The sequence below is a fragment of the Pseudomonas sp. SWRI18 genome (assembly GCF_014268345.1).
GTDB lineage: Bacteria > Pseudomonadota > Gammaproteobacteria > Pseudomonadales > Pseudomonadaceae > Aquipseudomonas > Aquipseudomonas cedrina.
On the sequence record NZ_JACCQQ010000009.1, the window covers coordinates 1 to 112,796 of the forward strand.

At 58.7% G+C, this 112,796-nt stretch carries 115 protein-coding genes, 1 tRNA gene and 5 pseudogenes (1 of these 121 running past the window's edge); 55 read left to right on the forward strand and 66 right to left on the reverse strand.

What is annotated here, in order from left to right; all coding sequences use genetic code 11:
• Positions 1–198 precede the first annotated feature (198 nt).
• On the reverse strand, positions 199–903 hold the full coding sequence (locus H0Z09_RS11970) for an SDR family oxidoreductase (protein ID WP_186690795.1): 705 nt from the start codon (positions 901–903) through the stop codon (positions 199–201).
• A gap of 98 nt (positions 904–1,001) precedes the next feature.
• Here H0Z09_RS11970 and H0Z09_RS11975 point away from each other — a divergent pair, with 98 nt between their 5' ends.
• The 3 genes from H0Z09_RS11975 to rarD all read left to right on the forward strand — a co-directional run bounded on the left by H0Z09_RS11975 (position 1,002) and on the right by rarD (position 4,422).
• A complete protein-coding gene (locus H0Z09_RS11975) occupies positions 1,002–1,904 on the forward strand; it encodes a LysR family transcriptional regulator (protein ID WP_186690797.1) in 903 nt (300 codons plus the stop codon).
• Between the two features lie 80 nt (positions 1,905–1,984).
• The gene (locus H0Z09_RS11980; RefSeq protein ID WP_186690799.1) at positions 1,985–2,992 is read left to right on the forward strand and encodes an aldo/keto reductase; all 1,008 of its coding nucleotides are present in this window, start codon (positions 1,985–1,987) and stop codon (positions 2,990–2,992) included.
• A gap of 548 nt (positions 2,993–3,540) precedes the next feature.
• On the forward strand, positions 3,541–4,422 hold the full coding sequence (gene rarD, locus H0Z09_RS11985; protein ID WP_186690801.1) for an EamA family transporter RarD: 882 nt from the start codon (positions 3,541–3,543) through the stop codon (positions 4,420–4,422).
• 53 nt (positions 4,423–4,475) lie between these two features.
• Here rarD and hppD read toward each other — a convergent pair whose 3' ends face one another.
• Together hppD and H0Z09_RS11995 are read right to left on the reverse strand one after the other, a co-directional pair.
• Positions 4,476–5,552, reverse strand: coding sequence for a 4-hydroxyphenylpyruvate dioxygenase (hppD, locus tag H0Z09_RS11990; RefSeq protein ID WP_186690803.1), 1,077 nt, complete (start codon positions 5,550–5,552; stop codon positions 4,476–4,478).
• A 242-nt stretch (positions 5,553–5,794) separates the two neighbouring features.
• On the reverse strand, positions 5,795–6,718 hold the full coding sequence (locus tag H0Z09_RS11995) for an EamA family transporter (protein WP_186690805.1): 924 nt from the start codon (positions 6,716–6,718) through the stop codon (positions 5,795–5,797).
• 76 nt (positions 6,719–6,794) lie between these two features.
• On the opposite strand from H0Z09_RS11995, the gene H0Z09_RS12000 reads away from it, so the two are divergent.
• The 3 genes from H0Z09_RS12000 (at position 6,795) to H0Z09_RS12010 (ending at position 9,868) form a co-directional block, all read left to right on the forward strand.
• Positions 6,795–7,664 carry a LysR family transcriptional regulator gene (locus tag H0Z09_RS12000; protein WP_186690807.1) on the forward strand — a complete coding sequence of 290 codons (870 nt, stop codon included), beginning with the start codon at positions 6,795–6,797 and terminating at the stop codon, positions 7,662–7,664.
• A gap of 98 nt (positions 7,665–7,762) precedes the next feature.
• Complete coding sequence (locus H0Z09_RS12005; RefSeq protein ID WP_186690809.1) at positions 7,763–9,304, forward strand: EAL domain-containing protein; 1,542 nt, start codon at positions 7,763–7,765, stop codon at positions 9,302–9,304.
• 198 nt (positions 9,305–9,502) lie between these two features.
• Complete coding sequence (locus tag H0Z09_RS12010; RefSeq protein WP_186690811.1) at positions 9,503–9,868, forward strand: histone-like nucleoid-structuring protein, MvaT/MvaU family; 366 nt, start codon at positions 9,503–9,505, stop codon at positions 9,866–9,868.
• Between the two features lie 111 nt (positions 9,869–9,979).
• Here H0Z09_RS12010 and H0Z09_RS12015 read toward each other — a convergent pair whose 3' ends face one another.
• On the reverse strand, positions 9,980–10,516 hold the full coding sequence (locus H0Z09_RS12015) for a DUF4946 domain-containing protein (RefSeq protein WP_186690974.1): 537 nt from the start codon (positions 10,514–10,516) through the stop codon (positions 9,980–9,982).
• A gap of 196 nt (positions 10,517–10,712) precedes the next feature.
• On the opposite strand from H0Z09_RS12015, the gene gloA reads away from it, so the two are divergent.
• On the forward strand, positions 10,713–11,234 hold the full coding sequence (gloA, locus tag H0Z09_RS12020; protein WP_186690812.1) for a lactoylglutathione lyase: 522 nt from the start codon (positions 10,713–10,715) through the stop codon (positions 11,232–11,234).
• Positions 11,235–11,285: 51 nt separating this feature from the next.
• Here the strand turns inward: gloA and ahpF are convergent, their stop codons facing one another.
• From ahpF to H0Z09_RS12035, 3 genes are all read right to left on the reverse strand, one after another.
• The gene (gene ahpF / locus H0Z09_RS12025; RefSeq protein ID WP_186690813.1) at positions 11,286–12,851 is read right to left on the reverse strand and encodes an alkyl hydroperoxide reductase subunit F; all 1,566 of its coding nucleotides are present in this window, start codon (positions 12,849–12,851) and stop codon (positions 11,286–11,288) included.
• A gap of 130 nt (positions 12,852–12,981) precedes the next feature.
• Entirely contained in the window at positions 12,982–13,545 is a 564-nt protein-coding gene (ahpC, locus tag H0Z09_RS12030) for an alkyl hydroperoxide reductase subunit C (protein WP_003191303.1), read from the reverse strand.
• 143 nt (positions 13,546–13,688) lie between these two features.
• Positions 13,689–14,621 (reverse strand): tyrosine-type recombinase/integrase, encoded by a 933-nt coding sequence (locus H0Z09_RS12035; protein ID WP_186690814.1) that lies wholly within the window; start codon positions 14,619–14,621, stop codon positions 13,689–13,691.
• A 171-nt stretch (positions 14,622–14,792) separates the two neighbouring features.
• On the opposite strand from H0Z09_RS12035, the gene H0Z09_RS12040 reads away from it, so the two are divergent.
• A complete protein-coding gene (locus H0Z09_RS12040; RefSeq protein WP_186690815.1) occupies positions 14,793–15,800 on the forward strand; it encodes a DNA-binding protein in 1,008 nt (335 codons plus the stop codon).
• On the opposite strand, the gene gorA is transcribed toward H0Z09_RS12040, so the two are convergent.
• Complete coding sequence (gene gorA / locus H0Z09_RS12045) at positions 15,801–17,159, reverse strand: glutathione-disulfide reductase (protein ID WP_186690816.1); 1,359 nt, start codon at positions 17,157–17,159, stop codon at positions 15,801–15,803. It lies immediately after the preceding gene.
• A gap of 105 nt (positions 17,160–17,264) precedes the next feature.
• The gene (galU, locus tag H0Z09_RS12050) at positions 17,265–18,104 is read right to left on the reverse strand and encodes a UTP--glucose-1-phosphate uridylyltransferase GalU (RefSeq protein WP_046068218.1); all 840 of its coding nucleotides are present in this window, start codon (positions 18,102–18,104) and stop codon (positions 17,265–17,267) included.
• Positions 18,105–18,409: 305 nt separating this feature from the next.
• Between galU and H0Z09_RS12055 the strand changes: the two genes are divergently transcribed.
• Both H0Z09_RS12055 and H0Z09_RS12060 read left to right on the forward strand, forming a co-directional pair.
• Entirely contained in the window at positions 18,410–18,595 is a 186-nt protein-coding gene (locus H0Z09_RS12055; protein WP_186690817.1) for a hypothetical protein, read from the forward strand.
• A gap of 159 nt (positions 18,596–18,754) precedes the next feature.
• The gene (locus tag H0Z09_RS12060; RefSeq protein WP_186690818.1) at positions 18,755–19,036 is read left to right on the forward strand and encodes a hypothetical protein; all 282 of its coding nucleotides are present in this window, start codon (positions 18,755–18,757) and stop codon (positions 19,034–19,036) included.
• 11 nt (positions 19,037–19,047) lie between these two features.
• On the opposite strand, the gene H0Z09_RS12065 is transcribed toward H0Z09_RS12060, so the two are convergent.
• Complete coding sequence (locus tag H0Z09_RS12065) at positions 19,048–19,278, reverse strand: hypothetical protein (RefSeq protein ID WP_025856013.1); 231 nt, start codon at positions 19,276–19,278, stop codon at positions 19,048–19,050.
• Between the two features lie 130 nt (positions 19,279–19,408).
• The gene (locus H0Z09_RS12070; RefSeq protein ID WP_076954242.1) at positions 19,409–19,762 is read right to left on the reverse strand and encodes a hypothetical protein; all 354 of its coding nucleotides are present in this window, start codon (positions 19,760–19,762) and stop codon (positions 19,409–19,411) included.
• A gap of 212 nt (positions 19,763–19,974) precedes the next feature.
• Between H0Z09_RS12070 and H0Z09_RS12075 the strand changes: the two genes are divergently transcribed.
• The 11 genes from H0Z09_RS12075 to H0Z09_RS12125 all read left to right on the forward strand — a co-directional run bounded on the left by H0Z09_RS12075 (position 19,975) and on the right by H0Z09_RS12125 (position 29,777).
• Positions 19,975–20,277, forward strand: a complete 303-nt coding sequence (locus H0Z09_RS12075) for a DUF1883 domain-containing protein (protein ID WP_003173824.1) — start codon at positions 19,975–19,977, stop codon at positions 20,275–20,277.
• A gap of 25 nt (positions 20,278–20,302) precedes the next feature.
• Positions 20,303–20,470 carry a hypothetical protein gene (locus H0Z09_RS12080; RefSeq protein WP_186690819.1) on the forward strand — a complete coding sequence of 56 codons (168 nt, stop codon included), beginning with the start codon at positions 20,303–20,305 and terminating at the stop codon, positions 20,468–20,470.
• A 4-nt stretch (positions 20,471–20,474) separates the two neighbouring features.
• Positions 20,475–21,140, forward strand: coding sequence for a DNA oxidative demethylase AlkB (gene alkB / locus H0Z09_RS12085; RefSeq protein ID WP_186690820.1), 666 nt, complete (start codon positions 20,475–20,477; stop codon positions 21,138–21,140).
• Between the two features lie 75 nt (positions 21,141–21,215).
• Entirely contained in the window at positions 21,216–22,298 is a 1,083-nt protein-coding gene (gene ada / locus H0Z09_RS12090) for a bifunctional DNA-binding transcriptional regulator/O6-methylguanine-DNA methyltransferase Ada (protein WP_186690821.1), read from the forward strand.
• Positions 22,299–22,381: 83 nt separating this feature from the next.
• Complete coding sequence (locus H0Z09_RS12095) at positions 22,382–23,440, forward strand: nitronate monooxygenase (RefSeq protein WP_186690822.1); 1,059 nt, start codon at positions 22,382–22,384, stop codon at positions 23,438–23,440.
• Positions 23,441–23,614: 174 nt separating this feature from the next.
• Positions 23,615–24,367, forward strand: coding sequence for a molybdate ABC transporter substrate-binding protein (modA, locus tag H0Z09_RS12100; RefSeq protein ID WP_186690823.1), 753 nt, complete (start codon positions 23,615–23,617; stop codon positions 24,365–24,367).
• A complete protein-coding gene (gene modB / locus H0Z09_RS12105; RefSeq protein ID WP_186690824.1) occupies positions 24,368–25,048 on the forward strand; it encodes a molybdate ABC transporter permease subunit in 681 nt (226 codons plus the stop codon).
• A gap of 2 nt (positions 25,049–25,050) precedes the next feature.
• Positions 25,051–26,130, forward strand: coding sequence for a molybdenum ABC transporter ATP-binding protein (modC, locus tag H0Z09_RS12110; protein WP_186690825.1), 1,080 nt, complete (start codon positions 25,051–25,053; stop codon positions 26,128–26,130).
• Positions 26,131–26,205: 75 nt separating this feature from the next.
• Positions 26,206–27,255, forward strand: coding sequence for a DNA topoisomerase IB (locus tag H0Z09_RS12115; protein WP_186690826.1), 1,050 nt, complete (start codon positions 26,206–26,208; stop codon positions 27,253–27,255).
• 124 nt (positions 27,256–27,379) lie between these two features.
• Positions 27,380–29,002 (forward strand): ABC-F family ATP-binding cassette domain-containing protein, encoded by a 1,623-nt coding sequence (locus H0Z09_RS12120; protein WP_186690827.1) that lies wholly within the window; start codon positions 27,380–27,382, stop codon positions 29,000–29,002.
• Between the two features lie 70 nt (positions 29,003–29,072).
• Positions 29,073–29,777 carry a YoaK family protein gene (locus H0Z09_RS12125; protein ID WP_186690828.1) on the forward strand — a complete coding sequence of 235 codons (705 nt, stop codon included), beginning with the start codon at positions 29,073–29,075 and terminating at the stop codon, positions 29,775–29,777.
• A gap of 143 nt (positions 29,778–29,920) precedes the next feature.
• Here H0Z09_RS12125 and H0Z09_RS12130 read toward each other — a convergent pair whose 3' ends face one another.
• From H0Z09_RS12130 to H0Z09_RS12145, 4 genes are all read right to left on the reverse strand, one after another.
• Positions 29,921–30,274 (reverse strand): hypothetical protein, encoded by a 354-nt coding sequence (locus H0Z09_RS12130; protein WP_186690829.1) that lies wholly within the window; start codon positions 30,272–30,274, stop codon positions 29,921–29,923.
• Positions 30,275–30,446: 172 nt separating this feature from the next.
• Positions 30,447–30,758, reverse strand: a complete 312-nt coding sequence (locus tag H0Z09_RS12135; RefSeq protein ID WP_186690830.1) for an AzlD domain-containing protein — start codon at positions 30,756–30,758, stop codon at positions 30,447–30,449.
• Positions 30,755–31,450: an AzlC family ABC transporter permease gene (locus H0Z09_RS12140; protein WP_186690831.1), complete on the reverse strand. Its 696-nt coding sequence runs from the start codon at positions 31,448–31,450 to the stop codon at positions 30,755–30,757. Before H0Z09_RS12140 ends, H0Z09_RS12135 begins: the two co-directional genes overlap by 4 nt.
• Before the next feature lie 71 nt (positions 31,451–31,521).
• The gene (locus H0Z09_RS12145; protein WP_057703383.1) at positions 31,522–31,737 is read right to left on the reverse strand and encodes a hypothetical protein; all 216 of its coding nucleotides are present in this window, start codon (positions 31,735–31,737) and stop codon (positions 31,522–31,524) included.
• A 249-nt stretch (positions 31,738–31,986) separates the two neighbouring features.
• Here H0Z09_RS12145 and H0Z09_RS12150 point away from each other — a divergent pair, with 249 nt between their 5' ends.
• The 3 genes from H0Z09_RS12150 to H0Z09_RS12160 all read left to right on the forward strand — a co-directional run bounded on the left by H0Z09_RS12150 (position 31,987) and on the right by H0Z09_RS12160 (position 34,439).
• Positions 31,987–33,270 (forward strand): arsenic transporter, encoded by a 1,284-nt coding sequence (locus H0Z09_RS12150; RefSeq protein ID WP_186690832.1) that lies wholly within the window; start codon positions 31,987–31,989, stop codon positions 33,268–33,270.
• Positions 33,271–33,283: 13 nt separating this feature from the next.
• Positions 33,284–33,751: an arsenate reductase ArsC gene (locus H0Z09_RS12155; RefSeq protein WP_186690833.1), complete on the forward strand. Its 468-nt coding sequence runs from the start codon at positions 33,284–33,286 to the stop codon at positions 33,749–33,751.
• 76 nt (positions 33,752–33,827) lie between these two features.
• Positions 33,828–34,439, forward strand: coding sequence for a LysE family transporter (locus H0Z09_RS12160; protein ID WP_186690834.1), 612 nt, complete (start codon positions 33,828–33,830; stop codon positions 34,437–34,439).
• A 216-nt stretch (positions 34,440–34,655) separates the two neighbouring features.
• On the opposite strand, the gene H0Z09_RS12165 is transcribed toward H0Z09_RS12160, so the two are convergent.
• The gene (locus tag H0Z09_RS12165; RefSeq protein WP_186690835.1) at positions 34,656–35,348 is read right to left on the reverse strand and encodes a tellurite resistance TerB family protein; all 693 of its coding nucleotides are present in this window, start codon (positions 35,346–35,348) and stop codon (positions 34,656–34,658) included.
• A 125-nt stretch (positions 35,349–35,473) separates the two neighbouring features.
• On the opposite strand from H0Z09_RS12165, the gene H0Z09_RS12170 reads away from it, so the two are divergent.
• Positions 35,474–36,001: a DinB family protein gene (locus tag H0Z09_RS12170; RefSeq protein WP_186690836.1), complete on the forward strand. Its 528-nt coding sequence runs from the start codon at positions 35,474–35,476 to the stop codon at positions 35,999–36,001.
• Positions 36,002–36,008: 7 nt separating this feature from the next.
• On the opposite strand, the gene H0Z09_RS12175 is transcribed toward H0Z09_RS12170, so the two are convergent.
• Positions 36,009–36,167, reverse strand: a complete 159-nt coding sequence (locus H0Z09_RS12175; protein WP_186690837.1) for a hypothetical protein — start codon at positions 36,165–36,167, stop codon at positions 36,009–36,011.
• An 87-nt stretch (positions 36,168–36,254) separates the two neighbouring features.
• On the opposite strand from H0Z09_RS12175, the gene H0Z09_RS12180 reads away from it, so the two are divergent.
• Both H0Z09_RS12180 and H0Z09_RS12185 read left to right on the forward strand, forming a co-directional pair.
• Positions 36,255–36,341: transfer RNA gene (locus H0Z09_RS12180), tRNA-Leu, on the forward strand.
• Between the two features lie 410 nt (positions 36,342–36,751).
• Positions 36,752–37,090: pseudogene (locus H0Z09_RS12185) on the forward strand (nitroreductase family protein); the annotation flags it as partial.
• Positions 37,091–37,298: 208 nt separating this feature from the next.
• Here the strand turns inward: H0Z09_RS12185 and H0Z09_RS12190 are convergent.
• Complete coding sequence (locus H0Z09_RS12190) at positions 37,299–37,709, reverse strand: VOC family protein (RefSeq protein WP_186690838.1); 411 nt, start codon at positions 37,707–37,709, stop codon at positions 37,299–37,301.
• A gap of 77 nt (positions 37,710–37,786) precedes the next feature.
• Entirely contained in the window at positions 37,787–38,527 is a 741-nt protein-coding gene (locus H0Z09_RS12195; RefSeq protein WP_186690839.1) for an SDR family oxidoreductase, read from the reverse strand.
• A 153-nt stretch (positions 38,528–38,680) separates the two neighbouring features.
• Here H0Z09_RS12195 and H0Z09_RS12200 point away from each other — a divergent pair, with 153 nt between their 5' ends.
• Complete coding sequence (locus H0Z09_RS12200) at positions 38,681–39,340, forward strand: TetR/AcrR family transcriptional regulator (protein ID WP_186690840.1); 660 nt, start codon at positions 38,681–38,683, stop codon at positions 39,338–39,340.
• Positions 39,341–39,364: 24 nt separating this feature from the next.
• Here the strand turns inward: H0Z09_RS12200 and H0Z09_RS12205 are convergent, their stop codons facing one another.
• The 3 genes from H0Z09_RS12205 to H0Z09_RS12215 are packed head-to-tail and all read right to left on the reverse strand — an operon-like array spanning position 39,365 to position 41,499.
• Complete coding sequence (locus tag H0Z09_RS12205; RefSeq protein ID WP_186690841.1) at positions 39,365–40,339, reverse strand: saccharopine dehydrogenase NADP-binding domain-containing protein; 975 nt, start codon at positions 40,337–40,339, stop codon at positions 39,365–39,367.
• A complete protein-coding gene (locus H0Z09_RS12210; RefSeq protein ID WP_186690842.1) occupies positions 40,336–40,737 on the reverse strand; it encodes a VOC family protein in 402 nt (133 codons plus the stop codon). Before H0Z09_RS12210 ends, H0Z09_RS12205 begins: the two co-directional genes overlap by 4 nt.
• 18 nt (positions 40,738–40,755) lie before the next feature.
• Entirely contained in the window at positions 40,756–41,499 is a 744-nt protein-coding gene (locus H0Z09_RS12215) for an SDR family oxidoreductase (protein WP_186690843.1), read from the reverse strand.
• A 138-nt stretch (positions 41,500–41,637) separates the two neighbouring features.
• On the opposite strand from H0Z09_RS12215, the gene H0Z09_RS12220 reads away from it, so the two are divergent.
• Complete coding sequence (locus tag H0Z09_RS12220; RefSeq protein ID WP_186690844.1) at positions 41,638–42,558, forward strand: AraC family transcriptional regulator; 921 nt, start codon at positions 41,638–41,640, stop codon at positions 42,556–42,558.
• Between the two features lie 213 nt (positions 42,559–42,771).
• Here H0Z09_RS12220 and H0Z09_RS12225 read toward each other — a convergent pair.
• From H0Z09_RS12225 to H0Z09_RS12240, 4 genes and pseudogenes are all read right to left on the reverse strand, one after another.
• A pseudogene (locus H0Z09_RS12225) lies at positions 42,772–42,928 on the reverse strand (transposase domain-containing protein); the annotation flags it as partial.
• A gap of 58 nt (positions 42,929–42,986) precedes the next feature.
• Positions 42,987–43,916 carry a catechol 1,2-dioxygenase gene (gene catA, locus H0Z09_RS12230; RefSeq protein ID WP_186690845.1) on the reverse strand — a complete coding sequence of 310 codons (930 nt, stop codon included), beginning with the start codon at positions 43,914–43,916 and terminating at the stop codon, positions 42,987–42,989.
• 41 nt (positions 43,917–43,957) lie between these two features.
• Positions 43,958–44,248: a muconolactone Delta-isomerase gene (gene catC / locus H0Z09_RS12235; RefSeq protein WP_186690846.1), complete on the reverse strand. Its 291-nt coding sequence runs from the start codon at positions 44,246–44,248 to the stop codon at positions 43,958–43,960.
• Positions 44,249–44,260: 12 nt separating this feature from the next.
• The gene (locus H0Z09_RS12240; protein WP_186690847.1) at positions 44,261–45,388 is read right to left on the reverse strand and encodes a muconate cycloisomerase family protein; all 1,128 of its coding nucleotides are present in this window, start codon (positions 45,386–45,388) and stop codon (positions 44,261–44,263) included.
• A gap of 114 nt (positions 45,389–45,502) precedes the next feature.
• Between H0Z09_RS12240 and H0Z09_RS12245 the strand changes: the two genes are divergently transcribed.
• Positions 45,503–46,378: a LysR family transcriptional regulator gene (locus H0Z09_RS12245; RefSeq protein WP_186690848.1), complete on the forward strand. Its 876-nt coding sequence runs from the start codon at positions 45,503–45,505 to the stop codon at positions 46,376–46,378.
• 61 nt (positions 46,379–46,439) lie between these two features.
• Here the strand turns inward: H0Z09_RS12245 and H0Z09_RS12250 are convergent, their stop codons facing one another.
• The 10 genes from H0Z09_RS12250 to H0Z09_RS12295 all read right to left on the reverse strand — a co-directional run bounded on the left by H0Z09_RS12250 (position 46,440) and on the right by H0Z09_RS12295 (position 54,785).
• Positions 46,440–46,937, reverse strand: coding sequence for a flavin reductase (locus tag H0Z09_RS12250; RefSeq protein ID WP_186690849.1), 498 nt, complete (start codon positions 46,935–46,937; stop codon positions 46,440–46,442).
• Positions 46,938–46,948: 11 nt separating this feature from the next.
• Positions 46,949–47,908: a PDR/VanB family oxidoreductase gene (locus H0Z09_RS12255; RefSeq protein ID WP_186690850.1), complete on the reverse strand. Its 960-nt coding sequence runs from the start codon at positions 47,906–47,908 to the stop codon at positions 46,949–46,951.
• Between the two features lie 50 nt (positions 47,909–47,958).
• Positions 47,959–48,699, reverse strand: coding sequence for an SDR family NAD(P)-dependent oxidoreductase (locus tag H0Z09_RS12260; protein WP_186690851.1), 741 nt, complete (start codon positions 48,697–48,699; stop codon positions 47,959–47,961).
• A gap of 11 nt (positions 48,700–48,710) precedes the next feature.
• Positions 48,711–49,187, reverse strand: coding sequence for an aromatic-ring-hydroxylating dioxygenase subunit beta (locus H0Z09_RS12265; protein ID WP_186690852.1), 477 nt, complete (start codon positions 49,185–49,187; stop codon positions 48,711–48,713).
• Between the two features lie 15 nt (positions 49,188–49,202).
• Positions 49,203–50,477, reverse strand: coding sequence for an aromatic ring-hydroxylating dioxygenase subunit alpha (locus H0Z09_RS12270; RefSeq protein ID WP_186690853.1), 1,275 nt, complete (start codon positions 50,475–50,477; stop codon positions 49,203–49,205).
• A 19-nt stretch (positions 50,478–50,496) separates the two neighbouring features.
• Complete coding sequence (locus H0Z09_RS12275; RefSeq protein WP_186690854.1) at positions 50,497–50,859, reverse strand: IacB protein; 363 nt, start codon at positions 50,857–50,859, stop codon at positions 50,497–50,499.
• 16 nt (positions 50,860–50,875) lie between these two features.
• Positions 50,876–52,048 (reverse strand): indole-3-acetate monooxygenase, encoded by a 1,173-nt coding sequence (gene iacA / locus H0Z09_RS12280; RefSeq protein WP_186690855.1) that lies wholly within the window; start codon positions 52,046–52,048, stop codon positions 50,876–50,878.
• Between the two features lie 365 nt (positions 52,049–52,413).
• Entirely contained in the window at positions 52,414–53,037 is a 624-nt protein-coding gene (locus tag H0Z09_RS12285) for an NIPSNAP family protein (protein WP_186690856.1), read from the reverse strand.
• Positions 53,038–53,128: 91 nt separating this feature from the next.
• Positions 53,129–53,659, reverse strand: a complete 531-nt coding sequence (locus tag H0Z09_RS12290; RefSeq protein ID WP_186690857.1) for a nuclear transport factor 2 family protein — start codon at positions 53,657–53,659, stop codon at positions 53,129–53,131.
• Position 53,660: 1 nt separating this feature from the next.
• Entirely contained in the window at positions 53,661–54,785 is a 1,125-nt protein-coding gene (locus tag H0Z09_RS12295) for an amidase (RefSeq protein WP_186690858.1), read from the reverse strand.
• 191 nt (positions 54,786–54,976) lie between these two features.
• On the opposite strand from H0Z09_RS12295, the gene H0Z09_RS12300 reads away from it, so the two are divergent.
• Positions 54,977–55,453, forward strand: a complete 477-nt coding sequence (locus H0Z09_RS12300; protein WP_186690859.1) for a MarR family transcriptional regulator — start codon at positions 54,977–54,979, stop codon at positions 55,451–55,453.
• A gap of 138 nt (positions 55,454–55,591) precedes the next feature.
• Positions 55,592–57,076 carry an aldehyde dehydrogenase family protein gene (locus H0Z09_RS12305; RefSeq protein ID WP_186690860.1) on the forward strand — a complete coding sequence of 495 codons (1,485 nt, stop codon included), beginning with the start codon at positions 55,592–55,594 and terminating at the stop codon, positions 57,074–57,076.
• A 498-nt stretch (positions 57,077–57,574) separates the two neighbouring features.
• Here the strand turns inward: H0Z09_RS12305 and H0Z09_RS12310 are convergent, their stop codons facing one another.
• The 3 genes from H0Z09_RS12310 to feaR form a co-directional block, all read right to left on the reverse strand.
• Positions 57,575–58,906: a hypothetical protein gene (locus tag H0Z09_RS12310; protein ID WP_186690861.1), complete on the reverse strand. Its 1,332-nt coding sequence runs from the start codon at positions 58,904–58,906 to the stop codon at positions 57,575–57,577.
• Positions 58,907–58,975: 69 nt separating this feature from the next.
• A complete protein-coding gene (locus tag H0Z09_RS12315; RefSeq protein WP_003172924.1) occupies positions 58,976–59,440 on the reverse strand; it encodes a DUF4440 domain-containing protein in 465 nt (154 codons plus the stop codon).
• A gap of 216 nt (positions 59,441–59,656) precedes the next feature.
• On the reverse strand, positions 59,657–60,556 hold the full coding sequence (feaR, locus tag H0Z09_RS12320; RefSeq protein ID WP_186690862.1) for a transcriptional regulator FeaR: 900 nt from the start codon (positions 60,554–60,556) through the stop codon (positions 59,657–59,659).
• Positions 60,557–60,794: 238 nt separating this feature from the next.
• Here feaR and H0Z09_RS12325 point away from each other — a divergent pair, with 238 nt between their 5' ends.
• Positions 60,795–62,936: a methyl-accepting chemotaxis protein gene (locus tag H0Z09_RS12325; protein WP_186690863.1), complete on the forward strand. Its 2,142-nt coding sequence runs from the start codon at positions 60,795–60,797 to the stop codon at positions 62,934–62,936.
• Between the two features lie 104 nt (positions 62,937–63,040).
• Complete coding sequence (locus H0Z09_RS12330; protein WP_186690864.1) at positions 63,041–63,541, forward strand: hypothetical protein; 501 nt, start codon at positions 63,041–63,043, stop codon at positions 63,539–63,541.
• 16 nt (positions 63,542–63,557) lie between these two features.
• Here H0Z09_RS12330 and H0Z09_RS12335 read toward each other — a convergent pair whose 3' ends face one another.
• The 9 genes from H0Z09_RS12335 to H0Z09_RS12375 all read right to left on the reverse strand — a co-directional run bounded on the left by H0Z09_RS12335 (position 63,558) and on the right by H0Z09_RS12375 (position 74,814).
• Complete coding sequence (locus tag H0Z09_RS12335) at positions 63,558–64,769, reverse strand: MFS transporter (RefSeq protein WP_238340232.1); 1,212 nt, start codon at positions 64,767–64,769, stop codon at positions 63,558–63,560.
• A gap of 32 nt (positions 64,770–64,801) precedes the next feature.
• Positions 64,802–66,109: an FAD-binding oxidoreductase gene (locus tag H0Z09_RS12340; protein WP_186690865.1), complete on the reverse strand. Its 1,308-nt coding sequence runs from the start codon at positions 66,107–66,109 to the stop codon at positions 64,802–64,804.
• 163 nt (positions 66,110–66,272) lie between these two features.
• Complete coding sequence (locus tag H0Z09_RS12345) at positions 66,273–66,683, reverse strand: hypothetical protein (RefSeq protein ID WP_186690866.1); 411 nt, start codon at positions 66,681–66,683, stop codon at positions 66,273–66,275.
• 664 nt (positions 66,684–67,347) lie between these two features.
• Positions 67,348–68,673, reverse strand: a complete 1,326-nt coding sequence (locus H0Z09_RS12350) for a hypothetical protein (protein WP_186690867.1) — start codon at positions 68,671–68,673, stop codon at positions 67,348–67,350.
• A gap of 599 nt (positions 68,674–69,272) precedes the next feature.
• A complete protein-coding gene (locus tag H0Z09_RS12355) occupies positions 69,273–69,749 on the reverse strand; it encodes an aromatic-ring-hydroxylating dioxygenase subunit beta (RefSeq protein WP_186690868.1) in 477 nt (158 codons plus the stop codon).
• A complete protein-coding gene (locus H0Z09_RS12360; protein ID WP_186690869.1) occupies positions 69,750–71,033 on the reverse strand; it encodes a Rieske 2Fe-2S domain-containing protein in 1,284 nt (427 codons plus the stop codon).
• A 165-nt stretch (positions 71,034–71,198) separates the two neighbouring features.
• Positions 71,199–72,623 (reverse strand): APC family permease, encoded by a 1,425-nt coding sequence (locus H0Z09_RS12365; RefSeq protein ID WP_186690870.1) that lies wholly within the window; start codon positions 72,621–72,623, stop codon positions 71,199–71,201.
• Between the two features lie 587 nt (positions 72,624–73,210).
• Positions 73,211–74,311, reverse strand: coding sequence for an amidase family protein (locus H0Z09_RS12370; RefSeq protein ID WP_186690871.1), 1,101 nt, complete (start codon positions 74,309–74,311; stop codon positions 73,211–73,213).
• Positions 74,308–74,814, reverse strand: a complete 507-nt coding sequence (locus H0Z09_RS12375; RefSeq protein WP_186690872.1) for a nuclear transport factor 2 family protein — start codon at positions 74,812–74,814, stop codon at positions 74,308–74,310. Before H0Z09_RS12375 ends, H0Z09_RS12370 begins: the two co-directional genes overlap by 4 nt.
• Positions 74,815–75,290: 476 nt before the next feature.
• Between H0Z09_RS12375 and H0Z09_RS12380 the strand changes: the two genes are divergently transcribed.
• The 4 genes from H0Z09_RS12380 to H0Z09_RS12395 all read left to right on the forward strand — a co-directional run bounded on the left by H0Z09_RS12380 (position 75,291) and on the right by H0Z09_RS12395 (position 79,522).
• Positions 75,291–76,430 (forward strand): tyramine oxidase subunit B, encoded by a 1,140-nt coding sequence (locus H0Z09_RS12380; protein ID WP_186690976.1) that lies wholly within the window; start codon positions 75,291–75,293, stop codon positions 76,428–76,430.
• Between the two features lie 53 nt (positions 76,431–76,483).
• Positions 76,484–76,924 carry a Rid family hydrolase gene (locus H0Z09_RS12385; RefSeq protein ID WP_003232737.1) on the forward strand — a complete coding sequence of 147 codons (441 nt, stop codon included), beginning with the start codon at positions 76,484–76,486 and terminating at the stop codon, positions 76,922–76,924.
• A 70-nt stretch (positions 76,925–76,994) separates the two neighbouring features.
• Positions 76,995–78,299, forward strand: coding sequence for an FAD-binding oxidoreductase (locus H0Z09_RS12390; RefSeq protein WP_186690873.1), 1,305 nt, complete (start codon positions 76,995–76,997; stop codon positions 78,297–78,299).
• Positions 78,300–78,523: 224 nt separating this feature from the next.
• Complete coding sequence (locus tag H0Z09_RS12395; protein ID WP_238340233.1) at positions 78,524–79,522, forward strand: LysR family transcriptional regulator; 999 nt, start codon at positions 78,524–78,526, stop codon at positions 79,520–79,522.
• On the opposite strand, the gene H0Z09_RS12400 is transcribed toward H0Z09_RS12395, so the two are convergent.
• A complete protein-coding gene (locus tag H0Z09_RS12400) occupies positions 79,506–80,138 on the reverse strand; it encodes a TetR/AcrR family transcriptional regulator (protein WP_186690874.1) in 633 nt (210 codons plus the stop codon). The two genes, H0Z09_RS12395 and H0Z09_RS12400, sit on opposite strands and share 17 nt — an antisense overlap.
• Positions 80,139–80,522: 384 nt before the next feature.
• On the opposite strand from H0Z09_RS12400, the gene H0Z09_RS12405 reads away from it, so the two are divergent.
• The 5 genes from H0Z09_RS12405 to H0Z09_RS12425 all read left to right on the forward strand — a co-directional run bounded on the left by H0Z09_RS12405 (position 80,523) and on the right by H0Z09_RS12425 (position 85,899).
• Complete coding sequence (locus H0Z09_RS12405; RefSeq protein ID WP_186690875.1) at positions 80,523–82,043, forward strand: aldehyde dehydrogenase family protein; 1,521 nt, start codon at positions 80,523–80,525, stop codon at positions 82,041–82,043.
• A gap of 66 nt (positions 82,044–82,109) precedes the next feature.
• Positions 82,110–83,063: a PDR/VanB family oxidoreductase gene (locus H0Z09_RS12410; protein WP_186690876.1), complete on the forward strand. Its 954-nt coding sequence runs from the start codon at positions 82,110–82,112 to the stop codon at positions 83,061–83,063.
• A gap of 260 nt (positions 83,064–83,323) precedes the next feature.
• Positions 83,324–84,400 carry a catalase family peroxidase gene (locus H0Z09_RS12415; protein WP_186690877.1) on the forward strand — a complete coding sequence of 359 codons (1,077 nt, stop codon included), beginning with the start codon at positions 83,324–83,326 and terminating at the stop codon, positions 84,398–84,400.
• The gene (locus tag H0Z09_RS12420) at positions 84,400–84,957 is read left to right on the forward strand and encodes a cytochrome b/b6 domain-containing protein (protein WP_186690878.1); all 558 of its coding nucleotides are present in this window, start codon (positions 84,400–84,402) and stop codon (positions 84,955–84,957) included. Before H0Z09_RS12415 ends, H0Z09_RS12420 begins: the two co-directional genes overlap by 1 nt.
• Positions 84,958–85,899: a LysR family transcriptional regulator gene (locus H0Z09_RS12425; RefSeq protein WP_186690879.1), complete on the forward strand. Its 942-nt coding sequence runs from the start codon at positions 84,958–84,960 to the stop codon at positions 85,897–85,899.
• A 56-nt stretch (positions 85,900–85,955) separates the two neighbouring features.
• Here H0Z09_RS12425 and H0Z09_RS12430 read toward each other — a convergent pair whose 3' ends face one another.
• A complete protein-coding gene (locus H0Z09_RS12430; RefSeq protein WP_186690880.1) occupies positions 85,956–86,483 on the reverse strand; it encodes a flavin reductase in 528 nt (175 codons plus the stop codon).
• A 258-nt stretch (positions 86,484–86,741) separates the two neighbouring features.
• Between H0Z09_RS12430 and H0Z09_RS12435 the strand changes: the two genes are divergently transcribed.
• From H0Z09_RS12435 to H0Z09_RS12455, 6 genes and pseudogenes are all read left to right on the forward strand, one after another.
• Complete coding sequence (locus H0Z09_RS12435) at positions 86,742–87,932, forward strand: acyl-CoA dehydrogenase family protein (RefSeq protein WP_186690881.1); 1,191 nt, start codon at positions 86,742–86,744, stop codon at positions 87,930–87,932.
• A 324-nt stretch (positions 87,933–88,256) separates the two neighbouring features.
• Positions 88,257–89,882 (forward strand): methyl-accepting chemotaxis protein, encoded by a 1,626-nt coding sequence (locus tag H0Z09_RS12440; protein WP_186690882.1) that lies wholly within the window; start codon positions 88,257–88,259, stop codon positions 89,880–89,882.
• A gap of 285 nt (positions 89,883–90,167) precedes the next feature.
• A pseudogene (locus H0Z09_RS27305) lies at positions 90,168–90,278 on the forward strand (transcriptional regulator FeaR); the annotation flags it as partial.
• 211 nt (positions 90,279–90,489) lie between these two features.
• Positions 90,490–91,710, forward strand: a complete 1,221-nt coding sequence (locus H0Z09_RS12445; protein WP_186690883.1) for a multidrug effflux MFS transporter — start codon at positions 90,490–90,492, stop codon at positions 91,708–91,710.
• A 17-nt stretch (positions 91,711–91,727) separates the two neighbouring features.
• Positions 91,728–92,333, forward strand: a complete 606-nt coding sequence (locus H0Z09_RS12450; protein WP_186690884.1) for a TetR/AcrR family transcriptional regulator — start codon at positions 91,728–91,730, stop codon at positions 92,331–92,333.
• Between the two features lie 57 nt (positions 92,334–92,390).
• Positions 92,391–92,862, forward strand: a pseudogene (locus H0Z09_RS12455) (amino acid transporter); the annotation flags it as partial.
• A gap of 87 nt (positions 92,863–92,949) precedes the next feature.
• Here the strand turns inward: H0Z09_RS12455 and H0Z09_RS12460 are convergent.
• Both H0Z09_RS12460 and H0Z09_RS27545 read right to left on the reverse strand, forming a co-directional pair.
• Positions 92,950–93,071: pseudogene (locus tag H0Z09_RS12460) on the reverse strand (catechol 1,2-dioxygenase); the annotation flags it as partial.
• 160 nt (positions 93,072–93,231) lie between these two features.
• Positions 93,232–93,597: a hypothetical protein gene (locus H0Z09_RS27545; protein WP_346656791.1), complete on the reverse strand. Its 366-nt coding sequence runs from the start codon at positions 93,595–93,597 to the stop codon at positions 93,232–93,234.
• Here H0Z09_RS27545 and H0Z09_RS12470 point away from each other — a divergent pair.
• A complete protein-coding gene (locus tag H0Z09_RS12470) occupies positions 93,586–93,918 on the forward strand; it encodes a WYL domain-containing protein (RefSeq protein WP_238340234.1) in 333 nt (110 codons plus the stop codon). The two genes, H0Z09_RS27545 and H0Z09_RS12470, sit on opposite strands and share 12 nt — an antisense overlap.
• A gap of 339 nt (positions 93,919–94,257) precedes the next feature.
• Here the strand turns inward: H0Z09_RS12470 and H0Z09_RS12475 are convergent, their stop codons facing one another.
• Genes H0Z09_RS12475 through H0Z09_RS12495 form a run of 5 tightly spaced genes read right to left on the reverse strand, consistent with a single transcriptional unit; the run spans position 94,258 to position 99,291 of the window.
• Positions 94,258–95,466: a multidrug effflux MFS transporter gene (locus H0Z09_RS12475; RefSeq protein WP_186690885.1), complete on the reverse strand. Its 1,209-nt coding sequence runs from the start codon at positions 95,464–95,466 to the stop codon at positions 94,258–94,260.
• Positions 95,463–96,311 (reverse strand): alpha/beta hydrolase, encoded by an 849-nt coding sequence (locus H0Z09_RS12480; protein WP_186690886.1) that lies wholly within the window; start codon positions 96,309–96,311, stop codon positions 95,463–95,465. The genes H0Z09_RS12475 and H0Z09_RS12480 overlap by 4 nt, the downstream gene beginning before the upstream one ends.
• A 33-nt stretch (positions 96,312–96,344) precedes the next feature.
• Positions 96,345–97,637, reverse strand: a complete 1,293-nt coding sequence (locus H0Z09_RS12485) for an FAD-binding oxidoreductase (RefSeq protein WP_186690887.1) — start codon at positions 97,635–97,637, stop codon at positions 96,345–96,347.
• 58 nt (positions 97,638–97,695) lie between these two features.
• Positions 97,696–98,118, reverse strand: a complete 423-nt coding sequence (locus H0Z09_RS12490) for a RidA family protein (RefSeq protein WP_186690888.1) — start codon at positions 98,116–98,118, stop codon at positions 97,696–97,698.
• Positions 98,119–98,151: 33 nt separating this feature from the next.
• A complete protein-coding gene (locus H0Z09_RS12495) occupies positions 98,152–99,291 on the reverse strand; it encodes a tyramine oxidase subunit B (protein WP_186690889.1) in 1,140 nt (379 codons plus the stop codon).
• A gap of 184 nt (positions 99,292–99,475) precedes the next feature.
• On the opposite strand from H0Z09_RS12495, the gene H0Z09_RS12500 reads away from it, so the two are divergent.
• The 5 genes from H0Z09_RS12500 to H0Z09_RS12520 all read left to right on the forward strand — a co-directional run bounded on the left by H0Z09_RS12500 (position 99,476) and on the right by H0Z09_RS12520 (position 103,860).
• Complete coding sequence (locus H0Z09_RS12500) at positions 99,476–100,303, forward strand: helix-turn-helix domain-containing protein (protein WP_186690890.1); 828 nt, start codon at positions 99,476–99,478, stop codon at positions 100,301–100,303.
• 169 nt (positions 100,304–100,472) lie between these two features.
• A complete protein-coding gene (locus tag H0Z09_RS12505) occupies positions 100,473–101,201 on the forward strand; it encodes a response regulator (protein ID WP_186690891.1) in 729 nt (242 codons plus the stop codon).
• Positions 101,198–102,289 carry an ATP-binding protein gene (locus H0Z09_RS12510; protein WP_186690892.1) on the forward strand — a complete coding sequence of 364 codons (1,092 nt, stop codon included), beginning with the start codon at positions 101,198–101,200 and terminating at the stop codon, positions 102,287–102,289. The genes H0Z09_RS12505 and H0Z09_RS12510 overlap by 4 nt, the downstream gene beginning before the upstream one ends.
• 300 nt (positions 102,290–102,589) lie before the next feature.
• The gene (locus tag H0Z09_RS12515) at positions 102,590–102,952 is read left to right on the forward strand and encodes a hypothetical protein (protein WP_186690893.1); all 363 of its coding nucleotides are present in this window, start codon (positions 102,590–102,592) and stop codon (positions 102,950–102,952) included.
• Positions 102,940–103,860, forward strand: a complete 921-nt coding sequence (locus H0Z09_RS12520) for an ABC transporter six-transmembrane domain-containing protein (protein WP_186690894.1) — start codon at positions 102,940–102,942, stop codon at positions 103,858–103,860. The genes H0Z09_RS12515 and H0Z09_RS12520 overlap by 13 nt, the downstream gene beginning before the upstream one ends.
• On the opposite strand, the gene H0Z09_RS12525 is transcribed toward H0Z09_RS12520, so the two are convergent.
• The 9 genes from H0Z09_RS12525 to H0Z09_RS12565 all read right to left on the reverse strand — a co-directional run.
• Entirely contained in the window at positions 103,849–104,790 is a 942-nt protein-coding gene (locus tag H0Z09_RS12525; protein ID WP_186690895.1) for a helix-turn-helix domain-containing protein, read from the reverse strand. The two genes, H0Z09_RS12520 and H0Z09_RS12525, sit on opposite strands and share 12 nt — an antisense overlap.
• 76 nt (positions 104,791–104,866) lie before the next feature.
• Positions 104,867–105,646, reverse strand: coding sequence for a 2-keto-4-pentenoate hydratase (locus tag H0Z09_RS12530; protein ID WP_186690896.1), 780 nt, complete (start codon positions 105,644–105,646; stop codon positions 104,867–104,869).
• The gene (locus H0Z09_RS12535) at positions 105,643–107,250 is read right to left on the reverse strand and encodes a bifunctional 3-(3-hydroxy-phenyl)propionate/3-hydroxycinnamic acid hydroxylase (RefSeq protein ID WP_186690897.1); all 1,608 of its coding nucleotides are present in this window, start codon (positions 107,248–107,250) and stop codon (positions 105,643–105,645) included. The genes H0Z09_RS12530 and H0Z09_RS12535 overlap by 4 nt, the downstream gene beginning before the upstream one ends.
• Before the next feature lie 60 nt (positions 107,251–107,310).
• Positions 107,311–107,913 carry an amino acid synthesis family protein gene (locus H0Z09_RS12540; RefSeq protein WP_186690898.1) on the reverse strand — a complete coding sequence of 201 codons (603 nt, stop codon included), beginning with the start codon at positions 107,911–107,913 and terminating at the stop codon, positions 107,311–107,313.
• 15 nt (positions 107,914–107,928) lie between these two features.
• Entirely contained in the window at positions 107,929–108,387 is a 459-nt protein-coding gene (locus H0Z09_RS12545) for a VOC family protein (RefSeq protein ID WP_065885625.1), read from the reverse strand.
• 11 nt (positions 108,388–108,398) lie between these two features.
• A complete protein-coding gene (locus tag H0Z09_RS12550) occupies positions 108,399–109,439 on the reverse strand; it encodes a YCF48-related protein (RefSeq protein ID WP_186690899.1) in 1,041 nt (346 codons plus the stop codon).
• Positions 109,440–109,451: 12 nt separating this feature from the next.
• Positions 109,452–110,246 (reverse strand): SDR family oxidoreductase, encoded by a 795-nt coding sequence (locus H0Z09_RS12555; RefSeq protein WP_124362228.1) that lies wholly within the window; start codon positions 110,244–110,246, stop codon positions 109,452–109,454.
• A 27-nt stretch (positions 110,247–110,273) separates the two neighbouring features.
• On the reverse strand, positions 110,274–111,764 hold the full coding sequence (locus H0Z09_RS12560; RefSeq protein ID WP_186690900.1) for an aldehyde dehydrogenase family protein: 1,491 nt from the start codon (positions 111,762–111,764) through the stop codon (positions 110,274–110,276).
• 11 nt (positions 111,765–111,775) lie between these two features.
• Positions 111,776–112,796, reverse strand: partial view of an acetolactate synthase large subunit gene (locus H0Z09_RS12565; RefSeq protein ID WP_186690901.1) — the 3' portion only. The gene runs 521 nt beyond the window's last position; only the last 1,021 of its 1,542 coding nucleotides appear in the window; its start codon lies beyond the right edge, outside the window; the stop codon is at positions 111,776–111,778.

A 112,796-nucleotide genomic window follows, 5' to 3' on the forward strand; every position in this document is an offset into this window, starting at 1 on the left:
CCCGCGCTGGGCTGCGAAGCAGCCCCAAACCAGGCGACCGGATTCTACCTGAAGCTCGGCGATGCCTTTATTGGGGCGGCTTCGCCACCCAACGCGGGACAAGCCCGCTCACTACAGGAAGATTTTTCAGTCGTTGAGAATTGTGTAGATACCCATGGTCATCGCAGGCAAGCCAGCTCCCACCTGGTCGTACAGTGTTTACAGGAGACCGCCGCCGTCGATGTCGATCACGCTGCCGGTGATGTAGCCATTTTCCATGGCCAGCACATACCCCGCCGCCACTTCCTGCGCCTGCCCTACTCGCCCCACCGGCAATGCACCGCCCGCCTTGGCAAACATCGCCAGGCGCTGGTCTTCGGCCAGCCCTGCATACGCGGGGGTATCGATCACCCCAGGGCTGATCACATTGACCCGTCGCGGCGCCAGCTCTTTGGCCAGTTGCTTGCCCAATGCTTCAGTCGCGGCGTTGATGCCGACCTTGACGAATTGCCCCGGCACCAGCTTGCGCCCCAGTTGCCCGGACGTCAGGCTGATGCTGCCGTGTTCGTCGAGAAACGGCAGTGCCAACTGGATGGCCCGCAGCGAGCCCCAGAGTTTGACGTTGAAGTTTTCCTGCGCCTCGTTCAGGTCGGTTTCGATCAATGGCTTGGCACGCACACTCGGCCCCGAGGTGTAGACCAGGTGATCAAAACGCCCCACGCCTTCGAACAGACGTTGCAGCGACGCGGCATCGGTGACATCCACCGGTTCGCTGCGCAGGCCATTTTCAACGCCGGACGCCAAGCGTCGCCCGGCCAGCACCACCTGTGCGCCGCGCGCAGCGGCGGCCTTGGCCACTGCCGCACCGATACCGCTGCTGCCGCCGATCACAATGACCGTTTTGCCGTTGAGGGGAGAAGTCATGGGAGATTCCTGGGAAGAAAATGAGCGTTCATCTTCCCAGCTTGGCAATCGGCGAAAAATCCGGGTAAAACGACAAGATCTTTAAAGGATTTTTACAAATGAGCTCGATCCTCGATCTTGAAGTCTTCGCGCGCACCGCCGACACCGGCAGCCTGTCAGCCGCTGCACGTGGCCTGGGTTTGACGCCGGCGGCCGCGAGCATTGCGCTCAAGCGCCTCGAAACCCGACTGGGCATTCGCCTGCTGGCGCGCTCCACGCGCAGCATGCGCCTGACCGAAGAAGGCCGGCGCTACCTGGACAGCGTGCGCGTGGCACTGGCGGCCTTGTCCGAAGGCGAACAGGCGCTCAAGCAGCAAAGCCAGGGCCTGACGGGGTTGCTGCAGTTGGCCGCGCCGTCGGATTTCGGGCGCAATGTGGTGCTGGGTTGGCTGGATGAATTCAAAGCGCAGCACCCGAATATTCGCTTGCAGTTAATGCTCAACGACAGTAACGCCGACCTGTTCCGCGAAACCGTGGACATCGCCCTGCGTTTCGGCGTGCCCCAGGACTCCAGCCTGGTGGCGCTGCCCATTGCGCCCGAGCATTGCCGCGTCGCGTGTGCCAGCCCGGCGTACCTGGCGCGCCACGGCATGCCCCATGAGCCGATGGAGCTGGCCCGGCACAGCGCGCTGCGGTACATGCGCCAGGGTCAGGTGAGCAAGACCTGGCGCTTTCGCCAGGGCACGCAGTTGCAAGAAGTCGACGTTAGCGGGGATTTCCTCAGTGATGACGGGGAAATCGTGCGGCGCTGGGCGTTGGCGGGCCACGGTGTCGCGTACAAGGCCAGGCTCGATGTGGTCGGGGATATTGCCGCCGGCCGGTTGGTGCCGCTGTTCGAGGATTGGACGGGGGAACCTGCGCCGTTCAACCTGATGTGCCCCCACCGCCTGCAAGTATCGGAACGGGTGAAGGTGCTGCATCGCTTTTTGCTCGAGCGGTGTCAGGCATTGCTGGGCACCTGAAGAAATCCCCGCAGGGCTTGTCCCAGAGCCTCTGAGTCTGGTATTGCATGGAGCACATTTGCTGCTGTGAGGAGTTATCCATGATTTACCGCACATTGGGCCAGTCCGGTTTGAAGGTCAGCGCCTTGACCCTGGGCACCATGATGTTTGGCGAACAGACCAGCACCGAGGACTCGCTGCGCATCATCGGCAAGGCCTGGGACCAGGGCATCAATTTTATCGACACGGCAGACGTCTACACCGCCGGGCGCTCCGAGGAAATCGTCGGTGAGGCCATCGCGCGGCAGCGTCAGGACTGGATCGTGGCCTCCAAAGTCGGATTCGGCCCGGCCGACGGAGTGCCCAACCGCAGCGGCCTGAGCCGCAAGCGCATTTTTAATGCGCTGGACGCCAGCCTGGCGCGGCTCGACACCGATTACCTGGACATCTACTACCTGCACCGCGAAGACCACAACACCCCGCTTGAAGTGACGGTGTCGGCGATCGGCGACTTGATCCGCCAGGGCAAGATCCGCTATTGGGGCCTGTCCAATTATCGCGGCTGGCGCATCGCCGAAGTGATCCGCGTGGCTGAACGCCTGGGGGTGGACAAACCGGTTATCAGCCAGCCGCTGTACAACATCGTCAACCGCCAGGCCGAAGTGGAGCAGATCACCGCCGCAGCCGCCTACGGCCTGGGCGTGGTGCCTTACAGCCCACTGGCCCGGGGCGTGCTCAGCGGCAAATACGCCCCGGATGTCACGCCCGAGGCCGGCAGCCGCGCGGCGCGCCAGGACAAACGCATCCTGGAAACCGAATGGCGCGTGGAATCGCTGCGCATCGCTCAGCAGATCCAGCAATACACCCAGGGACGCGGCGTGGGGATCGTGGAGTTTGCGATCGCCTGGGTGTTGAACAATTCGGCGGTCAGCTCGGCGATTGTCGGGCCGCGCACCGAGGCGCAGTGGGACGCCTACATCGGCGCCCTGGACGTGAAGATCACGGCTGAAGATGAGGCCTTCATTGATGCACTGGTGACTCCGGGGCATTCGTCCACACCTGGCTTCAATGACGTGGGCCACTTCGTGTCTGGCCGGATCGCGCTGTAAGCACGAGATTAATGTGGGAGCTGTCGAGCTTTAGCGAGGCTGCGAAGGCGGCGGTACTGCCAACTTCTTTACCGCCTGATCCACCGCTTTCGCAGCCTCGCTAAAGCTCGACAGCTCTTATCAAACTCAAAATAACCTATTGATTTTTCAGTGGTTAAAATTTCATTCTGAAATTTTGAATCTTGTATAAGTATTTCAGACAACTGCATTCTTGTGGCGAGCGGGCTTGCCCCGCGTTGGGCTGCGAAGCAGCCCCAAAACCAACCGCAGAGGAATGTCTGATACACCGCATTCGTCTTCATTGGGGGCGCTTCGCACCCCAACGCGGGGCAAGCCCGCTCGCCACAGAAGCCCCAGTTTGATGCGCGACAGCGCCAAGTTGATGATTTGGTGGGGCCTCCCACAATAGATCGGCATCCGTCAAAACGACCATCTCGAGTCATTTTCCGTCCCTCGCCCCAAAATCGCGCACCTCTCGCTCTTTAAAAGCACCATAATCCGTCACCTATCTTTTTTGTTTGTTTCAAATCGGCTTTCGCGAGGACAGTGTGTCTAAAGGTGTTGTGTTATCGGTCTTGGCCTCGGTGCTGTTTGCCGTGATGTATTACTTCACGTCATTGCTGACGCCCTTGAGCGGCCTGGAAATTTTCGGCTGGCGCATGTTACTCACCATGCCCTGCATGACGGTATTCATGATCGTCAGCGGCGAATGGCGGCGTGTGTGGCAGCTGGTGCGCAGGCTAGCTGGCAAACCGCGCCTGATCGGGGGCGTGCTGGTGTCTTCAGCCTTACTGGGTGCGCAGTTGTGGTTGTTCATGTGGGCGCCGCTGAACGGGCGCAGCCTGGATGTGTCGGTCGGCTACTTCCTGCTGCCGCTGACCATGGTGCTGACCGGGCGCCTGGTGTGGGGTGAACAGCTGTCGTACCTGCAGAAGATCGCGGTGTTCTTCGCCGGGCTCGGGGTACTCAACGAGCTGTACCAGGCCGGTGGTTTTTCCTGGGCCACGCTGGTAGTGATCATCGGTTACCCGCTGTACTTCATCGTGCGCAAGGTCCTCAAGACCGATCACCTCGGCGGACTCTGGCTGGATATGGCATTGATGCTGCCGGTGGCCTGGTGGTTTGTGCAGAGCGGCGAGCAAGGTTTTGCAGTGATGGACGCACACCCGAAGCTGTACGCATTGATCCCGATGCTCGGCGTGATCAGCGCATCGGCGCTGGTGAGCTACATCATTGCCAGCCGGTTGCTGGCGTTCAGCCTGTTCGGGCTGCTCAGCTACGTCGAACCGGTACTGTTGCTGGGCGTGGCGCTCATCCTGGGTGAAGGAATCAAGGGCGGCGAATGGCTGACCTACATCCCGATCTGGCTGGCGGTGATGGTGCTGGTCTTTGAAGGGTTCAAGCATTTGGTGCGGCAACGCAAAGCCTGAGGCGCGGGCCAAAAAAACCGGCCGGGGTCACCCTCGGCCGGGCTGTCTAACGTTTAGTCGGCGGTCAATACACCACGACGCACCTGGTCGCGCTCGATGGATTCGAATAGCGCCTTGAAGTTGCCCTCGCCAAACCCATCGTCGCCCTTGCGCTGGATGAACTCGAAGAACACCGGGCCCATCAGGGTTTCCGAGAAGATCTGCAGCAGCAGGCGCTTGTCGCCTTCGACGGAAGAACCGTCCAGCAGGATGCCGCGCGCCTGCAACTGATCCACCGGCTCGCCGTGATTCGGCAAGCGGCCTTCGAGCATTTCATAGTAGGTGTCCGGCGGCGCGGTCATGAAGCGCATGCCGATCTTCTTCAACGCGTCCCAGGTCTTGACCAGGTCGTCCGTCAGGAACGCCACGTGCTGGATGCCTTCACCGTTGAACTGCATCAGGAACTCTTCGATCTGCCCGGCGCCCTTGGACGACTCTTCGTTCAGCGGGATGCGGATCATGCCATCCGGCGCGCTCATGGCCTTGGACGTCAGGCCGGTGTACTCGCCCTTGATATCGAAGTAGCGTGCTTCGCGGAAGTTGAACAGTTTTTCGTAGAAGTTGGCCCAGTAGGCCATGCGCCCGCGATAGACGTTGTGGGTCAGGTGGTCGATGACCTTGAGGCCGGCACCTTGCGGGTTGCGCTCCACGCCTTCGAGGTAGACGAAGTCGATGTCATAGATCGAGCTGCCTTCGCCGAAACGGTCGATCAGGTACAGCGGCGCACCGCCGATGCCCTTGATCGCCGGCAGGTTGAGTTCCATCGGGCCGGTTTCGATGTGGATCGGCTGTGCACCCAGCTCAAGGGCGCGGTTATAGGCTTGTTGCGAGTCCTTGACGCGGAACGCCATGCCGCACACCGACGGGCCGTGCTCGGCCGCGAAGTAGGAAGCAATGCTGTTGGGTTCGTTGTTGAGGATCAGGTTGATCTCGCCCTGGCGATACAGATGCACATTCTTCGAGCGGTGGCTGGCGACTTTCGTGAAGCCCATGATCTCGAAGATCGGCTCCAGGGTGCCTGGGGTCGGCGATGCGAACTCGATAAATTCAAAGCCCATCAGGCCCATTGGGTTTTCGTATAGATCTGCCATGGTGGCACCTCATCATTCTTGTAATAAAGACTGTTATTTGCGAGCAAGGATGAGGTTGCGGGGTGGCGCGCAGGAAAGGCCTCGCACGCTGCGGGCGAGGAAGTCACCAAAGATGAGGGCGCAGCCAAATAGCTTCATGGGTCATCAGTCTCTGACGGCTTAGGCTTGCGTGAGCGCAAGTCCATATTCTTGTATGCGTAAATCGATTCTACACAGCGTAACCGTATTTGTCCGTACTCCTATCAAATCCCCATTGCCTTGGCCTCCGCAAGGGGTTTGTTGCACAGGTAGATACCTGACAGGATCACAGCCCCGCCGATCATCATTGGCAGGGTCAACTGTTCACCCAGCAGCAAGGCACCACAGATCACGGCGGTGAGCGGGTTCAGCGCAATAAACACGCCGGCGCGTATCGCGCCGATTTGGCGGATGCCGTCGTAATAGCCGATATAAGCCAGCGCCGAGCCCAACACACCGAGGTACATCAGGCTCAGTACTTGGGGGGAATGCAGGCGGCCCATGGCCTCCAGGCTGAAACGCCCCATGACCAGCGTAACGACGATGAGCATCAGCGTGCCCAACAATATCGACCAAGTTACCGTCTGCAACGGCCCGAGGCTCTGGTTCAGTTCGCGCGAAAGCAGCGAGTAGACGCCCCACCCCGCTACGCAGCCGAAAATCAGCAGGTCCCCACGCCAGGTGCCGGGTGCTTCGCTCAGCACCTGGGGGCTGTGACTGACGATAACCAGGGCGGCGCCCATCAGGCATAGCGCAATACCCGTGACCTTGCCGGCACTCAGGCGCTCCTTGAATAACCACCATGACGCCAGTGCGATGACCGCCGGGTTCAGCGCCACGATCAACGAGGCCCGGGATGCATTGATGTACTGCAACCCATAGAAGAAACACAGGTTGTAGAAAAAGATGCCGAAGAAACCCAGCATCGCCAGGTACGTCATCTGCCGCAGGCTCGGGCGGGCCAAGGGGATGCGCGCGAACCCCATAAACGCGAGCAACGCCAGGCTAGCCAGCGCAAACCGCAGGCTGGCCGCCAGCAAGGGGTCGACTGCCTCGCTCAGGTAGCGACCGGCCACGAACGTCCCGCCCCAGATCATGGTGACGGCGGCCAGCTTCAGGTAAGTGATGCGGTCCGAAGGTAAATGCACGGGGGTTGACTCTTATGACTTGGGATTGGCCCATTCTTCTGGTAATACGTCCTCATCGTAAAATGAGTGATGACTCATGACCTTGACCCAACTCGAAATTTTTTCCCTGGTCGCCGAACTGCAAGGTTTCACCAGCGCGGCCCACCGCCTGGGTATCAGCCAATCGGCGGTGTCCCATGCAATCAAGGGCCTGGAGCAGGAACTGGGAGTGTCGCTGTTCAGGCGTCACCAAACCCAGGTGGAACTCAGTGATATTGGCGCGCAGTTGCTGGGCCGCGCCCGGGCCATGCTTGGCCTGGCCAACACCTTGCAGCAGGAGGCGGCGGATGCGCGGGGCATGAAACGCGGCACGCTGCGCATCGGTTCCTTCGGGCCGACCGCCTCGACCTGCCTGCTGCCGAAAATTCTCAGCCGGTTTCGGCTGCAATACCCAGGTATCGAAGTGCATATGGACGAGGGGCCGGATAGGCAAGTCATCCAGTGGCTCGACGAGCGCCGTATCGACATCGGCTTTGTGGTGCTGGAACAGGAACGCTTCGACACCTTCGCCCTGTTCGAAGACCAGATGGTGGCGCTGTTGCCGGCAGGGCATCGGCTGGCCGCGCGCGAGCAGGTGAGCCTCAAGGACTTGTGCGACGATCCATTCGCCCTGACCGAGGCCGGCTCCGCTGAACTGGTGGTGCGCCTGTTCAACGAGGCGCGGTTGACGCCGAACGTGCGTTATCGCTGTTCGCAGTTGTTAAGCACCCTGGAGACCGTCAGCCGGGGCGATGCCGTGAGTGTGGTGGCGCAGGCATCCTTACCGATGGCGGGTGATCCGCGCTATGTGCAGCGAGCGCTGTCACCGCGAGTGCCACGTCGGGTTGGCCTCGCCGTACTCGACCGACGCCAGTCTTCGCCGGCGACACTCGCCTTTATTCGTATTGCCCAAGGCTTGGCGCTGTAGCGCTGCATACTGGCCAAATGGCTAGGTACCGCGAGCTAATTTGGAGCGAGCCATCTATCATCGATTGAATCTGACCTTTGCAACAGGCCGTTCACTTCATGCCCCTGACCGTCAACGGCCCGCGAAAACGCGCCAGTCGTTACCTGATCACCTCCTTGAGTGCATTGCTGCCCGTTGCGCTCGGGGTGGTCATCTTGCATTGGCAAGCCGAGCGTACCCTGCAACAAAACACCGCCCAGACCGCCCAGGAAGCAGTGCGCCAGTTCGACCTGATGCTCGACAACGCCGCACTCGCCGCCCAGGCGCTGCTGCCTTTGGCCGGGCAACCGTGCGACAACGCCACGCAATTGGCGCTGCGCGAACAGGTTACACGCGGGCCGTTCGTACGTGCGACCACCTTATCCTGGCAAAAAAACATCTATTGCAGTTCTTTGTTCGGCGGCAATTATGAGTCGCCGGTCAACCCGCAAGACTATGTGGATGGCCAGTTATGGCTGATGAATGGCAATCCGGTTACGCCGGACACCGCCGTGCTGGTTTATCGGCTGGTAGACGGCGATAAAGCAGCTTTTGCGTCGATTGACGGTTATCACCTGACCAACACGCTGCGCCTGATCAGCCGTTATGCCCACCTGATGCTGCAAGTGGGCCCGCATTGGCTGGCGGCCGATGGCACGGTACATGAGAGCCCGCTGCCGGTATTTGCGGTGGCCCATCACCAGTTGGCATCCGAGCGCTATCGCTACCGTGTCGAGGCGGGCATGCCGGCCGGCGAGGTGTGGCGCTACATGCAAGCCCGATACCCAGCGCCGTTCAGCCTGGTGGTGTTCTTTGGCGTGCTGGCGGGCCTGTTGGCGCATTGGCTGCAAAAGCGCTCATCGGCACCGACCCATGAACTGCAACGGGCGCTGGGCGCCAACGAGTTCATTGCTTACTACCAACCGGTTGTACGCGGCGATACCCGCGAATGGGCCGGCTGCGAAGTGCTGATGCGCTGGCAACACCCGAAGGAGGGGCTGGTGCGCCCCGACCTGTTTATTCCGCTGGCCGAGCACTCGGGGCTGATCGTGCCGATGACCCGCGCCCTGCTGCGCCAGACTGCCGCGCAACTGGCACCTCATGCAGCGCGCTTGCGCCCTGGGTTCCACATCGGCGTGAATATCACCGCCCGCCATTGCCAGGACCTGGCGCTGGTGGATGACTGCCGTGAGTTTCTCGGTGCGTTCGCCGTGGGCCAGGTGACTCTGGTGCTGGAGTTGACCGAGCGCGAGCTGATCGTGCCCAGCGATATCACGCGCCACCTGTTCGACGCGCTGCATCAACTGGGGGTGATGATCGCGATTGATGACTTTGGCACTGGCCACTCAAGTCTGACTTACTTGCGCAACTTCAATGTGGACTATTTGAAGATCGACCAGAGTTTTGTCGCCATGATCGGCGCCGATGCACTCTCTCGGCACATTCTGGACAGCATCATAGAGTTATCCGGCAAACTCGACTTGGGCATCGTTGCTGAAGGTGTGGAAACCGCTGAACAGTGCGAATACCTGGCCGCACAAGGCGTGGATTTCCTGCAGGGCTATCTGTTCGGCAGACCGTTGCCGTGCGAAGAGTTCATTAAATTACTGGGCAGCCATTGATTAGCCATACACTCAACGCGCTGAAATAATGTTGTTTAGACAAAAGACATGATTTACTCACGGCGGATTAACTACTACAATTTTTCCTGCCTGTGCAGCATTCGCAGGACGACTTCTTTCTTGGGTCGCCTTAAAGCGCTTGGCTTATAGCTTTGTCTGCCGTTGATATCAGCCAACTACACTATTGGAGTACAGATTTTGTCCAGACTCGCCGAATTTCGCGCAGCAGAAAAAGCCCTTCAAGAGCAGCTCGCGCAGCTGGAATCCCTGAAGAACGACGCCGGCCTGAAAAAAGAAATCGAATTCGAAGAAAAGCTTCAAGCCCTGATGAAGTCCTACGGTAAAGGCCTGCGCGACATCATTTCCATCCTTGATCCAAACCCGGGCAAGTCCAATGCCAGCGCCGTTGCCGCACCAAAACAGCGCCGCGCACGTGTGGTCAAGGTTTACCAGAACCCGCACACCGGTGAACTGATCGAAACCAAAGGCGGCAACCACCGCGGCCTCAAGGCCTGGAAAGAACAGTACGGCGCCGCCACTGTAGATTCCTGGCTTCGCGGCTGATCGCGCTGCACTAACAAAGAGCCCCGCACATGCGGGGCTTTTTTATTCAACGGTTCACAAACGAACTTAAATAGCCTTTCATCGTGTTCAGCATCATCGGACATTGCACAACTAAAGTTTCAGGCTATCGCGCACCGAACTGACTTCATCCTTGCTTGCCTCGTAGGCATCAGCCTGCCCGGCGTATGAAAAAACATAGGCTTTATCGGTGTCGACCGCGCCCACCAATGTTTGAGAAAGCAGGTGACGGCCGTTTTCTGTAATCACACAAGTAGTTTCCAGCGCGTCAAGACGGCTCAATGTTGTCGGGCGCATCTTGCTGCACACACTTTGATAGCCGCCCTGGGCAAAATCCTTCTGGATGGACTTGCGCATCTCCAACAGCACGCCTTGCAGGTTAACCTTGTGCCCCGCTTCAATTGGCGTGCCGGTCAATTCCATGACCATCAAGGTGGCGCCATTTTCATCGCTCTTGATTGCTCGCTGCCGAGACACCGGCTGAGGCTTTGCAGGGGCCGCATCGTCAGGCACTACGTCTTCGATCTGCCAGCCGCTGGGCCACTGAATTTGCGGGTCGGCCGCCAGTACGAAGGAACTGCCCAACAGCAAACACACAGCACTCAACAGCGGTTTACGAAATTCGATCATTGCCAACACTACCCAAGGTTCAAGCACAGAAGTCTGAGCCCCGGCACCCTTGGGTCGCAAGGCCTGCGTGGGCTTTTTCATTTGGCGCCCGGCGCAGGCCTTGCGTATCATGGCCGGGTTGCACGGATGCCAGCCGCAAGCCAAGGAACCGCTCATCTCTTAGAGCAGCGTTTGCCCCAATTTTTCTGGAGGGCCCATGAGCCTGCACGAACTGAACACCTTCCCGGGCGTCACTGCCCAACCTGACAGCGCCACCACGAATTTTGTGTTCAACCACACCATGCTGCGGGTCAAGGACATCACCAAGTCGCTGGATTTCTATACCCGCGTCCTGGGTTTTTCCCTGGTTGAAAAGCGCGACTTCCCGGAAGCCGAATTCAGCCTGTACTTCCTGGCCCTGGTGGACAAATCCCAGATCCCTGCCGACGCAGCCGAACGCACCCAGTGGATGAAGTCGATCCCGGGCATCCTGGAACTGACCCACAACCACGGCACCGAAAACGATGCCGACTTCGCCTACCACAACGGCAACACCGATCCACGTGGCTTTGGCCATATCTGCATCTCGGTGCCGGACATCGTCGCCGCCTGCGAACGCTTCGAAGCCCTGGGCTGTGACTTTCAGAAGCGCCTGAGCGATGGTCGCATGAAGAGCCTGGCCTTCATCAAGGACCCGGATGCGTACTGGGTCGAGATTATCCAGCCCGCGCCGATGTAAGCAAAAAAACCCCATGATCGCTCATGGGGTTTTTCATTTGCGGGCCGGAATCTACGCTGGCGCGGAAGTGCGAATCAAGTGATCGAAAGCACTCAGGGAAGCCTTGGCGCCCTCGCCCACCGCAATCACGATCTGCTTGTACGGCACCGTCGTTACGTCACCCGCTGCGAACACACCTGGCAGTGAAGTCTCGCCACGGGCATCGACGATGATCTCGCCGCGCGGAGTCAGTTCTACCGTACCTTTGAGCCAATCGGTGTTGGGCAGCAGACCGATTTGCACAAAGATCCCTTCCAGGTCGATGGTGTTGAACTCACCGCTGTCGCGATCCTTGTACGCCAAGCCAGTGACTTTCTGGCCGTCACCTTTCACTTCGCTGGTCAGCGCGCTGGTGATCACGTCAACGTTCGGCAGGCTGTGGAGCTTGCGCTGCAACACAGCGTCGGCGCGTAACTTGCTATCGAACTCAAGCAAGGTCACGTGACTGACGATGCCCGCCAGATCGATGGCCGCTTCAACGCCGGAGTTACCGCCCCCGATCACCGCCACACGCTTGCCCTTGAACAACGGACCGTCGCAGTGCGGGCAGAAGCACACGCCCTTGGCCTTGTATTGCTGCTCACCCGGTACACCCATTTCGCGCCAGCGCGCGCCGGTGGCCAGGATCACCGTCTTGGACTTGAGGCTCGCGCCGCTTTCGAAGCGGATTTCGTGCAAGTCACCGGCATTTTTTGCCGGGATCAGGCTGCTGGCACGTTGCAGGTTCATGATGTCCACGTCGTACTGGCGAACGTGGGCTTCCAGAGCGCTGGCCAGTTTGGGGCCTTCGGTTTCCTGTACTGAGATAAAGTTCTCGATGGACATGGTGTCCAGCACCTGACCACCAAAGCGCTCCGCGGCAACGCCGGTGCGAATGCCTTTGCGCGCGGCATAGATGGCGGCCGAAGAACCGGCCGGGCCACCACCGACGACGAGGACGTCAAAGGCCTCCTTGGCGCTGATTTTCTCGGCGGCTTTCTCGATGCCGCTGGTGTCGAGCTTGGCGAGGATTTCTTCCAGGCCCATGCGTCCCTGGCCGAAGTTCACACCGTTCAAGTAGACGCTTGGCACCGCCATGATCTGGCGCTCATCGACTTCCGCCTGGAACAGCGCACCGTCGATAGCGACGTGGCGGATGTTCGGGTTGAGCACGGCCATCAAGTTGAGCGCCTGGACCACGTCCGGGCAGTTCTGGCAGGACAGCGAGAAGTAAGTCTCGAAGCTGAACTCACCTTTGAGGCTACGGATCTGTTCAATCACTTCGACACTGGCCTTCGACGGGTGGCCACCGACTTGCAGCAGGGCCAGCACCAACGAAGTGAATTCATGGCCCATGGGGATGCCGGCGAAACGCAGGCTGATATCGGCTCCCGGGCGGTTGATGGAAAACGACGGCTTGCGCGCATCATCGCCATCGGTGTTCAGGGTAATCAGCGTGGTGAGGCTGACCACATCCTGCAAAAGGGCAAGCATTTCCTGGGATTTCGCACCGTCGTCGAGGGAGGCAACGATCTCGATCGGCTGGGTGACCCGTTCCAGGTATGACTTCAACTGAGCTTTAAGATTGGCGTCCAACATACGGGCGATTTCCTGTTAATTCGGTTTAGTACAGACAAAAAAACGCCCGAGCGAATCTCGCCCGGGCGTTTCGAGGGCGGTGCAGCTTACTTAAGGTGCGGCAAATTCCGCCCTGAGGTGTTTCACAGACTTAGATCTTGCCGACCAGGTCCAGGGACGGAGCCAGGGTGGCTTCGCCTTCTTTCCACTTGGCTGGGCACACTTCGCCTGGGTGGGCAGCTACATACTGAGCAGCCTTGATCTTGCGCAGCAGCTCGGAAGCGTCACGGCCAACACCGCCGTCGTTCAGTTCAACGATCTTGATCTGACCTTCCGGGTTGATTACGAACGTGCCGCGATCCGCCAGGCCAGCTTCTTCGATCAGTACGTCGAAGTTGCGGGAGATGGTCAGCGTTGGGTCGCCGATCATGGTGTACTGGATTTTGCCGATGGCTGGCGAAGTGTTGTGCCAGGCAGCGTGGGCAAAGTGGGTGTCGGTGGAAACGCTGTAGATTTCGACGCCCAGCTTCTGGAACTCGGCGTAGTTGTCAGCCAGGTCTTCCAGCTCGGTCGGGCAAACGAAGGTGAAGTCGGCTGGGTAGAAGAACACCACCGACCACTTGCCTTTCAGGTCAGCGTCGGTCACATCTACGAAGCTGCCGTTTTTGAATGCGGTGGCTTTGAACGGTTTTACTTGGCTGTTGATGATAGGCATCGTTGACTCTCCGTCAGGGTTTAAAAAGGCTTGATAAGTTGATGAGGTGAATCCTACCCACTCTCTCGGCCGATGGCTCATTGGCAAACCTGATGCTCACGATTGGGTTTCTCTATCAGGTGACTGTATTAATAGAAGAAATCTCAAAGCAGTGGTGGAGCCGCCAATGTCATCCCAAGGAAGGGCGTTGCTTCAACATAGCGCATGGCGGATTTCATGTCGCTCCATCCGACGTAACTCATCAATGACTTCAAATCCCAACCGCTGCGATGGGCCCACGTCGCAAAACCCCGGCGCAGCGAGTGACTGGTGTATTGCTCGGCAGGAATGCCGGCGCGCTCCAGCGCCTGGCGCAGCAGCGGGATCACACTGTTGGGGTGCAACCCCTCCTCCACCAGATTGCCCCAGCGATCAATGCCGCGAAACACCGGCCCCCTTACCAGCGCCGAGGCGCTGAGCCATTCGCTGTAGGCTTGCACCGGGCACAGGCGCAGCAGCGCCGGGGTGTGGTAGGTCTTGCCGAGGTTGTCGCGATCGCTTTTGCTGCGCGGCAGGTACAGGCTGATGCCGGCACCGGGCGTGGCCTGGACATGCTCGATGTCGAGGCGACACAGCTCATCGCTACGAAAACCGCGCCAGAAGCCCAGCAGGATCAGTGCGGTGTCGCGCTTGGCGCGCAGCAAGCGTGCCGAGTCGTGTGCCAGCGCCGCCTCTTTCGCTTCTACCTCAAGCGTGGCTACCACCTGCTCCAGATGCTTGAGCTGCAAAGGCTCGGCTTGCTTCTCCCGAGCCGGGTGCACGGCGCGAATGCCCTTGAGCACCTTGCGCACCACGGGCGCCTTGGTCGGATCGGGAAAACCCTGGCTTGTATGCCACTGCGCCAATGCCGACAGCCGCAGCTTCAGCGTGTTGACCGCCAATACCCCCGCATGCGCGACCAGATAGCGCGCCACGCTGTCGCTGGTCGCAGGCAGGAACCCTCCCCAACTCACTTCGAAGTGCTCGATGGCCGCGCGGTAACTGCGTCGCGTGTTGTCGCGGGTGGCGGCGTTGAGATAACGGTCCAGATCGCTCATGGAGGGGCCTATTCGTACTGCTGGCGGGCATATGGGCGGATTAAAAGCGTATGACACGGGATAATACGCCAATATCCCATCTGTTAAATCATGAATTTCAACGCGTTTTCATTCGTGATATAGTATGTAAATACGTAATACATACCACAGTACTAAATCGACGGAGACCCCATGGCTCGCGGCGGCATAAACAAAGCAGTTGTTCAAACGGCACGCCTGGCGATCCTCGCCCGTGGCGAAAACCCCAGCATCGACGCGATACGCATCGAAATGGGCAACACTGGCTCTAAAACCACCATTCATCGTTATCTGAAGGAGCTTGAGGAGAGCGAGACCCGCCTCACCATCACCGAAGCCCCGATCGATGAAGAGCTTGGCGAACTCGTCGCGCGTCTGGCGCAGCGTTTGAAAGACAAAGCCCAGGAGCCTATCGACCTGGCCCTGGCGCAATTCGAACAGCAGAAAGCCGCCCTGCTCGCCCAGTTGGAGACCCTTGAAGAGGCCCATAGCCAACTCAAGCAACAATTCGACATCCAGGCCGCCGCCCTCGCGGAAGAAAGCGCTGCACTGCAAACCGCCAGCACCAGCCTGCAGACCGAACAAACCCGTAACGCCGGGCTAAGCCAGGCGTGCAGCGATTACGAGCTGCGGATCAACGACAAGGACGAACAGATTCGTTCGCTGGAAGAAAAACACGTGCATGCCCGGGATGCGCTGGAGCACTACCGCAACGCGATCAAGGAGCAGCGTGAACAGGAACAGCGCCGCCATGAAGGCCAGTTGCAACAAGTGCAGGCGGAGTTGCGCCAGGCCCAGCAGAGCGCCATGGTCCGCCAGGATGAAATCACCCAGCTGCATCGCGACAATGAGCGGCTATTGATCGAACATCGGGTGACCGCTAAGGAATTGGCGGCGTTGCAGGAGCAGTCGCGCAAGGACCAGGCCCATCAGCTCAAGCTGAGCGAACAGGTCAGCCTGATTGACAGCGAACGCACCCTGCTTCAGGAGCGTCTACGGGTTGCCTTGCTGGAAAGCCAGTCACGCCAACAGGCGTTGACCGAGCACCAGCACACCAACAAGCGCCTGGAACTGGACCTGATCAAGGCCCAGGCCAGCATCGAGGCGTTGCGCCTGACACCCGCGGTTGCAGCGACGCCAGAGGCAACACCTGACGCTTGATCAGCCCGCCACAGGCGTGCGCATGGTGACGAACTCTTCCGCCGCCGTGGGGTGCACGCCGATGGTGTCGTCGAAATGCTGCTTGGTCGCGCCCGCTTTCAGCGCAATCGCCAGGCCCTGGATGATTTCGCCAGCATCGGGGCCGACCATGTGGCAACCCAGCACTTTGTCGGTGTCGGCGTCGACGATCAATTTCATCAGGGTCTTTTCCTGGCAGTCGGTGAGGGTCAGCTTCATCGGCCGGAAACGGCTTTCGAACACCTGCACCTTATGGCCCTTCGCTTTCGCGTCTTCTTCGGTCAGGCCAACCGTACCGATGTTCGGCAGGCTGAACACCGCCGTCGGGATCATCGCGTAATCCACCGGGCGATAGTGCTCAGGCTTGAACAGGCGTCGCGCCACCGCCATGCCTTCGGCCAGGGCAACCGGCGTCAACTGCACGCGACCGATCACGTCACCAATGGCCAGGATCGACGGCTCGGCGGTCTGATAAAGGTCGTCGACCTCAACGAAACCACGCTTGTCGAGCGTGACGCCAGTATGTTCCAACCCGAGATTATCCAGCATTGGGCGACGGCCGGTGGCGTAGAACACGCAATCGGCCTCCAGCACGCGACCGTCTTTTAGCGTGGCCTTGAGGCTGCCATCCGCCTGCTTATCGATACGTTCGATATCGGCATTGAATTGCAGATCGAGGCCGCGCTTGGTCAGCTCTTCCTTGAGGTGGGTGCGCACCGAGCCGTCAAAACCACGCAGGAACAGGTCGCCGCGATACAACAGCGTTGTCTGGGCGCCGAGGCCATGGAAGATGCCGGCAAACTCAACGGCGATGTAACCACCGCCGACGACCAGTACGCGCTTGGGCAGTTGCTTGAGGAAAAACGCTTCATTGGAACCAATGGCGTGTTCATGCCCCGGAATTTCCGGAATCTGCGGCCAACCACCCGTAGCAATCAGGATGTGCCTGGCGGTAAAGCGATCACCGTTGATCTCGACCTGATGCGGATCAACCAGGCGCGCATGCCCCTCATGCAGGGTCACGCCACTGTTGACCAGCAGGTTGCGATAAATGCCATTGAGGCGGTTGATCTCACGGTCCTTGTTCGCGATAAGGGTCGCCCAATCGAAATTCGCTTCGCCCAGGGACCAGCCAAACCCGCTGGCTTGCTCAAACTCTTCGGAGAAATGCGCGCCGTATACCAGCAGCTTTTTCGGCACGCAGCCGACGTTGACACAGGTACCACCCAGGTAGCGGCTTTCCGCCACGGCCACCTTGGCACCAAACCCTGCAGCAAAACGTGCCGCACGCACACCGCCTGAACCGGCGCCAATTACATACAGGTCAAAATCGTAGGCCATTTCACTCTCCTCGGCAGGGCATCAGCATACCGCCTTACATGGGGCTGAAAAACGGAAAAGCCACCCGAAGGTGGCTTTCTCTTGGAACAGGCTGGCTGACGTGAATCAGTAAGCCTTGCCAGTCTTGTAGAAGTGCTCGAAGCAGAAGTTGGTCGCTTCGATGTAGCCTTCAGCACCACCGCAGTCAAAACGCTGGCCTTTGAACTTGTAGGCGATGACGCAACCGTCTTTGGCCTGCTTCATCAGGGCGTCGGTGATTTGAATCTCGCCGCCTTTGCCCGGCTCGGTTTCTTCGATCAACTTGAAGATGTCCGGCGTCAGGATGTAGCGACCGATGATGGCCAGGTTCGATGGCGCATCTTCAGGGGCCGGCTTCTCGACCATGTCCCGTACACGGATCAGGCCATCACCAATGTCGTCACCAGCAATGACGCCGTACTTGTTGGTTTGCGATGGGTCCACTTCCATCACCGCAACGATGGTGCAGCGGTATTTCTGGTATAGCTTGACCATCTGGGTCAGCACGCCGTCACCGTCGAGGTTGACGCACAGGTCATCCGCCAGCACCACGGCGAACGGCTCGTCGCCGATCAGCGGGCGACCGGTCAGGATGGCGTGGCCGAGGCCTTTCATCTGCGTTTGACGAGTGTAGGAGAACGAGCACTCATCCAGCAGCTTGCGGATGCCGACCAGGTATTTCTCCTTGTCGGTGCCCTTGATCTGGTTTTCCAGCTCGTAGCTGATATCGAAGTGGTCTTCCAGCGCGCGCTTACCGCGGCCGGTCACGATGGAGATTTCGTTCAGGCCGGCATCCAATGCCTCTTCGACCCCGTACTGAATCAGTGGCTTGTTCACCACCGGCAGCATCTCTTTGGGCATGGCTTTGGTCGCTGGCAGGAAGCGAGTGCCGTAACCGGCTGCTGGGAACAAGCATTTCTTGATCATATGGGTCCTTACATAGGGCTGTGTGCACGGAATTCGGCGCAGTCTAATCAGGCCGCAGTCGCCTTACAATGGCTCCTGCTGGCGTTGCGATGTCATCATAGAGAAAAAATGTCGGCGTAAGTTCCGCTGATCTTGCGAAGAGGGTTCCCGCCGGCATGGCAAAAATGCCTGCACCTCAATGTTTCAAGGTCTGCGATCCTTTTAGCACGCTTTGGCCCCCAGGACACTGACCGAGAATAACTCGCGCGGCCGCGTGACATTTGGCGCTATCATTACGCCCTTGAACCACACCACGAGATTGATAGATGTCAGAACCAAAAGGCGTAAACGGCTACCTGATCACGCAGCGCGCGGACGGCTGGCACCTGATCAACTTCCACGGCGACAGCGTCGCCGGCGTCTTCGCCACCGAAAGCCAGGCGATTGCAGTAGCCGAAGTTTTTGTAGACGAAGCAGGCCATGCGTCGAGCAAACGTCCGAAAAGCAAGTAATAAGCGCCAGGATCGTTGCGCAGTCCACCAGGAAGCCCCGCTCTGCGGGGCTTTTTAGTGGGCTGTGACTACACACAGGATGGCAGTTCGCTATAATCTTGCGCCAACGCTCCACGACTGTGTCAGCGCCCCCTCCAACACCCTCGACGATGACCCCCTATGAACAAGTTTCTGGCACTGACTGCGGTACTGGCGCTCGCCGGGTGCACCACCACCTCTGACGTCTATCTGAAAAACGGTGAACAAGGCCTGACGATCGATTGCTCAGGCGAGGCCAACTCCTGGGCCAGTTGCTACGAAAAAGCCGACGCCTCCTGCGCGGGCACCGGCTACCGTATCGTCGGCACCGAAGGCACGCCTTCGCTCAAGGAGAGTGAAAAGACCTTGGGCCAGGACGTGGGCAACTTCAAAGGCCGCAGCGTGGTCGTGGTCTGCAAGTAAGCGTTACGTCCTTACAGCTGGATATCGGCAAACTTGATACCCAGGCCGCGAATGGTCTCGACCAGGTCATCCAGGCGCGGGAAAGACTCGACCTCATCCTGATCGTCCACCAGGAAAAAACTGCGGCCGCCGCTTTTTTTGAAGAAGACAATCCACTCGCCCAGGTCGGCCGGGTTCTGGATGATATGGGTCGCCGTTATCTGGCCTTCGGCCTGGCGAGCCCTGACGTGTTCACGCTTCATGAAAGACTTCCCAAAAACAGAAGCCGGCATCAACCGGCAACTTGCAAAATGCGCTAAAAAAGCCCAGCGCCACGCTCGCGGGGGCCAGGCTTTTTATTGGATTAAAAGTAGCAAGGTGAAATGGGCCGCCTCAGCCTGAAATGCACTCTTCGCCAGCCTTCTTCACGTCACCCGGACGGATCGGCACGTTGGACATGCTCTCGTAGAGCTTGATGCTGCTGCCACTGGAACGTTCATCAATCTCGAAAATGGCCGACGGGTCCGCCGAAAACTTTTGCGGCACGATCACCTGCACGCCACCTTCCTTGTGCGGTTCGATCTGCGGCGGCCGACGGGTAGCGGAGAGTTTGCGCACCACACAGGCAGCATATTCCTGTGGTTTCTTTCCGGAAATGACCGCCAGGGTCGGCGGGGTCTGCTTGATATCTGCAACCGAAGCACACCCACCAATCGCCAGGGCCAGAACCAACACACTCCACTTCATACAAAACCTCCGATAAAGACCCTACGACAGCGGGGATGGTAAATTTCTCCCGCCAACGTAGGATTTATCCCTGATAACTCGGTAAATAACTGTTTTAAATTGTCGACGTCGTTGAAGACGATCCGATAATAAACGCGCTGGGGCTGATAAACTCCATCTTAACCTACGTATCGTTCTGATTTTTCAGAAAAAGCCCTTCTGGAGACACCCCAATGAAATTCATTCACCAGCGCGAGCACCTCAACGAGGGGGACATTGTCGTCATCGAATGCTCGCAAACTTGTAATATTCGTCTGATGAGCGACGCGAATTTTCGCAGCTTCAAGAACGGCGGCCGCCACACCTACCACGGCGGCGCCTTTGACAAGTTCCCTGCCAAAATCACCGCGCCGAGCACCGGGTTCTGGAACATCACCCTGGATGTAGTCACGCGCCGCGCCATCAGCGTGACCCGCAAGCCCGCGTTGTCCCACAAGATCCGCATTGTGCGGCGCACCAGCACCAAGCTGAGCTGATCTGAACCTTTCACAGGAAATAGCCGTGACGACCACTACCAAATACGTGATCAAGTACAAGCTCAACGGCGAACGTCGCTTTGAGTTCGCGCAACTGTCCAGCAACAGCGTGGAAGAAGCCAGGCAGGCGCTGGCGAAAATTCATGATGCCAGTGATGAAATCACCGACATCAATGTGAGCAAGGCGCTGTAAGACGATGCCTGGCCCCACCGCCGACCTGTTCGCCGATGACGCGCTGCAGCAACCTGCGGGGCGCGAGCAAATTGGCGAACAGTCCTACGTGTTACGCGGCTACGCGTTACCCTGGGTTGAGCGCCTTTTGCCGGAGCTGCGGCGCGTGCTGGCTCAATCGCCGTTTCGGCAAATGGTCACACCCGGTGGCTTTACCATGTCGGCGGCGCTAAGCAGCTGCGGCGACCTGGGCTGGACCACCGACCGTTCCGGTTATCGCTACACCCCACTCGACCCGCGCAGCCAGCAGCCCTGGCCGCGCATGCCCGACGTCTTGCGCGAATTGGCGGTGCTGGCGGCGGCAGAGGCCGGTTTTCTCGACTTTGCGCCCGACGCCTGCCTGATCAACCGTTATGTGCCGGGCGCGAAAATGTCCTTGCACCAAGACAAGAATGAACGCCGCTACAGCGAACCCGTGGTCTCGCTATCGCTTGGCTTGCCGGCGATTTTCCTGTTTGGTGGGCATGCGCGCAGTGACAAGACCCGTAAAGTCTCGCTGTTCCATGGCGACGTGGTGGTCTGGGGCGGCGTCGATCGCCTGCGTTTCCACGGGGTAATGCCGATCAAGGATGGCGTGCACCCGGTCATGGGCCCGCAACGCATCAACCTGACCTTTCGCGCCGCAGGTTGATTTGACCGCAAGCTTCAGAGTGCCAGGTGTTGGCGGCACGACTAATCTGGGCAGGATCCGTCAAGAGTGTCGAGCATGACTACCGAACAAGACCCACGCTGGGCAGCGATTCTCGCCCGCGATCCCAAGGCCGATGCGCTGTTCGTCTATGGCGTGAAGACGACCGGCGTGTACTGCCGCGCCAGCAGCGTTTCACGCTTGCCACGCCCGGAAAACGTCGAGTTCTTCGACACCCCGGCGCAGGCCGAAGCCGCCGGTTATCGCGCGAACAAACGCGCCGCCGCCGACCAGACCCAACTCGCCGCCCAGCATGCACAGCTGGTGGCCGACGCCTGTCGGCATATCGAACAGGCCGAGACGCCGCCCAGCCTGAACGCACTGGCCACGCACGCCAAGTTGAGCCCCTTCCATTTTCATCGCGTGTTCAAAGCCGTGACCGGCCTGACGCCCAAGGGCTACGCCAGCGCCCACCGTTCGCGCAAAGTGCGTGACGGCCTCAAGGGCGCGCACTCGGTGACCGATGCGCTGTATGACGCGGGCTTCAATTCCAACAGCCGCTTTTACGAGTCGGCCAACCAGCTTCTGGGCATGAAACCCAGCGACTACATGGCCGGCGGCACTAATAACGCAATCCTGTTCGCCGTCGGGCAATGTTCGCTGGGAGCCATCCTGGTGGCGCAAAGCGAACGCGGCGTGTGCGCGATCCTGCTGGGCGATGACCCGGACCAACTGGTGCGTGACCTGCAGGATCAATTCCCCAACGCCGAGCTGGTGGGCGCCGACCCACGCTTCGAACAGTTGGTCGCCCAGGTCGTAGGGTTTGTCGAAGCGCCCGCAATCGGCCTGGACTTACCCTTGGATTTGCGTGGCACAGCGTTTCAGGAACGGGTGTGGCAAGCCTTGCGCGAGATCCCGCCCGGCAGCACGGCCAGCTACGCACAGATTGCCGCGCGAATCGGCGCGCCGACGGCGTGCCGCGCGGTGGCACAGGCCTGTGGCGCCAACCGCCTGGCCGTGGCAATCCCTTGCCACCGCGTAGTGCGCAGCGACGGGGATCTGTCGGGCTACCGCTGGGGCGTTTCGCGCAAGCAGCAGTTGCTGCAACGCGAAAGCGAGGCTGAGCCCGTACGCCTCACGCACCACGAAACGTTACTTTAGTCCAGTGAATAAAACAGAGTGGCCGGCGGCCGAGGGCCCTGTTAAAACAGCGCAAAGCCCCATTGACGCTGGAGACACACCCCATGAGCACCTGGCCAGATACGCGCCTTCTCGACCTGCTGGGCATCGAAGTACCGATCATCCAGGCACCCATGGCGGTCGGTACCACCACGGCCATGGTCATCGCCGCCAATAATGCCGGTGCCCTGGGTTCATTGCCGGCTGCGGCGCTGAGCATCGAGCAACTGCGCGACGCGCTGACCGAGATCCGCCAAGCCAGCTCGCGCCCCATCAACGTGAATTTCTTCTGCCACCAGCCGCCTGCGCCCGACGCTGCCCGCGATCAGCGCTGGAAGGCATTGCTGGAGCCGTACTACCGCGAATTGGGTGCTGACTTTGATGCGCCCACGCCGGCCTCCAACCGCGCACCGTTCAACGAGGCGGCGTGCGAGGTGGTCGAAGCTTTCCGCCCCGAGGTCGTCAGTTTCCACTTCGGCCTGCCGGAAAAATCGTTGCTGGATCGGGTAAAAGCCACGGGCGCCAAAGTGCTGTCCTCGGCTACCACGGTAGAAGAAGCCCTCTGGTTGGAACAACACGGCTGCGACGCTATCATCGCCATGGGCATTGAAGCCGGTGGCCACCGGGGCTTGTTTCTCAGCGATGATCTCAACACCCAGATCGGCCTGTTTGCCCTGCTGCCGCAAATTGTCGACGCGGTCAGCGTGCCGGTGATTGCCGCCGGCGGTATCGGCGACGCGCGCGGGATTGTCGCGGCATTCGCCCTGGGCGCCTCGGCGGTACAGATCGGCACCGCTTACCTGTTTACCCCTGAAGCCAATATCACCGCGTCCCACCATCATGCGTTGCGCAACGCCCAGGCCAGCGAAACCGCGCTGACCAACCTGTTCACCGGGCGTCCGGCACGGGGCATCGTCAACCGGGTAATGCGTGATTTGGGCGCGATCAACCCCGCCGCCCCGGCATTCCCGACCTCCGGCGGCGCGCTGATGCCGCTCAAGGCCAAGGATGAAGCGGGCTTCAGCAACTTGTGGTCAGGCCAGGCTTTGCGCCTGGGCAAAGAGACCACCACCTATGAACTGACGCGCGAACTGGCGGAGCAGGCGCTGGCCAAGCTCAGGTAAAAGCGTCACCCTGCGGCACCTGCGGCAACTTTGCGCTGTACCGGCACCGGGCTATCGCTATATATTCGTGTACATAGCGATTAAGCCTTCTATCCTGGTTCCCCTTGTAGTGAGCGGGACAAGCCCGCTCACTACAGGTGCAGGTCAGCCGTACGTATTCAAAGGAGCTGTTTGATGAAGATTCACGCCTCACGCCTGGCCGGCCTGGTCGCGGCCCTTGCTCTCGGTTCGGTGCAGGCCGATGAAGTCCAAGTGGCCGTGGCCGCCAATTTCACCGCACCGATCCAGGCGATTGCCGCCGACTTCGAAAAAGCCACCGGCCATAAACTGGTCGCCGCCTACGGCGCTACCGGCCAGTTCTATACCCAGATCAAGAATGGCGCGCCGTTCCAGGTGTTCCTGAGCGCCGATGACACCACGCCGCAAAAGCTCGAAGCCGAAGGCGAGACGGTCAAGGGCTCGCGCTTCACCTACGCCGTCGGCACCCTGGCCCTGTGGTCGGCGCAGCCGGGTTACGTCGACGCCCAAGGCGCAGTGCTGAAGCAAAACCAGTTCAAGCACCTGTCGATCGCCAACCCCAAAGCCGCACCGTACGGCCTCGCCGCCACCCAGGTGTTGGCCAAGCAAGGCCTCACCGAGCAGGTCCGGGACAAGCTCGTTGAAGGCCAGAACATCACCCAAGCCTATCAATTCGTCTCCACCGGCAATGCCGAACTGGGCTTTGTCGCCTTGTCGCAGATCTATAAGGACGGCAAGGTCACCAGCGGTTCGGCCTGGATCGTTCCGGCGTCCATGCACGACCCGATCAAACAGGACGCGGTCATCCTCAACAAGGGCAAAGACAGCGCCGCGGCCAAGGCGCTGGTTGACTACCTCAAGGGGCCTGACGCCGCTGCCGTTATCAAGTCCTACGGTTACGAGCTCTAAATGCCGCTGTCGAGCGCCGACTTTTCCGCTATCTGGCTGACCATAAAACTGGCGTCACTGACCACCGTGATCCTGCTGGTCATTGGCACGCCGATTGCGCTGTGGCTATCGCGCACCCGTTCCTGGTGGCGCGGGCCCATTGGCGCCATCGTCGCCTTGCCGTTGGTATTGCCGCCAACAGTGATCGGTTTCTACCTGCTGCTGGCCATGGGCCCCAATGGCTTCTTCGGCCAATTCACCCAGTGGCTGGGCCTGGGCACCCTCACCTTCAGCTTTGCCGGGCTGGTCATCGGCTCGGTGATCTACTCCATGCCGTTCGTGGTGCAGCCGTTGCAAAACGCCTTCTCGGCCATCGGCACGCGCCCATTGGAAGTGGCCGCGACCTTGCGCGCCAATCCGTGGGACACCTTCTTCAGCGTGACCCTGCCCTTGGCACGGCCGGGGTTTGTCACCGCCGCCATCCTGGGGTTTGCGCACACCGTCGGCGAATTCGGCGTGGTGCTGATGATCGGCGGCAATATCCCGGACAAGACCCGGGTGGTCTCCGTGCAGATCTACGACCACGTGGAAGCCATGGAATACGCCCAGGCCCACTGGCTGGCCGGCGCCATGGTGGTGTTCGCGTTCCTGGTGTTGCTGGCGCTCTACGCCAGGCGCAAGACCCCGATGGGCTGGAACTGACGATGATTGATATACGCCTGCACCTCACGTATCCCGGCTTTGCCCTCGACGTGGATGTGCACATGCCCGGTCGCGGCGTGACTGCGTTGTACGGGCATTCCGGTTCCGGCAAGACCACCTGCCTGCGCTGTATCGCCGGGCTGGAGCGCGCCGAAGAAGCCTTTATCCAGATCAACGATGAAGTCTGGCAAGACAGCCGTAAGGGCCTGTTCGTGCCCCCGCATAAACGCGCGCTGGGCTACGTGTTCCAGGAGGCCAGCCTGTTCGCGCATTTGTCGGTGCGGGCCAATCTGGAGTTCGGCCTCAAGCGCATCCCGCGCCAACAGCGCCGCGTGGACATGGCCCAGGCCACGCAGTTATTGGGCATCGGCCACCTGCTCGATCGCCACCCGCACCACCTGTCCGGCGGCGAGCGCCAGCGCATCGGCATCGCCCGCGCGCTGCTCACCAGCCCGAGCCTGCTGTTGATGGACGAGCCCCTCGCCGCCCTGGACAGCACGCGAAAAGGCGAAATCCTGCCCTACCTTGAACGCCTGCACGATGAACTGGATATCCCGGTGCTGTATGTCAGCCATGCCAGGGATGAAGTCGCACGCCTGGCCGATCACCTCGTCCTGCTCAGCGACGGCAAGGCCTTGGCCAGCGGCCCCATCGGCGAAACCCTGGCGCGGCTCGACCTGCCCCTGGCGCTGGGCGACGACGCCGGCGTGGTGATCACCGGCACGGTGAGTGCCTACGACGAGCACTATCAATTGCTCACGCTGCAACTGCCCGCCAGCACTTTGCACATGCGCGTCGCCCACGCGCCGCTGGCAATGGGCAAGGCGTTGCGCATCAAGGTGCAGGCGCGGGATGTCAGCCTCAGCCTGCAAGCGGAGGAACACAGCAGCATTCTCAACCGCCTGCCGGTGACGGTTACCCAGGAAATTGCGGCGGATAACAGCGCGCATGTGCTGGTGCGCCTGGACGCCGATGGCACGCCGTTGCTGGCGCGCATCACGCGGTTCTCGCGCGACCAACTGCAACTGCACCCCGGGCAGGTGCTGTGGGCGCAGATCAAGGCGGTCGCGGTACTGGCGTAGCAAACCTATTGGCACGTCCGCAAGCCGCTGCGGTCAATCAGATATACCGGCCTGATTTGCCAAGGAACCCGCACCATGCCTGATTCTGCGTTGCCTGCCGACCTGCCCCGCGACCTGCACTATGTTGACGACACTCAGCCCGGCATCCGCCGAAAAAAAGTGCGGGGCACCTTCCAGTACTTCGACCCCAAGGGCCAACGCATCACCGATGCCGACGAGATCAAGCGCCTCAACGCCTTGGCCGTGCCGCCCGCCTACACCGATGTGTGGATCTGCGCCGACCCGCGCGGCCATCTGCAAGCCACTGGCCGCGACGCGCGTGGGCGCAAGCAGTACCGCTATCACGCACGCTGGCGCGAAGTGCGCGATACCGACAAATACTCACGGCTGCAGACGTTCGGCAAGGCATTGCCGAAACTGCGCAAACAGCTGGAAGCGCAAATTGCCGAACCGGGCTTCACCCGCGAAAAAGTGCTGGCCACTGTCGTGATGCTGCTGGATGCGACGCTGATCCGGGTCGGTAACACCCAGTATGCGCGGGATAACAAGTCCTACGGGCTGACCACCCTGCGCACCCGCCATGTGGATGTCAAAGGCAGCGAGATCCAGTTCCAGTTTCGCGGCAAAAGCGGCGTCGAGCATCAGGTCAGCGTCAAGGATCGGCGCCTGGCCACAGTGGTCAAGCGTTGCCTGGAACTGCCGGGGCAGAACCTGTTTCAGTACCTGGACGAGAACGGCGAGCGGCACACCGTCAGTTCCCACGACGTGAATGAGTACCTGCATCGCCTCACCGGTGCGGACTTTACGGCCAAGGACTACCGCACCTGGGCCGGTACCGCCATGGCGTTGGCGGTGTTGCGCGAATTGCAGTGGCAGCCTGAGTCCGACGCAAAAAAACATGTGGTGGCCATGGTCAAGGATGTCGCCAAGCAGTTGGGGAATACCCCGGCGGTGTGCCGCAAGTGCTACATCCACCCCGCCGTGCTTGAGCACTTCAGCCTCGGTGAACTCTCCCGGTTGCCCAAGCCGCGCCTGCGCAAAGGGCTCAAGGCCGAAGAGGTTGCATTGGCCATGTTCCTGGAAAAACTGGCGGCGGACTTGCCGGAAAAAGCCAAGGCGGGTTAGGCTGCGCGTCCCTCCTGACTCATGGGACGACCGCCGACGTGAACAACTAAGCCTTCCAGAATGTACCCGCAACGAGCCGCCTGGCGCGCTTGTTGGCCTGTCCGACATTTTTTTGGAGGTGCTGATGACTGACGTCAACCGGCTGCCCACGCTTGTTTCCCTGCAACACCTGAGCTTCCAGTTCGCCAATGGCGAAACCCTGCTGGACGACGTGACCTTGTCCATCGATCACAGCCCTACCGGGATCGTGGGGCGCAATGGCCGGGGGAAAAGTGTCCTGGCCAAATTGATCGCCGGGCTGCTGCCGCCCTCCTCCGGCACGTTGAATCGCCCGGCCCAGGTGGCTTACGTGGCGCAGAACGTGGTGGTCGCACCGGGCGAAACTCTTGCCGACCTCACCGGCACCGCGGAGGTATCCGCAGCCCTCAAGCGCATGACTCAAGGTACCGCGCAAGTCGATGACCTGGCATTGATCGACGACCGCTGGGACCTGGCCGAGCGCTTGCGCAGCGCCCTGGACGCAGCGGGCTTGTCGCAACTGCGCCTGGATACCCCGGCCGACCAGCTCAGCGGCGGTCAATTGGCCCGCGTTGCGGTGATCGGTGCGCTACTGGCTGCGCCAGAGCTGCTGGTGCTCGACGAGCCCACCAACCATTTGGACAGCAATGGCCGTGCATGGCTACTGCGTGTGCTCGGCGATTGGCGCGGCGGCCTGGTGGTGGTCAGTCATGACCGGCAACTGCTTAATACCATGGGGCGCATCATTGAACTTTCCCCCCTTGGCGTTCAGGTGTACGGCGGCAACTACGCGGCCTACCGCGCCCAGCGCGATGCGCAACAACAGGCCGCCGCTGCCGCGCTGGAGCACGCGCGCCTGGCGCGCAGCCGCGAAAGTCGGCGCCTGCAGAACGAGCACGACAGCCTGCAACGTCATGCCGCCCGCTCACGCCAGCAGGCGCAAAGCGCCAACGTCGACCGTTTCACCAAGGCACGCTGGAAAGGCGCCGCCACGCAAATCGTCAGTAACGTGCGCAGCGCCCATCGGCAACACAAACACGTGCTGGACACGCAAGTGCGCCAGGCCTACGAACGGGTCGTGGATGAAACGCCGACTCTGCTGGCGCTGCCCACCTGCGCGGTACCCAATGGCCGACAGGTGTTATCGCTGGTCGACGCGCAGTTGCCATGGCTGCCGTCGAGCCGACTCAACCTGCACCTGGCAGGCCCGGTGCGTGTCGCTGTGCGCGGGCCGAACGGCTGCGGCAAGTCCACGCTGCTCAAGGTCATTGCCGGCGCATGCGCCTTGGCCAGTGGAGAATGCAGCGTGCAGGTGCCCAGCGCCTATATTGATCAGCACCTCGCGCTGCTGGACGAGCATCGCTCAATTATCGAGCAGCTCAACCTGCTGGAAACACCATTGGCCCAAGCCGAATTGCGCACGCGCCTGGCCCTGCTGCAACTCGACGCCTTGCGCGTGACCCAGCCCGCCGGGCAACTCAGTGGTGGCGAGCGTTTGAAAGCCGCCATGGCGATTGCCTTGTGGCGCGAGGTGCCGGCGCAGTTGTTGTTGCTGGACGAGCCGACTAACCATTTGGACTTGGAATCGGTGGAGGCTTTCGAACAGGCATTGCAGGGTTTTACCGGCGCGCTGATGGTGGTGTCCCATGACCCGGCGTTTGTGCAAGCGATCCGGCCGACCCATTTCCTCGACTGGCAGCCTGCAGGCTGGACCCTGACGTATGCCTGAGGTCATTGCATGCGCGCTCAAAGCATCCTACGGTAGTGGCCGGATAATCTCACCGAGGAGCCCCAGCCCTATGCTGCCTTCGCCCCGCAAGCCTTACGCCAACGCCGCACTGGCCCATCAACAACGCTGGCGTGGCCGGGTCGGGCTGATGCTGGTGGCCAGCCTGTCGGTGCTGGCCGGGATGACCGATGCCATCGGCTTCATGGCCAGCGGTGACTTTGTGTCGTTCATGAGTGGCAACACCACGCGCCTGGCGGTGGCGATCAGTGCGGGGGACCTGGGCCTGACCGGCCGGCTGCTGTTGCTGGTGGCAACCTTTATCGTCGGTAATGCCTTGGGCGTGGTGGTCGGCCGACTGAGCCGTCGTCATGCGTTGCCGTTGCTGTTGTGCATTGCCGCCTTGTTGTGCGGCGCCGCACTGCTGCCCTTCGCCGATACACTGCCTGCGCTGTTGGCGGCGATCATTGCGATGGGCATGCTTAATGCCGCCGTGGAAGAGGTCAACGGATTGCCTGTGGGGCTGACTTACGTCACCGGCGCGCTTTCCCGTTTTGGTCGCGGGCTGGGGCGCTGGCTGCTCGGGGAACGCCGCAGCGGCTGGCGCGTGCAGTTGATACCGTGGGCAGGCATGTTCGTGGGCGCGGTGATCGGCGCGCTGCTGGAGCAACAGATGGGGCTCAAGGCGCTGCTGATCAGCGGCGTGCTGGCGGGCTTATTGGGGATGGTATCGCTGAAAATACCGAGGCGCTGGCATTTGGGTTACATGCCGCGCTGAAGAAAGAGGATGCTCGCCCGGCATTCAGGCCTCGACGTCCATGTACTGGTAAAGAGCCATCATGCCGGGCGAGCGTGTGAATCATAAGCCAATGCCTTGGGCCTGTCGTGCCAGGCATTTCCTAAATCGCCTGAGGCAACGGACTACAGGCAGGTGGCGAGTGCGGCCAAACGACGCTTGGCCGGCATGGTGTCCTCTGCCGCGTAGTACTTGATGGTTGAACCGGCCCCCGCGCTTTGCACATCGACAAAGTAGTCACCGGCCGTGGTGTACACAGTAAAACCGCCCGCCCCCATTGGCTCCTTGAAGCCGCCGGCGTCAACCCCGAACACGCTTTCGTCCTGCCAGCCGAACTGCACGCATTCGGCAACCGCCAGGGTGGCCTTGTCCGAAGCCAGGGTTTTGTAGGGCGCGCCCGCGCGCGCCTCCTTCATCTTCGAACCCGCGCAACCGGCCAACGCGGCCAGTACCAGTGCGCCTATTACCACCTTGTGCATGCCATTGCTCCGTTGGAAAAAACGCGACTGTATCATTGCAATGGGCCGGACTGACGGCTGCATGAACTTTGTTTCACTGTCAGGGGGAAGATGCGTCGCTTAGAGTGGCCACGCTCATTTTTAGAAGCCTCCCTTCTGCCCGCTCTCCCGCGGGCTTTTTTTCGTCCGGGTTTCAGATCAACCACCGCAACAAATAAAACAACCCCATGCTCAGCAACACCGTGATCAACACATTGCGTGTCCAGACCATCAACGCCACCGCACTGATACCCGCCAACAAATAAGGGTTGGCCAGGCTCAGGTTGAGTTGATGGTCGTGCAGGAAAATGATCGGCCCGCAAATCGCCGTCAGCATGCCAGGCACCGCAAACCCGAGGAACTCGCGCGCGCCACGGTTGAGGCGCACCGGCAGGCGCGGTTCGATGAACAGGTAACGGTTGAAAAATACCATCAGCCCCATGGCCACAATCATGATGTAGATCATCGTTGCCCTACTCCCAGACGCTTGCAGGCATAGCCGGCGCTCATACCCAGCACGCCGGACACCACCACCGCCGATTCCCAGTGCAGGAAACTCAACCACACCGAAAACAGCAACGACACCGCCACGCAGACCACCGTGGGAATGTCACGTACCACCGGTGTGATCAGCGCGATAAACGTGGCTGCGATGGAGAATTCGAGGCCCAGTTGATCAAGGCCGGGAATGCTTTTGCCGAGCACGATGCCGGCCAGGGTGAACAGGTTCCAGATGATATAGAACGTCAGGCCTACGCCCAGGGCGTACCAGCGGTTGAAGGTCTGGCGGTCGAAGTGGTTGACCAGCGCGAAGAATTCATCGGTCAGCAGAAAGCCCAGGCTCATGCGCCAGCGGGTCTTGAGGGGCGCGAGGATCGGGCGCATATGCATGCCATACAGCAAATGCTGGGAGGTCAGCAGCAGCGTAGTCAGTACGATGGAAATCAGGCTGGCACCGCTCTTGACCATACCGATGGCGACCAGTTGCGCGGCACCGGCAAACACGATGGCGGACAAGCCCTGGGCTTGCAGAGGGGTGAATTGCGCATCGATGGCCATGGAACCGGCCAGCAGTCCCCACGGCGCACAGGCCAGGGACAAGGGAATGACGGCGATGGCGCCGCGAGCGAAGGCATATCGAGGTAAGGCAGTGGGCATGGAAACGGCTCATCGACAAACAGTCGTCAAGCATGCCAGCGTCACAATAGGCTTGTCTTGAACGATCTTGCTCAGGCGAGCCTGACCGACACTTGCTCCACCGAATCCCGTGCTTCGCGCAACTCATAGGCATCCTGGTTGAGGCGGTGGATGGTGTTGAGCAGGCGCTGGCGCAGCACTTCATCGCCGAGTTTCTCGACGGCGCGCATCAGGTCGAACGCGGCGGTTTCATTATTTTCCGCGACGGAATCCAGTATCTTGCGCAGGTTGCGAGTGGCACGGGTCACACGGGTCTTCCTTCATCAGCAATGGGCAGGCACTTTAGGACATTCATGTTTCATTTTAATTTCAACCACTTGTGGCGGATTTCGGTATCTTTGATCCATGTCAAATCGATACAAGGTTTGACTGAATGAAACGCAGCGATGCTATTGATCCACCCGGGCAAGAACTTTACGCACGTCAACCGATCCATGCTCTGCCTACCCCACTACTACGCGCCAGCAGCACCTGCTGAGCCACCGGAGCGCTGATCAATGTTTGTCGCCATTGCCATTTTCATCTTCACCATCGTCCTGGTCATCTGGCAGCCCAAGGGCCTCGGCGTGGGCTGGAGCGCAACAATGGGCGCGATCCTGGCCCTGGCCTGCGGCGTGATCAGCCTGGCCGACATTCCGGTGGTGTGGCACATCATCTGGAATGCCACCGGCACCTTTGTCGCGCTGATCATCATCAGCCTGTTACTCGACGAGGCCGGTTTCTTTGCCTGGACCGCCCTGCATGTGGCGCGCTGGGGCCGTGGGCGCGGCCGACGTCTGTTTGCTTATATGGTGCTGCTGGGCGCGCTGGTATCGGCGCTGTTCGCCAACGACGGTGCCGCGCTGATCCTTACGCCGATCGTGATATCGATGTTGCTGGCCCTGCGCTTTTCTCCGGCGGCGACCCTGGCATTCGTCATGGGCGCCGGTTTTATCGCCGATACCGCCAGCCTGCCGCTGGTGGTGTCGAACCTGGTGAATATCGTCTCGGCGGACTATTTCAAGATCGACTTCAACGAATATGCCGCGGTGATGGTGCCGGTCAACCTGGTCAGCGTCGCGGCCACGCTGGCGGTGCTGTTGTGGTTCTTTCGCCGCGATATCCCGCAGGCCTACGACCCGGCCGACCTGGATGACCCTGCCAGCGCGATCCACGACCGCGCAACCTTCCGCGCCGGCTGGTGGGTGCTGGGCATCCTGCTGGTCGGTTGCTTTGCCCTGGAACCGCTGGGCATCCCCATCAGCGCCATTTCCGCGGTGTGCGCGGTGCTCCTGTTGGTGATCGCCGCCAAAGGCCACATGATTTCCACGCGCAAAGTGCTGAAAGAAGCACCGTGGCAAATCGTGATCTTTTCCCTGGGCATGTACCTGGTGGTCTACGGCTTGCGCAACGCCGGCCTCACCACCTACCTGGCGACCTGGCTCGATACGTTTGCCACTTACGGCGTGTGGGGCGCGGCCATGGGCACGGGCGTGCTGACGGCCCTGCTGTCGTCTGCGATGAACAACTTGCCGACGGTGTTGATCGGTGCGCTGTCCATCGAGTCCAGCCATGCCGTGGGCGTGGTCAAGGATGCGATGATCTACGCCAACGTGATCGGCAGCGACCTGGGCCCGAAAATCACCCCGATCGGCAGCCTGGCGACGTTGCTGTGGCTGCATATCCTGGCGCGCAAGGGCATTACCATTACCTGGGGCTATTACTTCAAGGTCGGGATCGTGTTGACGCTGCCGGTGTTGTTGATCACGCTTGCCGCCCTCGCCTTGCGCCTGAGTCTTTGAAGGAGATGCCGCCATGAAAGTCCTGTTCATGTGTACCGCCAACAGCTGCCGCAGCATTTTGTCCGAAGCGGTGTTCAATCACCTGGCCCCAGAGGGTTTCGAAGCCGTCAGCTCCGGCAGCTTTCCCAAGGGCCGGGTGTTGCCGCGCAGCCTTGCTACCCTGCAGGCGGCGGGCATCAGCACCGAGGGTTTGTACAGCAAGGGCAACGATGCGTTTGAAGGCAGCCCGCCGGACGTGGTGATTACCGTGTGTGATAAAGCTGCCGGTGAAGCCTGCCCGGTGTACTTCGGGCCCGCGCTGAAGGCGCATTGGGGGTTGGAAGACCCTTCGGATGTCCAGGGCGGCGACGCGGCTGTGCAAGCTGCATTCGACGCCACGCTGGACATCATTGCCATGCGCTGCCGGGCGTTGTTCGCCGTGCCTTTTGCCGGCCTCAGTCGTGCCGAAGTAAAAGCCGAACTCGATCGTATTGCGCTATAGGGCGGGCAACCGCTAGCCAGTGGATTCACTCTGGGTGCCAGCGTATGCTTTCGCACTTTCCTGAAAGGACGCGGGCATGGTGACGATTTTTTTCTACGCACTGGTATTCGGTTTTGTATTTTGCCTCTCCCCCGGCGCCGTACTGGCAGAGACGCTGCGCCGTGGTCTGTTGCATGGCTTTACCCCGGCACTCCTGGTGCAGGTTGGCTCACTGGTGGGCGATGCGGTGTGGGCGGTGATCGGGCTGACCGGGATCGCCCTGCTGATCCAGCATGACGCGGTGCGCGTGCCGTTGACGGTGATCTGTGCCTTGTACCTGGCCTGGCTGGGCATCCGCAGCCTGATCGATGCCTGGAAGCTACCGGCATCCCACGAGGCCCCCGCCAGCAGCCGCAAAAATGCGTTGGCGGTTGGCGCGGCAATCTCCCTGGCCAACCCGAAAAACATCGTCTACTGGGGTGCATTGGGCAGTGCGCTGTCGGGAATCGTCGGCGCCACGCCCAGCCATGGGCAAACCCTGATGTTTTTCGCCGGGTTCATGCTGGCTTCGGTGTTGTCATGCTTTCTGGTTGCGGCGCTGGTCAACCTCTTGCGCAAGAACGCCTCGGCGCTGTGGCAACGCATCAGTCATGGCACTTGCGGGGTGGTGTTGATCTACCTGGCGGTGCTGGCGGCAAAAGGGGTATGAGGTAAAAAATCGGCAACGGACCAGCGTTGCAGCTGCGATGGTGCTCACGGATGCAGCTCGATTCCACCTGGGAGTGTCAGGCGAAGAAGATGCCAGCAATGCCGCCGCCTTCGCAGCCTCGCTGAGGCTCGACAGCATCCACAGTTGGGCTCGCGCGCGCAACCCAATTGCACCTGAAACAGCAGTTCCGACATTTGCCTTGCTCCCGCTTTTCAGTCAGGTTTTGGCTTTTTGCTCCAGATGCAGCTGCAATTGCGCGTCGATTTGCAGCTGGCCCGCCAGGTGGTCCAGGTAATCGCGCTCCGCGTCTTGCTGATCATCCACCATCATCACACTGGCCAGGTAAACCTCGGCGGCGACCGCCGGGTCGCTGGCGAATTCGGCGAAATCCGCAGCATCCAAGGGCTTGGCGACTTCAGCGTCAAGCCACTGTTGCAGTTGCGGGTCATCGGTATGGCGGCCCAGCTCAGTGGAAATAAGCTGATGCTCGCTCTCGTCGATACGCCCATCGGCCTTGGCGGCGGCGATCAAGGCCCGCAGTACGGCATGGCTGTGGGCTTCGGCGGCTGGACCGTCAAGCTGATCGACCGTCTGAAGGGCTTGCTGCGGCGAATCAGCCTGCTGGCGTTGCCACGCCTGGTACGCCTGGAATGCGGCCATGCCCAGGGAAGCCAAGGCCGCGTAGTTCATTCCACCAGCACGCCCCTGGGCGGGACGCGTGCCAGGTGTTGTGCCCAACAGGCCGCCCAAGCCGCCTAATAGCCCGCCCAAGCCACCACCGGCCGAGGCATTACCGGTGCGGGAGCCTTTCAACAACCCACCGAGTACGCCACCGAGGCCGCCGCCTGACGAAGCACTGCCGCCTTGCCCGGCGCGCAAGAGTTGTTCGAGTAAGTCGCTGGTGTTCATGGCGTCACCCTCCCAGGGTGCCGTATTGGCTTCTAACAAACATAGCCCGATCTTGCCGGAACACCATGACCGCCGGGCAGCCACGGCCTATCATGACGCCTGCGCGACTTGTAGAGAGAGCCCAAGTGAACCGGATTGAGCACGTCATGCTGATGGCCCGCTATAACCAATGGATGAACCGTAAGCTCTACGACGCGGCCGGAAGGCTGCAGGATGCAGAATTGCAGTTGGACCGCCAGGCGTTTTTCGGCTCGATCCTCGGCACACTCAACCATCTCGCCTTGGGTGATACCGTGTGGCTCAAGCGGTTTGCCCAGCACCCCGCAGGCTACGCGGCACTGGCGCCGTTGAACGCCATCGCCACGCCCATCGATCTGACGCGACTAGCATTTGCCGACCTCCGTGAGCTGACGGCCCGGCGTGCCTGGCTGGACCAACTCATCATCGACTGGGCCCACACGCTGCAGGAGCCCGAGTTGGACCATCGCCTGCACTACCACAACATGCGGGGGGCGCCCGCCGAAAAGCCCTTCTTCGGCCTGCTGGTGCATTTTTTCAATCACCAGACCCACCACCGGGGCCAGGCAACCACCTTGCTGACCCAGGCGGGACTGGATATGGGGACGACGGATTTACTGGCGCTGATTGACTGAGTGGAGTTCAAGCCAAGCCCCACGCCTGCGGCCCGAACGCTTCAAGACTTGCCAAGCGCAGGTCGGCATGCCGGAATTTTTCATCCGACATTGTTAGTTCATCAAGGGTACGCGCAACAGCAGGGCAAAAGCTCATGTAGATCACTGATCTACCAAGCTTTTTCATTTGCCCCTCATGCGAGAAAGCCGCAAAGCTACCTTGCGCAGCAGCGCCTGGATCTATATATTCCCAACCCTGCTGCACCGCGCTGCCGCCCGAATGGCGAAACTGGTAGACGCATGGGACTTAAAATCCCCCGCTCGTAAGGGCGTCCCGGTTCGATTCCGGGTTCGGGCACCATCTCTTGTTCCACTGACGGCCTGTAAAGTCCGTGGAAGCCTTTAAAACCCGCCGTTTGGCGGGTTTTTTCGTTTGTGGCGTTCCGTCGGTTTTTGCCGAGTTCCAGTGAAGTATCAGGTTAGCGAAGAATCAGAGGGCGTTTTGACGACGTCCAAGCCCCAGTATCGTACTAGAGCCAAGTCAAAATGCTTTTGGGAAATGAACGGCAAAAAACTAGCTGATCGAGCGAGCTGCCTGAAACAGTATCTGCGCGACGAACAAGCTATTCGCCCAAGCCCCCGAGAAGCCCTGACGCCCCCTGACCTGCATTCACATGCACCGGCGAATCCAGCGCTGCGGCCGTGGAGGTTTTTGTCGTACATCTGCCGGAGATAACCATCATGCTTCCCCCTATTTCCTGCCTGTTCGATGCATTGAAGCCGACCCTGGATGCCGGAATCATTGACCAGTCCGTCTATGACATGTGGGTGGGTGCGGCTCAAGGCATGTACCAGGAAAACGCTCAACTGCAGCGCGACGAAGCCATCCGCTCTGGCTCTCTCGCCGCGATGACCCTGATGTTGGCCGCCAGGGGCCAAGGCCTGGTTTCGACGCCGATGATCGGGTTCGATCAAGTTGCAGTGGCCAAGGAGTTTGGCCTGTCGGATGAAGAAGTGCCGGTGATGTTGATCACGGTTGGCTACCCGGGTTTGGCCAACTGGCCCCAGAAACCGCGTAAAGAAGTAAGCAACGTATTGCAGTTCGTTTAGCGCTTGTCGCTCTTTCCAGTGTTGAGCGCGGTTTACTTTATTTGCGGCGTGTTTCGGCGCCGTTTATCCGAGAAAAACAGCTCGATCCGCAAACGCCGTCATTGGCGCTTTCGAGCAGCGACGGACGTGCTGCCGCTGCTAGCCGTTGCATTTTCTGCAAATTGAGACTGTACCCTGGTATCTGGGATGGACCTGATGTGAGCCTCGATCAAGAGGCCACTTGGCAAACGGCTTCCAGATTCACGCCATCAGGTGTCAGCACATAAGCGGCGTAGTAATCGGCGTGGTAGTGCGGCCTGATGCCCGGCAGCCCATTGTCCCGCCCGCCGGCAGCAATGCCGGCCGCGTGGAAAGCATCAACCGACTCACGACTTGGGGCGATCAGCGCTATATGCACCCCGTGACTGGCGACGGACGCGTCATGCAACCAAAAGAAAGGCTTTCCTCCAGAACCAAACCCCAGTCGTCGAGGCTTCGGCCCTGGTGGATCCGCCTGGATACTCATCAACAGGGTGATCCCTAACGGCCTGAGCACCGATTCGTAGAAGGCTTGAGAATACGAAGTGTCCGAAACAGCGATGCCCATATGATCTATTTCCGAACCAGTAAAATCGCTCATCAGGTAACTCCTTAATTGCCGATTCATCGGCATCGCATACAGCTTTTAACCACAGGGAAGGACTGTTCCGTACCCGCTTAGACCTGGGATGCACCACCGTCGGCGAACAGTTCAGCGCCATTGACGTAGCTTGACGCATCACTTGCGAGGAACAGTGCGGCCTGGCCGATCTCGTGCGCCTGGCCGATCCGACCAAGTGTGCTCTTCTCACTGAGAACATCGATGATCTGCTGCGCGTTATCGCCCAGTACATCGCGTAGAGACTGGGTGTTCACCGGGCCGGGGCTGAGCAGGTTGATACGAACACCAGAGCCCTTGATATCCAGAATCCAGCTGCGCACCAGCGCCCGTAGCGCTGCCTTGGTAGCCCCATAGACACCCAGGCCGGGGCCAGGATTGATCGATGCGGTCGAGCCAATGATGACGATACTGCTCCCCTTGCCCATTAAAGGTAGCGCCCCTTGCACCGTGAAAGTCGTGCCTTTGACGTTGGTGGTAAACAGCTTATCGAAGCCTGCGACGGTGATTGCTCCCAAGGGCTCGATTGCACCTGTCCCAGCGTTGGCAATCAGCACATCAATACGGCCATGGACTGCCAGTATGTGACCGAATAAAGCGTCAAGGTCGGCGGGGTTCGAAATGTCGGTGCATACGCTAGACGCGTGCGCACCGAGGCGGCTCACGGCATCGTCGAGCTGGGCCTGGCGACGCCCGGTGATGATCAAAGTGGCACCCTGGCTTGCGAACGCTTCTGCAATCGCGAAGCCGAGGCCCGAAGACCCGCCCGTTACAAGGACGACTTTGTTGTTGAACTGCATTGGGAATACCTCCAGGAATTTATGTAGCGGACACTACATGCGTTTGCGCTCACCCACAAGCTATTTAGCAACCACTATATAAACCCTGCACTCTGCGATTGATATACGCTGTAGCGGTCGCTACAGTTGCCGTACCGACCCAGCGAGATGACCATGAACGAAAACAACCGGCAGCGCCGTCCCGCCTTCGACCGCGAGCAAGGGATAGCCATCGCTCAGGCACTGTTTCATCAACACGGTTTTGACGCCGTGAGCCTGTCCGACCTGACCAATGCCATGAACATCAAACCCCCGAGTTTCTATGCCGCCTACGGCAGCAAGGCGGAGCTATTCGAGCGGGCGATGCGTCGCTACGCCGGTGAAAGCGCGCTTCCTTTAGACAGGCTTCTGGCGCCGGATCGACCTCCTGCTCAAGCGCTGACTGCACTATTGGTTAGCGCTGCGACGCAATACGGGCGAGATAAAACCTTGCGTGGATGTTTGATCACCGAGGGCATGCGGGCGGACGACCCGATTGCCCGAAACATGGCAGAGACATTGGGTGATGCCGCGATTCAGGCGATCCGTGGTTATCTTGACCAGGTTTGCCCGCAAGGCGCGCAAACGCTGGCCGACTACGTGCTGATTACCCTGCGGGGCCTATCCGCCGCGGCATGCAGTGGTCTGTCTCGAAAACGCTTGATCGAAGTAGCCCAAGTTGCCGGCAAAGCAATTTCCCTGGTATTGGCAGAACACGAGCCAACGCAGGCTTCTGAGCCACTCAGTACTGCGCATCTTCCAAAAAGCTTCGACTCAGGGCGTTCGTCGGCTTGAAATCTTGAACAGCCACCACCCACCTCAGAAGTCGGTGATCACCGTGCCGGCGATACTCTCGGCAAACCCACTACCAAACACGTTGGCCGGCGTGGCAAAACCTGGCTGCCGCTCACCGTTCATTACTCGCCGCGCAGCTTCTACCGCCGCCAGCGGCGTATAGGAATAGCCGTTCACGGTTTCAATCAACGACCGCGCAATTGCGCCATCAGTCCCGGTGACCTCAACCACTGCCCGCGCGCGATGAGCAGCCCTTTGCTCGGGTGTGGGGCCATCAGGCAACTGCGACAGATCACCTTCGGGAAACGCGTCACCCGTGATATGCACGAACATCGCAATGTTGCGGATGCCGGTCGAATGCCAGCCCGTCACCAGGTCGCCGAATGACAAGGGTGCACAGAGGACCGGACCCTGGCCAAAATCAAAGAGGCGCGGCGCTGCACCCGGTGTCGCGACCAATTCGCCATCAACCCTGGCGAGCACGCCTGCGCCGATGATTTCGCTGACGCTCATCGCAGACCCGCGAGACATCGAACCGGGGACTTGAAGCGCGATACTCAGCGCAACCGGTCTTACTGCACGCTTGGCAACATGCACCGCCAGCGAATCGGTAGGAACGACATCCCAGCCGACACCCGGCAACAGCATGACGTGGTTAGCCGCCGCTTCAGCACCCAGCCCTTCAGCCATGCGGTAAATATTGATCTCGGCAGTGATGTCCAGATAGTGCACGCCGACCTTGATACAGGCGTGCATCAATGGCTCGGCCGTTTGCGCGAACGGCCCGGCGAAGTTCAGCAATACTGAGATGCCAGATAAAGAGCCCTCGGCATCATGGGTATCAAACACCCGATAAGGCACGTCCAACTGCGCTGCGAGCGTTTCGAGACGCTTGGCACTACGCCCGGCGATTTCGAAATCCAGACCGAGCGCTTTTGCTCGCTCAGCAGCCATACGACCGGTATAGCCTGTAGCCCCGTAGATCAGTAGCGTACTCATTGGACATGCTGCCATTTCTTGTAGACGAATTCGAGGCTGTACCCATCCGGGTCCAGCACATTGGCGGCGTAGTAATCGGGGTCGTAATGCAAGCGTGCCCCAGGTGGGCCGTTGTCGACTGCACCCTGATGCAGGGCAGCGGTATAAGCAGCATCAATTTCAGCCTGGCTGCTTGCGACAAAACCAACATGTACCGCGCGCCCTTCCACAACGCCTTCACGCAACCAGAAAAACATCCGGCCGTTGGCACCGAAGCCTTTCAGGTCAGGATGGCCCGGTGGGCCATCCTTGCCGTCGTAGTCCAGGCGCGTGGTGATACCCAGTGGGGCCAGGGCAGCTTCGTAGAAACGGATGGACCGTGCGATATCGCTCACGGACAAAAAGATATGGTCCAACATGGCGAAACCCTCATGTATTCAGATGTTGTAGCCACCGGCCACTTCGAGTGTCTGGGCATTGATCCAGGCGCCCTCTTCCGACAGCAACATGGCAATGACGCGCGCGACGTCTTCCGGCTCGCCCACCCGGCCGAGTGCCGTTTGCGCCGCCAGCTTCGCCTCGAACTCAGCGTTCAGCCCCCCGCCCAAGTCGGTGCGGATGGCGCCGGGGGATACCGCGTTGGCCCGTATGCGCCGATCGCCGAATTCTTTGGCCATGTAACGGGTGAGCACCTCAAGCCCGCCCTTGAAGGCAGCATAGGGTGCCACGCCAGCGGTGGCGACGCGGGTAGTGGCACTGGTCAGGTTGACAATACTGGCATTTTCCGCGAACAGCGGCAGTAGGGTTTGAGTGAGAAAAAACGGCCCCTTGAGGTGCACGTTGAACAGGCTATCGAACTGCGCTTCGGTGACAGTTGCCAAGGGATTGAACAGACCGTACCCGGCATTGTTGACCAGGCCATCCAGCAAGGTGGCGTTCCAGGTGTCCCGCAAGGTCAGTACCACTGACTCGCGAAACGCTTCGAAGCTGCCTACATCAGACACGTCGAGCTTGAGGGCGACAGCCTTGCCACCGACGCGCTCGATGCGTTCCACGACTGAGGCAGCGGCCTGGGAATCAGCGTTGTAGGTCAGGATGACACCCCTACCGCGCCGAGCAATGTACTCGGCTGCACTGGCACCGATTCCACGGCTGCCGCCGGTAATGACGATGACGCTCATTTGATGTTCCTCTGTGGCTTATAGGTGGCCCCACAGTACTCATCATGATCGCCAGGGTCGTGCCCATTTCAACTTGAAACCTGCCTGTTTCTGCTTTTCGCTTGCGTGGCGCAGCGTTCTGCCGTCAGCATGCCCGGCATGGACAATCAACTGAATGAACTCAGGTCGCTCGCGACCAAGGCTGAAAATCGCCGCACCGAAACGGGCATTCCGCGCGTGGCCATGGTCAAGGGCAAGATCCCCGAACACATGCTGGCGGCGGTCTATGACCCGATGATCAATGTGATCCTGCAAGGCAGTAAAAGCATGAGCGTGGGGGATCGGACGCTTCGATATGACCCTGCGACCTATTTCGTCATGTCCATTGATTTGCCGGCAGTGGGGTCTGTTCATCCAAGCGTATCGGGAGAACCTTACTTGGCAGTCAGCCTTACTCTCGATCCAATTGTGTTGTCGGCGCTGTTTGAAGACCTGCCCAAACCTGTCAGCCGTCCTGAGAACAATCTCGGGTTTTCAGTAGCTCCAGTCACGACCGATCTGATGGATGCTTGGGTGCGAATGTTGCGATTGATGGGCGATCCGGACGCCATCGCAGCCTTGGCCCCGGTTTATGAACGGGAAATCATCTTTCGTGTGCTCCAGGGTCCCCATGGCTGGATGCTGCGGGAGATCGCAGCGCCCGATACGGCGATGGCCCGAGTCAACATGGCGATCCAGTGGATCCGCCGTGACTTCGCGCAGCCCATTGGTGTGGAACGCTTGGCGCAACGAGCATCAATGAGCGTCTCGGCGTTTCATCGCCACTTCAAGGCAGTCACCAGCTTGAGTCCTTTGCAGTATCAAAAACGGGTTCGTCTGCTCCAGGCTAGAACACTGATGGTGGCCCACGCCAAGAGTGTCATGGCGGCTGCCTTCGAGGTCGGCTATGAAAGTGCGACACAATTCAGCAGGGATTATTTACGGGTGTTTGGACTTCCTCCTGCACAAGATGCCGGAAGGATCCTCGGGAAACGAGCGCCATCAGACGCTCATCAGCGTGAGGAATGGATAACCGGCTAGAAAAGATCCATGACCGTCAGCCAATTCGGATTTACCGGTTAGCCTCGCTGATAGCCAGCCTCTTGACGATTGAGTTCTGGACCCTCCCTCCGGATCAAATGTGGAATTACACTGAAAGCCAACCAAAGCCACGCTGGTGTTTATCAGGAATCGCCATTCGCGATTGCTCACCCATCCGGTGCAAATGGGAGGCAAACCTGGCGGCATATGATCAATTTCACTCGCCCGCTGAGTCGGCAGGCGCGTGAGAACGTTTTTCAGATATACATACGGATCAATGACCATTGACCCGCGCAGACTGGATCAAGCTCATGATCGCCGCCGCCCGTTTGCCGCTGCGCAGCGACCCAGCCAAACAACCCGTTCGACCGCTCGCTAACCGATCCACAACTACCGCGAGCAATCCATGCGCACATTTTTGTTCGCGCTCAATCCTCGAGCGCACGAACGCGCTGCATGCGCTGCTGCTCTACCGGCGCAGCGGCCACCTGCAGCTCAAAGTCAAAATCAATCTGCGCAAAGCGCCCTTGCACGCCCAACTCCTGCGCCAGCTGTTGATCGTCGCTGAAGCGGATTTCGGCGATCAGTTCATCCCGTGTCGCATACGCAAAGTCATCGTGCAGGTACGGGTCATCCGACAGGTTGATCTGCGTGGTCAGGTGACGATAACCCGGGGCCGAGATAAAGAAATGGATATGCGCCGGCCGCTGCCCATGACGCCCCAGCTGGTCAAGCAACTGCTGAGTCGGACCGGTCGGCGGGCAGCCATAGCCTGATGGCACGATGCTGCGAAAACGGTAGTTGCCTTGGGCATCGGTCTCGATGCGGCGGCGCAGGTTGAACTCCGATTGGCTGCTGTCGAACCAGGAATACGTGCCGCCGGTGTTGGCCTGCCACACATCGACAATCGCACCGGCCAGGGGATTGCCGTCGGTGTCGCGCACCTGGCCACGCATGAACAGTGGCACTGCGGCATCGGTCCCATCATCCAGCCGCGCTTCGTACCTGGACAACGGCGCACCGGCCACATAAAGCGGGCCTTCGATGGTACGCGGGGTGCCACCAGTCTTGCCGGCCTCGACATCGGCGGCGTCCATCAACATGTCCAGGTAATGCTCCAGGCCCAGCCCGGCGACGAGCAGCCCGGCTTCCTGGTTCTTGCCCAGTTCGTTGAGGTAGTTGACCGCCTTCCAGAATTCTTCGGGGGTCACCTCCAGGTCTTCGATGATGTTCACGGTGTCGCGCAGAATCCGGTACACCAACGCCTTGGTGCGCGGGTTGCCGCCATCGTTAAGGTTGCCGCTGGCCTCTTCAAGAAACTGTTGAGCGTGGGCGGTCTGTGACAGTCGGATGGACATGGTGCGTTCCTCATCTTGTAATTATTGGGTGAATGACAGGCTTAGCGGTCATCTTCATGGATCGACGAAGGATGCCGGCACAAGGCATTCACTTCGATGGCCATATAAGGGAAGAGCGGCAGTTGCATCAGCAGGTCGTGCAGGTCTTGCACGCTGTCGACATCAAATACGCTGAAGTTGGCGTAGTGTCCGGCGATACGCCACAGGTGGCGCCATTTACCCTCCTGTTGCAGACGCTGTGCCAGGGCTTTCTCATCGGCCTTGAGGCTGGCCGCGCGCTCGGGGTTCATGTCCAGGGGCAGGTTCACGGTCATTTTTACATGGAACAACATGGCACGTGCCTCTCAGTGTTTGTCACGACGGAAGAACGCCAAACGCTCCTCATCGATGGTCAGGCCCAGGCCCGGGGCGGTTGAGACATGCAGGTGGAAATCCCGATACACCAGCGGTTCGGCAAGAATGTCCTCGGTCAGCAGCAGCGGGCCGAACAGCTCTGTGTCCCACGCCAGCTTGTTCAGCGTGAGGAAGGCATGCGCCGAAGCCAGGGTGCCGATACCGCCCTCGAGCATGGTGCCGCCGTACAGGGCGATGCCCGCGGCTTCTGCTATCGCAGCCGTACGCAACACCGCGCGGGGGCCGCCGTTCTTGGCGATCTTGAGGGCGAACACCGACGCCGCGCCTTCACGGGCCAGGTTGAAGGCGTCCTCGACACATTCGATGGATTCATCCGCCATGATCGGCGCCGGGCTCGACAGATTGAGCCGCGCCATACCGCCGCGGTTATAGCGTGAAATCGGTTGCTCGATCAGGTCGATACCGTTGTCGCCCAGCACCTTGCACGCGCGCAATGCCACCGCTTCGTCCCACGCCTGGTTGACGTCCACGCGCACACTGGCGCGGTCGCCCAGGGCCTTTTTGATTGCGATCACGTGGGCCAGGTCGTGGTCGACCTCACCGGCACCGATCTTCAATTTGAAGATGCGGTGGCGGCGCAGGTCGAGCATCTTCTCGGCCTCGGCAATGTCCTTTTCAGTGTTGCCGCTGGCCAGGGTCCAGGCCACCGGCAACGCATCGCGCACGCGACCGCCGAGCAGTTCGCTGACCGGCAGGTTAAGACGTTTGCCCAACGCATCGAGCAAGGCGCTTTCGACACCGGACTTGGCGAAGGTGTTGCCGCGAATGCTGCGCTCCAGGCGCAACATGGCCGCATTGATATTGCTGGCGTCCTGGCCGATCAGCAGCGGCGCAAAATGGCGATCGATGTTGACCTTGATGCTGTCGGGGCTTTCATTGCCGTAGCTCAGGCCACCAATGGTGGTGGACTCGCCAATGCCTTCGATACCGTCGGCGCAGCGCACGCGGATGATCACCAGGGTCTGGTTCTGCATCGTGTGCATCGCCAGCTTGTGCGGGCGAATGGTGGGGAGGTCGACGATGATCGTCTCGATCGACTCTATGGCGCAAATGGGCATGGTGATACCTGTTGAGTTCTTTTTAGATTTAAGCCGATTCTGTTCCCTATCTTTCAAGGCATCCAATATAGAATGGGTCTCGAACAATACCCTTAGGGTATGAAAGGAGTGATCATGGAATTACGTCATCTGCGTTATTTCCAGGTGCTGGGGGCAACCCTTAACTTCACCCGCGCCGCCGAACGCCTGCACATTGCCCAGCCGCCCTTGAGCCGGCAGATCCAGCAACTGGAGGATGAGCTGGGGGTGATTCTGCTCGAACGCGGTCGACCGCTGCGGCTGACCGAGGCCGGGCGGTTTTTCTATGAGCACGCCAATGTGTTGCTGGAACAACTGAACAAGGTATGCGCCAACACCCGGCGCATCGGCCAGGGCGAGAAGACCTGGCTGGGCATCGGCTTTGCGCCGTCGACCCTGTATGGCGTGTTGCCGGAACTGATTCGGCGGCTGCGCACCCACGAGGCGCTGGAGCTGGAATTGGGGCTGTCGGAGATGACCACCTTGCAGCAGGTCGAAGCCCTCAAGGCCGGGCGGATCGATGTGGGGTTCGGGCGAATCCGCATCGACGATCCGGCTATCGTCCAGCGCGTACTGGTGGAAGATCGATTGGTCGCCGTATTGCCCGCCGGCCACCCGTTGCTCGCCGCCCCCGCCACCCTCGCCCAATTGGCCACAGAGCCTTTTGTGCTGTACCCAGGCAACCCGCGTCCCAGTTATGCCGACCACGTGATCGCGCTGTTCGACGCCCATGGCCTGAGCCTCAAGGTGGCGCAATGGACCAACGAACTGCAAACCGCCATCGGCCTGGTCGGCGCGGGCATGGGCGTAACCCTGGTGCCGGCCTCGGTGCAGGTGCTGCATCGGGCAGATATAGGTTATACGCCGATTGTGGAAGCCACCGCGACCTCGCCGATCATTCTGAGCCGGCGGGTGAATGACCAGTCGCCGGGGCTTACACATTGCCTGCACTTGGTGGAAGAATTGATCTGAGTTCCTCTGGCCGGGTTTGTCTGAATTCGGCTGCCGTTCGCCCCTCCAGCGAACGTGGCATTCAGCAAGCCTTGGAGGCTTCACCCAGGCGGTGATAGGCGCGGTTGAAATACACCAGGCCCTCCTCCGCCTCACCCTGGCGGATGGTCTGGATCTCGCAGTAGAAAATACTGTGGGATCCCACTTCGTGTACCTGCGCGATACGGCAATCGAAGTTGACCAGCGCGTCGAGCATCACTGGCGCACCGCTTTCCAGGGTGGTCCACTGCGTCACGGCGAAGCGCTCATCCATGCTCAGCGCCCGGTTCGCGAACGCCCCGGACATGTCCTGGTGATCGCCACGCAGAATGTTCACGCACACCGCGCCATTACGCTTGAAGTGCTCGTTGGAATGCGAAGATCGATTCATACACACCAACAGCGTGGGCGGTGAATCGGTGACGCTGCACACCGCCGAGGCGGTAAAGCCGAACCGGCCCGCCTCGCCATCGGTGGTGATGACCGTCACGGCGCCGCCGAGCATGGCCATTGCATTGCGAAAGCTGCCTATGTCTACCATGGTCGTTCCCCTCAGATATCCAGCACGAGTTTTTTGGATTTGGCTCGTGAACAGCACACTAGAATTTGGTCATTGCCGGCCTTTTCATCGTCCGTGAGGTACACGTCGCGATGGTCCGGCTCGCCTTCGAGCACGTCGCACAGGCAGGTCCCGCACACCCCCTGCTCGCAGGAGATCTCGATCTTGATGCCCACCTGCGCCAGCGCGGCGAGAATGCTCTGCCCTTCGGCCACTTGCACAGTCTTGCCGCTGCGTGCGGCCACCACTTCAAAGCTGCCACCCGAGCTGTCCACGTCCACCTGGAAATATTCCTTGTGGATGTGCGACTCGCTGTAGCCCTGCTTGCGCGCGCCCTGGATCACCCAGTCCATGAAGCCTGCGGGGCCGCAGGTATACATGTGCACGCCGGCCTCACCCTTGCCCAGCACCTTGGCCAGATCGAGCTTCTGCTCGGCCCCTTCGTCATCGAAGTGGGTGAACACCTGCGCGGCAAACGGTGCGCTGGCCAGTTCCGCGAGGAACGCACTGCGCCCACGCTCACGCCCGCAGTAGTGCAGTTCGAAGGTCTGGCCGGCCGTGTGCAGCGCATAGGCCATGGCGATCATCGGCGTGACACCGATACCGCCACCCAGCAACACAGAACGCGTCGCCCCGGCGGCCAGTGGAAACAGGTTACGCGGCACACTGATCTGCACCTCGCGGCCTTCGAGCAGGGTGTCGTGCACCCCGACCGAACCACCCCGCGAAGCCGGGTCCCTGAGCACACCCAGGCGATACAGGCTAGGGTCGGCAGGATTGCTGCACAGTGAGTACTGGCGCACCAGCCCCGGCCCGATATGGATATCGACGTGCGCACCGGCATCGAACACCGGCAGCGGCGCGCCGTCACGACGGGTCAGGTCCAGGACGACAACGCCGTCCCCTTGCAGCTCGCGCTTGCGCACGACTACGTCCAACAGTTCTTCAGTCATGGCCGTTATTCCATGGAGTTCGCAAAGGCCGCCGTGGCGGCCGTTATCAGTCAGCGCATGAACAGGCCGCCATTCACATCCCAGGTCGCCCCGGTGGTGAAATAGGCTTCGGGCCGTGCCAACTGCACAATCAAGTCACCGAGAAAATCCGCATCGCCCAGGCGTTGCACCGGAATATTGGCCAGCAGGCCCGGCAGACGCTCGGCCGGAATCGCCGCGCGCACTGCCGCCGACTCGATAGGGCCTGGAGCAATAGCGTTAACCGTCACCCCGCGTGCGGCGAACTCCTTGGCGAAGATCTTGGTCAGCGTCACGATGCCACCCTTGCTCGCGGCATAATGCGCGCCGGTCGCGGTGCCGCCGTTCTGCCCGGCCAGGGAAGCCATGTTGATGATGCGTCCATAACCGGTCTCGGCCATGTGCGCGCCCAGCACCTGGCAGCCGAGGAACACGCTGCGCAGGTTCAGGCCGACCACGGCATCGAATTCCTCGGGGCTGATCTGCATCAGCGGCGTGGTTTTGGTCACGGCAGCGTTATTGACCGCCACGTGCAGGGTGCCGAAACGCGCCAGCACCTGCTCCAGGCCCGCTTCGAAATCGGCCTTGCTGCCGGCATCCAGTTGCAGCGCCAGCGTGCGCTCGCCGGCCGGGTCCAACTGTTTGGCGCAGGCTTGTGCGGCGGCAAGGTTGAGGTCGGTGACCACCACCGAGTACCCCGCCCGCAGCAGGCTGGCGCAGAAATGCTGCCCCAGGCCCTGGCCCGCGCCGGTCACCAATGCGATCTGGCTCATGTCGGCGCTCCTTAAAGGATGTAGCCGATACCGGCAAGGGCATCGTCACTGTTGATCAGGCTGATCACTTTGCGCTGGATCTTGAAGCTCCCCTCGCTGCGGATCAGTTGGTAGGTAAGGTCGGCGCTGTAGAACTTCAGGCTTTCCTTGCGGAACTCACGGATGTTCTGCGCGCAACGCACAGTCACCTGCGCGCCGTCATCGGCCAACACCCGGAACCGCGACTGCATGCGCACGGTGCGCGGCTGCGGGCTGGTGGAGATCGATTCGCCGCCGGTCAGGCGCTGCACCCGCAGCTCACGCATATGATGGTCGTCGTAGGCGTAGTTGAGGGTGTTCTCGAAGTCGGTTTCCCTGGGGTCAATGGGAATGATGTAGGTGCCCTTCTCGGTCCACATCTTCAACCAGCCCTCGTACTCACCGTGGTCGAGCATGTCGCCTTCCTGCCAGATGAAAGCGGTCACTTCTTGCAGTAATTGCAGGTTCATAAGGTTCTCCACGGATCAGGCCGACATCATCTTTTTCCACTGCTGATAGGCGGCGCGCATACCGGTTTCGGCACTCACGTCGGATACCAGCCCGTCTGCACTGGCTTGCTCGCCGGGCAGGCCGCGGTTGAGCATGATCCACAGGTCTTCACCGGCGCTGGCGCCCTTTTGTACCCGTTCCCAGGCCTCGGAATCGTCCGGCGTGCCGAAGCCCATCGGGCCCTGGAAGTGTTCATGCAGGCGCAGGCGATAACGGTTGGCCACGGCCGGACCGCCGTCCATGGTGATCACCGAATGGTGAATTTCGGTCTCGGTCACCGAGATCGGTTGCAGCACCCGGAAAAACGCCATCGAGCAGGCGACGTTGGGGAACAGGTTGAGATTGAAGCCGGTGCCGCCCACCGCGCGCACGATGCGGCGCACCTGCTGCTCCTCGATGCCTTCGTCACGCAGCTCGGCCGCCAGCCCTTCGAAGCGCTCGGGGATGGGCTTATCAAGGTCGGCTTCGAGGTCGACCAGGTCGGGAATCATCACCATCACGCTGTGGCCGTTGCCCAGGTCCTCGACGTAACCGGGGCCCTTGACGAAATCGAACAGCTCAAGGGTCTGCTCGTCCACCGACGACAGAAAGCTCTTGTGCACCAACGGGAAGTGGTAGGCGTCGGTGGTGTTTTCCAGCTGGATCTTCCAGTTGCCCGGGAAGCGGAAACGGTGCTCGCCCGGGACCTTGATGCCGTAGCCGGCGCCCTGTTTCATGAACAGGTCCATCCATTTCCTGGCGGCGCCGAGGTAGTCCTCCAGCGGCTCGATGTCGTCCTTGAAGGTGGCGAAGATCATGCCGGCATAACTTTCCGTGCGCAGGCTGACCAGCGGCAGCTCGGCCTTGTCGATGCAGTCGCCGTAGCTCTCCGGGTGCGGAATACCGCGCAGCGAGCCATCGAGCGCATAGCCCCAGCCGTGGTACGGGCAGACGAAGCTGTTGGTCTTGCCTTTTTTGTGTTCACACACGGTGGCGCCACGGTGGCGGCAGCGGTTGAGCAGCACGTGCACGTCTTTCTTGCGGTCACGCACCACAATCACCGGCTGCTTGCCGATATAGGTGGTCTTGTAGCTGCCGTTGTCGGGAATCTCGCTTGCGTGGGCGACCCAGATCCAGGTGCTGTAGAAAATCTTTTCCAGCTCGGCGTCGAACAATTGTGCGTCGGTGTACATCGAGGTGTGGACGCGGTCGGCCTGCACCAGGTCGGCGGGGTCGACCTCAAGGTTTACAGCGGGAATCAGCTTGCTCATGGGAATGTCCTCGTCGGCATCAAGTGCGCTGAATGATCAGCTCGCGCCCAACCCGGGCTTCAACCTTGGTGTAGCGCCACAGCTTGTAAGGGCCATCGCCCACCGGCGTGGTGCGAAACAGGTTGCAGGCGGCGTGCACGGCCTCGATGTCCGGCACGTCGGCCAGCAGGTAAGTGGTCCACGGGAAGCCATCGGAAGGCCCGACCATGCTCTGGTCGTCATCCATGTTGCCCAGCACCTTGACGCCGGCGAGGTCGTGGATACCGTTCCACATTGCACTGAACGCTGCCCACACCTGCAATTGCTCATCGCGCGCGGCATCGAAAAAATTCTGGTTGATGCCCATGCAGAACAGCACGCGCAAGGTCTTTTTATCGCTCATTTTATTTCCTCGACGGTTAGAGATAGCCGGGCAAAGGCTGTTTGCCGAAGAACATGGCTCCGGCGTTTTGATAGGTGATGTCGCCCATGAACGCGTGCTGGGTCACCACTTGGGCGTCGTTGACACAGCGCGCCAGCGGGCTGTCGTTGTACACGCCGCTCATGCCCGAGAGCATCTGCGCGGTACGCGCCACCTCGGCGGCGACACGGGTGGCATGGGTCGACGACAACCGCAGCAGGTTGGTCGCGGCCACGGGCACCGCGTCGCCGGCCAGCACGTAATCCCAGGCGTGTTCGATGGATTCGTAGAAGAACGCCCGCGCGGCACGCAGCTCGGCTTCCGCCCGGGCAATGTCGACCTGGGCCAGGGGCCGATCGGCAATCGCCGGGGCGCCAGTGACCGAGACACGCCCGCTGGCCATGTCGGCCAGGGCATCGAGTGCGGCACGCGCCACGCCGAGACCAACCACCGAGAGCACCTGGGTGGCGAATGACAGCGATGGGTAGCGGAAGAACGGTTCGTCCAGGTTGGGCAGGCCGCCGCGCACGAAGGTCCACTCCTCACTGACCCGCACATTTTCGGCGACCAGGTCGTGGCTGCCGGTACCCAGCAGGCCGACGGTGTCCCAGGTTTCGTCGACGCGGATCGCACTGCGCGGTATTACCGCAATGCGCGGCAGACCGAAGGTATCGCCGTTTTTCGGGGCGATGCCGACACCGACGATATCGGAGCCCAGGGAGCCGCTGGAGTATTTCCAGCGACCATTGACCATAAAACCGCCCTCGACCACTTCAGCCGGTTGCGGCGGGAAGATGCCGCCGGCGAACACCACGTCCGGACCGTTGGCATACACCTTGGCGATGCTCTCGAGCGGCAATGCCGCCAGGTAGACCGGGCTCATGCCGAAACTGGCGACCCAGCCGGCAGAGCCGTCGGCCTGGGCGATGCGCTCGATCACCTGGCAGAACTCGGCCGGCGAACATTCCAGGCCACCGAAGCGCTTGGGCACCAGCGCCCGGTACACGCCGTGCTGTTTGAAGGCCTCGATCACGTCCTGCGAAATGTGGCGCTGACCGTCGAATTCACCGGCTCGGGCACGTTCGCGCACATCGACAAGCAAGGCTTCGAAGGCGGGGCCACTGGCAAGCGAGCTCACCGTGCCAACCGCTGGTTTTTTAAGCGAATGCATAGATTAACTCCGTTGTCAGAAACGGTATTGGGCTGGGCAGGAAGTCAGCGTCGAGCTGAGACGCGGGGCGGAGCGAGGGCGATGGATCGGCATAGTGGTTACCTTTGTTTTTGTGGGTGCCGTTGGAGAGAATTTGAGCGCAATTACGTGAATTGTCAATTGAATTATCGTGCTTATAAACACCACTAATCACGTAAAAGCTTGCGGAAAAAACAAAGAAATAGTGGCTTATGCCTCTGTTTTTATTGAGCAATGCCCTGGATTGAACCTTGGACATCTTCTAGATGTTTTTTAGATTAATTTATTTTTTTCCAAAAAAAGTGGGAATTGGCTTGTCCGCTCCCACACTGGATCTGTGCCATTTTTCAGCGCAACGGCGAGAACGGTGCCGGCAGGTACACCGTGGAATGCATCTGCAGCAGTTGCGGCGCGGAATTTTCCGGCGGCCAGGCGCCTTCGGCCACGGCGCGGGTGCGCACTTCAAGACGCTGCTCCAGCGAGTTGTAGGGCCAGATGTGCAGATAGCGCGGAATCTGCCCGCTGGTGGCATAGAAAGCGGCATACACCTGGGAATAGTCCGGCCCGGTGCGCCGCTCCACGGCCTTGCCCCAACCGCGCAACGTCGGTACCAGCCCGCTGGGCACGAGGTTGTATTCGCGTAACTCATAGAACGGGCCATGAACCCCGGGAGGCAGCGGTTCGACAAAGTCGAAGGCGCTGTAATCATCCACTTGCTGTTCAAGCAGATATTCACCAATCGCAAAGCCATCGGACGCCAGCAGATAGCGCTCGCGTTCGCGTTCTCGGCAGCCGCCATCGTCGAACCCGCGCAGCACCGCGATACGATTCTGCGAGCCGATTTCCGACACCCAGCAGCCCATCAAATGCACGCCCTCGCCCGCCTCGCGCAAGCTCTGCTCCAGACGCGGCAAGGCTTGCGGCACAGTGCGTACACGCAGGGTGAAGGTCAACAATTCGAACAGTTTCACAGCAATCTCCAGGCGCCACGCGCACAGCGCGACCGCCGTTATCGGCAGTCGCGGAACATGAAAGTCAGGGGTTATCCGTGAGCGCTATCGCTCACTGTGCGGCAGGCTTGGGCACCGGCAGCTCGGCATCGCTGTTCCATGCCTGCACCGGGCGGCTGAACAGGTTTTCGGTCTGGAAATGCGCCATGCGCCACTGCCCGTCTTCCTCGGCAAAGCGCACGCTCAGGCGCGCGGCGTTGAGATGGGAAACGCCGCTGGCGAAGGTGGAGGTCTGCAACATCACCCAGCTGCCGAGCACGGTGTCGGCCCGCACCTCAATCAGCTCGCTGGTCAGAAAGTGCACGTTCAGGGCAAAGTGCGCCGGGGTTTTCATGTAGCCGGCGAACATCGCGGCAATGGCTGCGCGCCCGCGATAGCCACCGAAGCTTTGGGCGTACCTGGCGCCCTTGCCCTCCCACACCGCATCCTCGGTGAACAGGCCGGCCAGTTCGTCGAGCGGCGTGTGGGCGTCCAGGGCATCACACAGCACCATGTAGCGGTTCATGCAGGCGCGCGCGCTGTCCTGGATTTCAAAACGGCGCAGGCGTTGTTCCAGGTCCAGGCGGGGAATGGTTGTGCTCATCTCACACCTCATGCCCGCTATACAGGCGCTCAAGCAGGCGACCGGCGATGGCCAGCAGTTGCTCATCCGCGCCCTTGGCCCCGACCAATTGCAGGCCAACCGGCAGGCCCTCGGCACTGGCCAACGGGATGCTCAACGCCGGGTGCCCCGACAGGTTGAACGGGCGCACGAAAGCAGTCATGCCCAGCACTGCCTGGGTGTCGGTCGCCTCGGCCAGGGTCAACGGGAACTCCGGCATGGTCGGCAGCACCAGCACATCGACCTGCTGCAGCGCCGCATCGACCTCGGCGGTGAAGCGCAGGCGCACCTGCTCGGCCTCGGCCAGCGCGGCCGCCGTGGTGTTGCCGGCGGCCGCCAGGCGCGCGGCGATGTCGGCGCCCACCTTGCCGGTGTCCAGCAGGTGCCCGCAGGCATTGAAGGTCTCGCGGTTGATCACCACCATGCCGGCGTCATAGGCCGCCTTGAGGCTGGGCAGCGTGAGGGTTTCGGTGGGCAGTCGGCTGCCAGCGATGGTCGCGTCGATCACGCGCTGTACCGCTGCGCTGGCCTGCACGCTCACAATGCCCAGGCGCGGCGCGGCCGGCGCCGGTGCCGGCTTGAAGGCAGGGTCGATTGCCTGCATGGCCGTGACCAGCATCGGCAGGCTCGCGGCAAACGGGCCGACGCAATCAAGGCTGCTGTGCGTCGGCATCACGCCACGGCGGCTGATCCGGCCGAACGTCGGCTTAAAACCGAACACGCCACAACAGCAGGCGGGAATGCGTACCGAGCCGCCCGTGTCCGTGCCCAGGGAGAAATCCGTCAGCCCGGCGGCCACGGCGGCTGCCGAACCGCTGGAGGAACCGCCAGGAATACGCCCGGGAAAACGCGGGTTCGGCGCGGTGCCGGCCCAGTGATTGATCCCTGTGGTGCCGAATGCCAGCTCGTGCAGGCTGGTCTTGGCCACCAGGCGGCAGCCCTTGTCCAGCAGGGCCTGCACCACATCGGCGTGGGCGGTGGCCGGCGCCGCGTCGTCCAGGGCCTGGCTCGAGGCACGGGTAGGCAGGCCGGCGATATCGATGGTGTCCTTGACCATTACGGTCGGCCCATCGCCGCCAAGGGAAAGCTGTTCAATCACCAGGGTCATGTCACGTTACCTTCAGTGCGAATTAAGGAATGGGGACGCCCGATGCGCCCTTTCCTTTTTCACACTCACCGAATATTACGTGAATTGTCAATTATATTTCTGACTGTCGGCCTGGACCGCACAGATCAATAACCGTGCCCAATTCACGAGAAAAGTCTATGATTGCTCGCCTCCCTCGACATGAGCACATCATGAGCCCACCAAAAAAACACGCAGGCCGCTACGACCCCGGCAGTGAAGACTTTCACAAAGAAGATTTTCCGTTCTACTGGCTCGCCATGGTGCATGGCCGCTACAGCCAGTACATGGAAAAGGCCCTGAAGAAAATCGGCCTGGACATCCCGCGCTGGCGGGTGTTGTTCATCCTCAAGGAGAACGGCCAGTCGAGTATTTCGGAAATTTCCACCCACGCCATCGCCAAGCTTTCCACCATCACCAAAACGGTGTATCGCATGAAGGAAGACGGCCTGGTGGACACCGCGCCCTGCGAGGACGATGGCCGCGTCACTCAAGTGCGCATCACCGCGCAGGGGCGCGAAGCGATCGAACGCATCCAAGTGGCCACCGGTGATGTGTTCAAGCGCAGTTTCAACGGCATGACCGAAGCGCAGATCCAGCGCCTGAACCGCATGCTCGAAACGGTGTTCAACAACCTCGGCGAACCCTAGGCCAGCCGCGACACAGCCTGTCGCGCATCACCAATTCCCTGGCAGGCTCGAACAAGCAGCCAGGCGTGTATCGGCTTTTAATGCAGAGGTCTTTCGAGCGCCCGACGGGCGCGACGAACCCTTCATTGGAGCGCCGCCATGCACATTGCCTTATTGCCCTCAGTCGTTGCTTTCCTGGGCCGCGACCATTCCAACTTCATCGATGGCGCCGTGCACACCAGCGCGTCGGCGCAACGCATCGGCATCGTCGACCCCGGTACCGGCGAGACCGTCGCGCAGTTGCGTGACGCCCAGGCCGAGGACGTTAACCTGGCCGTCAACAGCGCCTCCGCCGCCTTCAAGGACGCCTGGGCAAAGGTCACGCCCTACCAGCGCGGCGTTCTGCTCAACCGCCTGGCCGATCTGATCGAGGCCAACGGCGAAGAGCTGGCGCAACTGGAAACCGTGAGTTCCGGCAAATCGATCAACCTGTCGCGGCATATCGAAGTGGGCCAGAGCGCAGTGTTCCTGCGTTACTTCGCGGGCTGGGCGACCAAAATCGGCGGCCAGACCATGACCCCGTCGTTTCCCTCCATGGACGGCGAGCACTACAGCGCCTACACCCTGCGCGAGCCGGTCGGCGTGGTGGCGGCCATCGTGCCATGGAACTTCTCGTTGATGATCGGCGTGTGGAAACTCGGCGCCGCGCTGACCACCGGCTGCTGCGTCGTGCTCAAACCCAGCGAATACACGCCGCTGTCCCTGCTGCGCCTGGCGGAGCTGGCGATTGAGGCCGGGATTCCGGCGGGTGTGATCAACGTGGTCAACGGCCGTGGCCAGGTCGGTCAGCAACTGATTGCACATCCGCAGGTGCGCAAGGTGTCGTTCACCGGCTCGGTGCCCACCGGCATTGCCGTGGGCAAGGCCGCCATGGGAGCCGACCTGACCCGTGTGACCCTGGAGCTGGGCGGCAAGAACGCCGCCGCGCTGTTGGCCGACGCCAATGTCGATGACGCCGTGGCGCGCTTCGTACAAGCGGCTTATGTGCACCAGGGCCAGGTGTGCGCATCACCCGAGCGCTTGTTCGTGCACCGCTCACTCGTCGAGCAAGTGACACAGAAGATGGCGGCGATGCTGTCGCAGATGATCATCGGTTCACCCCTGGATGAACACGCACAGTTCGGCCCGCTGTCGAACAAGCCGCACTTCGACAAAATCCTCGGTTTTTTCGAGCGTGCCCTGCAAAGCAACCAAGTGGTGTGCGGCGCGCGCGCCGTGGACCGCGCCGGTTACTACGTCGAGCCGACGCTGATCGTGGCCACCGGCAAGGACGACCCGCTGCTGCACGAGGAAACCTTCGGCCCGGTGGTGTGCGTGCTGGCGTTCGACGATGAAGAAGAATTAGTCGAGCTGATGAACGACAGCCCGTTCGGCCTCACCGCCAGTATCTGGACCAACGACCTGTCCAAGGCCTTGCGCCTGATCCCGCAAATCGAAGCGGGCACGGTGTGGGTCAACATGCACACCTTCGTCGACCCCAGCGTGCCGTTTGGCGGGATGAAGGCGTCGGGTGTCGGGCGTGAGTTCGGCAGTGCGTTTATCGACGATTACACTGAGCTGAAATCGGTGATTATCCGCTACTGACACGAAAAAACTTGTGGGGCAGATCAAAAGCAGATCTCTATCTACCTGATAGATAGAGATCCAAATGTGGGAGCGGGCTTGCTCGCGAATGCGGTGAAACAGTCAGCACATGTATTGACTGAGAAACCGCATTCGCGAGCAAGCCCGCTCTTATCAAACTCAAAATAACCTATTGATTTTTCAAGGGTTAAAATTTCATTCTGAAATCTTGAATCTTGCATAAGTATTTCAGACAACTGCATTCTTGTGGCGAGCGGGCTTGCCCCGCGTTGGGCTGCGAAGCAGCCCCAAAACCAACCGCAGAGGAATGTCTGATACACCGCATTCGTCTTCATTGGGGGCGCTTCGCACCCCAACGCGGGGCAAGCCCGCTCGCCACAGAAGCCCCAGTTTGATGCGCGACAGCGCCAAGTTGATGATTTGGCGGGGCCTCCCACATTACTTGTGAACGAGTACGGCAGACACGCATCGGCCCGCCGCACTCAACTGGCTAAAGGATCAGAACCGGGTCGAGATCAACACCGCGCTATACACATTGAGCTTGTCATCCCCCAACTGCGCGCCGCCATGATCCGCATCTTTGCGCGGGTCGTAGAGACCCAGCATGGGCGACAGCGTGATAGTGGGTGTCACCGACCAGTCCAGGATGAAATCCAGCTCACGCCCCGAACTGTCAATGGCACCACGGGTACGCTGGTTACGAAAATCATAAGCCAGAACGTTCACCGCGAGTGTCTCGTACGGCTGCGCGCGCCAGTACACTTGCTGGATCGTGGTATTGGCGCCAAAGGGTCCTGCATAGTTGGCGGCAACTTCGCCCTGGAACCAGGTACCGTAACCACGGCTGAAGCCATAGAGAAGAGAGTCCCATTCGACCCCATACCGACTGAAGCGATACCCCAGTGTCTGCTTGCCCGGCAGATCGGCGAAGGTCCATGCTGCCTCGACATAACCCGCCTTGGCATTACCCCGCCGGGTGTTTTGCACAGCGATTTCCGATGACAGGAACAGCCCGGGTACGCCGGCATTTCCCGTAGCGCGCAAGCTATAGACATCCATGCCATCGCGGTCCGCCTGAATACCGCTCGCGAACTTCCGATCAACCCCAAGCCCATGCAGATATGTCAGGCCAATCGTTCCCATATCGGCAGTGTATTCAAGGGTGGAAAACGCCATCTCGACTTTCGCCTGAATCGGGTTGTCCGACTTGAACCAGCCGAGCGAGCCATGCAGTCCCTGCTGACCACCGAGCTTCAACCAGAAAGTCTGGTCAAATGCACGGCGAGGCGTGATGTAATAGCCGCCCCCACGATTGTAACGGTTGTCTGCGACGCCCCTGCCCGCGCTGATGCCGTCACCGGCGACGAGAAAACCGTCACCGAGCAGGATCGCCTGCCGGCCGGCGGAAACTTCCACACCGTCTTTGCCAAGCGCCGGAAAGAGATCAGCCGAGCGCCAGCCGGCAAAGGCCTCTTCCCATTTATCGGTGCGCTCGGTGCCATTGGTAAAACCTGCCGCATCACCATCGCCCCACGTCGCCGACGCGGTGCGGTTCACCGTACCGAACACCGACCCCAGATCATCGCTGGTCAAACTGCCGCTCAAGCCATACTTGATGTAGCCCTCCTGCCAGCTGGAATGCCCCGGTGCGCGATTGCCCCACTGTTGATAATTTTTCTGGCTGTGGAAAACGCCCACGGTAGAACTCACATCCAGCGACAACCTGCGATCGGGCTCATCGACCAGCACATAGGCCTGCCCGACAGTGCACCAAAGACTCCCCGCGATGCAGACGCAGCACCCTATTACATTCGTCAAACCTGGTTTCATGACTTGCGCGCTCCCTGGCGCGCCGCACGGCGGCGCACCGTTATTATTATTGTGTTGACCAAGCCTCTATCACTGAGCGATTGCACCATTGGCAAACATGTCTGCGACGATGAACCAATGACCGTGCTCTTTCTTCCAGACAAACAGGCTCTTCATCTTGAAGGGGGCCTCGTTGCCTGCCGGAGTCACGTCCCACGTCACCCAGGTGTAGGCGGACTCATCGTTGAGTTGCACCAAGCGATTGAGATGTATGACGGTGCTCTTGGAGCCCTCCATCAGATGCTGAACCAGGCCGGTAAGCTGCGCTTTGCCCTGATAAAGCTCCGCTACCCCTTCGCCGGTGATCTGGGTCTGCTCGGTGTAGACCTGCTCGACAACTGTCTTGGCATCTTTCTTCGGCCAACTGGCGGCAATGCCGTCCAGCTTGCTCTCAATGATGGCCTGCAACGGTTCGGACGATTGCGCATGTGCGTAGGCAGAGCCGCAGGCCAGAGCAGCCAGAAGCACAAGAGAAGACGACATTTTCTTGTTCATGGAGCACCCGTTTCAAGAATGAATGGATCAGATCGCTGTGGGCCAGTTTCTAAACTGGCACACAGAAATTTTGATGCAGTTGGGCGCCGATTGATTGGACGTGCTGGACAGCATTTTGCAAATTATTGCCAGGTTGCGCTCAAATCGCGGACAACAAAAAGCCGCGAGGATGCGACACTAAAGCAGTCACATCCGCGCGGCTCGCCGCCCCCAGGCTCAGTGCCCGCGACTTCTGTAGGTGCTCGGTGTCAGCCCCGTCTGCTTTTTGAACGTCTTGGAAAAATGCGCCGAGTCGGCAAACCCCCAGTAGCTGGCGATCTCGGTGATCGAGCGATGCGCGCAAACGGGGTCGCGCAGATCCTGCGCCGCCTTCAACAACCGCTCACGCAGAATGTACCGGCAAACACTGTCGCCACTGGCTTCGAACAGCCTGTAGAGCTGGCGGTTGGAAATGCCCAACTCTTCAGACAACGACGCCGGCGACAGCCGCGGTGAGTCGAGTCGCTGCTGGATGAGCGATTGCACTTCATGCAATTGCCATCCCGGCGAGTGGTCGCAGGCGCGGTATTCCAGCACTGACTCAAGCAAGGCAACCAATGCTCGTTGCACACCGTCACCATCCTGCGGGCAAGACCACTGCGCCAGTTCGCCTCCCGCAACCTGACGCACCAGCGTGCCAAGCAGTTGACCACAGACCCCCGTAGTCGAAAGCTTGCCGAAGCGGGTACGGTCCAGGCCCTTGAACAACTCGCGCGGCAAAGGAATCGATACATGGGAAAACAAGCCCTGGGGAGTCATTTTCACGCCCTCGGAAAAGTCGAGCAAGGCGAGGTCACCCGCGCGCAGGTCAATCACCCTGTCCCCCAGCTCAAGGGCCATTGAACCTTGCTGCTGTAACACAAGGAAACACCGACCCGCCGAATCCCGCACGCTTGCCCGACCCGCCTTGGCAATCACATTGGCATTACTGCGGATGTGGGCAACCGCCGTGCTGCCCATCAGCGTTTGTTTCATATCCCCGATGAAAAGGCTCTGGCAGTGGTCATAGCGCGTTTCGAAACGACCGCAGACCGCATGCACTCTTTCGTTCCATGCCGACAACGCTTGACCATTCATAGATATTCTCCCGGGGAGACGCTCCAAATTAGTGCGCTTTTCACGTGATTAAGGTAACAATAAAGTCTACTTTTAGTGACCAAGCACAGAGCGCGCCAACTCGTGGAAAAATCCACTGGACGGCTATGATTTTGTCTGCTGCCGCCAAGCCTTTGTGCAAGGGCGCCAGCCCATATAGTTTGCAGCCCGAGCCCGATAGCCTGTGGTATCAACCACGCGCTGCGGAATCCAACACATCATGACCCTGGTATTGAGTATTCAAAACAAGATCGCCTTGCTGGCAAGCGTCTGCCTGGCCGCAGTGCTGGCACTGGTTGTGGGGCTGTCCCTTGAGCAACGCCAAACCAGTGAGGATTTAATGCTCGGCGCGTCGGGCCAGCTGTTGCTCACGGCCGCCCAAGGCAACCTGCAGGCCGAAGGTCAATCCCAGGCCCTGGCCATCCAACAGGGATTCAGCCAAACGTACGAGTTTGGTCAAGGCCTCAGTCGTCAGGTAATGCACCTGCGTGATAGCGCCGACAAGAGCCCGGCGGCCTCCCGCGCACTGAGAAAGGACTTGGCCCAGGTACTGCAAAAGGCACTTACCGAACGCCCCGAATTGCTGGGCCTGTTCGTTGCCTTCGAACCCGACGCCTTGGATGGTCACGATACGGAATTCAAAGGCCAGTCAACGCTGGCCAGCAACGACAGCGGGCGCTTCTCGATGTACTGGCTGCAGCCCTCGCCCGGCAAGCTGGAAATGATCCCGGGCGATGAAAGGCTCTTGGCCGATACCTCGCCAGGCCCCAGTGGCGCGCCGTTCAACACCTTCTTCACCTGCGCCCGCGACCACGCCAAAGCCTGCCTGCTTGATCCCTACATCGACACTTCAAGCGCGCCGGCGCGGCTGGTCACCACGATTGCCATACCGATGATTGAAAACGGTAAAGTCGTGGCTGTGCTGGGCCTGGACATCAGCCTGGAGACCTTGCAACGGAATGCTCAAAAAGCCAGCGCCAGTATCTATGACGGCCAGGGCGGCATTTCGATTGTGAGCGCGGCGGGCGTAATTGCCGGTGACAGCCTTCATCCGGAGCAACTGGGCAAGCAGTTGCAATCGATAATTCCCGCACAGGCGGCCGATGTGCTCAAGGCTATGCGCGAAGCACAGGTGCGGCCCCTGGAAAATGAGCAACGAATCAGCGTGATCGTGCCGATCCGGCCGTTTGCCGATGCAACACCGTGGGGAGTGGTCGTCACCGTCGCAAAAGACGTCTTGGCCGCCCCGGTGGTCAACTTGAAGGACCAGATGCACACGCAGCGCGTCAGAAGCCTGCTGCTTGAACTCGCCCTGGGCATTGCGGCGGCGCTACTGGGGGGCGCAATGATGTGGCTGACGGCCCGCAGCGTCACCCGCCCCCTGCTGCGCGTGGCACGAATGCTGGAGGATATCGCCGATGGCGAAGGCGATCTCACACGGCGCTTGGCGTACCCGGCCAGAGACGAACTGGGCCGAGTGTGCAACGCCTTCGACCGGTTCCTGGATCAATTGCAGCCGGTGATCGCAGCGGTGCAGGGGGCTGTCCATAACGCGCGCGAGACGGCCGACCAGTCGGCTCAGGTCGCCAGCCGCACCCATGCCGGTATGCAACAGCAGATTCGCGAGTTCGAACAAATGGCCACCGCCCTGCACGAGATGTCAGCGACGTCGCAGGATGCCGCCCGGAGCGCCGCGCAGGCAGCGGATGCTGCTCGGCATGCCGACCAGGCCACGGGCAATGGGGTGCGCGTGATCGAAAACACGGCCCAGGGCATCCAAGCCCTGGCCGCCGGCATGAGCAAAGGCATGATGCGTCTGCAGGCATTGTCGTCGAGCAGTCAACAGATAGGCACGGTCATGGAAGTCATTCTCTCTATCGCTCGGCAGACCAACCTGCTCGCCCTCAATGCCGCCATCGAAGCGGCACGGGCCGGTGATGCAGGTCGCGGCTTTGCGGTGGTGGCCGATGAAGTCCGTAGCCTGGCTCAGCGCACACAGGCGTCGGTCGAAGAGATCGGTGCCGTGGTCGAAAACCTACACAACGGCACCCACGATGTGACGACGGCGATGCAGCAGAGTCATGACCTGGCCCAACACAATGCCACCGAGGCGCGCCTGGCCCTTGACGCGCTGGAACAGATTCGCCAGGCGGTCGGCATCATCACCGACATGAACGTACAGATAGCCTGCGCCACGGAAGAACAGAGCAGTGTCGCCGAAGAGATCAATCGCAACGTCGAAGCGGTACGCGACGTCACGGCCTCGCTGTCGACCCAGGCCGAACGCTCGGCGAGCATCAGCCAGCAACTGAACGAACTGGCCACCGAACAACAGGCGCTGGTGCAGAAGTTCAAGACCTGAGCGCAATGGCCAGACCCTCTTTCCATCACCCAGGATGCCCCATGTTCAAGATCGCTTTAGTGACGTTATCCCTGACATGCACACCTGTACTTGCCGAGACGAATATGAATTCAAAAGCCGATGAAACCGCATTTGCGGCGCTGATGCAGAAGGAAATCACCAACCGAGCCACGGCTCGCTACGCCATCGAAGCCATTCTGAATCGGGATCAGCCGCAGGCGGCCAGGCAATTCTGGAGCAGCTATCAAGCGCTTGAGACATTGAATGAGGAGGTCTATGCAGCACCGACCCTGCAATTGCGCGTGAAGCCCAATCGCTTCAGCGCATGGCTCAAAGGTCAGTCAGCGGCGTTGTACTACTGGCTGGCGCCCAAGCGCATGATCAAGACCATGGCGCAGGCCACCGGAGAGTACTACAAAGAGATCAATGCCGATGCCGCGCGGGTGCCTGCGCGGCATGAGGGTTTCTACCAGTATGTGTTGCACCAGGAGAACGTCCAGGTTGAAGCGTTTGCCCTGGCGGACAAGGATGATTACGCCACCGCCAGCGAACGCCTGGCGGCGTTCGTCGACGCTCAGCGCAACAACGCGGTGCGCGCGCAATAACAGCTTGTCACCTGTCTTACAGCCTGGACATGACCGCGGTGTCTGAATCCCTGGCGCGATTGAACGCCAGTTGAGCTCTCAACACCGCAGCACCATAGATGGCCAGGACCGCCACCGAACAGGCTCCAGAGAACACCAATACCGCCGAGTAGCCAAACGCCTCGATCAGGAACCCGCCAATGGCCGGCCCGAATGCAGCACCGAGAGACAGGCACAGCGCGCCCAGCGCGACAAGCTTGCCCGACAGGTCGAACTCGGCCATGACGCCAAAGGTGTAAGCCAGCACGAAGCTGATCGAAAACAGAAAGCAGATAACCCCCACGACATAGGTCGTCAGAGAGGAGAACTGTGCCAGCGCCACCAGGCCCAGCAACTCCGCGAGGATGATCACTGCCACCGGCATGAAGCGCCCCACCTTCAGGCCGATCGCCGACGCGATGAAACCACCGCCTGCATTGATCAAAAAGCCCAGCGCCAGCACCATGCCGATGGTATCGGAGCTCAGCCCGGTCTTTTTCCCCATCAGTTCGAGGAACGCCCACACCGACATGATGCCGGTCAGGAAAACCAGGCTGGCTACCAGACTCAACCATACGATGGCGCGACTTTCGGTGCTGGGAATCTGCACAGCAGCATCGGACGCATCCAATTGGCGCTCGCTACGGCGCGGCACCCAGGGCAGCGGCAGAATGCCCATCACCACCATGGCAAGGGCGATGGTGATCAACATGCCTTCAAAACCCCACACCGGCGCCACCGCCACCGGCAGCAGGATGAGCAGGAAGGCGCCCGGTACCGTCTCGATACCCAGCTTGAAACCAAACGCACGTTCGGGCTGGGAGCTGTCACCGAAAATCGTCATGGCCAGGGCATACAAGGCGCCTGTTCCGGCGCCCGCCAAGGCCATGATCACCAGCAGCATTTCATAGGAAGGGTCACGCAGAACACATAACACCGCGCCCACCACCAGCGCCGACGACAGCGCTGAAATAACCCGCCAGCTGAGTCGGTGGATCCACAGCAATGACGCCAGCCCGAACGCGCCAAACCCCAGGTTCATGGCCATCGCGAGGTTACCCAGTTGGTGCTCGCCGAGCCCGAATCGCTCGGCAAACGCTCCAAACAGCACCGGTAGCACGTTCAATAACAGTGCGCCCGCCCCTGAGACCAACCCTGCACAGAGGTAGACGGAAGTTTTATCGATCGGATTTGTTTTTGTAGTTTTCATTGAGGTATCCCGGCTTGATAAACAATGTTTATTTAACGACGGCCTACACGGTAGGCATTGAGTTGGCGAGAAACCTTGCCCAGGGAGCACAGCACTGCCCTGAAACGGTCCTTGCCGAAAATACGCTTGCGTGGAATCGAACTCATCGCATCCCAGGCGGGCGAGCCACCGCTCATGCCGTCGGCGATGACCCTGGCGATCACCTGGCTGGGGGTGACCCCGAACCCGGAATAGCCCTGCACATAGAACACATTCGGATGCTCGTCCAACGTGCCGACCTGCGGGAATAGGTTCAATGAGCAATCCATCGGGCCACCCCAGGCCAAATCGATTTTGGTCGTGGCGAGGTAGGGAAACAGTCTCAGCATCTTTTTGTGGTTCCACGCCTTCAGGTCCAGCGGGACATACTCAAGCAGCATGCCGGCGGTGCCGTACATCAACCGGTTATCCGCCGTGATCCGGTAATAATCGATGATCGGCGTGATATCGCTGAAGGCGCCACGGATCGGGCTGATGCGCTCGATCAATTCATTGGTCAGCGGCTCGGTGACCGTATTGAATGCGTAGACGTTGATGGTGGAGTTGTCGAGCGAGCGGTCCAGCTTGTTGAGGAAGGCCCCGCATGCAAACAGCAGTTTGTCGGCCTTGACCGAACCTTTCGCCGTGCGCACGGTGATCTTGGCTCCATAGTTCACCTCAAGCACCGGGGACTGCTCGAAAATCCGGCCACCATGGATTTCAGTAAAGGCCTGCGCCTGCCCCAGCAGCAGGTTCAGCGAATGGATATGCCCATTGCCCATATGCTTGAGCGCACAGGTGTAGATATCTGCCCCGACAATACTGCGCACCTCTGAACCTTCCAGGTAAGTGATTTCCTGATCCGGGTTCAAGCTCTGGAAGTCTTTGGCCCAGGACTGCAAGAGTTTGCCCTGACGCTTGTTGAACCCCATGTAACCGTAACCGTGCCGGAAATCCGCCTGGATGTCATACCGCGCGATACGTTGCTTGATCAGACTCGCGCCCAGGTCGCTGATCTCGAAAATCGCCTTGAGCCCCTCGGGGCCGACGTCCTTTTCGATATTCTCCAGGTCATGGCCGATGCCCGCCATCACGTGGCCGCCGTTGCGACCCGAACCGCCGAAGCCCAGGTAATTGGCTTCCAGCACCACCACGTTGGTGATACCCCGCTCGGCCAGCTCAAGCGCCGTGTTGATACCCGAAAAACCGCCCCCGATGATCACGACCTCAGCCTCGATATCGCTTTCGAGGTCGCGATAGTGCAGGTCGTATTTACGGGTCATGGTGTAGTACGAAGAAGGGTTTTCCAAAGACAACGACATACCAGCCTACCTTTTTATTGTCAGGGCCTATCACGTCCACAGTGTGGAACGGATTGGCTTGGCTGGCATGTCCAATATTGCCGAATTCTTGGTCAGGGCTGACAACTCACCTGCCACCGGACTCAAGCTTGCATTGCGACCGCCCGAGCAGGCATGCGACGGCTCACCGCATAAGCGACGAGACTACCCAACCCGCAACACCCACCACCAGGCACATCGGCCACGCGGTGCCATCAGCCAACTCGCTGACCCACACACTGGCCAACGCGCCAGTCGCAAATTGCACCGAAATCCCCAGCGCCACGCTCGCGCCGGCCTGGCGTGGAAACAGCGTCATCAGGCTGGCCATGCAATTGGCGCCGATCAACCCGGTCACGCCCATGTACAGCGCCATGCAACACACGATACTCGCCACCCCACCCCACTCGGTATAGCCGAAAAGCATCAGCGCCAGCCCTGCCCCGCTGACCAGCACCGCGCCCACGCCGAGCATGCGTTGCGGCCCATAACGGCTGACCCAGCGCGCGTTGATGAAGGTCACCAGGATGATGCCGAGGATGTTCAGAGCGAACAATGCGCTGAATACCCATGGCGAGACACCGAAATACACCACGTACACAAAAGGCGATGCGGTGATAAAAGGCGAACATGCCGCCAAAACCCAGGGCCATGCACAGGATCAGTGCTACCGCCCTGGGCTATCTTGCTCGCGAAGAACTCAAGTGCGCCGCTTTCATACAGGATGCCCGCGTTTTCGTTGACGTTTTTCGCGAGCAAGCTCGCTCCTACAGTGGCATGAGGTTTGGGTCAAATCAGAAACGATCGAAGCGATACGGGCTCGGACAAGTAGATGAAGTCTATGTTTGTGGCAATGGATATTATTATTCTCGACTGAAGGGGATATCGGCTGCTCCCACTTTAATTCAATAGCCGTGTTGCACTCAGCTTCTGCAACCGCCCTGTCTAAAAGGGTGCCCTCGGGAACGAGGGCACCTCCACCAAGGAGCAAAAGTGGAAACTATTCCAGGCGCACGGATGAAACGCTCTGCCGGTTTCTATTACTGACTGCGTTATTTACGTCATGCTTTTCTTTGATCAAGCTAGATCTCGCAAGAAGTACAGAACGTTTGCCAGGCAAAACTCGGCGATCCGACGGTGGGCTATGGCATGTGCATGGATACATATTTTATCTAAACGGCCAGGAACAAAAACAGGTGACATCAGTCACCTGCCAGGTATCAAAATGTCGTAGCGAACACCAACTGGGTGTACACATTTGTATCGTTGTTACCCAACTGCGTCCCCCCCTGCTCTGCGCTCTTGTCTGGCTGGTAGATGCCTAACAAAGGCAAAACGGTCAAGTGCTGATTAACGCGCCATTCGGCATACAAGTCGATTTCATGACCATCGTTGTTACGCACGTTACGATCAATGGTGTCGTAATTAAAGTACATGGCTCCGAGGGTCAGGCTTTCCAAAGGAGAGACCTTGAACGTGACGTTCTGGATACGAGCATTATTATTGAAGGGCCCGGCATAGTTACTTGCCACCTCACCTTGGAACCATGTGCCATAGCCACGGCCCGTTCCATAAAACAAGGTGTCATAACCCTCTGAAAAGCGGCTGTAGCGATAGCTGGCGCTCGGCTTCCACGGAGCATCAGCAAAGGTCCACCCTGCTTCCAGATACCAAGCGTCCTCATTCGCCGCATTCGGTTTGTTTTGCCTGGCGTATTCACCCGACAAAAACAGGTTTTCCACGCCCGCATTACCCACTGCGCGCACGCTGTAGGTCTTCATGCCGTCACGCTCAAGCTGAAGGGGGGAAGCGTACTGTTCAGCGATTTTCGTGGTGTTGATGTACGTCAGGCCAACCGTACCGGCTGCAGCCACGTGTTCCAGAGTACCGACGTACATCTCGGTATTGGCCTGAGAGGGGTTATCGGATTTAAGCCACATCAGATCGCCACGCCAGCCCTCTTTACCGCCAATGCGTAACACGGCTGTCTTATCGAATGCTTTGCGGGCAGCCACGTAGAAAGCACCTCCACGATTGTACTGTCCGTCGCCGAGGCCGCGACCCGCACTGAAGGCGTCGCCCTGAATAAGGAAGCCGTCGCCCACTGCAATATTCTGCCGACCGAATGAAAAGTCGATGCCGTCTTTGCCAAGGACTTCAAACAGGTTGCCCGAGCGCCATCCCAGATAAGCATCTTCAATCTTGGTGGTGCGCTCAGATCCATCAGTGTAGCCTGCAGCGTCCCCGTCCCCCCAAGTGGCCGAACTGACCAGTGAGAAGGCACCATAGGCCGTCCCTGCGCCTCGCAATCCCTGATCGCCGCTCACGCCATACTTGATGTAGCCCTCTCTCCATGAGGACGATCCCTGTGTTAACCGGCCAGAGGCTGGATAACTTTCCCGACTGTGGAAAACGCCAAAAACCGCATCCAGGTTAGCATTGAGATGGGTGTCATCTCGGGAAAAAAACTCGTAAGCGCCCGCGGGAGTTGTTGCATTGAACAGTGCAGCGAGGGTACAAAAGTGAAGCAGGGAATATCGACGCATGGTTGCATTTCCATTTTTTTTATTGGGTTAAGCGATACATTAAATGGGCTATTCCTCACCTGCATTTAAATGCCGCCAGGATTCTGCAGTCGTTGGGGTAGTCAATGCGAACTACTGTTTAATAGTTGCACAGTCTATTTTTAAACATCTGTTGCGTTTTTCTAATGGTCACCTCCTCGCGATAGCTTGCTTGAATAACTTTGTACCAAGCCCAACATGAAAATTATTATCTGTACAGCAATCGCCTGGGTCCGACATGCTTTTTGTAGGGTATGTGCCAAGTATAAGAAGGGCTAAAACCTTAACTGTGCTGACTCAACAGAAAACACCCGTCGTTACAGAGACTGATATTTGAATGTATAACCGACACCTTCAGCAGACTTTGCGAGCATCAGCTCGACAAAGAGAAAGGATTGCTTGTTATGCGTGAGCACTCCCGTTCTCAAGCACTACCTAACACCATGTTTTGAGGCGTTAACTGTTCAATCCCTACAAAGTGCATTCCGATCAAAACGCTTGTCGAGTGTCAGAAGGCACCGCTCTTATAGCCGGCAGAAACAGTGCGAACACTCCTCGTCTCCGGCACCCGAACTGTTAACTTAAAGTATATAACCTATCCCAGCGAGCGCGTCGTCAGCGTTGATCAAACGAATCAACTTACGCTGAATCTTGAAAGTGTCACTGACGCGCTCAAGCTCGTAGACGATGTCCGCGCTGTAATGTTTGAGCGAGTCCTTACGGAACTCGCGCACGTTTTGCGCGCAACGGACCGTCACTTTTTCATCGCTTTCGAACAGCACACGAAAACGTGACAGGGTACGCACGGTACGCGGCTGCGGGCTGGTGGAAATCGACTCACCTCCGGTCAGACGCTGGATTCGTAACTGACGCATGTGATGATCGTCATAGGCGTAGTTGAGGGTGTTTTCGAAGTCTTCTTCCTTGGGATTGATCGGGATAATGTAAGTACCCTTTTCGTTCCACAGGCTCAACCAGCTGTCGAATTCGCCATGGTCGAGCATGTCGCCTTCAGCCCAGATAAAAGCGGTGACTTGATTCAGTAATTGCAGGTTCATTTACTTAGTCTCTACCGTCATCATCTTTTTCCACTGCTGGTAAGCAGCGCGCATGCCGGTCTCGGCGCTTACGTCGCTGACCAGCCCGTCTTCGGTCGGTTTCTCACCCGGCAGGCCACGGTTCAACATGATCCACAGGTCTTCGCCAGCACTGGCGCCTTTCTGCACACGCTCCCATGCTTCGGAATCGTCCGGAGTACCAAAGCCCATCGGCCCCTGGAAGTGCTCATGCAAACGCAGGCGGTAGCGGTTGGCTATAGCAGGGCCGCCGTCCATGGTAATTACCGAGTGATGAATTTCTGTCTCTGTCACCGATATCGGTTGCAGCGCGCGGAAAAACGCCATGGAACAGGCAACGTTGGGGAACAGGTTAAGATTGAAACCCGAGCCACCGACAGCACGAACAATACGGCGTACTTGCTGCTCTTCAATACCGTCTTCGCGCAATTGCGCAGCAAGCTCCTCGAAGCGCTCCGGAATCGGTTTGTCGAGATCGGCTTCAAGATCCACCAAGTCGGGGATCATCACCATTACGCTGTGCCCGTTACCAAGGTCTTCGACGTAACCCGGCCCTTCAACGAAGTCGAAAAGTTTGAGGGTTTGCTCATCAACCGATGCCAGGAATGACTTGTGCACCAGCGGGAAGTGGTAAGCGTCTGTGGTATTTTCCAACTGGATTTTCCAGTTGCCCGGAAAGCGAAAACGGTGCTCGCCTGGGACCTTGATCGGGTAACCGGCGCCCTGTTTCATGAACAGGTCGATCCATTTCTTGGCAGGTCCGAGGAAGTCGACCAGTGGTTCGATGTCATCCTTGAGCGTGGCAAACAGCATGCCCGCATATTCTTCAACACGCAGGCTGACCAGAGGCAGCTCGCCCTTATCCAGGCAATCACCGTAGCTTTCAGGGCTCGGCACACCACGCAGTGAACCATCCAACGCGTAACTCCAGCCGTGATATGGGCAGACAAAGCTGTTGGCCTTACCCTTCTTGTGTTCGCATACCGTAGCGCCGCGATGGCGGCAGCGGTTGAGGTGCACATGGACCTGTTTCTTGCGGTCGCGCACCACGATCACCGGCTGCTTGCCGATGTAGGTGCTTTTGTAGCTGCCCGCCTCCGGGATCTCGCTGACGTGCGCGACCCAGACCCAGGTACTGTAGAAAATCTTTTCCAGTTCCATGTCAAACAGCTTGGCGTCGGTGTACAACGAGGTGTGCACGCGGTCGTGCTTGATCAAGCTTGCGGGCTCCATATCAAGCCCGACAACGTTAATTAAATCGCTCACAATTAATTACCTTTCTATCGCAATGTGACGAGAGTTATTTTGAAATAACCTTAAGCCCGCACCCACGCCTCATCAACCGCCGACCGCGAGAGGTTTATTGTTTTAAAGACAACAAGCGTCAGCCCACCTGGATCAAGCTTAACGGCGGTGTAGGCAAGGCCTATATCATTTGATCCCGGACGAGTCAGCTTTCCTGAAGCGCCCCTTGATTATGCCGTAGAGAAACAAGACAACCAGAAGTAATGGAGTGCCATTGACCCAGGCAGATTCACTGCCGGTTAGCATCCCGTAATTATCGTAGATGAGATAAACGGCAGCACTAAGACCCGCCAGTGCGATGAGTGGGCTGATTAACGTTTTAAAATACCGTTTATCGTTGACTTTTTTGAAGTGAACGACGACCCCCAATGTGACAAATGTCTGAAGCCCTATCAATCCAAGCGTCGACAATGCCACCGTTACGGGAAACAAAAATACAAAGGCGTCATAGCCCAGGGAGGAAGAGACGATAATGGTCAGCGCAACGAGCACGGTCACAAGCAGACTTGCATTGGCTGGAGATTTTTTCGTTTCATGAACATGTGAAAGAACATTCGGCAAGTGCTTGTCTTTGGCCAAAACTTGAACATACCGCGTCGCAGCATTATGCAGTGACAACAAACAGCAAAAGTTGCTGGTGCACAGCATGAGGGAAACAATTGTCGCCATCGTGCTACCCAAACGAGTCGTGAACAAATTGATGACCAACCCGCCCTTCGCTATTGCTGCCTCGTCCTTGATGGAGTCAAACCCTACCTCACCGATGATCAGCCAGATAATGATCAGGTAGGCGACGCCTACCAAAACGACCGCCAAACGAGTGGCATGCGGAATGGTTTTTGCTGGCTTCCTGGCTTCCATCGCATAAAGCGCGGCGGACTCGACACCGAGGAATGATGCCAGCGCCACCATGAGCCCAACCCCCAGCCCCGGCAACATTATTGCGTCTACCGAGATGGCTTGAACCGGGAAGGCGTTAAGACCTTTATCCAAGAATATGGAAATACCCAGTAGAAAAAGCACAAAGAACTCTGCAAGCACCAAAGGCACGAGGATCTTTGCGGCAAAATCAATATTCGCCCGGCCCAGGTAACAGATCGCCCCCACGTATAAGACGGTCCATGCTGCCCAGCCGATATCAATACCAAACCCTTGCATGGTCATATTCGTGTAATACCCGGACGCCACAGCAATCGCCGTGGTAATCGCCAGATAAGAGGCTAAGGCAACCCATGCCGCCCCCGCTCCTACGCCCCGCCCAAAGATCACCGTAAGGTACTTGTAAAACGCGCCGGCCCCCGGGATCGCCCGGATTAATTCGCCATAGCCTATCGAGAAAAAAATCATCAGAATTCCCGCCAGCAGGAATGCTCCGGCAAGGCCAGCGCCATTACCGTGCTCAAAAGCGATGGGGGCCGCGGTGAGAACCGCCCCTAACGGTCCTGCGGCTGCAATCACCAATAACGCGATTTTATAAGCACTTAGATTACCTTCTAATTGCTGGCCGCCTGCAGGCACATCTGCAGACAGGGGCTCGGATAGCTCTGTCATCCCAATTCTCCACTCTAATTATTTTATGAATAACGGAAATAAATCGATGCAGCAGCATCCTTGCGGACCAACACGAGCGCTCCTCAAACGCAAGCGATACCTGCCCGCCGCCCCTGAAAACCGCAGCCTGGCTATTCTTTATATCGTTCTTCACTCTTTGCCAAGTTCACCAAACTCTTATCTTGCCAAAAGGCGGGTACTCAGGAACTCAAACCAATCACTTGTCTTCGATGACACAATTCATGACGCCTATTCAACGAGGCATCAATGTGCAGTGTATATTCCTAGCCTTGGCGATCGGATTGAATCTGGTTCAAGCGTATCCTTCTAATTGTCGGCGCAATGTAGATTGCGCATCACATGTAGCCGGCTTCATATGGGTGTACGGCCTACCGGTATCCTTGCAGTACTTCGCCGCGAAAACGATGACACCGTAAGCGACATTCGTTGTACAAATTGCAACGCTGCAACCTTTTGGGTGACATCCCTGATCATTTCCTTCGTCGCTCAAGAAGGTACTGAGTCACTTTTTGATTGCACCGCCTGACCAGCGTGCTTGCTGCGCTCGATGACGAACGCTGATTTATTCAAAGGAACGCACCAGCAATGGCACACAGACGTGCATCCTCACCCTTTGCTCCGATGAGTTGCAGGCTGGTTTTAATGGAGGAACCCGGATAGGGAATTGGCACACTCAATGCCGGGTGCCCGCTCAAGTTGAACGGCCTGAGGAAGCGCGTCAGATCGATCACCGATTCACCCTTGCATACATCAACCAATAGCGGTGGCAGACGAGGCAAACTCGGAAGGACAAGTGTATCGAAGCGTTCCAGCAAATGGTCTACCTGTTCGCTGAATGCCATGCGCACCGCATGCGCAGCTTGTACGGCCACGGCATCGGTGTTGGCCGCACGCAGTAACCTCGTCTCAATATCGGCACCCAGTAAAGCCTGGCCGGTGTAATGACCATAAGCAGCCCACGTTTCAGCATTAATGACGGTCAATGCAGCTTCGAATGCCTGATCAAGAAGCGGCAGCGTGACGACTTCCCAGGTCCAGCCGCGACGATTCATCTCGTCCCGTATGGCTTGCTCAATCGCAGGATCGCAAGAGACATTGACTAAACCTACCCGGAATTGCCCGAGAGGCTTATGCGCCGAGAAAGTTGAATCCATTGAAGTCATCGCAGCTACGAGCGTCTCAAGATCACGAGCCATGGGTCCTACAACATCAAGAGAACTGGAAGCCGGATACACACCGTGACGACTCAACCGACCGAACGATGGCTTGAGACCCAAGACCCCACAGCAGGCAGCCGGCATGCGCACAGAACCTCCTGTATCAGTACCCAATGCCACATCCACATTTCCCTGAGCAACGATGACCGCTGAGCCACTGGAAGACCCACCAGGGATCCGATCCGGTGCCTGTGGATTGACTGGCGTTCCAGCCCACTCGTTGATACCAGTCACACCGAAAGCCAGCTCATGCAGCACAGTCTTGCCAATGATTTGCCAACCATCGTCGAGAAGCGCCTTCACAACAGTTGCATGGTCTTGGGCTGGCGGGGCGTGTTCGAAAGCACGACTCCCACACCGTGTTGGCCAACCTGCCACATCCAAAGAATCCTTGATGGCGACCGTCCGCCCCGGCCCCCCGATGCAACCTTCAATGACCAGCGGGCTCACAGTGACGCCCCCTGGACATTCTCGAGAAGAAAGGCATCAACGCGTTCAGTTGAAAAAGAGGAGATGCGCCAGGCGTCTGCCTCCCAGAGAAATTCCACGCTGAGGGCGGCGACAATTGATCCTGATTGGCCAGATTCGTAGCGACTGAGTTGCTGCATTACCCATCGGCCTTTGGCTTGAAAACCATCGACAAATATCTGCTCACCGGAAAGAAAGTGCATATTTGACTGAAAGTGTGGAGCCGGCGGCAGGTAACTCATGAGCATCGCCACTATCGCTTTGCGTCCATCTACACGACCAAACTTAAGGGCATACCGAGATCCGACCCCCTGCCACACTGCGTCCTGGCAGAACAATTGGCCCAGCTCGATTTCACGTGTTTCAGGCCCGGGAACGTCGCACAAAAACATATACCGATTCAGTAAATGGCGAACCGCAGATTCGGCCTCAAGTACCCGAATACGCTCTTCCAGCAGGGAAATGTCAGAAATGGGGGAAATCATGAAAAGGCTCCTGTCGAATCTGCAAAAACAAGACAAGGAAATTACTGACATAGAAATCAGGCCACAATCACAGCAACCAGGGATCATGTTGCTTTTTAGGCAATGATGTTGATCGGTGCTTGACCGGAATAGCCGCTATACCCTCTTAGCGCAAGCGTTGTCATTACCACAACAAGTGTCGCCTCGAATGTCATCGAGTTCAAAAAAACGAACTGTAGGATAAGCGTGGTCTGTTACCTAGTTTAGCTTGAGCGCCAGAATTCATGCCGAATGCTCCAAGGCTGATTGGGAGCAGTTAAGCGCCGAAAAAAGCGCATAACCGTCATGGCTCACCCGATTATTCGAAGGCCCTTGGACCGTTCGATTCAGAATGACAACGGCGTTGAAGGTTAGAGCGCAAACGGTCAGATCACGTCCCCGCTGAGAAAGGTTCGTATCAGCGGCAAGAGCAGTATTTCAAAATGAGCATCACGACTATGCACAACTTACCAAATATTGATTTCATTTATCTCTCCGAACCGGACATGATTCAGGCGGGCGTCACCAATATGGCAGCCTGCGTTGACACGATGGAAGAAATGTTTTCCCTGATGTACCACGGCGACTACCGGATGGCAGGTCCCAATAACAATTCCCACGGATCTGTGGTGGTATTCCCCGAAGACTCACCCTTTCCGGACATGCCCAAACCTACCCCCGATCGACGCTTCATGGCGATGCCTGCTTACCTTGGCGGTCAATTTCGAACAGCCGGGATGAAATGGTACGGATCCAACATCGCGAATAGAGAGAAGGGACTCCCCCGCTCCATCCTTCTGTTCGTACTCAACGATGCCGATACGGGCGCTCCTCTGGCAATCATGTCAGCGAATCTTCTTTCTGCTTATCGAACAGGCGCCGTGCCTGGCGTAGGCGCCCGCCATCTGGCCAAAAAGAATTCGAAGGTGGTTGGCATTCTGGGTCCAGGTGTGATGGCGAAGACCTCACTTTCGGCATTTGTTGCCGAATGTCCTGATATTGACACAGTTAAAGTCAAGGGACGCGGCCAAAAAAATATCGATGCGTTTACATCGTGGGTTCGTGAGACTTTTCCGCAGATTGTCAACATTCATGTGGTAGACACCAACGAAGCTGTGGTACGCGACTGTGACATCGTCACATTCTGCAATTCCGGAGCAATTGGTGATGCCTCTGCCTATCCTGTGGTGAAGCGTGAATGGGTAAGCCCTGGTACGTTCCTGTCCATGCCCGCCTTGACGAGTATCGATGAAGGCATGCAGACACCCGACATTCGCAAGGTTCTGGACAATCCTTCTCTCTACCAGGCATGGCATGAAGAAAATCCCAAGCCAGTGCACAACATCGTGCCAGTAGTGGGCATCCAATTCCTCGATCTGATCGACGAAGGAAAAATGTCACCTGACCAGCTCGAGGATCTGGGCAAGATTGTTGTCGGTGAAGCACCCGGCCGTAAAAACGACGATGAAATCATCATTATGTCGGTCGGCGGTATGCCAGTAGAAGATGTTGCGTGGGGCACCGTGATTTATCGCAACGCATGCGAAAAAGGCATAGGCGTCAAACTTAATCTCTGGGAAACCCCAACGCTAAGTTGAGCCCGCACGGCAACCGCGCCTTCTGAATCTTCATTGAATATCGGACACATCACATGAAAGAAGTTATCGACGTTATTAAAGTTAAAACCGGATCCAAGTTTGAGGAGCTGGGTAGCTATTCGCGCCTGATCGCCGTCGGCGATCTGATTTTCGTATCCAATACCGCCGGCCGCAATCCTGCCACAAAGGAAATGCCCGAAGACCCGGCTGAGCAGACCCTTCAAGTCTTGGCCAATATAGAACATGCCCTTTCGGCCGTTGACGCTTCGCTTGGCGATATCGTTGCCGCACGCGTGTTCATACCGTTTGCGAAGGACATAGATATCGTAATGGCCACCTACGCAGAAAAAATGCGAGGCATTAATCCAACGCTGACGCTGACCAGTCCTCCTCTGGGATCTGAAATATACAAAGTTGAAATTGAAGTCACCGCCTATCGCGGGGTCTCAAAGGCCAATGTCAAAGAAATCACGATTACTCATAACAATACGTGACACTTAGCAGCCTCAGGGCGTAGCGATTCAGTGCACTTCGATAACGTATACAGCATCAAGGATAAAAAACTTGGCCCCCTCTATCTCTCCCGTTCAGACTTCTGTCGTTCTTCCTGCCGCCACGACAGTGGTGGTGATCGGAGGGGGCATTATCGGACTCACTGCGGCATTGTCGCTGGCAGAACGTGGCATACCCGTCACAGTACTTGAAAAGGGCAGAATTGCTGGCGAACAATCCTCGCGAAATCTGGGGTGGATCAGGAAAATGGGCCGGGCCAAACTGGACCTCCCTCTTTCAATCGCTGCAGAAAAACTATGGGCCACCATGGCGCAACGGCTCAATGCCGATGTTGGCTACAGACAGACCGGTATTTTGTATACCGCCAGCTCAGCCTCGGAAATGGCTTCACATCAAGAGTGGTTGAACTCAGTCGCTGAAGCCTCGCTCGACTCACGCCTAGTCACGGCGAGAGAAATCGCTGATCTTTCTCCAGGATGCACCGTCGATTGGGCAGGCGGAATTTATACAGCCTCTGATGGCCGAGCAGAGCCTACTCTTGCCAGCAGTGCCATCGCACGGGCGGCTATTGCAAAAGGCGTTATCATCGTGGAGAACTGCGCGGTGCGAACGCTATCCATGTCGGCAGGCAGAGTAAGCGGTGTTGTAACCGAGCGGGGGGAAGTGCGTTGCGATAACGTAATCCTTTCCGGCGGCATGTGGTCGAGACGCTTCCTGGCTACCTGCGGTGTTTCTCTCTTGACGTTACCGGTAGTTGCCTCAGTCCTTCGAACGGCTCCCCTGACGATAGAGGGAATGACCGAGGTCGCAGTAGGAACTCCAGATATCTCTTTTCGCAAACACCTGGACGGCGGATACGTCATTACGAACCGGGGAGCTTTCATGGTGCCGATCGTACCTGACAGCTTGCTGATCGGGCATCATTACTTTTCCACACTGCGTTCCCAATGGAAAAACATGAATCTTTCCCTGGGACGAGAGTTCATGACAGAACTGGCCCTGTCGCAACGCAGTTCTGACCAAGGTACCTCTGCTTTCGAGCAGAGACGGACAATAGACCCAAACGTCAATCACGGACTGAATCGGGCTGCATTACGCAATCTCACTGAAGCTTGGCCCGCTTTTAAAAAAGCCACCATAGAGCTCGAATGGGCTGGCATGATCGATGTAACGCCGGACGGCCTCCCAGTGATATCCCCCGTGGATAAAATTCCGGGCTTGACGCTTGCTTCCGGATTCTCAGGGCATGGTTTTGGCACCTCTCCAGCAGCCGGACAACTGGTCGCTGATCTCGTCACTGGCGACACACCGATAGTTAATCCCGCACCGTATCACCTCAATCGCCAGCACAGCTGATCAGGGGTACCTCAGCAATCAAGAGTCTCATAGAACGTTAAACGTGCAACCTGGAACCGCAAATTTCGGCGCAGACACAAACGCCTTCTTAGATCAAAAAGCTATAAAAATATTGTAGGTCACTGACCAAAAAAACTAGCCCGCGGTATTGCTTCCCGGCATTCACTAGCATAGATTCGTCAGCATAATAAAAAACCTGATGATGCGAACCGTGCGAGGCACCCATGATGAATTCCCAAACCGAGCTTCAAGATCAACGCTTCAAGTATCTGTATTTGAGCTCCAGACTGGGAACCATGCGCGCGGCGGCCGAAGAGCTGGAACTCGCCGTCTCCTCCATCAGTCGCCAGATTGCAAAACTGGAGTCCGATCTGGGCATTCAGCTCATACAAGAAGGTACTCACAGGATCTGCCTGACCGCCGCTGGTCAGGCTGCAGTTGATTATTATGTTGAGCGTATGGGTCATCACAATCAACTTTTGAAAAAGCTCGGCCAACTCAAAGAAGGATATTTAAATAGAACAAGCATTGCGGTGGGCGAAGGACTACTTAGTACTCAGGCCATAGGCGAGCTTTATCAATTTTTCAAAGCTAATCGACAATCGCACACTGAGCTTTTAATTGCGCCCTCTCACGAAGTTGAGCGAATGGTTGCTGAAGACGAAGCAGACATAGGATTGGTGTTTTCCCCTACCAAGACCGCCAACATCAATAGGCTCCATTCTTTCGACCAACCCATGAGAGCTATTGTCCATCCCGACCATCCGCTGGCGGGCAGATCGATACTCAGTCTTCAAGACTTGGCTGACGAAGATATTGTTCTCCCCCCGCCTGAGTACCGGATCAGAGGGATTATTGATCAGTTGCAAAGTGAAAGCAGCGCTCACTTCCAGCCTTACATCACTTCAAACTCACTGAAGATAATGTTGGATCTCACGCGCAACGGCATAGCCTCGACAATACTCAGTGACTTCCCCGTCATTGATGAGTTATGCAACGGCACGTTGAAAGCTATTCCTATCGATTATCACGCGTTGAATGTAACACAAGTACAAATTATTTCGCGCCAATCCAGGAAACTGTCCCCTCTTTCGCGTGATTTGGTGCATTACTTGGCAATGGCGATAAACGCACAGATTCGGCGCATTCGTGATTGCAACAGCAGAAATCCCAATAAGATTTTCTTGGTTCGGAAAACTGCCATAGCTACGGCAGTTGACTAGCCTCTTTTTCCTGAGCGATATTCTCCATGATTCTCCATATGATTGATTTAGCGTCTTGAACTATTCGTTCATAATTCTGTGCATCCGGCCAATCAACCATGTAAAGCACCATAATGCCATCGATGTGTAACAGCACCTGGGTTGCGACCCGTTTGATGGTATCACGCGATGCATCAGGGTAAACCCTGGTAAGGATTGTCGAAAATTTTCGCCTATTGACTCTGTACAGTTTACGCTGAAAAAGGCGAGCCTCTACATCCCGAAGTGCCATCCCCCAGAGTTCGACGAAGATAGCTGTAACATCCAGTCGCATGAGATCGCTAAACAAATAATCCAACACAGCACACATCTGTTGTTCGGGACTGCTATAGGACTCCATCATTATGAGTTTATAATTTCTCAGATAGTCATTTACGGTATACCTGACCATCTCCAAAAATAGTTGATCCTTGGTCGGAAAAAAATATTGAAGATGACTCAGCGACATATCGACTTTTTTAGCCACGCTTCTCATACTGAATCCAGCATTTCCCGAGTCGAGGAATACCATCCTTGCCTCGACCAAAATAGCCGTACGTTTCTCTTCAGTCTTTTGATTGTTTTTAGCAACCCTCATTAAGAATTTCCTTTTTACCTAAAAAATTCTAGAAATTATACAACACTCTTAATTCGCCTTAAAGCCCATACTTGCTTGTATTCCATACAGGCCAGATATACCGGTCCGGTTAGATGCACTACTTTTTTACCCGATATCGTCATCGTCTCAGCTTAGTGCAGTCGCGGTCCACGACCTAGGGCACGATCAGCAAAAACCAATCCGCCCTACACGCAAGTGAGACATTGGACGCACCACCTGGATGATTCGCCTTTGTTGCAGCAAGGGCAACAATAGGTACCTCTGCTGTCATTGTCCAACTCTTGACGGTGCGGGATATTAATTTCCTTTATATTCCGCTAGTACGATAGCGGCCCCTGAAACAATAACAATGGGCATTCGATCATGACATTGGCAAATAACTACGAACACCTCACCGCTGGGGCTAAATCCAGGATCGGCAAACGTACCCAAATCTTCATTAATGGTGAGTTCAGGGACCCGCATTCAGGAAAATACTTTTCTATCGCCGATCCTAGTAACGGTCTTGAATTAGGTCAAATCGCACAGGCAGACCAATTTGACGTCGACCTGGCAGTGGCCGCTGCACGCAAGGCATTTGAAGACAGCGCCTGGTCCAGAATGAGACCCTATCAACGTGAAGCTTTGATGCTGCGGCTCGCTGATTTGATTGCGGAAAATGCTCAGGAGCTTTCTGAACTTGAGACGCTCAGCAGTGGCCGCCTTATTCGAAACACTCGCGCATTCGATGCGGACCTGTCGGTCTATACGCTGCGTTATATGGCCGGGTGGTCCACTAAAATCTCTGGAAAAACCCTGGATTTGTCCGTTCCTTACCTGCCGGATCAAAAATTCTTTGGTTTCACAAAACGATCGCCACTGGGTGTCGTCGCAGCAATTACCCCATGGAACGTGCCGCTTTGCCAAGCGGTCTGGAAATTGGCGCCTGTTCTTGCAACGGGGTGCACTGTTGTTCTCAAGCCCGCTGAGCAAACCCCGTTCACTACTTTGCGCCTGGCGGAGCTGTGTAATGAAGCTGGCATTCCACCTGGAGTTGTCAATGTCATTACCGGCCTAGGTCATGAAGTAGGTGCGGCGCTTGTTGAGCACCCTGGCGTGGACAAGATAAGTTTTACAGGCTCGACTGAGACAGGGAAACGAATCGCCGCAATAGCAGCGCCCCTGATGAAAAAATACACGCTTGAACTCGGCGGTAAGTCACCGGTAGTCATCGCCGAAGATGCCGATTTGAACATCGCTATTCCCGGCGCTGCCTGGGCTATTTTCGGCAATCATGGTCAAAACTGCTGCGCAGGTTCTCGGCTGTACGTCCACGAACGCCACTACGCCGAAGTCACTGCGGGAGTCGCTGAAATCGCACGGACCATCAAAATTGGCCCGGGTCTGGATTTAAGTTCGCAGATGGGTCCACTCGTTCATCACGCCCACCGCGACAAGGTGATGAGCATGATCCACCAGGGCCTTGAGTCCGGTGCAGAATTACTGTGTGGGGGCGAAACGATCAACAGCCCTGGCGCTTATATTCAGCCTACCATTTTGACCGACCTTACAAACAACAGCATCACATCCCAAAAGGAGATTTTTGGGCCGGTGCTAACAGCCTTTTCCTTCAAGGACGACCGTGAGGTTATCCAGCGCGCCAATGCGACCTCATTTGGTTTGGGGGCCAGTATCTGGACCAAAAACGTTGATCGGATCACGAGCTTCTTCGGCGGCGTGAAGGCAGGCACTATCTGGATCAATAACCACAATGTGCTGGATCTCAGCCTCCCCTTCGGCGGCATGAAGGATTCAGGCGCTGGTCATGAATTGGGTGAAGAAGGCTTACTCGCCCACACGTCACTCAAGGCCGGTGTTATGCGTGTTTTTGATCAGGCTGAATGAAGATTGGCGAGCTTTTTTAAACCATCAATATGAATTGTCTTCCCGCGTGCGTACAGGTATTACCCGATGAATGAACTCCTAAACGTAGTCGTGCTTAAACGAGTGCTGCAAGGTGATGATGTGGTCGTCATCGAGCTGGCGCGGGCAGACCGCGGCAATTTACCGACCTTTGAGGCCGGTGCCCATATTGATGTGCACCTACACTCAAATGTGATCCGCCAATATTCGTTGTGCGGCGATCCCGCTGACGCAGGCATTTATCGCCTTGGGGTATTGAGAGATCCTCAATCCAGGGGTGGGTCCATTGCAGTCCATCAGGAATTGCTTGAAGGCGTAAGGGTAAACATAAGCCTGCCTCGTAACCATTTCCCGCTGGACTTGAATGCCGAACGTTCAATCCTGCTCGGAGGGGGTATTGGCATCACACCGATGCTGGCCATGGCCTATGCACTTGAAGCCAGGGGCAAGGCGTTTGAAATGCATTATTGCGCACGCTCACGTAGCCGAAGTGCGTTTCTTGAAGAGTTGGAGCTCTCTGGATTTTCCCAAGCCGTCCAGCTGCACTTCGACGATGAACCTGAAAGCAAACTGGACCTCAAACGCGTATTAGGAGGCAGCCAGGAGACGGCTCACATCTATACATGTGGACCGGGAGGTTTTATGAAGTGGGTTATCAATAATGCTCTCGAACTCGGCTACCCTGATGCACGCATTCACCGCGAATACTTTCAGGCCGACATTGATACCAATGGGTCTGGTTTTGAGGTTGTGGCGGCGCGCAGCGGTAAAACCGTCAATGTCATGACCGGGCAGACCATTTATCAAGCACTGGCTGAAGTAGGTATAGATATCGAAATATCCTGCGAGCAGGGTGTTTGTGGCACATGCCTCTGTGATGTTTTAGAGGGTGAACCAGACCATCGCGATGTGTATCTCACTGCTGATGAAAAAGCGGCGAACGATACGATATTGGTTTGCTGTTCACGATCAAAATCTCCACGATTGGTGCTGGACATATAACGTCAAAAGCGGTGCATCGCCGGCGTCATTTGCCTTGGGCGTCCTCAGCAATTTAATGACACACAGGCTATGGCGCAGGGCTTGTCATGCGTTGCCGCTCAAGCAAACCCATTGAGCCCACCGGGATTTTTTCCTGCCGTATCGGCGGTTCAAATCCCTCTGTCTTACACATGACTACTGCTTTGCGCCGGTTAGTGTTGGCGCTATCCATTCGGCAGTTTCAATCCAGCGCTGCCTGACAACGTGCAGCTGAGAATTTTATGCTTAAGAATAACCTTCAGGGTTTATGGAAATATCGAGTGCCGTTGTTGGGCATATTCAGTATCGCGACTGCTCTTGTGCTGGTTTTTGCCTGGGCAGGAGGATTCTTAGGCGCCGGCGTTACCACAAAAGCGTTTCTGGGTGACTCCCTGGATAATTTTCCACCAGGCTATCGACGGGCCCACGGTAAGGGTATGTGTTTCAGTGGGACTTTTCATGCGAGTGGCGCGGCCGTCCCTCTGTCGACCTCACGTATTTTTCTACCGGCCAACATCCCCGCCATCGGGCGTTTTTCAATCGGCACCGTGGACCCGCATGCGGCGGACAATTCGACGGCGACCGTCAGCATGGCACTCATGCTGGTAGGTGACGATAAGTCACAGTGGCGAATGAAGCTCAACAACGAACCCTACTTCGCGACTCGGGATGCCGAAGGTTTCCTGGCGCAGGTCGAAGCCTTTGAATCGGTGGCTGCCACTGGACAACCAGCCCCGGAAAAGGTGGCCGCGTTTTTTCAAAAATATCCAGAGGCTCGCAAGTCTGTAGAGCGAGAGGCGAACGCGACTTGGCCGGCCAGTTTTGCAGGAACCGAATATAATTCCATCAACGCCTTCGTACTTATTGCAGCGGATGGAAAACGTCAACCCGTGCGCTGGTCCATGCGCCCCCATGCGGCGGTAGAGATGTTGAGCAAAGAGGCTCATGCGCAAGCCAGTCATGACTTCCTGTTTGATGAAATAACTCAGCGTGTGGGTGTAGCACCCTTGTACTGGGATCTGGTATTCCAACTGGCCGAGGCAGGAGATCCGGTGAACGACCCTTCTCAACCATGGCCGAGCAACCGCAAGGAGGTAATCGCTGGGACGTTAGAGGTCAACCAGGTGGTAGAGCAAACTCATGGGGCATGTCGTGACATTAACTTTGACCCGACGCTTGTACCTTCAGGAATAGCACTTTCAGACGATCCGGTGCTTGCAGCCCGTGCGGGTATTTACTCCCAGTCCTATAACGCCCGATTACGAGAAATCGGTTTTGGTAAAGCCACTGACGCGGTTGGCAAAAAGGAAATCAAATAATGCATACCCAGCAGAAGCACACCGGTGTGCAAAGTTTCAACTTCGCGTCACGGCTTCTCCATTGGCTCATGGCTGTCCTTATCCTGGCTATGCTATTTATAGGCGTAGGCATGATGTCTTCTCTGAGCCTGCGTCCCTGGCTCATTGATCTTCATAGGCCTCTGGGAATCGCCATTCTTCTTTTGGCTATCCTGCGTCTAGGCAATCGGCTTTTAAGCGCCACGCCGCCATTGCCTGCCAGCGTACCGTACTGGCAGGCAATGGCGGCGCATGTTTCGCATCTATTGCTGTACATGCTGATGCTCTGCCTGCCACTGCTCGGTTGGGCGACGCTCTCTGCCGGAAATTGGCCTGTCACCATGTTCGCGGGCTGGAGCCTTCCACCCATTGTTCCTGTCAGCTCCGCGCTTTACGCTTGGTTTCGGGCCGCACATGGGTTATTCGCCTGGGTTCTGTTTCTGCTCGTGTTAGGACATCTTTGCGCAGCGCTGATACATGCCTGGATATACCGCGACGGCGTCTTTTCCAGCATCACGCGTAAGGCTCGTGGTAAATAAATGACGCACATCAACATGGCCACGATCGATCTGAATCTTCTCAGGACTTTTGTGGCTATTTGGGAACACCGCAGCCTGACAATCGCGGCCGAACGCCTACACCTCAGCCAGCCCGCCGTCAGTCATGCACTGCGTCGACTACGCGATGTGTTTGACGATCCGCTGTTCGTACGAACAGCAACGTCGATGGTGCCGACTGACGCAGCTATCCGCCTGCACGGACCCATTGAACATGCGCTGACTATTATTCAAAGCGCATTAATGATGTTTTCGAACTTTGAACCGAAAACAGCGGATCGTACTTTTCGCATCTCCATGTCGGATATGTCGCAACTTTATGTGCTACCGACGGTGATGGAAGTGCTAGCGCGCGAGGCGCCGAAAGTACGCCTGGATGTGCGTCAAATGCCTATAGAACAACTGGCTATGGCATTGCGCAAAGGTGATGTAGATATCGCGATAGGCTATCTGGTGGAACTTGGTGAAGAATGCATCTACGAACACTTGCTAGACGATGAATTCATTTGTCTGTTGCGCAACGGCCATCCTTTTCAGGAAAATGAATTGAGCGTTCAGGACCTACTCGCCCTGCGCTATGTTGACGTTTCGAGCAATATTACCGGCCATGGCCTAACCGCCGGTGCAGCATTTGGAAAGGCCGGCATTGCGCGCGAAATCGCTCTGAAAGTACCTAACTTTACGATTGCCCCGAAAATCGTTGCCAACACTGATCTGGCATTGATTCTGCCGCGTGCCATTGCCATGCAGCTAAACCGCGACCAGCGCTATCGGCTGCTGAGTCTGCCCATCGAATTGCCATCAATCTCGGTGGGACTTTATTGCCATAGCCGTTTCCTATCGGATGCCGGGATAACCTGGCTGCGCGGGTTAATCATTAGTCTGTTTGCCTCCGGCAGCGATACTGGAGTTCACATAAAATGAGGCGTGCGGGCATTGTTCATAAACCCTGTCACCCGCGAATGGGGAACTGCAATTATTCAGGACGCCGAAGTCTGTACGTTGACGGCTGCAGGCCGCCCCAGACGGTGAAAGTTTCTCCCAAAGTAAATCAGACTCTCCCCCTCTTCACGGACCTGAATTTGGTTAATTTCGACAAATAATACCGAGTGCGATCCGACTTCCTTGATATCTACTATGTTCCCTTCGAGGCTTGCTAGGGCGTCGTTCAACACCGGTAGGCCCGAGGAGCCTGTCCGCCAATCCTGGTCGGCAAAACGTTCAGCAGGCGGCAGGTCGGTCATACCAGCAAACTGTCGCGCAACATCCTCCAGATCACCGGTCAGTATATTTACGCATAACGCCCTGTTGCCCAGCAAAGCCTCATGAATTGAACTATTACGGTTGATGCAAACCAATAATGTCGGGGGCGTATCAGTGACCGAGCAGACCGCACTCGCAGTTAATCCGAAGCGACCATGGGGGCCATCGGTAGTAATGATATTCACCGCCGCAGACAACAATGACAGCGCTTGCCGAAAATGTTGTTTTGATTGCTCGCTAACCATACCTTCACCTTGTAATTATTGACTGGGTGAATCCATGTTGAGACGGATTTTTTATCCGGTCAAATTCGCTTTACTCATACGGGCTATTGACCGCAGGAATAGCCATCGCCCTTAAACGCCCTCCCCTTTAGAGGCGCATGGCACGACAGTTAATTCCCACAGATTATTAAGCTTATTCATATTCCGAATTTGATTCTTTCTTATCAGCCCACGCATCCTGAACATGTATGCAATCACCCTAGCCAGAGAACAATAAACATGAACAGCAAAAACAAGTTCGATGATCGTGACACACGTGAAGGCGCTCCAATCAGCATCAAGGCGATTTCCCTGGATGATGTGATCGCGGAGATTGCCGAGCGTCGCAGCGAGTTTAATCAACGCTCCCATGTCCCTTTAGACATGATCGAAAAAATGAAAGCAGTGGGTATCTTCCGCGCCAGTACTCCCAAATGTTTCGGTGGCGACGCGCTGCCTCCAGCCGAGTTCCTGCGCATCGTAGAGCGGGTTTCCGAAGCCGACGGTTCGGTCGGTTGGGTGACCGCGTTCGGCTCAGCCAACATCTACCTGGCGGCACTCCCCCCGGCAACCCAAGCGTTGATTTATGCCAACGGGCCAGACCAGGTCTATGCTGGCGGCCTTTACCCTCTACAACCCGCCAAAGAGACTGAAAATGGCTGGGAAGTCAGCGGGCACTGGCGGTTCGCTAGTGGGTGCAAAGGTGCCAACTGGATTGGTGTAGGCATCGGTGGCACATCGGCCAACGGTGGAGGACCGACGGCAGGCAAACCGCTGACCGCTGTGTTCCCGGCAAGCGAAGTGCAGATATTCGACAACTGGAATGTTGTCGGAATGCAAGGGACGGGAAGCCATGACCTCAAATTGCACCAAAAGAACATCCAACGCGAGTGGACTTTCGTGCGTGGCAGTGCCTCCACAATTGACGAGCCCCTCTATCATTACCCGTCCGTTTCCTACCAGGCGCAAGTTCACGCCGCCGTTAACCTTGGGCTGGCACGTGCAGCACTGGATTTGGTGATCACAATGTCGGGCAGCACCAAGACTGTTACCGGTGCCCCGCGCTTGGGTGATCGCGCTTATTACCGCAGCGAACTGGGTAAGGCAGAGGCGATGCTGCGAAGCGCCCAGGCGTTTTTCTACGAATCCGCCGAAGCTGTATGGGCCTCGCTCATCGCCGGTAACCCGGTGACCGTGCAGCAGACTAACTTATTGCGCCTCAGCGCCACCCATGCAGCTCATACCGGAGCGGACGTAGTCATGAAGGCTTATCGATTGGCTGGGACTGCAGCCATCTTCAATGACAATCGCCTGCAATGGATCGTACGCGACTCCATGGTAGTGACACAGCATGCTTTCCTCGGCGAAGCGACGTACGACGGCGCTGGCGCGGTGTTCGCCGGCATCGAACCGACCATCCCCTATCCTTGAGCACCATTATGCACAGCATCTTCTGCCACGCTGCCGCAGCCTCTAGAGCTGATTCTGTAAGGGAAATATGCAACCTTGTTAGCGAGTCTCTACCAACTGAACGAAAATCGCGTCCAGGTCGTTTGAGTTGAAGATTGTCGCAATCGGGCTGCATCGAGCCAACATCAGTCGATGTATGCAAATTAGTGAGTGGGCACTATCAGTTTTAATATGCGGGACACAGCTGTTTTCGCTCAAGTGTGTCATCAAGCGACCGATAAAAACTTATGCGCTGGGCCATCCGCCGCTGCTTGCGGGGAGCACATTCCACGCTCTAGGAAAACCATGACAATAAGAACAATGAACATTGCTCCGCGCGCATTTCTGGGGTTCTCCCTGATAGGCGCGCTCATGCTGATTCTCGGCCTCTTCGCCCTGTCTCAGATGAGCAAGATCCGAGCAGCTGGCGACGACATTGCGATAAATGGCGTCCCTAGCTTTCAGACCCTGAATGCTCTCACGGTGACGGGCGTCCGCATGCGGGTTTTGTCGCATCGGCTGTTGACTGATCGCGAACCGAGTATTCAGAACAGGACCATCGAATTACTTGCGGAACAAAACCAACAACTTAACAAGTCGCAGGCAGCATACGCCAAACTGATTTCATCCCCTGTAGAGCAATCCGACTACAACGACTATATGCGGCTGATGGATGAATATCGGAAGATTGAAACGCGCCTTGTTACTCTCAGTCGGGCTGGCGATCTGCAGGAGCTAACGCGCGTGCTGAACGCCGAGTCTGCGGCTAACGCTGAGCAGATAAACGTAGCGTTGGGTAAGCTTACTGATTTCAATAACGCCCAGCTGGCTATCATCAATCAATCCGCTGCTGACCAGTACAGCTCTGCGTTCAACTGGGTTGTCGGCCTTCTCATTATTGCCTCGCTGCTGACCCTGCTGTTTGCTTGGCTGCTGACCAAGAGCATCACCCAACCGATAGCGTTGGCACTTGAAGCGGCTGAAACCATCGCCGAAGGTAATCTGACCCGACCAATAAAGGTTGATGGCACTGACGAAGCGGGCCGGTTGCTGCTAGCCATGCAAAAAATGCAGGAGAAACTGCGCGATACCTTAATGCGTATTTCCGGATCCGCAACACAACTGGCTTCCGCTGCCGAGGAGCTGAACGCAGTTACCGATGAAAGCGCCCGTGGCCTTGCGCAGCAGGACAACGAAATAGAACAAGCCGCGACTGCAGTCAACGAAATGACCAGCGCCGTCGAAGATGTGGCGCGTAACGCAGTGAGCACTTCCGAGGCGTCAAAAAACGCGACGGCGTCAGCAGGCGATGGCCGGGATCTGGTTCACGAAACCGTCAACGCTATCGAACGCATGAGCGGGGATGTACAAAGCACCGCCGATCTGATTGGTAATCTTGCGGAAGAGTCCCGCGACATCGGCAAGGTTCTGGACGTGATTCGTGGCTTGGCGGATCAGACCAACCTGCTGGCGCTGAACGCAGCTATCGAAGCGGCCCGGGCCGGTGAAGCCGGTCGCGGCTTTGCGGTTGTCGCCGATGAAGTACGCGCTTTGGCCCATCGCACCCAACAGTCCACCAGCGAAATTGAACGCATGGTTGGCAGCATTCAAGGAGGAACCCAAAAAGCGGTCAGTTCAATGCGTAACAGCACTGACCGTGCTGAATCTACCCTGAACATCGCGAAAGGCGCAGGCTTGGCGCTGGAAACCATCAACACCGCAGTGATCGAGATCAACGAACGTAACCTGGTCATCGCCGCCGCTGCGGAAGAACAGGCTGCAGTCGCCCGTGAAGTGGACCGCAACTTGGTCAACATCCGGGACCTGTCGACGCAATCTTCCAACGGCGCCGCGCAGACCAGCGCCGCCAGCGGCGAGTTGACCCGCCTGGCGGTTGACCTGAACAGCATGGTGTCGAGGTTTCGCTTGTAAGGGGTATCTGATGCCATCTGTTGGAGCGAGGCTTGCTCACGCGTGCGATGAAGAGGTCTGCCTGATATACCAAGGAGCCTAGTTCGCAGGCAAGTATGGCTCTCACAGAGCTCAATTTGAACCCTGATCCCGCCCACAAAGTTACGGCCATTGGCGCTAAGTGTCCCATTGGCGTGTGAGCCAACCGTGGCGCTGGATAACGGCGCCAGATGGTCCTCTGTGTTGCCTCCAAATTGCACCGACTACAACGAGATTGCCCCCCTCTCCGCTCCCATCGCTGGTGCGGAAGGTGACGGCGTCTGTCGATACCTCCAGCGCTCCAGGCTCGAACGCAGCGTGGTCGATTTGGCCAACCCGTTTCTGCGCACTGAGTCGCTTACCTCGATCGCTTAAAAATGATGTTTCACAGATTCCGCTCATTTCAGCCGCTTCTTGAAAAAACACTTTGAACTGAAGACTAAAACACTTTCGTGCGCATGCCTTGCGCGGAGCGCTGGCGGGTGCTACCTGACCACTAAGAAAATAACGGCTTGACCTTGCCTCTCGGTTCTTGTTAGCTTCACGCCACTCTCCTACCTTCCGGTAGGAAGCCAATCATGAGTTTGTTATGGAAAAGAGTCATTTCGGCAACCCTTCACTGAAGTTTGCCATTGCCTTGGGCGCCATCGCCGCACTGGGGCCCTCAGCCGTCGATATGTATTTGCCAAGCCTGCCCGAAATGGCGGTCGATTATTCGACCAGTGTTGCCAGCATTCAGTTGACGCTCACGGTCTTTTTGTTGGCAATGGGGCTTGGGCAATTACTATTCGGGCCGGTTGTCGACGCCTTGGGCCGTCGACGTCCACTGATAGCAGGCTTGTTGCTGTTCAGTTTGAGTGCGCTGGCTGCAGGAGCGGCACCAACCCTTGAGTGGCTGCTCGTGGCACGATTTGCCCAAGGGATAGGCAGTGCTTTGACGTTGGTAGTCATCATGAGCATGGTGCGTGACGTCACTCAGGGCGTTCAGGCAGCAAAACTTTTTGGCCTGCTGCTGACCATTCAAGGTGTTGCTCCCATCATCGCCCCGGGGTTGGGTGGTTACATTGAGGCGCATTTCGGATGGCGAGCCGTCATGCTGGTACTGGCTGTTCTTGGTGCGCTGGTGGCGGTTAACTCGATAGCTGTTTTGCCTGAAACGTTATCCGTGCAAAAGCGTGAGCCATTGAATATGAGAGGGGCAATCCGCACGTATGTCCGTATCGCAAAAGATAGCCGTTTTCTACGGCCCACCTTAGCGCTGTCATCCGTGTTCTTTTTTCTCTTTGCCTATGTAGGCGGCGCTACATTTGTTTATCAGAATGAATACGGACTGCCTGCTGCCCAGTTCGGTACGCTGTTTGGCGCAACCGGCATCGCGATTCTTATAGGGGCCGTCGTGGCTACCAGACTGGTGGGCAAGTACGGTTTGGCCCGCATGGCAACGGCTGGAGCTTTTTGCATCTTTGCAGGTTCTGTCATGGCCTACGGCGCAGCAGTATCTGGTTCTAGTTTGTACTGGCTGGCCGCCGGTGTCGCGATAGCACTGCTTGGATTGGGGATTGCAGAAACCTCACTGATGACGCTGGTGATGTCTTCGCAAACCACTGCCCTGGGTTCAACGGCTGCATTGCTCGGCGCGTTTCAGCTTGGCATCTCGGCCTTCGCCACACCGTTGACCGGTTGGGCGAGCAGCCATGGCGCCATTGCCTGGTGCGCATTCCTGATAGTCTGCGCCATTATAGTGGGGGCTCTGACTTGGGTCAGTGTGCGCGAAGGCAGGGCCGAGCACATCACCGCGTTAAATCACTGAATTAAAAGGTCATCCCGATGAAAGTGCTGAGCCCTTCGGCAAGCAGAATCTGTGATATCGCTCTGGTGCATTTCGCTGAACGGGGATACGACGCGTCGTCGCTCAATGAAATCGCTGTCGTGGCGGGTATGCGCAAGCCCTCGTTATACGCGCACTTCAAGAGCAAGGATGATCTGTTCAACGCCGTGCTGAATCTGGCGCTGGCGACGGAGAGGCACTATATCGAAGAGATGTTCGCAAGCGTCCCGTCGAATGATTACGAGCCCGGCAAGCTGTACACGGACAATCTTTCAAACCGCTACGAGTCTTCCGCTGCTCTGCGTTTCCTGCTGCGTACGGCATTCTTTCCGCCTTCGGAGCTGAAGGCATCGGTTACGACGGGCTTTGAAGCCTATCTTGATCTCTTGCGTGAACGTTTTGGAGCAGGCCTTGAGAACAGGTATTCAGCACTGTCGGCGAACGAGATTTCGATGTTCCAAGATGCTTATATCGGTGTTATCGACAGCCTTCATGTCGAGTTGATTTACTGTAGTGAAGGCACTTACCGTCGACGTCTTGCCGCTTTATGGCGCATTCTTGGTGAATCTCTGTCTCTGGCTGTGGGGAAAGGGGCACATGGATAACTCAATCATTTAAACTGTGCAAAACTATTGCTCCTTTGCCGCCTCCCGTACGGGCTTAGTCCTTTTGTAAAAGTTTTCCTCGTCGCAGGCTTTCCCGCAGCAGCCGAAATCGTTAATTTCGTGTTCCTGACATCCGCCCCGTCGTTCGCAAACAGTGGCGTATTCTCATCCAGCCGTATGCTGTTCGAAGTGGCAAATCAGGAAATGTTCCGGCCGTTTTCGGCGACTGCGGGGCAATAGTGTGCCTCTACTAAGGCTGATCTCCACGACACTATTAATGCTGGTGGGTATGCTCGTGCTGCTCATCGTTGCCGAAGTCATGACGGCATTCACTATCGTTTCCACTGTCAGCGATATTGATGATCTTCACATGGTCGACCATTCTCGCGTCTTACTTCGCCTATCAAAAAAGCGTCTGAGCTTTACGCAAAATCAGCCTATGCCGGGCGGCGTCACAATCGGAGAGCTCTCACTGGCTTTTATCGGCTTCGTTCTCTGCCTGCAGGCCTTGAGGACTGACACCCGCGTTGTTCGCCCTTGCGGCGTAGTGGTCAAATATAGACTGACCGACACAACGCAATCCCAAACGCTCCTATCCGTTCATGTTTTATCGCGATCAATCTTCAAGAGCACGAACGCGTTGCATGCGCGTCTGCTCTACCGGCGCAGCGGCTACCTGCAGTTCAAAGTCAAATCAATCTGCGCACAGCGCCCTTGCACGCCCAACTCCTGCGCCAGCTGTCCACTGCAGTCGCCGGCGTTGTATCCCTCGACACACTGGATTTCACCAATCGATGCGGTGTAAATACCCTGATTGTTAGTGTTCAACACCGCTCGCACATTCTGGATTGTGCTCGCTGCCAGGCTCATGCTGCCATCGCTCTGGATCGAGCCGGAGCTATTGACGATGCTGGTGGCCAACGCGCCCAAGCTGTCGCGGTCGATACTCAGATTGCCCCAGGCTATAGATACTCGCGTAGCGGTTGTTCAATGAATCAACCCGCAGCCCCATATCGCCGCCGCTGAAGATCAGGCCATGGTCGTTGAGCAGCGCGCCTGTGGTTGCAGTGAGCTTTTGCGCGCTGCCAAGGGTGCCGTAGTTGTTAATGCCCGCAGCGTTCACCGTCATATCGGCGGCTGAAGTGAGGCGACCATAGTTGGTCAGAACACCGTCCACGTTGACGCGCTGGCCAAAATCAATGCCGTGTTGCCTCTGGATATGCGTCACACCTTTGACGACGAAACGTTCTACGTGGGCGCCCACTCCAACCTTTCCACTTCAATCGACCTGAGTGAAGTCCGATTCGCATTGCGCGACCAGCGCAAACTGCTGATCACCTTGTCGATATCCCACGCACCTGCAGATAAACAAATTATCTGGCCGATCATGCTGGGCTTCATAGACGCAAAGCGCTTCCTGTCGGCGTGGTGTGAAGCGGACAACCGGTTCCGCGTGATAGCGATGGATGACATCGCAAAACTGGAAGTGCTTGCCGAGCGCTACAGTCGTAACCGACGCCAGCTTATCAAGGAATGGCGAGCTCATGAGGTGTTGCCTTGTAACGGCTCTGGCAAGGAGTGCTGATCGGAGGAATAAACGACGGCCTTATGGAGAGGCCCATGTAGACGATTCTGGAGGTACCCAGGGGGAACGCGACAGCGGCTGCCTGAATAAAGAGAAGCAGCAATGGAGCCGGAAATTGAGCAAGCATTACGAATGCAAGTTGCTGCGGCTGCTGGACGTCCGACCCCGAGTCCATGAGCAGGGTCTGTTGGCGACCCTGAGAGTCTTTAGGCGTCGTAGGGCAGGCTGTTCATCTGATCATCTTTGTCTTTCCACAAACCATGGAGATCCATTCACTTCCAGTGGATTGCTACATTGGGGGCACATCCGAGGGCATGCTGATGAGACCTTCAGCCAGCGCTACTGAAACGGCGCACAGGCCTTATCCTGTGCGGTGGCTCCACCCCGCAGGGTGAACCCATAAGCTACCAGGCAACCCAGGCCGCAACACCCCACGACCAAGCACATGGGCCACGCCGTGCCGTCGGCCAGGTGGCTGACCCACAGACTGGCCAGTGCGGCGGTCGCAAATTGCACCGAGATGCCCAGCGCAACGCTCGCCCCGGCCTGACGTGGAAACAGCGCCATCAGGCTGGCGGTGCAATTGGCCCCGAGCAAGCCGGTAACGCCCATGTAAATCACCAGGCAACACACGATGCTTGTCAGTCCGCCCCACTCGGTCATCCCCACGCCGATCAGCGCCGCCCCTGCCCCTGCCGCCAGCACCGCGCCTACGCCCAGCATGCGTTGCGGCCCGTAGCGGCCCACCCAGCGCGCATTGATGAACGTCACCAGAATGATGCCGAGGATGTTCAGGGCGAATAATCCACTGTAGAGCCGCGGCGACACGTCAAAGTACACGACGTACACAAAAGGCGAAGCGGTGATAAAGGCAAATACGCCGCCGAACGCCATCGACATGCACAGGATCAGCGCCACGGCCCTGGGCTCTCGGACAATGGTCAGATAGGCCTCGAAAGACGCTCTCACCGACGTGCCCCGCTGATGCACCGGCAGGCTTTCCTTCAAGCCCAGCGCCACCATCAACAGGCACAGGCTGGAAAGGATGAACAACGTGGCGAAGATCGTACGCCAACCCTGGATCAGCACCAGCCAGGTGCCGATCATCGGCGCGAGCAATGTCGCCATCATGGTCAGCATGTGCATCCACGACAGTACCTTGGCCGCCTGCGCCAAGCCCACCAGATCCCTGGCGACGGTCCGGGCCAGCACCACGGCCCCAGCGCCGCCCAGTGCCTGGACAAAGCGCCAGGCGATCAGTTGCTCGACGCTGCCGGCAAACAGACAACCCAGGGTCGCCACTACGTACAGGGTGAGAGCGCCCAGCAACAGCGGACGCCGACCATAACGGTCGGACAGCGGGCCGTAGACCAACATGCCCAGGCACAGCCCGCAAAGAAAGGCGCTGATGGTGAGTTGTACCTGTGCGGCGCTGGTCGACAGGTCTTCGGCGATTTGCGGAAGGCTGGGCAAGTAGGTGTCGATTGAGAACGGCACGAACGCCGTCAGCGATGACAGCAATACAATCAGCCGCGCCTGGGCATTCATCGGCCCGGCGTCGCGAGGTTCTCAAGAAACTCGATGACCAGCCGGTTGAAGACCTCGCCTTGGTCGTCGTGCACATAGTGACTGGCGTCCGCGACTTCGGCGGTGCGCACCAGGGCATTACAGTCGCGCATCGCTTGCAGCGTCGCCGCCGGCAGAAAATCCGAGCGCGCACCGCGGATGAACAGGGTCGGGCAATCCAGGGCTCGCACCGCCGGCCACAGGTCAGTCGGTTCGATGCTCAGGCGCGCCTCGGCGATGCCTTGCTGATCGTGGCGCCAACGGATCGCGCCCTCGCTCTCTTTCATCGAATGCGCCAGGCGTGACGCCAGGCCCTGCTCCGACAAGCCCGGGCGTGCCGCCTGCCAGAAAGCGCGGGCGGCTTGCCAGTCGTCGAACCGCAGTGGGGTCTGGTTCATCTCGCGGCGGATGCGCGCCGCACCGTCGCCCTGGCTCGAAGACCCAGGCCCGATGTCTTCGATGATCAGGCCAATCAAGCGGCCAGGAGCCTGCCGTGCGTATTCGAGGGCATTGGCGCCGCCCAGTGAATGCCCCAGCAACACGAAGCGCTGTAAGCCGGCATGGGCGACGAAATCCTGCAGGTCCTCCACATAAGATTGCGTGTGATAGCTCGCGGCCGGGGCCCAGTCACTCAGCCCGCGACCGCGCTGGTCGAGGGCGTAGATGCAATAACCACCCCCCAACGCCTCGACCAGCGACTCCCAGGTCTGCGCATAAGCACGCAAACCATGCAGCAGCACCAGCGGCACGCCGCTCGGGTCGCCCCAGCGTAGAAAATGCAAACGCAAGCCGGCGCGATTGGTGAAAAAGCGGCTGTCTGGGGACATGATTTTGCTCCGTGAATGCAGGCCTGGGTCGACTTAGAAACGATCGAAGCGATAAGGGCTCGGGTCGATGATCGGGGTGTGCCCGCTGACAATATCCGCCGCCAGGTGACCCGCCGCCGGTGAAGTACCAAAGCCGTGCCCGGAAAAACCGGTAGCCACGGTCAGGCCGGGAATCTGCGCGACCGGGCCTATTACCGGGTTGGAATCCGGGGTGACATCGATAGTGCCTGCCCAGGTTTGGGCGATCCGGGCTTGCTCGAATACCGGCCAGGCCGCCTTGAGGTTGTTCATCGCATCATTGTTCAGCCGCGGGTTGGCGGCGGGGTCTTGCATGCGTACACGTTCGAACGGGCTGATGCTGTCGGCCGACCAACGCCGGGACAGCGCCAGGTCGTTGAAAAAATACTTGCCCAGCGACACGTTCAACACGCTGCGCTGCGCACGAAATTGCGGCATGTATTGCTTGGCAAGCAACAGGTGATCGAGGGTCAGGAAGGCGTCCAGCTTGCCACGCTGAGTAATGATGAAGCCGCCGTCCTTGTGTTTGCGAAACGAAAAGTCCGGCGCGCCCACGGCAATTTCAGTGGGGCCTTGCATGGGATGGGTACGCAACACCGAGCAGGTCAAGGCCAGGGTCGGCAAGGACACCCCGAGGTTGCCCAAAAAGCGCCGCGACCACATGCCGCCGGCGAGCAATACCTGATCGCAGCGGATCTCGCCTTTTTCCGTGACCACGCCACTGACTTTGCCGGCAGACATCTGCAGCGTACGCACCGCACATTGCTCGATGATCACTACGCCCAAGGCCATGGCCGCCTTGGCAATCGCACTGCTGGCCAGGGTCGGTTCCGCACGCGCATCGGACGGCGTATAGATCCCACCGGCCCAATTGCCCTCGCCGCCCGGCACCAACTGCTCGATCTCGCGTTTACTCAACAACCGAGAATCAAGGGACAGGTGCTCGACCGATTTGAGCCAGCCTTCATGCATCGCCATTTGCGTTTCGTTGCGCGCCACGAACATGATGCCCTCTTGCCGGTAGCCCACATCCGCGCCCACCCGCTCGGGCATCTGCGCCCACAAGCGGTCTGCGGCCAGGGCCAGCGGTATATCGTGGGCGTGGCGGCTGGTCTTGCGCACCCAGCCCAGGTTGCGCGAGGACTGCTCGCCGGCAATACGGCCCTTCTCCAGTACCACCACCGGGATGTTGCGTTCGGCCAGGGTCAGCGCAGCCGTCAGGCCGATGATCCCGCCGCCAATAATGACAACGGATGTGGCGGTGGGAAATTCGGTGCACGTATTCACGGGCGCAATAGTCGGGGCCATGATCAAGACTCGCAAAACAATAAAGGTCGGCCGTGCGAATGCACGGCCGCGTCACGGATTACTGCACCAGGCGAATCACTTCGACCTGAGCTTTAGAGGCGTTGCGATAAGCCGTCACTTCCAGTTCCACCTTGTAGACCGTCGATCCCAGCGGCGGGCACGTAACGGTGCTGGCCGGATCGACGCCGCGAAACTTCTCGCCGATCAAGGCCATCACCGCCGGCACGTCCTTGGGGTCCTGGATGAACACGCGCGAGCACACCACATCAGCCAGGCTTGCATCGACGGCGGCCAGGGCGGTTTCGATGTTGGCGAAGACCTGGTGCGCCTGCTCGAGGACGTCTTCCGGGATCAATTTGGTTTGAGGGTTGCGGCCGGCGGTGTTGGACACGTAGATCCAGTTGTCCACCACCACCAGGCGCGAATAGCTGGCCTGGTCTTCAAACGGCGAACCGGTCTTGAGCTTGATGATTTTTGTCATGTCGAAGGTCTCTTCAGTTGGGTAAGGAGTGGCTCAGCGCAGTACCGGGGTTTCCCACAGGTTCAATTTCACGCCGATGCCTTTTTCGATGGCATTGCGGTACACCACCGTGCCCCACGCCACATCTTCGACCGGCATGCCGCCGACCGACATGATGATGATCTCTTCATCGTTGCGGCGGCCCTGGGCATCGCCGGCGACGATTTTGCCAATGTCTTCGAGCTCGTCGGCCTGCATCGTGCCTTCGGCGATCATGTCCATGAAACGCACGCCGATCACCGGCACGCAGTGGTGCGCAGGCTTGGGCAGTTCTTCGAACCAGGCTTCGTACAGACCGGTGTTGTCCAGCACCTTGCGCACGTCGGCGCGCTCCATGCCTTCATCCAGCGAGCAGGACGCTGGCATTGCCATGAAGCACCCCGGCTTGACCCACTCGCGCTTCACAATTGGGTAGATCGAGGGGTCGCCTGTCTCACCGGAGCTACAATAAGTAACAAGGTCGGAATCACGGACCACCTCTTCGAGGCTGTCGACCACCTTAATCGTGGTGATCTGCGGGTAGGTTTCCTTCACCCAGCCCATGAAATCATTCAGGCTTTTCTCGCCACGGCCTTTGATCTTCAAGGTGTCGATCTGCGGGCACACGGCGATAAACGCGGCGAGCGTGGTCTTGCCCATCACGCCCGGGCCGAGCAGGCCAACCACTTTCGAGTCCTTGCGGGCCAGGTGGCGCGCGCCAACACCGGGGATCGCACCGGTGCGATACGCTGATAACAGGTTGGCCGACATATGCGCCAACGGAGCGCCGGTGTCAGGGTCATTGAGGGTAAACATCAGGATCGAACGGGGCAGGCCTTTGTCGCGGTTGGCGATGTTGGAGCCATACCATTTGACGCCCGCGGTGCAGAAGCTGCCGCCCAGATAGGCCGGCATCGCCATCATGCGGCGGTCGGCGGTCGGCTTGGGCATGTTCGGGAACGGCGAATCCTTCGGAAACACCACCATCGCGCCGTGGGAATCGTTGTTCGGCCCGGCCATGCGGTAGTCGCCGCTGTAGAGCAGGCCGAACATTTCCTCCATGGTATTCACGCAGGCGAGCATGTCGGTGACGCCAGCCCGGATCATGTCCTGCTCGGACAAGTAGATGAAGTCTATGTTTGTAGTAGTGGACATTATTATTCTCGACTGAAAGGGATATTGCAGCGGTAGGCGCTGCTCCCACGCTATCGAGGTCGAGTATCGGCGTGCGGTTGGTGACGGTATTGTAAATTTCGGACATCAAATTTCGAGCGAACCCTCGGAGTTGGCGTGAAAAGTGCGTGAATATTCCCGCAACTCTCCACCTGAAGGTCTGGTCATGCTCAACCTGTGTTCACCGCCCCTGCGGCAACACATTGCTTACGAACAACCCTGGTTCGTACTCAACTCTTCGCGGTATTCGGTTATGCCCTCCGAGCATCCGGCGATTTCGCACTTCTACGCCTTCGACGTCGACCTCTCGGCGGACCTGCTGGCGGTGCCGGACGGCTGCGTGGACATCGTCTTCGACTGTGACGCAACGCGCCCCACCGTGAGGATTTGCGGCACGCCACTGGAAGCCCAGCGAGTCGAGCTGCTCCAGGGCCATCATTACTTCGGCGTACGCTTCGCGCCGGGCGTGATCCCGGGTTTCATCAATGTGATGGCCGAGGACCTCACCGAACAGGAATGGGATCTGCTGCAAGTGTCGGCGTTCGCCCAGCGCATTTTCGAAAACATCGTCAACGCCCCGCTGCTGCAGGACCAGATCAAGCTGTTCAACGACTACCTGGCCCCGCGCTTGATGGGCCGCACCTCGAAACTCACGGCCATGGTCATCCAGCAGGCGCTGACCCATCGCGGGGACCTGCGCATCCAGCAATTGGAAGACCTCAGTGGCTACACCAGCCGCACCATTCATCGCCAGTTCAGCCAGGACACCGGCGTGTCGCCCAAGACGTTCTGCCGGATCATTCGCTGTCAGGCGGCGCTGGAAAGCCTGAATACCCGGCACGATGTATCGTTCTCGGAACTGGCTCTGGACCTGGGTTTTTCCGATCAATCGCACTTTCTGCGCGACTTCAAGAAGCTGGTCAGTACAACGCCCTGCGATTACCAGCGCAAAATGCTGCGAAACGCCTATAACGAGCGCATCAGCTTCGCCTGAATCCCGCCCTCCCAGCCCTCGCCGGGAAAATTAATTTTCGGCCTCCATCATTTCTCCATAAACCCTACGCTGAACGTGCATGCTGACGAGGCATCATCCAATCCGTTGCTAAAAAACTGCGCACCGTTGCAGCATTGAGCCACGGCATAGCACATCGACCGAGCAGACCATGACTGAATCATCCCTTGCATCGAGCGCCAACCAGGCGCTGATCCTGATCGCCGAAGACGAGCCGGAGATTGCCGATATCCTCGCGGCCTATCTCAAGCGCGCCGGCTTTAAAACCGTGCATGCGCAGGACGGGCGACGCGCGCTTGAGCTGCATCAAACGCTCAAGCCCGATCTGGTGCTGCTCGATGTGCTGATGCCCAAGCTGGACGGCTGGATGGTGCTTGCGGAAGTTCGTCATCGCGGCAACACGCCGGTGATCATGCTGACGGCCCAGGACCAGGACATGGACAAGCTCATGGGGCTGCGCATAGGCGCCGATGACTACATCGTCAAACCCTTCAACCCCGCGGAGGTCATCGCCAGGGTCCAGGCCGTGCTGCGCCGATGCGCCGATCAGGGACAGGGCGGCGGCCACAGTGTGCTGCGCGTCGACCCATTCGAGATCGACATCGACAACCATGAGGTAAGCGTGCGCATCGGCACGCGAAAACAGCCGTTGCAACTGACGGCGACCGAATTCAGGTTGCTCGCGCAGTTGGCAAAGTCGCCGCGTCGGGTGTTCAGCCGAGCCGAACTGCTGGTGCTATGCTCACCTGAGAGCGACAGCCTGGAGCGTACGGTCGACAGCCATATCAGCAAATTGCGCCGCAAGATCGAAGACCTCGGCCTGCGCGGCGTGCCGGCCAGCATCCGTGGGGTCGGCTACCGGTTCGGGAGCCAGGCATGAACGTCAGCAACAGCATGAGCCGGCAGATCATCTTGTCGATGACCGCCGTGGTGCTGTGCGTAATCGCACTCGCGGTCGTTGGCACCTATGTGTTCTATGCGTTGCTTTGGACCCTGTCGCCACCGACGCAGTTGGAGCTGGAGGCGGATGAATGGTTGCCCAGCGGCGTGGAATGGGCCTGGATGAGCTTGATCACCTGCGTCAGCCTGGGCGTCGGCGTGGCGGTGGCCGTCAAATTGTCCCGACGCATTCTCATGCCACTGAACTCGGTGGCGGCCAGCCTGCGCAGCCTGGCCGACGGCGACCTGGATGCACGGGCAGTGGCGCCAGACGTTTCTCCGGGCGAAGCTGCCCGGCTGGTGAATGACTTCAATAGCATGGCGAACCGATTGAAACGCATGGCCGAAGAACAAGCCTTCTGGAACGCCGCGATTGCCCATGAACTGCGCACCCCGCTGACCATTCTGCGCGGCCGTCTGCAAGGCTTGGCCGAGGGTGTATTCAAGCCGGACACTTCTCAGTTCTATAGCCTGCTCAGCCAGGTCGAAGGGCTGACGCGCCTGGTCGAAGACCTGCGCGTGGTGGGCATGGGGGACAACGGCTACCTGAAGCTGGACATCAAGCATGTCGAGCTGGCCGACGCACTGGAGGCCGAAGCGCGGTTGTTCGAGCCCAGCCTGAACAGTGCCGGTTTCGTCCTACTGCTGGATTTGCGCAAGGGCCCCGTGCACTGCGACCCCGCCCGCATCCGCCAGGCCTTGCTGGCACTGCTGGACAACATTCGCCGACATGCCACGCCGGGCAACGTCAGCGTTCAGCTCGGCAGTGACGAGCGCGGCAACTTCCTGAGGGTCGCGGATGAGGGTCCGGGTGTCGACGAGCCGTTCGCCACGCTTATTTTCGATGCGTTTCAGCGGGGCGACAGTTCGCGTTCCCGCGCCCAGGGCGGCAGTGGCCTGGGCCTGGCCGTGGTGCGTTCGATCGCGCTGGCCCATGGCGGCGCCGTGGCCTGTCGGACACTTGTAAATGGCGGCACTTTATTTGAACTCAGTTGGCCAACGGCAACCCTTTTGAATATCGAATCCTGACAATCCTGAAGCGAAGTTTGCTTTATTAACATCCACCAAGGTGATGGCATGCGCCTCTGTATCTCCTTATTCAAGAGAGCAATTAAATATCGCCACTTTGCCTTACTGGATCTACAAGGACGTTGTATCGCTTTCATGAGTTGCGAAGAAATCCCCAGCAGAGGTGAATGGGTGGAAGTCGAAGCAGTCAATCTCGCCTGGCTCAATCAACTGTTGCCAGGCCTTGAACACCGGGCAGCGATCAGACACACCGTGTAATGCCTGGCCCCCTTGTTTAACGTTCCAACGTGGATAACTGTTATGCCGACACTGCATTCAGCGCGGACGCCTATCGCCCTTAAACAACTGGAAGCGTCACTGACGCTCTGCACGTTCAAACTCAAAAAGTTGCAGCGCTTCTGTATTCCCCTGCAGAAGTACGCACCTTCTTGTGTCTTGGCGCTGTGGCTGTTGGGCGTATGCGCATCGCTGATAACTCAGTCCTATTATCACTGGCTGTTGATGGCGCCGGCCATTTGCATCCTGATCACCCTGGAAATCATTATCGAAGAAGTCCAGACCGATCTGTTATTGATGACCGATGAAGTACGTTATCGGCTCAGCATCTCCCGCGAATTTCATCAACGCGCAACGCGCGACACAGGTGCACCATGGCGTCCGTAATACCGCCGATTCTGCTCGAAGAAAGTAAAAAACTGGGGCAGCAATCCGCCAGCCAGACCCTCAAGGCCATCGCCAGGGCCTATCCCGGTAAATTGTTCGGAACCTTATCGCTGGTCGCACTGGAAAATGCGCTGCTGCTGGCCTACCCGCTGTTCGCCGGGTTTGCCGTGGACTCGATCATCCGCGGCGATGCCGCCAGTGCATTGTGGTATGCCGCCGTGGTATTGGGCTTCTGGGTGGTTGGCGCGGCGCGGCGGGCGCTGGATACGCGCACCTTTACGCGCATCTACGCCGACCTTGCGGTGCCGGTGATTCTCAACCAGCGCCTGCAACGCCACAGCACCTCCAAGGCGGCGGCGCGGGTGGTGCTGGCGCGCGACTTTGTCGATTTTTTTGAAAAGCACGTGCCGACAATTGCCACCGCGCTGGTGTCGATCGTCGGGGCAGCGGGCATGCTGTTGGTGATCGAGCCGTGGGTCGGCCTGGCCTGCCTGCTGGCGTTGCTGCTGTGCGTCACGCTCATGCCGGGCTTCGCGCGGCGCAACCAACGCTTGCATGAGCGCCTGAACAATCGCCTGGAAAAGGAAATCGGCCTGGTGGAAACGGTCGGTGCGCACACCTTGCACCGCCACTATCAGGTGCTGTCGCGGCTGCGCATCTGGCTATCGGACCGTGAAGCAGTGGCGTTCCTGTCCATTGGCATTCTGGCGGCGCTGCTGTTCGTGGTCGCGATCACCCAACTGGCCTTGGCACCAGCGGTGAAAGCCGGGCATATCTATGCGGTGATGACCTACCTGTGGACCTTCGTCAGTTGCCTGGATGAAGCCCCTTCGATGATCGACCAACTGGCGCGGCTCAAGGATATCGGCAAGCGGGTGGACCCGGGCTTGGCGGATTCAGCGCGGTAACCTGCGCGTTTCGGATGGCGATTCGCCGAACAGTTCGCGGTAATGCGTGGCGAAATGGCTCAGGTGAAAAAAGCCCATGGCCACGGCGATTTCACCGACGTTTTTCTTGCTCGGGCAGGTTGCGATCAGGCGTCGCCTGACTGCGTTGAGACGCAAATTGCGCAAGTACTCTAGGGGCCGCATACCGGTCACTGCCTGAAAACTGTTCTGCAGGGTTCTGCGACTGACGCGCAACTGCTCGCAAAGGTCCAGGATGCTCAGCGGGGTATCGCCACTGGCAATGATCAATTCCTGGCTGCGCCTGACCAGATACGCGCTGACCGCGAAATTGCCACGCCGGCCACGCACTTCATCGCCAGCGTGTGTGAACAGGTCGAGAAACGCACTGAGCAACTCGTCTTCCAAGATTTTTTCCGACGCCGGGCTGATGGCGTCCGCGTGTTCCAGAAAGTGACGAAACAATAGGTGAATGCGCTGACGAATCCGCAGCAGTAACGTTTCATCCACGCTAAGCGCGGGCACGCTGGTCAAACGCTTGAGCTGATCGTTGGATAACTCGAAGGCCGCCAGTTTGGCGAAACGCACAGCATCGACATTGAACGCAAAAAAATGCGTGCCTTGCGGCGCATGCAACACGAACTCTTCGGCATCACGCAGCAGCACCACGCTTTGAGCGCTTACCTGTTGCCCCTGGACCACCGGAGGGTTGCCCAGTGACATGGCTGCGCACAAGCGGCCCTGGGGCGAACGGCCATGCTGCACCACCCGCTTGTCCAGCACCTCCTGGAAGATCTGGAAGCGATCACCGGACAGTTGCCGCAGCTCACTGGTCAGGCAGCCGCGACCGAGCTGGTCATAGACCTGCTGCCAACCCTGGATTGAGCCTGCGTGCTGTTGAGAGTCATTGAAGGTTCGGACTTCAGCGAGCATATTCGTCATTCCTCGGCGGCCGAGTTTTAGCTTTTGGCCTGAAGGGGGCTCAGTCATCCGTGACATTGGTTGGCGTTTATACAGGCGCAACGCCCGCCTGGAAAACCAAAGCCAGTTCCGTGCCAAGCATGTGCAAATGATATGTGCCGGGCTGAATATCCATCGGCGCCAGTAGCGCACCGGAGAGCACCACCTGCCCGGCCTCTACGCGATGACCATCGGCCAGCAAGCGCCGCACCAGCCAGCACAGGTTAAACAGGGGGCTGTCCTCACGGTCCTGAGTATCGCCGCTGCCCAGATACACACCTTCATGCTCCAAGTGATACGCCACGCACGCATGCCGGACAGGATCGAACGGCACAGGCGCTCCTACACAGTAAAGTGCCGCGGCGGCGTTATCAGCCAGGAACGCGCCAAGCCCGAAACGCCAGCCCTGCCAGCGGCAGTCGGCGATTTCGAACGCTGGCGCCACCTCGGTGATGGCCGCCAGGATCTCCTCATCCCCGTAGTCACCCGCTACCAGCGTGCGCCCAAAGACGAACGCCAGTTCGACCTCAAGCTTGGGCTGAATCAACCGCTCAAATGACACCGTGCTGCCCGGTTCGACCTCCATGACCGCCGTGAGGCCGCCATACACCGGTTCGTCGAGGCCAAAGCGCGCTTGCGCCGCGCGGCCTGCAAAGGCGACCTTCCAACCGCTCAGCCGCTCGCCACCTGCCTGGCGCCGTGCCAGCCCCTGAAGCAGCAGGCCGTAGCCTTCCAGCCGGTCCAGCGCCTCGGGCGGCAAGGGTGCAATGGGCCGGGCGGTGCGCCAGGCCTCGTACAGTTGGCCGAGCAACGCATTGGCGCCACTCATGACAGTTGCTCCGCCAGCTTGCGCAGTACGCCATCGAGCCGCTCTGGGGTGGTAATCGCCGCGACAAAGCGGTCCGGACGCACCACCACGATGCAGTCACGCACCTTGGAGAACCATTCGCCCAGGCGGTTATCCACGTCCTCCACACTCAGGGCGTCGCTGGCCGTCAACGGCTGGTTACGCCCCACGCCGCTGCGCGACCGGTTGACCTGGATGAAACAGGTGCCCCAACGTGCCCAATAATCCGCCATCGGTTCGCTGAGGTGTTCGCGCGGGTTCACGCGATAGCCCAGCACGGCATAGCCGTTGCCGAGCACTTCGTCCAGGCGCCGGCGGTGACCCTGGGCGTCTTCGATATTCGGCTGGATGAACAGTTGCCCGACCAGATCATCCTCACGCAATTCGGCCCGCTCGTGATAGACCAGCCCTTTGGTGATCGTCGCCTTGGGTTTGAACTTGAACTCCAGCAAGTGCGAACGCAGGTTGTCGACGCTGTTGACTGCCTGGAACAGCCAGTCGCGCACACCGGCCATCAGCGGGTTGGTCAAGCCAAGGACGGCGCCCATATTGTCGGCCAGGGCCACCAATTCAGTGGCGTGGCCACGGCGTTCCTGGTCATAACTGGCCAGGATCGATGGCGCCGCACGCCCCTGGATGATCGCCGCGAGCTTCCAGGCCACGTTGGCCACATCGCGCAGGCCGGAATTAAGGCCTTGCCCGGCCCAGGGCGGAGAAATATGCGCCGCATCGCCTACCAGCGCCACGCGCCCTTCGACAAAGCGCGCCGCGACGCGCGAGTGGTGGGTATAGGCACGAATGCGAATGACATTGAGGTCGTTGACGGCGTCGCCGATATGCCCGTGGATCAGCGTGCGAATCGTCGCCTCTTCGCACATTTTCGCTTCGTCCTCGCCCTCCATCAGCATGAATTCCCAGCGCCGCTGCTGGTACGGCAAATAGATGCACACGAAAGGCCGCTGCGGGTCGGCATGCAACGCGGTGTAGGGTGCGTCCAGCGTGTCGTTGGCCGTATCGACCACCACCCATTTGCGTGGATGGGTCAACCCCAGCAGTTCGATACCGAGTTTTTTACGCACCGTGGAGCGACCGCCGTCGGCACCGATCACATAGTCGGCCTGGAGCTGGTAGACCTCGCCGTCGGCACCGCGCACCTGCAGCGTCACGCCCTGATCGTCCTGCGCAAGTTCGAGCAGTTCGTGGCCCTGGCGCAGCTCGACGCTGGCGTGTTGCCCAAGGTGCTCGCGCAAGGTGCCTTCGAGCAGTTGCTGCATGAAAATATTGCGCATCGGCCAACCATAGTGCGCAGCACTTGGCTTGACCTCGGCGAAACACACGCCGCGCGCGTTGTAGTAGCGCAGCGGCACATCGCAAATCATGTCGCGTACGGCCCGTTCGGCGATACCGATGCCCTGCAACACACGCAATGCCTCATCGTCCATGCCCACGGCACGGGGATAAGGCAGGATGCCGTCGGCCAGTTCAAGGACGATGCAGTCGATACCGTACATTCCCATATAGTGCGCGGCCGTGATGCCGTTGGGGCCACCGCCCACGATGACAACCTGGGTCTTCTCCTGCTTCATCGCTATTCACCGCTTTCTTGTTGTGGTTTTGATCCAACACTGCTTGATGCTGCGCCTTTATCAGTGCAGCCCGTCAATACCTTTTACATCCTCGGCCTTCAGGCCGCCCAACCGCGCATGCAAACGGCCGCGGGTGGCGAACGCCCAAATCACCACCACCTCATCAGCCGAAGGGCCGTCACCGAACGTCAGGGAGAAGCTGTCGTAGTGCGAGCGCACGTACAGCGCGTCTTTGTGGGCCAGCGGTACGTCAATGGTCGAACCCGGCCCGCCGCGCTTGCCGGTCGAGGGCACCCACGACTTGCCACCGCCCAGGGCGACGCGGATCGGATCGGCGGCCGGGTTGGTGAGGAACGCGTTGCCGTGCTCGTATTCACCCGCGCTGCCCACCAGGATGGCCTTGCCATAGCTGACAATTTCATGTGCGCCGGCCAACGCATTGATGCGCCGGCCGAACTCTTCGCCCAGCAACGGCGACGGGTCGATCAATTGCGAAAGGTCCTCGCTGTAGCGCCCGGCATAAGGGTTGGCGATCACGGCAGCCACGGCGTATTTGAACAGCGGCTCGCCATCGGCCAGTTGGCCACTTTCGTTGGCCAGGGTTTCCTCGACGAAGCTGTACCATTTGCGGATGTGATAGCTGGCAAAATTCGCGGTTTTCATCAGGTGAACCTCGGTTCAAATCGGGTCAAGGGGATCAAGCGTGATGTTGCGACTCGGCGCACGAGCGGCCTTGAAGCGGGCCTTGCCGCACGCATCGTCATGCTCGGTCTCGAGAAAGAATTCCATGCGATTGCAATCGGGGTCGTTGAAATACAGGCCGTTGCCGATTTCATGATCGGTAATTTTCACCACCTCCACCCCCTTCTTCAGCAACATGCCGTAGAGCTGGCGCAAGGTGGTCATGTCACCTTCGATTTCCAATCCGTAGTGCTGCAGGCCCAGGCCGCCCTGGTGGGCGCCCGGTTCTGCACGAATCAAGGCGATGTCGTGATGCTTGGTGCCAAATGCCATCATGACCCAGCTTTCGCCCCGGGCACTTTCGTGCATGCCCAGGATGTCGGCGTACCACAGTGCCGACACATCAGGATCACTCACAAACAGCGATAAGTGAGTCCGAAGGATTTTGACTTTCATCACCGAGTACCTCAGTTCTTCTTGACGATGGATTGATGCCCGGCCTTGATCTGCGCCACGGCAGGCGTCCAGAGCACATCCGCGATCTCGCTGAATTCGCGCCAGTGCTTCTGCCAGCTATCCCCGCCATTGTCGGAGGTGAACAAGTGCCCATACTTGGTGCCCGCCACGATCTGACGCGGGTTGGCCGGGTTGAAGGCAATGGCCCAGACGCAGGAGTTGGGTTGCTGCGGCAGGGGCAATACCTCCCAACTGACGGCGGCGTTACGGGAAACCAGGATCTTGCTGGTGGTGCCGGGGGTGCCGTCGGAGATGCTCAGGTAAAGCGTGTCCTCGGTGCCAAGCGGCGCGTTCATGGCCCGTATGTAGTACAGGCCGAACGCGTCCCGGCCAACGATGCCGGTCCAGGTCAAGCCTTCATCCAGGCTGCGGTAAACCGCGTTGACGCACACCACCACGATGATTTTTTCGCCATGGTTGGGCAGCACCAGGATGTTGTGGATGTCCGAGTTGAAGTCCCACAGCAGGCGGTCATCAACCCGAGTCCAGCTGTCGCCGCCGTCGCGGGAATGGAACAGCCCACCCTCCTCCAGGCCGAACCACACCTGATCGCGGTCGGTGGGGTCGTAGGCGAAGGCCAGCAAGCGTGGGCGGCTGACGCCGTCACAGAATTCAGGAATCTCCACCGGCGCGCGATCCCAGTTGAGGCCGCCGTCCAGGGTGCGCCACAGCACAGCGCGCGAAGGCGCACCGGTACCGACAAAGATTCGCTGGGCATCCTGCGGGTCCACCGCGACCTTCCACACCGTCTCGCCGTTGAACGGCGAATCGACGCGCTGCCAGTGCCCACCGGTGTCGTGGCTGACACACAAGCCCACGTCGGTGCCGGCATAGATTCGCTCGGGCATGTCGGGATGCACGCTCAAGGACCGAGTGATTGCATCGAATTCAAGGTCCTGCCCCAGGCCCAGGCGATGCCAGGTCTTGCCATCGTCGGCGCTGCGGATCACCGCCTGCCCGACAGTGGCGACTAAAAGGGTTCCGTTACTCATCTCTGATACTCCTCAGATATAGATGCCACGGGTCAGGCCGCCGTCGATACCGATGGATTCACCGGTCACCGCGCCGGCCTTGGGGGATGCCAGGAAGCCGATCAGCCAGCCCATTTCAATCGGCGCCAGGGTGCGGCGAATCGGCGTCGCGTCGATGTAGGCCTGTTCAACCTGTTCCGCGGTCTTGCCTTGCTTGACCGCTTCGCGCTCGTACAGCTCCTGGATGTGCGGGGTATCCACCACGCCGGGGTGAATCAGGTTGACCGTGATGCCCGACGGGCCGAGCTGGTCGGACAGGGTTTTGGTCATGTGGGCAATCGCCAGGTTGCGCATGCCCGAGAGCACTTTGCTGCTGCGCCCGGTGAGCCCGCCGATGTTGATGATGCGACCGAAGCCGGCAGCCTTCATATGCGGGGTCACGGCTTTGGCGCAACGGAAGTAGCCGATCACCTTGGTGTTGAGGTCCGACAGCAACTCCTCGTCGCCGGCGTGCTCGATGTCGTTGCGCACCACACCGGACGGCGCGGCAGCACCGTTGACGAGGATGTCGATACGGCCGAAATGCTTGTAGGCAGCATCGACCATCTCGGACACGGCCTTCATGTCGTTGGTGTCACAGAACAGCGGCAGCACTTCATTACCGGTCTGTGCCGTGATCTCTTCGGCAGCCAGTTGCAGGAACGCCATGCGCCGCGCGCAGATCACCACCTTGCAGCCTTCCTCGGACAGAAACCGTGCGACTTCCTTGCCGATGCCCATGCCGCCACCGGTGACGATTGCCACGCGGCCTTTCAATTCCAGATCCATTGCCATTTCCTCTTGTGATTGTTCGATTCAGGCGAGATCGACGAAGACGCTTTTGGTTTCGGTGTAGGCGTCGATCACGTTCTTGCCCATTTCCCGGCCCCAGCCGGATTGCTTGTAACCGCCGAACGGCGAGGCCGGATCGACCACGTTCCAACAGTTGATCCACACCGAGCCGGCCTTGAGCTGCGCGGCCACGCGGTGCGCCGAGCGCAGGTCGCGGGTCCACAGGCCGGCGGCCAGGCCATAGGGCGAGTCGTTGGCGCGCAGCACCAGGTCGTCGATTTCGGTCCAGGCCATCACGGTCAGCACCGGGCCGAAGATTTCTTCGCGGGCCACGCAGGCGCGCTCGGCGCGGTCGAGGAAAACGCTGGGTTGAATGAAGTGACCGCGCTCCAAGTGTGCAGGGCGGCCGCCGCCACAGATCAGTTCGGCGCCTTCTTCCTGGCCCCGCTGCAGGTAGCCCTGGACCGTGTTCAACTGCCGCGCGGACACCAGCGGGCCCATGCTGCTGGCCGGGTCCAGGCCATTGCCGAGCACATAGGCGGCGGCATGGCTCTGCAGTTCTTCGAGCACCTGGTCGAGCACACTGGCGTGCACATACAGACGCGAGCCGGCCGTACACACCTGGCCCTGGTTGTAGAAAATCCCATCGGCCGCACCCTTGGCGGCGCGCACGATGTCGGCGTCGGGCAGGATGATGTTCGGTGACTTGCCGCCCAGCTCCAGCGAGACCTTCTTCATGTTGCCGGTGGCCGCCTGGGCGATCAGCCGTCCGACCTGGGTCGAGCCGGTGAAGGCGATCTTGTCCACGTCCGGGTGCTGCGCCAGTGGCGCGCCGGTGTCGGCGCCCAGGCCGGTGATCAGGTTGACCACGCCGGCGGGGAAACCGGCGGCCTCGATCAGTTGCACCAGGCGGATCGCCACCAACGGCGTCTGCTCGGCGGGCTTGAGCACCGCCACGCAACCGGTGGCCAGCGCCGGGCCGAGCTTCCACACGCACATGGTCAACGGGAAGTTCCACGGCACGATCAGCGCACACACGCCCACCGGCTCGCGCAGGGTGTAGTTGAGCATCGGCGCGCCGCTGGCCGGCGAGACGGGCAGCGTGCTGCCTTCGATCTTGGTGGGCCAGCCGGCGAAGTAGCGAATGATGTTCGCCGCGCTGGCCGCTTCACCGCGCGCATTGGCGATCGGCTTGCCGTTTTCCAGGGTGATCAGTTGCGCCAGCTCCTCCCGGTGCTGATCCAACAGATCAGCCAGGCGAAACAGCAACAGGCCGCGCTGCGCCGGTGACTGCAAGGCCCAGGCGCCGGTAAAGGCTGCACGGGCAGCCGCGACGGCCGCGTTCACATCGCGCTCATCGCCCTGGGCGACTTCGGTCAGGGTCTGTTCGGTGGCCGGGTTTTCCACGGCAAAGCGACGACCGCTGGCGGCGTCCTGCCAGGTACCGCCGATGAACAGGCGGCCGGGTTGGTCCAGAAATGCCTGGACGGCAGGCAATAATTGAAGCAGGTTCATGGTCGGCTCCTTCACAGCGCCATTTCGATCAGGCAAGGCCCGGCATCGGCGGCGGCATTGGCCAGCGCCCGTTGCAATTCGGCGTTGGTGTGTACGGTGCAGGACGGCACGCCATACCCTTTGGCCAGGGCCTTCCAATCGATACGCGGACTGTCGAGCACGGTCAGCTTCAGCGCCTGCGGGTCGAGCTCGGTCATGCCGAAACGGCGCAGTTCGTTCTGCAGGATCGCGTAGCGGTGGTTGGCGGCAATCAGGATCACCACCGGCAATTGCTCGCGGGCGATGCTCCACAGGGTCTGGATGGTGTACTGGGCGCTGCCGTCCGATTGCAGGCAGAACACCCGGTTGCCAGGCTCGGCCAGTGCGGCGCCAAAACCCACCGGAATGCCCTGGCCGATGGCGCCACCGGTATTGGTCAATACACGGTGCCGTGCGGCACGGGCAGATGCGGTAAAAAATGGATAGCCGCAGGTGCCGCCCTCCACCGAGACAATGCAGTCGTCCGGCAGCGCAGCGGCCAATACTTGCCCCACCGACTGCGGGCTCAAAGCGGCCTCGCCCGGCGGCAGCTGGATGTCCTGCGGCGTCGGTACATAGGCAGGCGCGCCCAGCGCATCGGCCAGCGCGGTCAGCGCCCCGGCCACGTCGTCGCCCACTTCGGCCAGCGATAGCAGACGCTCACGCTCAGCCAACCGTGACGGAATACCTTCGTAGCCGAAATAGCTGATGGGCTCCACGACACCGGCGCACACAACCTTGTCGTATTGCTCGAGGATCTCGATGGCCACTTCCGGGAAATACGGCAGGCGATCCAGGTCGGGCAAGCCGCCGCCGCGGTAGCTCAGCCGCGGGAAGGTCTCGGCAAACATACGCACGCCGGGCAGTTGCGCCAGGCGCCCCGCCGCTTCCAGGCCGGCCACTGACAAGCCCTGGTCACCGACGATGAAGACCAGGCGCTGGCCATCGCGCAGCGCCTGGGCCACGGCTTCGATGCGGTCGCCGGCAAAGCGCCGGACCGGCGCACGCAGCGGG

Coding starts and splice junctions, on each gene's coding strand:
- H0Z09_RS11970 (WP_186690795.1), bottom strand. CDS start 903: ATGACTTCTCCCCTCAACGGCAAAACGGTCATTGTGATCGGCGGCAGC.
- H0Z09_RS11975 (WP_186690797.1), top strand. CDS start 1,002: ATGAGCTCGATCCTCGATCTTGAAGTCTTCGCGCGCACCGCCGACACC.
- H0Z09_RS11980 (WP_186690799.1), top strand. CDS start 1,985: ATGATTTACCGCACATTGGGCCAGTCCGGTTTGAAGGTCAGCGCCTTG.
- hppD (WP_186690803.1), bottom strand. CDS start 5,552: ATGGCAGATCTATACGAAAACCCAATGGGCCTGATGGGCTTTGAATTT.
- H0Z09_RS12000 (WP_186690807.1), top strand. CDS start 6,795: ATGACCTTGACCCAACTCGAAATTTTTTCCCTGGTCGCCGAACTGCAA.
- H0Z09_RS12005 (WP_186690809.1), top strand. CDS start 7,763: ATGCCCCTGACCGTCAACGGCCCGCGAAAACGCGCCAGTCGTTACCTG.
- H0Z09_RS12015 (WP_186690974.1), bottom strand. CDS start 10,516: ATGATCGAATTTCGTAAACCGCTGTTGAGTGCTGTGTGTTTGCTGTTG.
- gloA (WP_186690812.1), top strand. CDS start 10,713: ATGAGCCTGCACGAACTGAACACCTTCCCGGGCGTCACTGCCCAACCT.
- ahpF (WP_186690813.1), bottom strand. CDS start 12,851: ATGTTGGACGCCAATCTTAAAGCTCAGTTGAAGTCATACCTGGAACGG.
- ahpC (WP_003191303.1), bottom strand. CDS start 13,545: ATGCCTATCATCAACAGCCAAGTAAAACCGTTCAAAGCCACCGCATTC.
- H0Z09_RS12035 (WP_186690814.1), bottom strand. CDS start 14,621: ATGAGCGATCTGGACCGTTATCTCAACGCCGCCACCCGCGACAACACG.
- H0Z09_RS12040 (WP_186690815.1), top strand. CDS start 14,793: ATGGCTCGCGGCGGCATAAACAAAGCAGTTGTTCAAACGGCACGCCTG.
- gorA (WP_186690816.1), bottom strand. CDS start 17,159: ATGGCCTACGATTTTGACCTGTATGTAATTGGCGCCGGTTCAGGCGGT.
- galU (WP_046068218.1), bottom strand. CDS start 18,104: ATGATCAAGAAATGCTTGTTCCCAGCAGCCGGTTACGGCACTCGCTTC.
- H0Z09_RS12055 (WP_186690817.1), top strand. CDS start 18,410: ATGTCAGAACCAAAAGGCGTAAACGGCTACCTGATCACGCAGCGCGCG.
- H0Z09_RS12060 (WP_186690818.1), top strand. CDS start 18,755: ATGAACAAGTTTCTGGCACTGACTGCGGTACTGGCGCTCGCCGGGTGC.
- H0Z09_RS12065 (WP_025856013.1), bottom strand. CDS start 19,278: ATGAAGCGTGAACACGTCAGGGCTCGCCAGGCCGAAGGCCAGATAACG.
- H0Z09_RS12070 (WP_076954242.1), bottom strand. CDS start 19,762: ATGAAGTGGAGTGTGTTGGTTCTGGCCCTGGCGATTGGTGGGTGTGCT.
- H0Z09_RS12075 (WP_003173824.1), top strand. CDS start 19,975: ATGAAATTCATTCACCAGCGCGAGCACCTCAACGAGGGGGACATTGTC.
- alkB (WP_186690820.1), top strand. CDS start 20,475: ATGCCTGGCCCCACCGCCGACCTGTTCGCCGATGACGCGCTGCAGCAA.
- ada (WP_186690821.1), top strand. CDS start 21,216: ATGACTACCGAACAAGACCCACGCTGGGCAGCGATTCTCGCCCGCGAT.
- H0Z09_RS12095 (WP_186690822.1), top strand. CDS start 22,382: ATGAGCACCTGGCCAGATACGCGCCTTCTCGACCTGCTGGGCATCGAA.
- modA (WP_186690823.1), top strand. CDS start 23,615: ATGAAGATTCACGCCTCACGCCTGGCCGGCCTGGTCGCGGCCCTTGCT.
- modB (WP_186690824.1), top strand. CDS start 24,368: ATGCCGCTGTCGAGCGCCGACTTTTCCGCTATCTGGCTGACCATAAAA.
- modC (WP_186690825.1), top strand. CDS start 25,051: ATGATTGATATACGCCTGCACCTCACGTATCCCGGCTTTGCCCTCGAC.
- H0Z09_RS12115 (WP_186690826.1), top strand. CDS start 26,206: ATGCCTGATTCTGCGTTGCCTGCCGACCTGCCCCGCGACCTGCACTAT.
- H0Z09_RS12120 (WP_186690827.1), top strand. CDS start 27,380: ATGACTGACGTCAACCGGCTGCCCACGCTTGTTTCCCTGCAACACCTG.
- H0Z09_RS12125 (WP_186690828.1), top strand. CDS start 29,073: ATGCTGCCTTCGCCCCGCAAGCCTTACGCCAACGCCGCACTGGCCCAT.
- H0Z09_RS12130 (WP_186690829.1), bottom strand. CDS start 30,274: ATGCACAAGGTGGTAATAGGCGCACTGGTACTGGCCGCGTTGGCCGGT.
- H0Z09_RS12135 (WP_186690830.1), bottom strand. CDS start 30,758: ATGATCTACATCATGATTGTGGCCATGGGGCTGATGGTATTTTTCAAC.
- H0Z09_RS12140 (WP_186690831.1), bottom strand. CDS start 31,450: ATGCCCACTGCCTTACCTCGATATGCCTTCGCTCGCGGCGCCATCGCC.
- H0Z09_RS12150 (WP_186690832.1), top strand. CDS start 31,987: ATGTTTGTCGCCATTGCCATTTTCATCTTCACCATCGTCCTGGTCATC.
- H0Z09_RS12155 (WP_186690833.1), top strand. CDS start 33,284: ATGAAAGTCCTGTTCATGTGTACCGCCAACAGCTGCCGCAGCATTTTG.
- H0Z09_RS12160 (WP_186690834.1), top strand. CDS start 33,828: ATGGTGACGATTTTTTTCTACGCACTGGTATTCGGTTTTGTATTTTGC.
- H0Z09_RS12165 (WP_186690835.1), bottom strand. CDS start 35,348: ATGAACACCAGCGACTTACTCGAACAACTCTTGCGCGCCGGGCAAGGC.
- H0Z09_RS12175 (WP_186690837.1), bottom strand. CDS start 36,167: ATGAAAAAGCTTGGTAGATCAGTGATCTACATGAGCTTTTGCCCTGCT.
- H0Z09_RS12190 (WP_186690838.1), bottom strand. CDS start 37,709: ATGAGCGATTTTACTGGTTCGGAAATAGATCATATGGGCATCGCTGTT.
- H0Z09_RS12195 (WP_186690839.1), bottom strand. CDS start 38,527: ATGCAGTTCAACAACAAAGTCGTCCTTGTAACGGGCGGGTCTTCGGGC.
- H0Z09_RS12200 (WP_186690840.1), top strand. CDS start 38,681: ATGAACGAAAACAACCGGCAGCGCCGTCCCGCCTTCGACCGCGAGCAA.
- H0Z09_RS12205 (WP_186690841.1), bottom strand. CDS start 40,339: ATGAGTACGCTACTGATCTACGGGGCTACAGGCTATACCGGTCGTATG.
- H0Z09_RS12210 (WP_186690842.1), bottom strand. CDS start 40,737: ATGTTGGACCATATCTTTTTGTCCGTGAGCGATATCGCACGGTCCATC.
- H0Z09_RS12215 (WP_186690843.1), bottom strand. CDS start 41,499: ATGAGCGTCATCGTCATTACCGGCGGCAGCCGTGGAATCGGTGCCAGT.
- H0Z09_RS12220 (WP_186690844.1), top strand. CDS start 41,638: ATGGACAATCAACTGAATGAACTCAGGTCGCTCGCGACCAAGGCTGAA.
- catA (WP_186690845.1), bottom strand. CDS start 43,916: ATGTCCATCCGACTGTCACAGACCGCCCACGCTCAACAGTTTCTTGAA.
- catC (WP_186690846.1), bottom strand. CDS start 44,248: ATGTTGTTCCATGTAAAAATGACCGTGAACCTGCCCCTGGACATGAAC.
- H0Z09_RS12240 (WP_186690847.1), bottom strand. CDS start 45,388: ATGCCCATTTGCGCCATAGAGTCGATCGAGACGATCATCGTCGACCTC.
- H0Z09_RS12245 (WP_186690848.1), top strand. CDS start 45,503: ATGGAATTACGTCATCTGCGTTATTTCCAGGTGCTGGGGGCAACCCTT.
- H0Z09_RS12250 (WP_186690849.1), bottom strand. CDS start 46,937: ATGGTAGACATAGGCAGCTTTCGCAATGCAATGGCCATGCTCGGCGGC.
- H0Z09_RS12255 (WP_186690850.1), bottom strand. CDS start 47,908: ATGACTGAAGAACTGTTGGACGTAGTCGTGCGCAAGCGCGAGCTGCAA.
- H0Z09_RS12260 (WP_186690851.1), bottom strand. CDS start 48,699: ATGAGCCAGATCGCATTGGTGACCGGCGCGGGCCAGGGCCTGGGGCAG.
- H0Z09_RS12265 (WP_186690852.1), bottom strand. CDS start 49,187: ATGAACCTGCAATTACTGCAAGAAGTGACCGCTTTCATCTGGCAGGAA.
- H0Z09_RS12270 (WP_186690853.1), bottom strand. CDS start 50,477: ATGAGCAAGCTGATTCCCGCTGTAAACCTTGAGGTCGACCCCGCCGAC.
- H0Z09_RS12275 (WP_186690854.1), bottom strand. CDS start 50,859: ATGAGCGATAAAAAGACCTTGCGCGTGCTGTTCTGCATGGGCATCAAC.
- iacA (WP_186690855.1), bottom strand. CDS start 52,048: ATGCATTCGCTTAAAAAACCAGCGGTTGGCACGGTGAGCTCGCTTGCC.
- H0Z09_RS12290 (WP_186690857.1), bottom strand. CDS start 53,659: ATGAGCACAACCATTCCCCGCCTGGACCTGGAACAACGCCTGCGCCGT.
- H0Z09_RS12295 (WP_186690858.1), bottom strand. CDS start 54,785: ATGACCCTGGTGATTGAACAGCTTTCCCTTGGCGGCGATGGGCCGACC.
- H0Z09_RS12300 (WP_186690859.1), top strand. CDS start 54,977: ATGAGCCCACCAAAAAAACACGCAGGCCGCTACGACCCCGGCAGTGAA.
- H0Z09_RS12305 (WP_186690860.1), top strand. CDS start 55,592: ATGCACATTGCCTTATTGCCCTCAGTCGTTGCTTTCCTGGGCCGCGAC.
- H0Z09_RS12310 (WP_186690861.1), bottom strand. CDS start 58,906: ATGAAACCAGGTTTGACGAATGTAATAGGGTGCTGCGTCTGCATCGCG.
- H0Z09_RS12315 (WP_003172924.1), bottom strand. CDS start 59,440: ATGAACAAGAAAATGTCGTCTTCTCTTGTGCTTCTGGCTGCTCTGGCC.
- feaR (WP_186690862.1), bottom strand. CDS start 60,556: ATGAATGGTCAAGCGTTGTCGGCATGGAACGAAAGAGTGCATGCGGTC.
- H0Z09_RS12325 (WP_186690863.1), top strand. CDS start 60,795: ATGACCCTGGTATTGAGTATTCAAAACAAGATCGCCTTGCTGGCAAGC.
- H0Z09_RS12330 (WP_186690864.1), top strand. CDS start 63,041: ATGAATTCAAAAGCCGATGAAACCGCATTTGCGGCGCTGATGCAGAAG.
- H0Z09_RS12335 (WP_238340232.1), bottom strand. CDS start 64,769: ATGAAAACTACAAAAACAAATCCGATCGATAAAACTTCCGTCTACCTC.
- H0Z09_RS12340 (WP_186690865.1), bottom strand. CDS start 66,109: ATGTCGTTGTCTTTGGAAAACCCTTCTTCGTACTACACCATGACCCGT.
- H0Z09_RS12350 (WP_186690867.1), bottom strand. CDS start 68,673: ATGCGTCGATATTCCCTGCTTCACTTTTGTACCCTCGCTGCACTGTTC.
- H0Z09_RS12355 (WP_186690868.1), bottom strand. CDS start 69,749: ATGAACCTGCAATTACTGAATCAAGTCACCGCTTTTATCTGGGCTGAA.
- H0Z09_RS12365 (WP_186690870.1), bottom strand. CDS start 72,623: ATGACAGAGCTATCCGAGCCCCTGTCTGCAGATGTGCCTGCAGGCGGC.
- H0Z09_RS12375 (WP_186690872.1), bottom strand. CDS start 74,814: ATGATTTCCCCCATTTCTGACATTTCCCTGCTGGAAGAGCGTATTCGG.
- H0Z09_RS12380 (WP_186690976.1), top strand. CDS start 75,291: ATGCACAACTTACCAAATATTGATTTCATTTATCTCTCCGAACCGGAC.
- H0Z09_RS12385 (WP_003232737.1), top strand. CDS start 76,484: ATGAAAGAAGTTATCGACGTTATTAAAGTTAAAACCGGATCCAAGTTT.
- H0Z09_RS12395 (WP_238340233.1), top strand. CDS start 78,524: ATGATGAATTCCCAAACCGAGCTTCAAGATCAACGCTTCAAGTATCTG.
- H0Z09_RS12400 (WP_186690874.1), bottom strand. CDS start 80,138: ATGAGGGTTGCTAAAAACAATCAAAAGACTGAAGAGAAACGTACGGCT.
- H0Z09_RS12405 (WP_186690875.1), top strand. CDS start 80,523: ATGACATTGGCAAATAACTACGAACACCTCACCGCTGGGGCTAAATCC.
- H0Z09_RS12410 (WP_186690876.1), top strand. CDS start 82,110: ATGAATGAACTCCTAAACGTAGTCGTGCTTAAACGAGTGCTGCAAGGT.
- H0Z09_RS12415 (WP_186690877.1), top strand. CDS start 83,324: ATGCTTAAGAATAACCTTCAGGGTTTATGGAAATATCGAGTGCCGTTG.
- H0Z09_RS12420 (WP_186690878.1), top strand. CDS start 84,400: ATGCATACCCAGCAGAAGCACACCGGTGTGCAAAGTTTCAACTTCGCG.
- H0Z09_RS12425 (WP_186690879.1), top strand. CDS start 84,958: ATGACGCACATCAACATGGCCACGATCGATCTGAATCTTCTCAGGACT.
- H0Z09_RS12430 (WP_186690880.1), bottom strand. CDS start 86,483: ATGGTTAGCGAGCAATCAAAACAACATTTTCGGCAAGCGCTGTCATTG.
- H0Z09_RS12435 (WP_186690881.1), top strand. CDS start 86,742: ATGAACAGCAAAAACAAGTTCGATGATCGTGACACACGTGAAGGCGCT.
- H0Z09_RS12440 (WP_186690882.1), top strand. CDS start 88,257: ATGACAATAAGAACAATGAACATTGCTCCGCGCGCATTTCTGGGGTTC.
- H0Z09_RS12445 (WP_186690883.1), top strand. CDS start 90,490: ATGGAAAAGAGTCATTTCGGCAACCCTTCACTGAAGTTTGCCATTGCC.
- H0Z09_RS12450 (WP_186690884.1), top strand. CDS start 91,728: ATGAAAGTGCTGAGCCCTTCGGCAAGCAGAATCTGTGATATCGCTCTG.
- H0Z09_RS12475 (WP_186690885.1), bottom strand. CDS start 95,466: ATGAATGCCCAGGCGCGGCTGATTGTATTGCTGTCATCGCTGACGGCG.
- H0Z09_RS12480 (WP_186690886.1), bottom strand. CDS start 96,311: ATGTCCCCAGACAGCCGCTTTTTCACCAATCGCGCCGGCTTGCGTTTG.
- H0Z09_RS12485 (WP_186690887.1), bottom strand. CDS start 97,637: ATGGCCCCGACTATTGCGCCCGTGAATACGTGCACCGAATTTCCCACC.
- H0Z09_RS12490 (WP_186690888.1), bottom strand. CDS start 98,118: ATGACAAAAATCATCAAGCTCAAGACCGGTTCGCCGTTTGAAGACCAG.
- H0Z09_RS12495 (WP_186690889.1), bottom strand. CDS start 99,291: ATGTCCACTACTACAAACATAGACTTCATCTACTTGTCCGAGCAGGAC.
- H0Z09_RS12500 (WP_186690890.1), top strand. CDS start 99,476: ATGCTCAACCTGTGTTCACCGCCCCTGCGGCAACACATTGCTTACGAA.
- H0Z09_RS12505 (WP_186690891.1), top strand. CDS start 100,473: ATGACTGAATCATCCCTTGCATCGAGCGCCAACCAGGCGCTGATCCTG.
- H0Z09_RS12510 (WP_186690892.1), top strand. CDS start 101,198: ATGAACGTCAGCAACAGCATGAGCCGGCAGATCATCTTGTCGATGACC.
- H0Z09_RS12515 (WP_186690893.1), top strand. CDS start 102,590: ATGCCGACACTGCATTCAGCGCGGACGCCTATCGCCCTTAAACAACTG.
- H0Z09_RS12520 (WP_186690894.1), top strand. CDS start 102,940: ATGGCGTCCGTAATACCGCCGATTCTGCTCGAAGAAAGTAAAAAACTG.
- H0Z09_RS12525 (WP_186690895.1), bottom strand. CDS start 104,790: ATGCTCGCTGAAGTCCGAACCTTCAATGACTCTCAACAGCACGCAGGC.
- H0Z09_RS12530 (WP_186690896.1), bottom strand. CDS start 105,646: ATGAGTGGCGCCAATGCGTTGCTCGGCCAACTGTACGAGGCCTGGCGC.
- H0Z09_RS12535 (WP_186690897.1), bottom strand. CDS start 107,250: ATGAAGCAGGAGAAGACCCAGGTTGTCATCGTGGGCGGTGGCCCCAAC.
- H0Z09_RS12540 (WP_186690898.1), bottom strand. CDS start 107,913: ATGAAAACCGCGAATTTTGCCAGCTATCACATCCGCAAATGGTACAGC.
- H0Z09_RS12545 (WP_065885625.1), bottom strand. CDS start 108,387: ATGAAAGTCAAAATCCTTCGGACTCACTTATCGCTGTTTGTGAGTGAT.
- H0Z09_RS12550 (WP_186690899.1), bottom strand. CDS start 109,439: ATGAGTAACGGAACCCTTTTAGTCGCCACTGTCGGGCAGGCGGTGATC.
- H0Z09_RS12555 (WP_124362228.1), bottom strand. CDS start 110,246: ATGGATCTGGAATTGAAAGGCCGCGTGGCAATCGTCACCGGTGGCGGC.
- H0Z09_RS12560 (WP_186690900.1), bottom strand. CDS start 111,764: ATGAACCTGCTTCAATTATTGCCTGCCGTCCAGGCATTTCTGGACCAA.